Source organism: Anaerospora hongkongensis (assembly GCF_004339805.1).
GTDB classification, from domain to species: Bacteria; Bacillota; Negativicutes; order Sporomusales; family DSM-15969; genus Anaerospora; species Anaerospora hongkongensis.
The window spans coordinates 1-115,343 of the sequence record NZ_SLUI01000012.1; the positions used below are offsets into that span (position 1 = coordinate 1).

General features: G+C 47.0%; 97 protein-coding genes, 1 rRNA gene, 1 riboswitch and 1 other annotated feature. Of the genes, 73 read left to right on the forward strand and 25 right to left on the reverse strand.

Annotated elements, in window-relative coordinates:
• Positions 1-79: ribosomal RNA gene (gene rrf / locus EV210_RS23475) — 5S ribosomal RNA — on the forward strand; the annotation flags it as partial.
• Positions 80-276: 197 nt separating this feature from the next.
• Here the strand turns inward: rrf and EV210_RS16430 are convergent.
• On the reverse strand, positions 277-1,257 hold the full coding sequence (locus EV210_RS16430) for an MBL fold metallo-hydrolase (protein WP_132082450.1): 981 nt from the start codon (positions 1,255-1,257) through the stop codon (positions 277-279).
• Positions 1,258-1,333: 76 nt separating this feature from the next.
• Entirely contained in the window at positions 1,334-2,263 is a 930-nt protein-coding gene (locus tag EV210_RS16435; protein WP_132082451.1) for a Na/Pi cotransporter family protein, read from the reverse strand.
• A 178-nt stretch (positions 2,264-2,441) separates the two neighbouring features.
• On the opposite strand from EV210_RS16435, the gene EV210_RS16440 reads away from it, so the two are divergent.
• The 21 genes from EV210_RS16440 (at position 2,442) to EV210_RS16540 (ending at position 23,861) form a co-directional block, all read left to right on the forward strand.
• A complete protein-coding gene (locus EV210_RS16440) occupies positions 2,442-3,854 on the forward strand; it encodes a sigma-54 interaction domain-containing protein (RefSeq protein ID WP_132082452.1) in 1,413 nt (470 codons plus the stop codon).
• A gap of 340 nt (positions 3,855-4,194) precedes the next feature.
• Complete coding sequence (locus tag EV210_RS16445) at positions 4,195-5,769, forward strand: acyl CoA:acetate/3-ketoacid CoA transferase (RefSeq protein ID WP_132082453.1); 1,575 nt, start codon at positions 4,195-4,197, stop codon at positions 5,767-5,769.
• 7 nt (positions 5,770-5,776) lie between these two features.
• Positions 5,777-6,919: an acyl-CoA dehydrogenase family protein gene (locus EV210_RS16450; RefSeq protein WP_132082454.1), complete on the forward strand. Its 1,143-nt coding sequence runs from the start codon at positions 5,777-5,779 to the stop codon at positions 6,917-6,919.
• Positions 6,920-6,951: 32 nt separating this feature from the next.
• A complete protein-coding gene (locus EV210_RS16455; protein WP_132082455.1) occupies positions 6,952-8,073 on the forward strand; it encodes an acyl-CoA dehydrogenase family protein in 1,122 nt (373 codons plus the stop codon).
• Positions 8,074-8,108: 35 nt separating this feature from the next.
• A complete protein-coding gene (locus EV210_RS16460; protein ID WP_132082456.1) occupies positions 8,109-8,888 on the forward strand; it encodes an electron transfer flavoprotein subunit beta/FixA family protein in 780 nt (259 codons plus the stop codon).
• Between the two features lie 17 nt (positions 8,889-8,905).
• On the forward strand, positions 8,906-9,838 hold the full coding sequence (locus EV210_RS16465) for an electron transfer flavoprotein subunit alpha/FixB family protein (protein ID WP_132082457.1): 933 nt from the start codon (positions 8,906-8,908) through the stop codon (positions 9,836-9,838).
• A 40-nt stretch (positions 9,839-9,878) separates the two neighbouring features.
• Positions 9,879-11,162: an FAD-dependent oxidoreductase gene (locus EV210_RS16470; protein ID WP_132082458.1), complete on the forward strand. Its 1,284-nt coding sequence runs from the start codon at positions 9,879-9,881 to the stop codon at positions 11,160-11,162.
• Positions 11,159-11,449 (forward strand): ferredoxin family protein, encoded by a 291-nt coding sequence (locus tag EV210_RS16475; protein WP_132082459.1) that lies wholly within the window; start codon positions 11,159-11,161, stop codon positions 11,447-11,449. Before EV210_RS16470 ends, EV210_RS16475 begins: the two co-directional genes overlap by 4 nt.
• A 25-nt stretch (positions 11,450-11,474) precedes the next feature.
• Complete coding sequence (locus tag EV210_RS16480; RefSeq protein WP_132082460.1) at positions 11,475-12,752, forward strand: MFS transporter; 1,278 nt, start codon at positions 11,475-11,477, stop codon at positions 12,750-12,752.
• A gap of 27 nt (positions 12,753-12,779) precedes the next feature.
• The gene (locus tag EV210_RS16485) at positions 12,780-14,210 is read left to right on the forward strand and encodes an S-layer homology domain-containing protein (protein WP_132082461.1); all 1,431 of its coding nucleotides are present in this window, start codon (positions 12,780-12,782) and stop codon (positions 14,208-14,210) included.
• Positions 14,211-14,336: 126 nt separating this feature from the next.
• Positions 14,337-15,050, forward strand: coding sequence for an MBL fold metallo-hydrolase (locus tag EV210_RS16490; RefSeq protein ID WP_165898943.1), 714 nt, complete (start codon positions 14,337-14,339; stop codon positions 15,048-15,050).
• A gap of 128 nt (positions 15,051-15,178) precedes the next feature.
• A complete protein-coding gene (locus tag EV210_RS16495; protein ID WP_132082463.1) occupies positions 15,179-15,466 on the forward strand; it encodes a hypothetical protein in 288 nt (95 codons plus the stop codon).
• 119 nt (positions 15,467-15,585) lie between these two features.
• Complete coding sequence (locus EV210_RS16500; RefSeq protein ID WP_132082464.1) at positions 15,586-16,509, forward strand: ABC transporter ATP-binding protein; 924 nt, start codon at positions 15,586-15,588, stop codon at positions 16,507-16,509.
• A 4-nt stretch (positions 16,510-16,513) separates the two neighbouring features.
• Positions 16,514-17,257, forward strand: a complete 744-nt coding sequence (locus tag EV210_RS16505) for an ABC transporter permease (RefSeq protein WP_132082465.1) — start codon at positions 16,514-16,516, stop codon at positions 17,255-17,257.
• Between the two features lie 113 nt (positions 17,258-17,370).
• Positions 17,371-17,688, forward strand: coding sequence for a carboxymuconolactone decarboxylase family protein (locus EV210_RS16510; protein ID WP_132082466.1), 318 nt, complete (start codon positions 17,371-17,373; stop codon positions 17,686-17,688).
• Positions 17,689-17,700: 12 nt separating this feature from the next.
• Positions 17,701-19,095: a dihydrolipoyl dehydrogenase gene (gene lpdA / locus EV210_RS16515; RefSeq protein WP_132082467.1), complete on the forward strand. Its 1,395-nt coding sequence runs from the start codon at positions 17,701-17,703 to the stop codon at positions 19,093-19,095.
• A 181-nt stretch (positions 19,096-19,276) separates the two neighbouring features.
• Positions 19,277-20,527: a DUF445 domain-containing protein gene (locus EV210_RS16520; RefSeq protein WP_132082468.1), complete on the forward strand. Its 1,251-nt coding sequence runs from the start codon at positions 19,277-19,279 to the stop codon at positions 20,525-20,527.
• Positions 20,528-20,539: 12 nt separating this feature from the next.
• A complete protein-coding gene (locus tag EV210_RS16525) occupies positions 20,540-21,847 on the forward strand; it encodes a DUF445 domain-containing protein (RefSeq protein WP_132082469.1) in 1,308 nt (435 codons plus the stop codon).
• A gap of 120 nt (positions 21,848-21,967) precedes the next feature.
• Positions 21,968-22,264, forward strand: coding sequence for a hypothetical protein (locus EV210_RS16530; protein ID WP_132082470.1), 297 nt, complete (start codon positions 21,968-21,970; stop codon positions 22,262-22,264).
• Positions 22,265-22,367: 103 nt separating this feature from the next.
• A complete protein-coding gene (locus EV210_RS16535) occupies positions 22,368-23,135 on the forward strand; it encodes an ABC transporter ATP-binding protein (protein WP_132082471.1) in 768 nt (255 codons plus the stop codon).
• Positions 23,136-23,144: 9 nt separating this feature from the next.
• Entirely contained in the window at positions 23,145-23,861 is a 717-nt protein-coding gene (locus EV210_RS16540) for an NAD(P)-binding domain-containing protein (protein ID WP_243650598.1), read from the forward strand.
• Between the two features lie 35 nt (positions 23,862-23,896).
• On the opposite strand, the gene EV210_RS16545 is transcribed toward EV210_RS16540, so the two are convergent.
• Together EV210_RS16545 and EV210_RS16550 are read right to left on the reverse strand one after the other, a co-directional pair.
• A complete protein-coding gene (locus EV210_RS16545) occupies positions 23,897-25,885 on the reverse strand; it encodes a methyl-accepting chemotaxis protein (protein WP_132082472.1) in 1,989 nt (662 codons plus the stop codon).
• A 343-nt stretch (positions 25,886-26,228) separates the two neighbouring features.
• The gene (locus EV210_RS16550; RefSeq protein ID WP_132082473.1) at positions 26,229-27,596 is read right to left on the reverse strand and encodes an NAD(P)-dependent oxidoreductase; all 1,368 of its coding nucleotides are present in this window, start codon (positions 27,594-27,596) and stop codon (positions 26,229-26,231) included.
• A 200-nt stretch (positions 27,597-27,796) separates the two neighbouring features.
• On the opposite strand from EV210_RS16550, the gene EV210_RS16555 reads away from it, so the two are divergent.
• Positions 27,797-29,764 (forward strand): methyl-accepting chemotaxis protein, encoded by a 1,968-nt coding sequence (locus EV210_RS16555; protein ID WP_132082474.1) that lies wholly within the window; start codon positions 27,797-27,799, stop codon positions 29,762-29,764.
• Positions 29,765-29,838: 74 nt separating this feature from the next.
• Here the strand turns inward: EV210_RS16555 and EV210_RS16560 are convergent, their stop codons facing one another.
• Positions 29,839-30,831, reverse strand: a complete 993-nt coding sequence (locus tag EV210_RS16560) for a 4Fe-4S binding protein (RefSeq protein WP_165898944.1) — start codon at positions 30,829-30,831, stop codon at positions 29,839-29,841.
• A gap of 209 nt (positions 30,832-31,040) precedes the next feature.
• Between EV210_RS16560 and EV210_RS16565 the strand changes: the two genes are divergently transcribed.
• Positions 31,041-31,286, forward strand: a complete 246-nt coding sequence (locus EV210_RS16565; protein WP_132082476.1) for a hypothetical protein — start codon at positions 31,041-31,043, stop codon at positions 31,284-31,286.
• Between the two features lie 130 nt (positions 31,287-31,416).
• Positions 31,417-31,977, forward strand: a complete 561-nt coding sequence (locus EV210_RS16570; RefSeq protein WP_132082477.1) for a 3'-5' exonuclease — start codon at positions 31,417-31,419, stop codon at positions 31,975-31,977.
• On the opposite strand, the gene ftsH is transcribed toward EV210_RS16570, so the two are convergent.
• Positions 31,971-33,797, reverse strand: coding sequence for an ATP-dependent zinc metalloprotease FtsH (gene ftsH, locus EV210_RS16575; protein WP_132082478.1), 1,827 nt, complete (start codon positions 33,795-33,797; stop codon positions 31,971-31,973). The genes EV210_RS16570 and ftsH overlap by 7 nt on opposite strands.
• Positions 33,798-33,970: 173 nt before the next feature.
• On the opposite strand from ftsH, the gene EV210_RS16580 reads away from it, so the two are divergent.
• The 4 genes from EV210_RS16580 to EV210_RS16595 all read left to right on the forward strand — a co-directional run bounded on the left by EV210_RS16580 (position 33,971) and on the right by EV210_RS16595 (position 41,319).
• Positions 33,971-34,564 (forward strand): TetR/AcrR family transcriptional regulator, encoded by a 594-nt coding sequence (locus tag EV210_RS16580; protein ID WP_243650607.1) that lies wholly within the window; start codon positions 33,971-33,973, stop codon positions 34,562-34,564.
• Between the two features lie 85 nt (positions 34,565-34,649).
• Positions 34,650-35,753, forward strand: coding sequence for an efflux RND transporter periplasmic adaptor subunit (locus EV210_RS16585; RefSeq protein WP_132082480.1), 1,104 nt, complete (start codon positions 34,650-34,652; stop codon positions 35,751-35,753).
• A gap of 17 nt (positions 35,754-35,770) precedes the next feature.
• On the forward strand, positions 35,771-38,854 hold the full coding sequence (locus EV210_RS16590; RefSeq protein WP_132082481.1) for an efflux RND transporter permease subunit: 3,084 nt from the start codon (positions 35,771-35,773) through the stop codon (positions 38,852-38,854).
• Between the two features lie 101 nt (positions 38,855-38,955).
• On the forward strand, positions 38,956-41,319 hold the full coding sequence (locus EV210_RS16595; protein WP_132082482.1) for a hypothetical protein: 2,364 nt from the start codon (positions 38,956-38,958) through the stop codon (positions 41,317-41,319).
• A 115-nt stretch (positions 41,320-41,434) separates the two neighbouring features.
• On the opposite strand, the gene EV210_RS16600 is transcribed toward EV210_RS16595, so the two are convergent.
• On the reverse strand, positions 41,435-42,340 hold the full coding sequence (locus EV210_RS16600; protein WP_132082483.1) for a LysR family transcriptional regulator: 906 nt from the start codon (positions 42,338-42,340) through the stop codon (positions 41,435-41,437).
• A gap of 334 nt (positions 42,341-42,674) precedes the next feature.
• Here EV210_RS16600 and nifJ point away from each other — a divergent pair, with 334 nt between their 5' ends.
• Positions 42,675-46,217 (forward strand): pyruvate:ferredoxin (flavodoxin) oxidoreductase, encoded by a 3,543-nt coding sequence (nifJ, locus tag EV210_RS16605; RefSeq protein ID WP_132082484.1) that lies wholly within the window; start codon positions 42,675-42,677, stop codon positions 46,215-46,217.
• 141 nt (positions 46,218-46,358) lie between these two features.
• On the opposite strand, the gene EV210_RS16610 is transcribed toward nifJ, so the two are convergent.
• Entirely contained in the window at positions 46,359-47,666 is a 1,308-nt protein-coding gene (locus EV210_RS16610) for a CitMHS family transporter (RefSeq protein ID WP_132082485.1), read from the reverse strand.
• 455 nt (positions 47,667-48,121) lie between these two features.
• Between EV210_RS16610 and citD the strand changes: the two genes are divergently transcribed.
• From citD to EV210_RS16635, 5 genes are read left to right on the forward strand one after another with little or no spacing between them, the layout of a single operon-like run.
• Positions 48,122-48,406 (forward strand): citrate lyase acyl carrier protein, encoded by a 285-nt coding sequence (gene citD, locus EV210_RS16615; protein ID WP_132082486.1) that lies wholly within the window; start codon positions 48,122-48,124, stop codon positions 48,404-48,406.
• Positions 48,407-49,276: an aldolase/citrate lyase family protein gene (locus tag EV210_RS16620; RefSeq protein ID WP_132082487.1), complete on the forward strand. Its 870-nt coding sequence runs from the start codon at positions 48,407-48,409 to the stop codon at positions 49,274-49,276. It begins immediately after the preceding gene.
• A gap of 18 nt (positions 49,277-49,294) precedes the next feature.
• Positions 49,295-50,833, forward strand: coding sequence for a citrate lyase subunit alpha (gene citF / locus EV210_RS16625; RefSeq protein ID WP_132082488.1), 1,539 nt, complete (start codon positions 49,295-49,297; stop codon positions 50,831-50,833).
• Between the two features lie 15 nt (positions 50,834-50,848).
• Complete coding sequence (locus tag EV210_RS16630; protein WP_243650599.1) at positions 50,849-51,607, forward strand: response regulator; 759 nt, start codon at positions 50,849-50,851, stop codon at positions 51,605-51,607.
• Positions 51,604-52,950, forward strand: a complete 1,347-nt coding sequence (locus EV210_RS16635) for a pyruvate carboxylase subunit B (protein ID WP_132082489.1) — start codon at positions 51,604-51,606, stop codon at positions 52,948-52,950. Before EV210_RS16630 ends, EV210_RS16635 begins: the two co-directional genes overlap by 4 nt.
• Before the next feature lie 89 nt (positions 52,951-53,039).
• Here EV210_RS16635 and EV210_RS16640 read toward each other — a convergent pair whose 3' ends face one another.
• Both EV210_RS16640 and thrC read right to left on the reverse strand, forming a co-directional pair.
• Complete coding sequence (locus EV210_RS16640; RefSeq protein WP_132082490.1) at positions 53,040-54,392, reverse strand: PLP-dependent cysteine synthase family protein; 1,353 nt, start codon at positions 54,390-54,392, stop codon at positions 53,040-53,042.
• A gap of 112 nt (positions 54,393-54,504) precedes the next feature.
• A complete protein-coding gene (gene thrC / locus EV210_RS16645; protein WP_132082491.1) occupies positions 54,505-55,746 on the reverse strand; it encodes a threonine synthase in 1,242 nt (413 codons plus the stop codon).
• Between the two features lie 224 nt (positions 55,747-55,970).
• Here thrC and EV210_RS16650 point away from each other — a divergent pair, with 224 nt between their 5' ends.
• Both EV210_RS16650 and EV210_RS16655 read left to right on the forward strand, forming a co-directional pair.
• The gene (locus EV210_RS16650) at positions 55,971-56,750 is read left to right on the forward strand and encodes a transposase (protein WP_243650600.1); all 780 of its coding nucleotides are present in this window, start codon (positions 55,971-55,973) and stop codon (positions 56,748-56,750) included.
• Between the two features lie 181 nt (positions 56,751-56,931).
• Complete coding sequence (locus EV210_RS16655; protein WP_132082492.1) at positions 56,932-58,323, forward strand: S-layer homology domain-containing protein; 1,392 nt, start codon at positions 56,932-56,934, stop codon at positions 58,321-58,323.
• Positions 58,324-58,371: 48 nt separating this feature from the next.
• Here the strand turns inward: EV210_RS16655 and EV210_RS16660 are convergent, their stop codons facing one another.
• A complete protein-coding gene (locus EV210_RS16660) occupies positions 58,372-58,572 on the reverse strand; it encodes a hypothetical protein (RefSeq protein ID WP_132082493.1) in 201 nt (66 codons plus the stop codon).
• Positions 58,573-58,706: 134 nt separating this feature from the next.
• On the opposite strand from EV210_RS16660, the gene kapD reads away from it, so the two are divergent.
• The 6 genes from kapD (at position 58,707) to polX (ending at position 65,323) form a co-directional block, all read left to right on the forward strand.
• Entirely contained in the window at positions 58,707-59,282 is a 576-nt protein-coding gene (gene kapD / locus EV210_RS16665) for a 3'-5' exonuclease KapD (RefSeq protein WP_132082494.1), read from the forward strand.
• A 109-nt stretch (positions 59,283-59,391) separates the two neighbouring features.
• Positions 59,392-59,850, forward strand: a complete 459-nt coding sequence (locus EV210_RS16670; protein WP_132082495.1) for a glycoside hydrolase family 73 protein — start codon at positions 59,392-59,394, stop codon at positions 59,848-59,850.
• A gap of 316 nt (positions 59,851-60,166) precedes the next feature.
• Positions 60,167-60,865 carry a TerC family protein gene (locus EV210_RS16675; protein WP_132082496.1) on the forward strand — a complete coding sequence of 233 codons (699 nt, stop codon included), beginning with the start codon at positions 60,167-60,169 and terminating at the stop codon, positions 60,863-60,865.
• A gap of 112 nt (positions 60,866-60,977) precedes the next feature.
• Positions 60,978-61,487: a DcrB/PsbP domain-containing protein gene (locus EV210_RS16680; protein ID WP_132082497.1), complete on the forward strand. Its 510-nt coding sequence runs from the start codon at positions 60,978-60,980 to the stop codon at positions 61,485-61,487.
• A gap of 110 nt (positions 61,488-61,597) precedes the next feature.
• The gene (locus tag EV210_RS16685) at positions 61,598-63,565 is read left to right on the forward strand and encodes a penicillin-binding protein (protein WP_132082498.1); all 1,968 of its coding nucleotides are present in this window, start codon (positions 61,598-61,600) and stop codon (positions 63,563-63,565) included.
• 42 nt (positions 63,566-63,607) lie between these two features.
• Complete coding sequence (gene polX, locus EV210_RS16690; protein WP_132082499.1) at positions 63,608-65,323, forward strand: DNA polymerase/3'-5' exonuclease PolX; 1,716 nt, start codon at positions 63,608-63,610, stop codon at positions 65,321-65,323.
• Between the two features lie 64 nt (positions 65,324-65,387).
• On the opposite strand, the gene EV210_RS16695 is transcribed toward polX, so the two are convergent.
• Entirely contained in the window at positions 65,388-65,588 is a 201-nt protein-coding gene (locus tag EV210_RS16695) for an alpha/beta-type small acid-soluble spore protein (RefSeq protein ID WP_132082500.1), read from the reverse strand.
• 194 nt (positions 65,589-65,782) lie between these two features.
• Between EV210_RS16695 and EV210_RS16700 the strand changes: the two genes are divergently transcribed.
• The 7 genes from EV210_RS16700 to EV210_RS16730 all read left to right on the forward strand — a co-directional run bounded on the left by EV210_RS16700 (position 65,783) and on the right by EV210_RS16730 (position 73,704).
• The gene (locus EV210_RS16700; RefSeq protein WP_132082501.1) at positions 65,783-67,453 is read left to right on the forward strand and encodes a formate--tetrahydrofolate ligase; all 1,671 of its coding nucleotides are present in this window, start codon (positions 65,783-65,785) and stop codon (positions 67,451-67,453) included.
• Between the two features lie 10 nt (positions 67,454-67,463).
• Complete coding sequence (locus tag EV210_RS16705) at positions 67,464-68,297, forward strand: bifunctional 5,10-methylenetetrahydrofolate dehydrogenase/5,10-methenyltetrahydrofolate cyclohydrolase (RefSeq protein WP_132082502.1); 834 nt, start codon at positions 67,464-67,466, stop codon at positions 68,295-68,297.
• 136 nt (positions 68,298-68,433) lie between these two features.
• Positions 68,434-68,610, forward strand: a complete 177-nt coding sequence (locus EV210_RS16710; RefSeq protein ID WP_132082503.1) for an aspartyl-phosphate phosphatase Spo0E family protein — start codon at positions 68,434-68,436, stop codon at positions 68,608-68,610.
• Between the two features lie 178 nt (positions 68,611-68,788).
• Positions 68,789-69,904, forward strand: coding sequence for an alanine dehydrogenase (gene ald, locus EV210_RS16715; protein WP_132082504.1), 1,116 nt, complete (start codon positions 68,789-68,791; stop codon positions 69,902-69,904).
• 152 nt (positions 69,905-70,056) lie between these two features.
• Positions 70,057-71,640 carry an ATP-binding protein gene (locus tag EV210_RS16720; RefSeq protein WP_132082505.1) on the forward strand — a complete coding sequence of 528 codons (1,584 nt, stop codon included), beginning with the start codon at positions 70,057-70,059 and terminating at the stop codon, positions 71,638-71,640.
• A gap of 149 nt (positions 71,641-71,789) precedes the next feature.
• Entirely contained in the window at positions 71,790-72,803 is a 1,014-nt protein-coding gene (locus EV210_RS16725; protein WP_132082506.1) for an ABC transporter substrate-binding protein, read from the forward strand.
• Between the two features lie 121 nt (positions 72,804-72,924).
• Positions 72,925-73,704 carry a CheR family methyltransferase gene (locus tag EV210_RS16730; protein WP_132082507.1) on the forward strand — a complete coding sequence of 260 codons (780 nt, stop codon included), beginning with the start codon at positions 72,925-72,927 and terminating at the stop codon, positions 73,702-73,704.
• Positions 73,705-73,714: 10 nt separating this feature from the next.
• Here the strand turns inward: EV210_RS16730 and EV210_RS16735 are convergent, their stop codons facing one another.
• The gene (locus tag EV210_RS16735) at positions 73,715-74,881 is read right to left on the reverse strand and encodes a D-alanyl-D-alanine carboxypeptidase family protein (protein ID WP_132082508.1); all 1,167 of its coding nucleotides are present in this window, start codon (positions 74,879-74,881) and stop codon (positions 73,715-73,717) included.
• A gap of 129 nt (positions 74,882-75,010) precedes the next feature.
• Between EV210_RS16735 and EV210_RS16740 the strand changes: the two genes are divergently transcribed.
• Both EV210_RS16740 and EV210_RS16745 read left to right on the forward strand, forming a co-directional pair.
• Positions 75,011-75,712, forward strand: coding sequence for a polysaccharide deacetylase family protein (locus EV210_RS16740; RefSeq protein WP_132082509.1), 702 nt, complete (start codon positions 75,011-75,013; stop codon positions 75,710-75,712).
• A gap of 83 nt (positions 75,713-75,795) precedes the next feature.
• Positions 75,796-76,941, forward strand: coding sequence for a pyridoxal-phosphate-dependent aminotransferase family protein (locus EV210_RS16745; protein WP_165898945.1), 1,146 nt, complete (start codon positions 75,796-75,798; stop codon positions 76,939-76,941).
• On the opposite strand, the gene EV210_RS16750 is transcribed toward EV210_RS16745, so the two are convergent.
• Positions 76,935-77,321: an RING finger protein gene (locus EV210_RS16750; protein WP_132082511.1), complete on the reverse strand. Its 387-nt coding sequence runs from the start codon at positions 77,319-77,321 to the stop codon at positions 76,935-76,937. The genes EV210_RS16745 and EV210_RS16750 overlap by 7 nt on opposite strands.
• 116 nt (positions 77,322-77,437) lie before the next feature.
• Positions 77,438-77,708, forward strand: a binding site (T-box leader).
• Positions 77,709-77,779: 71 nt separating this feature from the next.
• Between EV210_RS16750 and EV210_RS16755 the strand changes: the two genes are divergently transcribed.
• The 7 genes from EV210_RS16755 to EV210_RS16785 all read left to right on the forward strand — a co-directional run bounded on the left by EV210_RS16755 (position 77,780) and on the right by EV210_RS16785 (position 89,015).
• Positions 77,780-78,349 (forward strand): tryptophan transporter, encoded by a 570-nt coding sequence (locus EV210_RS16755; RefSeq protein WP_132082512.1) that lies wholly within the window; start codon positions 77,780-77,782, stop codon positions 78,347-78,349.
• Positions 78,346-79,227: an energy-coupling factor ABC transporter ATP-binding protein gene (locus EV210_RS16760; RefSeq protein WP_132082513.1), complete on the forward strand. Its 882-nt coding sequence runs from the start codon at positions 78,346-78,348 to the stop codon at positions 79,225-79,227. The genes EV210_RS16755 and EV210_RS16760 overlap by 4 nt, the downstream gene beginning before the upstream one ends.
• The gene (locus EV210_RS16765; RefSeq protein WP_132082514.1) at positions 79,211-80,029 is read left to right on the forward strand and encodes an energy-coupling factor ABC transporter ATP-binding protein; all 819 of its coding nucleotides are present in this window, start codon (positions 79,211-79,213) and stop codon (positions 80,027-80,029) included. The genes EV210_RS16760 and EV210_RS16765 overlap by 17 nt, the downstream gene beginning before the upstream one ends.
• Positions 80,026-80,694: an energy-coupling factor transporter transmembrane component T family protein gene (locus EV210_RS16770; protein ID WP_132082515.1), complete on the forward strand. Its 669-nt coding sequence runs from the start codon at positions 80,026-80,028 to the stop codon at positions 80,692-80,694. The genes EV210_RS16765 and EV210_RS16770 overlap by 4 nt, the downstream gene beginning before the upstream one ends.
• A gap of 172 nt (positions 80,695-80,866) precedes the next feature.
• Entirely contained in the window at positions 80,867-84,331 is a 3,465-nt protein-coding gene (gene addB, locus EV210_RS16775; protein WP_132082516.1) for a helicase-exonuclease AddAB subunit AddB, read from the forward strand.
• Entirely contained in the window at positions 84,328-88,077 is a 3,750-nt protein-coding gene (gene addA, locus EV210_RS16780) for a helicase-exonuclease AddAB subunit AddA (protein ID WP_132082517.1), read from the forward strand. The genes addB and addA overlap by 4 nt, the downstream gene beginning before the upstream one ends.
• An 11-nt stretch (positions 88,078-88,088) precedes the next feature.
• Positions 88,089-89,015 carry a cation diffusion facilitator family transporter gene (locus tag EV210_RS16785; RefSeq protein ID WP_132082518.1) on the forward strand — a complete coding sequence of 309 codons (927 nt, stop codon included), beginning with the start codon at positions 88,089-88,091 and terminating at the stop codon, positions 89,013-89,015.
• A 69-nt stretch (positions 89,016-89,084) separates the two neighbouring features.
• On the opposite strand, the gene EV210_RS16790 is transcribed toward EV210_RS16785, so the two are convergent.
• The 6 genes from EV210_RS16790 to EV210_RS16815 form a co-directional block, all read right to left on the reverse strand.
• The gene (locus tag EV210_RS16790; protein ID WP_132082519.1) at positions 89,085-90,110 is read right to left on the reverse strand and encodes an adenosylcobinamide amidohydrolase; all 1,026 of its coding nucleotides are present in this window, start codon (positions 90,108-90,110) and stop codon (positions 89,085-89,087) included.
• Positions 90,111-90,136: 26 nt separating this feature from the next.
• Entirely contained in the window at positions 90,137-90,910 is a 774-nt protein-coding gene (locus EV210_RS16795) for an ABC transporter ATP-binding protein (RefSeq protein ID WP_132082520.1), read from the reverse strand.
• Positions 90,907-91,926 (reverse strand): FecCD family ABC transporter permease, encoded by a 1,020-nt coding sequence (locus EV210_RS16800; protein ID WP_132082521.1) that lies wholly within the window; start codon positions 91,924-91,926, stop codon positions 90,907-90,909. The genes EV210_RS16795 and EV210_RS16800 overlap by 4 nt, the downstream gene beginning before the upstream one ends.
• A complete protein-coding gene (locus EV210_RS16805; protein WP_132082522.1) occupies positions 91,923-92,819 on the reverse strand; it encodes an ABC transporter substrate-binding protein in 897 nt (298 codons plus the stop codon). The genes EV210_RS16800 and EV210_RS16805 overlap by 4 nt, the downstream gene beginning before the upstream one ends.
• A gap of 184 nt (positions 92,820-93,003) precedes the next feature.
• Positions 93,004-93,204, reverse strand: coding sequence for a hypothetical protein (locus tag EV210_RS16810; RefSeq protein ID WP_132082523.1), 201 nt, complete (start codon positions 93,202-93,204; stop codon positions 93,004-93,006).
• A gap of 121 nt (positions 93,205-93,325) precedes the next feature.
• A complete protein-coding gene (locus EV210_RS16815; protein WP_132082524.1) occupies positions 93,326-95,017 on the reverse strand; it encodes a HAMP domain-containing methyl-accepting chemotaxis protein in 1,692 nt (563 codons plus the stop codon).
• Between the two features lie 248 nt (positions 95,018-95,265).
• On the opposite strand from EV210_RS16815, the gene EV210_RS16820 reads away from it, so the two are divergent.
• The 6 genes from EV210_RS16820 (at position 95,266) to EV210_RS16845 (ending at position 101,659) form a co-directional block, all read left to right on the forward strand.
• Positions 95,266-95,814, forward strand: coding sequence for a site-specific integrase (locus EV210_RS16820; RefSeq protein WP_132082525.1), 549 nt, complete (start codon positions 95,266-95,268; stop codon positions 95,812-95,814).
• 331 nt (positions 95,815-96,145) lie between these two features.
• On the forward strand, positions 96,146-97,639 hold the full coding sequence (locus tag EV210_RS16825) for a two-component system sensor histidine kinase NtrB (protein ID WP_132082526.1): 1,494 nt from the start codon (positions 96,146-96,148) through the stop codon (positions 97,637-97,639).
• On the forward strand, positions 97,596-98,015 hold the full coding sequence (locus tag EV210_RS16830; RefSeq protein ID WP_132082527.1) for a tripartite tricarboxylate transporter TctB family protein: 420 nt from the start codon (positions 97,596-97,598) through the stop codon (positions 98,013-98,015). The genes EV210_RS16825 and EV210_RS16830 overlap by 44 nt, the downstream gene beginning before the upstream one ends.
• 15 nt (positions 98,016-98,030) lie before the next feature.
• Complete coding sequence (locus EV210_RS16835) at positions 98,031-99,539, forward strand: tripartite tricarboxylate transporter permease (protein WP_132082528.1); 1,509 nt, start codon at positions 98,031-98,033, stop codon at positions 99,537-99,539.
• 102 nt (positions 99,540-99,641) lie between these two features.
• The gene (locus EV210_RS16840; RefSeq protein ID WP_132082574.1) at positions 99,642-100,586 is read left to right on the forward strand and encodes a tripartite tricarboxylate transporter substrate binding protein; all 945 of its coding nucleotides are present in this window, start codon (positions 99,642-99,644) and stop codon (positions 100,584-100,586) included.
• Between the two features lie 128 nt (positions 100,587-100,714).
• Complete coding sequence (locus tag EV210_RS16845; protein WP_132082529.1) at positions 100,715-101,659, forward strand: Bug family tripartite tricarboxylate transporter substrate binding protein; 945 nt, start codon at positions 100,715-100,717, stop codon at positions 101,657-101,659.
• Between the two features lie 52 nt (positions 101,660-101,711).
• Here the strand turns inward: EV210_RS16845 and EV210_RS16850 are convergent, their stop codons facing one another.
• Positions 101,712-101,999 (reverse strand): hypothetical protein, encoded by a 288-nt coding sequence (locus tag EV210_RS16850; RefSeq protein WP_132082530.1) that lies wholly within the window; start codon positions 101,997-101,999, stop codon positions 101,712-101,714.
• A 25-nt stretch (positions 102,000-102,024) separates the two neighbouring features.
• On the reverse strand, positions 102,025-102,759 hold the full coding sequence (locus EV210_RS16855; RefSeq protein WP_243650601.1) for a SagB/ThcOx family dehydrogenase: 735 nt from the start codon (positions 102,757-102,759) through the stop codon (positions 102,025-102,027).
• A gap of 129 nt (positions 102,760-102,888) precedes the next feature.
• Between EV210_RS16855 and EV210_RS16860 the strand changes: the two genes are divergently transcribed.
• A complete protein-coding gene (locus EV210_RS16860) occupies positions 102,889-103,470 on the forward strand; it encodes a superoxide dismutase (RefSeq protein ID WP_132082531.1) in 582 nt (193 codons plus the stop codon).
• Positions 103,471-103,530: 60 nt separating this feature from the next.
• On the opposite strand, the gene EV210_RS16865 is transcribed toward EV210_RS16860, so the two are convergent.
• On the reverse strand, positions 103,531-105,258 hold the full coding sequence (locus EV210_RS16865; protein ID WP_132082532.1) for a methyl-accepting chemotaxis protein: 1,728 nt from the start codon (positions 105,256-105,258) through the stop codon (positions 103,531-103,533).
• Positions 105,259-105,463: 205 nt separating this feature from the next.
• Here EV210_RS16865 and EV210_RS16870 point away from each other — a divergent pair, with 205 nt between their 5' ends.
• The 3 genes from EV210_RS16870 to EV210_RS16880 all read left to right on the forward strand — a co-directional run bounded on the left by EV210_RS16870 (position 105,464) and on the right by EV210_RS16880 (position 108,843).
• On the forward strand, positions 105,464-106,750 hold the full coding sequence (locus EV210_RS16870) for a nickel pincer cofactor-dependent isomerase, group 22 (RefSeq protein WP_132082533.1): 1,287 nt from the start codon (positions 105,464-105,466) through the stop codon (positions 106,748-106,750).
• A gap of 43 nt (positions 106,751-106,793) precedes the next feature.
• Positions 106,794-108,197 carry an FAD-binding oxidoreductase gene (locus EV210_RS16875; protein ID WP_132082534.1) on the forward strand — a complete coding sequence of 468 codons (1,404 nt, stop codon included), beginning with the start codon at positions 106,794-106,796 and terminating at the stop codon, positions 108,195-108,197.
• Between the two features lie 130 nt (positions 108,198-108,327).
• Entirely contained in the window at positions 108,328-108,843 is a 516-nt protein-coding gene (locus tag EV210_RS16880) for a hypothetical protein (RefSeq protein WP_243650602.1), read from the forward strand.
• A 40-nt stretch (positions 108,844-108,883) separates the two neighbouring features.
• On the opposite strand, the gene EV210_RS16885 is transcribed toward EV210_RS16880, so the two are convergent.
• Entirely contained in the window at positions 108,884-110,287 is a 1,404-nt protein-coding gene (locus EV210_RS16885; RefSeq protein WP_132082535.1) for an FAD-binding oxidoreductase, read from the reverse strand.
• 204 nt (positions 110,288-110,491) lie between these two features.
• Between EV210_RS16885 and EV210_RS16890 the strand changes: the two genes are divergently transcribed.
• The 3 genes from EV210_RS16890 to EV210_RS16900 all read left to right on the forward strand — a co-directional run bounded on the left by EV210_RS16890 (position 110,492) and on the right by EV210_RS16900 (position 112,548).
• A complete protein-coding gene (locus EV210_RS16890; RefSeq protein WP_132082536.1) occupies positions 110,492-111,535 on the forward strand; it encodes a type III polyketide synthase in 1,044 nt (347 codons plus the stop codon).
• Complete coding sequence (locus EV210_RS16895; RefSeq protein ID WP_132082537.1) at positions 111,529-112,044, forward strand: isoprenylcysteine carboxyl methyltransferase family protein; 516 nt, start codon at positions 111,529-111,531, stop codon at positions 112,042-112,044. Before EV210_RS16890 ends, EV210_RS16895 begins: the two co-directional genes overlap by 7 nt.
• Before the next feature lie 243 nt (positions 112,045-112,287).
• The gene (locus EV210_RS16900) at positions 112,288-112,548 is read left to right on the forward strand and encodes a hypothetical protein (RefSeq protein ID WP_132082538.1); all 261 of its coding nucleotides are present in this window, start codon (positions 112,288-112,290) and stop codon (positions 112,546-112,548) included.
• A 63-nt stretch (positions 112,549-112,611) separates the two neighbouring features.
• Here the strand turns inward: EV210_RS16900 and EV210_RS16905 are convergent, their stop codons facing one another.
• Positions 112,612-112,797 (reverse strand): hypothetical protein, encoded by a 186-nt coding sequence (locus EV210_RS16905; RefSeq protein WP_132082539.1) that lies wholly within the window; start codon positions 112,795-112,797, stop codon positions 112,612-112,614.
• A gap of 325 nt (positions 112,798-113,122) precedes the next feature.
• Positions 113,123-113,299, forward strand: a riboswitch (cobalamin riboswitch).
• Positions 113,300-113,414: 115 nt separating this feature from the next.
• Between EV210_RS16905 and EV210_RS16910 the strand changes: the two genes are divergently transcribed.
• On the forward strand, positions 113,415-115,295 hold the full coding sequence (locus EV210_RS16910) for a TonB-dependent receptor plug domain-containing protein (RefSeq protein WP_132082540.1): 1,881 nt from the start codon (positions 113,415-113,417) through the stop codon (positions 115,293-115,295).
• Positions 115,296-115,343 lie beyond the last annotated feature (48 nt).

Consider the following 115,343-nt stretch of genomic DNA (forward strand, 5'->3'; position numbering starts at 1 on the left):
CCCGAACACGGTAGTTAAGCCCATATACGCCGAAAGTACTTGGCTGGAAACGGCCTGGGAGGATAGGGAGTCGCTGATTAGCAAAAAGCACTTACGAATGTGAGTGCTTTTTTGTTTTGTGTAAAATGGCGAGTCAGAATGATGCGTAAAGGCCCGGCAGAGGGAGTGCCATTGCAACGCTCAGACGCTGTCGCTTAACCTACGCTTATGGCAACGGCGCTCTCCTGACTAATATGCACAAGAGAGGCCCTGATGGAATCCATCAGGGCCTCTATGTTAGCAGCGCTTATAGTAATTAACGCCTTCAATGAATTCCTGGCAAATAAGTCCTTGAACCTCAAGATGCCGCAGGTGGGCGCGAGCTTCACCGGTGGCGAAGAATTTTTGTGGTGGAGGAAACTGATCCCAGGAGCGGTAGCTCATATCCCAGGTCATCTGTCCGGCTACCTGATAAGCTGTCAGGGGGCCGTCTGATAAAATTGAGAAGGCCTCGTCAAGGCGATGCTGGTGATGTTGTTTCAGCTCAGCAATTCTTCCCTGGCAGTCGGTAAAGATGCGACGGTGTCCTGGCAGTACCAGTTTAACGGGAAGCGGTTCGATTTTGCTTAATGAGTCGAGAAAACTTCCCAGCGGATTACCTGTATCCCACCAATGCGTAATGTTGGGGCTAATATCACCCAGGAGATGGTCGCCTGAGAAAAGAAGCTTTTGATCAGGCTCATAAAGGCAGACTTGTCCGGGAGAATGACCTGGAGTTTCGATACATGTTAGATGAAAATCATCAATGGTAATCACATCGCCATCTTTCACAATCGTGAAGTCAATTGTTTTTGCCAGCGAGCCTTTATAGCCGGGATGACGCTCGATAGCTTGCTGCGCCTCTTCGGCGGAAAATCCATTGCACCGGGCTGCTTCGAGCAAATTATGCCAGCCCGAGCGGACCGTGGCAAATTGATTAATAATAGCGGCATCCGCAGCACTGGCATAGACCGCTGACATGGGAGATTGAATATCGGGAATGAGGCCGGAATGATCGGAATGCATATGGGTAACAAAAATGTCTGTCTGATTAAGATTAACACTCAGCTCATCCAAACCGGCAAGTAATGCCTGCTGAGCTTCGGGGATTCTTAGGCCGGTGTCGATTATGAGGCTGCGTTCACGCCCCTTTATGATATAGCAATTGGTAGCCTTTAGTGGATTCTTCGGAATCGGGATTTCCAGGCGGTATAAAGCAGGTAAAATTAGTTCAGCCAATAGGTCCACTCCTTGCAGCAAAAATTAAATTAGATAATAGTGTTTTCGTTCCCGGAAAAAAAGATTCCTGCGTATGCTACCGATACTTTTTCTCTGGTATCAGCAATTCGATTAGGCGGGAAAATTGCCGCAGGAAGGGAAGCACCAGTAAGGAAGATAGGACGTTGAACAAGGTATGGTACAGAGCGATTTGGCCGGGAAAGTCGGACGTAAATGCTGCAGTAAGCTGTGTCAGTGTACCTGTTACAGGTAAGAATAAAAGTACACCTAACAGATTTAATAAGACATGCGATAACGCAACCCGTTTGGCTGCAGCAGGTGCTACTGTACTGACGATAACAGAGGAGAGACAGGAGCCAATATTGTTCCCATACACGATGTAAGCGGCTGTTGTTAAGTTAATTAGATCTTCGTCCGCTAGTGCCATTAAAATTGCGGTAGCTGCACTGCTGGACTGACAGAGAAATGTGGCCAAAATACCGGCGGCAATTCCCTGGAAAGCATTCGTTTCTGCCAAAGAAATCACATAGAGTAAGGTGTTCATATCCGGCAGACTGCCAAGCCCTGCTGTCAGAAAAGATAAGCCGCTGAACATGCCAAGCAGGCCTGATAATGTTAAGCCTATATACCGAAACCGTCTAAAAGTGATCAGGAGCAGGCAGACGATAAGCAACGGAATGAGCGCTTCCGCTGGCACTGAGACTGTTAGTAATTGTACGGTTGAACAGGTGCCAATATTTGCTCCCAGAATAATGCCGAGACCATTGTGAAAGGATAAATATTCAGCACTGACCAAGCTGATCGTAATTAAGGAAACGGCCGTGCTGCTTTGAAAGAGAGCGGCAGCAACTGTGCCGACTAAAATGCCGCGTAAGGGAGTACTAGTTGCTGTGCGCAGCAACAGCTGCAGCTTTTTCCATAATAGCAGCTTTAAGCCGTAGCGAACGGTAAATATTCCGCTGAGCAGCATTGTTACGCCTGCCGCAATTGATAGTATGCCAGTCATATATGCACCTCCTGAGTTGCCGCTATAGCAGCATAGCCTTAGAGTATATGTTAGAGGCAGGCCTTACTTGTATGGATAAAAAAGGAACTTTATTGCTCATGAGATATAAAAACTGCAGGATGCACCATCTGTAACGCGAATTAGTACCTAGACAGTTTAGATGGGGGGAGTTGTCCGTATGCCGCGGCCCAAACGGTCAAGCAGCCATGTATCCTATGTAAAACATAATCTGGAGCAAATATTTGACAATTTTCCTGATACTATATTTGTTACAGATGCAAGAGGAAATGTATTATTGTCTAATTCAACAACAGCGGTAACATTGGGAATTACATTAGACCAGCTGCTGCGTTCTAATATTGGCGACTTGGTTAAGCAGGGGTATTATAACAAATCGTATGCGCTCGAAGCAGCCGAAAAAAAATGCCCTGTTGGTGGACTTATTCATACAATGCTTAATTTTACGATGGAGTCGAAAAGTGTTCCCGTATTGGATGATGAAGGCAATGTAATAGTAGTAATTACCACCAGTAATCCGAAGGGTTCCAATCAGGCTTTTATTAGTGCTGAAGAAAGAGACAGCATGAATCAGCGCAGGCGTGAGATTGAATATCTGCGCAGCTGTGTTTTTTCTACTGATGAAGTGATTGCCGAAAGTATGGCTATGCAAAAGGCTTTGCTGCACGCTCACGCCGTGGCCCAGACGGATAGTACAACCGTGCTGTACGGAGAATCCGGTACCGGAAAGGAAGTGCTGGCTAAGTACATACATAAACATAGTAAACGGGCCCAGGAGGCTTTTATTGCTGTAAACTGCGCTGCATTTCCAGAACATTTAGTAGAGTCTGAACTATTTGGATATGAAAAAGGGGCATTTACCGGGGCAAACGCAGAAGGCAAGGTAGGACTGTTTGAGGCTGCGCATAATGGTACGTTATTTCTGGATGAAATTGTAGAACTGCCGCTTCCTTTGCAGTCTAAGCTGCTGCGCGTGTTAGAAACAGGCGAAGTTCGCCGTTTAGGCAGTCATAAAAACCGGAAAATAGATTTTCGGCTGCTCGCGGCAACGCATAAAGATTTACGAAAAATGACCGAAGAAAACACCTTCCGTATGGACTTATATTATCGGCTGAATGTAATTCCAATCCATATACCTCCTCTTCGGGAGCGACCGGAGGATATTATTGCATTATCACTAACGTTTCTAGAACGATTTAATAAAAAATATAATTGTAGCGCTCAATTGGACTCGGAGACACTGGAAGCTTTTCAAAAATATAATTGGCCCGGAAATGTGCGGGAGTTAAGAAATGTAGTTGAGCGCAGGGTTATCGGCAGTTTGCATAAATACGATGCCGACGACCTGACCGTAATGAAAGCGATGCCGGGGGCCGCATCAAGTCGTCTGGGTCTGGAGTTTGTTGATTTCAGCGGTACGTTAAAAGAGGTTATGAAAAATGTCGAGAAACGGTATATTCAGCACGTTCTCGAAGCTTGTAACGGACGAATCGGCGAAGCAGCCAACCGTTTAGGGATCTATCGCACCGTGCTTTATCGAAAGTTAAAAGGATATGAAGAAAATAAAGGATAGGGTACAGAATAATAATAATGTACCATTCTTGCTACATTGCTCTTGGAACACAAGAAGTAGCACCGCTTTTATTTCAGCGCAAAGCAGCGAATTGATAAGAGGAAAAGATTTTGACAAACCTATCTGCATTTGGAAGGATGTACCTAAACTGGTACATCCTTTTTTATTCGATCAATAAATGTTGCAAAACAGGTTCTGTTTCAGGAATATTGCAAAGATAGTAAGTACCGCTTTTGGCTTGGAATTGCTGGACATATTGTTAAAAATTTCACATTGGCACAGCTTTTGCAATAACAGATAGTGGAGGTTGAAAAATAAAATTTGAAAGGAAGTGAATCGCTTGTCAAAGATCATTACGGCAGATCAGGCAGCTGCACTGATCGAGGACAATGTTACGCTGGGGGCTACCGGATTTGGTTTAGCCGGGTGGGCGGAAGAAGTGGCTCAGGCAATTGAAAAGCGCTTTACCGCAACAGGCAGTCCCCGGAATATTACGCTTTTACATGCTTCGGCAATCGGCGACTGGAAAGAGCGAGGAACAACCCGGCTGGGGAAGGAAGGGCTGATTAAGAAGTGGATCGGCGCTCATATTGGATCATCGGCAGGGATGTCCAAACTGGTTATTGATAATAAAATAGAGGCTTATAACTTGCCACAGGGCTCGATTATCCAACTGCTTCGGGAAATTGCTGGCAGACGGGTGGGGTTGTTTACCAAGGTGGGACTCGGTACCTTTGTAGATCCCCGCATAGAAGGCGGAAGAATGAATGCCAAAACGACAGTTCCAATTAACAGGGTCGTCGAAGCAGAAGGCGAAGAGTGGCTGTTTTATAAGACCTTTCCTATTCACGTTGCCCTTCTTCGCGGGACTACCGTTGATGAGCATGGAAACCTGACGATGGAGAAAGAGGGACCCATTACGGAAGCTTTATCAATGGCGCAAGCGGTCAAAGCATCAGGGGGGATTGTTATTGTCCAGGCTGAGTATCTGGCCAAGGCAGGGTCACTGCATCCTAAGCAGGTGAAAGTCCCTGGAATACTTGTTGACTATATCGTCATTGCAACAAATCAAGAAGCCTGCTGGCAAACGGAAGGATTATATTTTAACCCTGCTTTTGCCGGAGATATTAAGGTTCCACTTAACAGTATTCCGGTTCTGCCGATGGATGAACGGAAAATCATTGCCCGCCGTGCGGCTGCGGAATTGCTTCCCAATGCTATTACCAATCTGGGGGTCGGCATACCTAGTGACGTAGCCGCTATTGCCGCTGAAGAGGGCGTTATTAACATGATGACCATGACTACGGAGATCGGGGGAGTAGGCGGTATACCTGCCAGCCTGCCTCATTTTGGTCACTCTTATAACGGAGAGGCTGTGGTTGATCATACATCGCAGTTTGACTTCTATGACGGTGGCGGTATTGATGTAGCCTTTTTGGGTTTGGCTCAAACCGATAAGCAGGGCAATGTAAATGTAAGTAAGTTCAAAGGACGGGCGATGGGCTGTGGAGGCTTCATTAACATTTCCCAAAATTCTAAGAAAGTAGTATACTGCGGTTCCTTTACGGCTGGTGGTCTTTCGGTAACGGCTCAGGACGGAAAACTGGTTATCCTCCAGGAAGGAAAAGGTAAGAAATTTATTGAGCACGTTGAGCAGGTAACCTATAGCGGTCAATATGCAGCCAAGGTAAATCAGCCGGTACTATATATCACTGAGCGGGCTGTTTTCACACTGGAGGATGGCGAAATGACCTTAATTGAAATCGCTCCCGGAATCGATCTCGAGAAAGACGTGTTAGCACTTATGGATTTCAAACCGCAGATTTCCAGAAATGTGAAGGTCATGAATCCTGCAATTTTTCAACCAGTCTGGGGAGGGCTTAAAGAGGTTATAGAAGCAAAAACGAAAGGTTGATGAGACGATGATTGATATCTCACTAACTCCCGAGCAGCAGAAAATTCAAAAGCTCGCCTGGGACTTTACGAAGGAACATATTATTCCGGTGGCGGCCGAATATGACCGGACAGGTCAATTCCCTGAATTCATTTTAGAAGAAGCAAAAAAGGCCGGATTAAATTGTATGGCTGCACCAAAAGAGTACGGGGGACCAGAGTTTACGTCAGTAACGCAATCCCTGGTCGTAGAAGCCTGGGCTTACGGCTGTGCAGGCTTTGCCACCATTCTTGGTGGTAACGGACTTAGTTCGTATCCACTGCTCATTGCCGGCACGCAGGAGCAAAAGAAATTATATTATGGCCGTCTGGTAGCAGGCGGCATGGGAGCCTTTGCCCTCACCGAGCCGGCAGCTGGTTCGGATGCCGGCGGCTGCACTACGGTTGCTAGGAGAGAAGGCGATGAATATGTGCTAAACGGTACAAAATGCTTTTGTACTACCGGCGGTTATGCTTCTATTATGGTGGTTTTTGCTTCCACTGATCTCAGCAAAGGCGTTAAGGGTCTGAGTGCATTTATTGTTGAGTCTGAGCGTCCAGGGGTTGTTGCCGGAGCTGCAGAGCACAAAATGGGGATACGAAGTTCCAATACGATTGAACTTCTCTTAAAAAATGTACGTATTCCGGCAGGAAACCTGCTTGGCAAGGAAGGCGAGGGTATGAAAATCGCCATGAAGACGTTGGACATGGCTCGCCCCATCGTAGGTGCTATTGGGGTTGGGGTGGCTCAGCGAGCTCTGGATGAAGCTGTAAAATATGCAAAAGAACAGCTTGATGGCAGCGGTAAACCATTAGCTGCTCATCAAAGTGTCCAATTTAAGCTGGCTGACATGCAAATCAGAGTTGAAGCAGCACGGCAAGTGGTACGACGTGCTTTAAGCCTCAAAGACGCTGGACTTCCCTATTCCAAGGAATCAGCGATAGCCAAAACACTCGCTTCCGATTCGGCGATGGTTGTAGCTGCAGAGGCCGTTGAGCTTATGGGTTCCTATGGCTACTCCAAAGATTCGATAGTGGAAAAGCTCATGCGGGATGCCAAAGTCATTCAGATTTACGAGGGCACCAACCAAGTACAGCGTATCGTTATTGCCGGGCAGCTGCTGCATTCGTAGACGCTGGGCGATGAAGAACAGGAGGGGATTAGATGAGTTATCAATTGACTGAAGAACAACAACTGATTCAGCAAAGTGCCCGGGACTTTTCCCTGGAGTTTGTATGTCCCTTGGCCCGGCAAATTGATAAGAGCGGAGAACATCCGGCGGAGATTATTCAAAAGCTGGCAGAGTCTGACTATTTAGGACTTTATCTTCCCGGTGACTATAGTGGAGCAGAAGCCGGATTCTTAAGTTTTGCACTTATTGTTGAAGAGATTTCCCGAGCTAGCGGAGCCGTAGCAGCTATCTTAGTGAATCATTCGGCTAAGTCTGCTTACGCTATTAATCGCTGGGGAAGTAGAACGCAAAAGCAAGCTTATTTGCATCTTCTGTGCAAAGGTGAAAAATTAGGGGCCTTTGCAGCAGCGGCTGTAGGCGCTGATCAAGTAACGGCAGTCAAGCAAGCTGGGGGTTATGTATTAAACGGGAAAAAAGCTTATGTTGCTAACGGTGGAGCGGCCGATACTTATGTTGTTGTTGCCGTTACCAACCCGGAAGCAGGAAACAAAGGTCTGAGTGCCTTTATTGTCGATGCCAGCACCACTGGCCTTACCGTAGGACGCCTTTCAGAAAAGATGGGACTGCGGGGTTGTCAGTCAGCAGAGCTTAGGTTTGATCATGTTTTTGTCCCAGCGGAGAATTTGCTCGGCCCGGAAAATGGAGCGCAAGGACTGTTGGAGGAAGTTCAGGCAGTCGCCAGCGTAGCAGAAGGCGCTCAAGTTGTAGGCATTGCGCAGGCCGCCATGGAGGATGCTGTCAGCTATGCCAAGCAAAGAGTCCAATTTGGCCGCCCAATTGCCAGTTTCCCGGCAATTCAAAACATGTTGGCGGAAATGGCAGCTAATATTTATATGCTGCGGCTAGCCGTATATGATGCTGCGGCACTGATTGAAAAAGGGGAAGCCTTTGCCAGTGCAGCGGCTATGATCAGATTAAACGCTTATCGTATCGGTCAAGGTGCCCTGATTGATGTCATCCAAGTAGAGGGTGGCTACGGCTATAGCGAAGAGATGGCAGCATCCCGCTATTACAGAGATGTAAAAGGGGTTATTGTAAAAGACAGCTCAGCTGATTTTCCTGAGAGAATGATTGCCGCAGAGCTGCTGCGATAGCGTACAGGGGCTTAAAAAGGAAAGGAGCATGCGCAATGCCAAAAATACTGGTTTGCTATAAATGGGTTTTAGATGAACAAGATATCAGAATTAATGCCGCTGATTTGAGCCTGGATATCAGCCGCGCCAAATATAAGCTCAGCGATTACGATAAGAATGCTGTTGAAGAAGCCTCACTCCTGGTAGAAAAGTTAGGCGGTACGGTGGAAGCTCTCACGTTTGGTACCGGAACCATTAAAAATTCATTGAAGGATCTGCTGTCGCGCGGCCCCGATAAGGCTTTTTATATCTGTGATCCCCTTGCAGAAAAGGCAGATGCTTTTGTGACCGCTAACGTATTGGCAGCAGCTGTAAAAAAGATTGGTGAATATGACCTTATTATTTGCGGTGAAGGCAGTACCGATGCCTACAATCAGCAGGCTGCGCCGCGCCTGGCAGCTCTCTTGCATATTCCAGCTGTTACTTATGTCCAGCAGGTAGCCGTTGAAGGCACAAAAATTATTGCTACCCGTAAATTAGGCAGCTGTACTGAAGTTGTAACCGTGGATGGGCCGGCTGTTATCAGCGTATTGCCGGAAATCAACAAACCTCGAATCCCCAGCCTAAAGCAAGTAATCGGCGCAAGTAAAAAGCCTTCGGCTGAAATCATGCTGACCGAGCTGGAGCTTGAACAGAAAGATTTGATGCCCAAAGTGACAGTCTCATCAGTCAAGGGCTTTGTCATGAACCGGAAAAACATCATATATAAAGAACCCAATCAAGCCGACAATATTGCCAAACTGGTTACAAGCCTTACGAAAGAAGGCTTGTGCTAGAGAAAGGAGCGAAAAAAATGCCGGGAATATGGATTTTTTCAGAAGAAAATGACACTGCCAGACAACTCATTACTGCCGGATCACAATTAAAAGCAGCCATGTGCCAATCCCTAGGGGTAGTTACACTGGAGGCTGCAGAAGCAGAAGGGTTTATCGCGGCCGGTGCCGATAAGGTTGTTGTGGTCAATGGAGACTCGCGCTGGCCGGAAAGCTACGCCGGAGCCATTAGCAATATTGTTGGGCAGGAAGCTGCCAGTGTGTTGCTGGTAGGCGCTACTGCACGGGGAAAAAACATTGCAGCAACAATTGCTGCACTATGGCAGGCCGGTCTGGTATCAGAAGCACAAAGCTTCCAATATGCCGGGGGCTGCCTTGAGACCACACGTTTACTATATGGCGGTTTGGCTGTCAGTACCGAGTCAGTTACGTTGCCGGTCCTGGTAACCGTGGCGCCCCGGATGTTTGAAGAACCTGCTCAGACCGCCAGTACCAGCGGTGACATTAGTATTCAGCAAGCTGTTGTTGCTGATGCCAGAGTCTTTGTCAGTGATGTCTGTCCGATTGTAAGAGAAGGTGCTGACATTTTGGCTGCCTCCCGTCTGGTGTGTGTAGGCCGTGGCCTGGCACAACGGGAAGATCTGGCACTGGCGGAATCACTTGCTAGTGCCATTGGCGGCGAAGTTGCCTGTACCCGTGGTGTTGCAGAGGACTATCACTGGCTGCCGGTGGAGCGGTATATCGGCATCTCCGGTCAAAAGGTAAAACCTGACTTATATTTATCCCTAGGCGTATCGGGGCAAGTGCAGCATGTAGCCGGAATTCGTGACTCAAAGGTTATTGTGGCAATTGATGCCAATGAGAAGGCTCCCATTTTTGAAGCTGCTGATTACGGCATTGTCGGTGATCTTTATGAAGTGGCTCCATTGCTGGTAAAGGCACTTAGTAAATAGAACCGTCCGACCGGATCTGAAGGGATAGGAGTGGAAGCAAATGTCTAGCGATGAAAAATTTGATGCAATCGTTATCGGTGCAGGACCGGCCGGTTCAGCCTGCGCCTATGTTCTGGCCAGAGAAGGTAGAAGTGTGCTTGTTGTTGAGCGGGGGGGAAGCGTTGGCAGCAAGAACGTAACCGGAGGCCGGCTATATACGTATGCTCTGGAGATGGTAGAGCCGGATTTGTACAAACGGGCTCCCCTGCAGCGAAAAGTAGTGCGTGAGCAGATTATGATGCTTGGCAGCACTAACGCAATGACGGTTGACTATGTAGATTACGATTATGGCGGCGAGGTGCCACAATCATACTCTGTGCTGCGTGCTGCCTTTGATGAGTGGTTTGCCGGAGAAGCAGAATTGCAGGGAGCAATGATGGCAACAGGGATATTGGTTGATGAACTGATTGAGGAAAACGGTAAAATTGTGGGTATCAAAGCCGGGGAAGATGAAATGTATGCCGAAGTGGTCATTGCAGCTGACGGCGTTAATTCCTTTATTGCTCAAAAAGCGGGGCTTCGGCCTGATATTACGGCAAACCTGGTGGGAGTAGGCGTCAAAGAGATCATTGAGCTGCCGGATAATCTGATTGAAGCCAGATTTAATCTTAACCATGATGAAGGTGCGGCCCGGGTGGCCATTGGCTGTACGGAAGGGATTTCGGGCGGTGCATTCCTGTATACCAACAGGGGCAGCCTTTCTCTGGGCATTGTATTTAATCCTGAGCAAGCTGCACAAAACGGGAAACGGATACAGGAAATTATGCAGGATTTTAAAATGCATCCTGCGATTGCTCCTTTAATCTCAGGAGGCACCACCGTGGAATATGCGGCCCACCTGGTACCTGAGCTGGGGCTTAGTGGAATGCCAAAGGTGTTATACCGGGACGGGCTGGTGATTATTGGGGATGCAGCCGGTTTTGGCATTAATACAGGCCTCATTATTCGCGGGATGGATCTGGCAATCGTCAGCGGTGTGGCAGCAGCCAGGGCAGTAATTAAAGCAACTGAAGCATCGGCTGTCGGACCACTTTACATGCAGGAACTGGAGAACTTAATGGTAATGCCCAGTCAGCGTTTCTTTGCGGGGTGGCATCATATTTTTGAAATTAATCGCTTATTTGCAGCCTATCCCCAAATGGTTAATGAAATGATGAATTTTATGTTTACCGTTAATGGCAGTGTACCGGAGAAAATACCGAGGGCCCTTTACAGTATTATGAAAAAGTATGTTTCAATGGGCCAACTAGCAGCTGATGGCTGGAAGGGGTTTAAATCAATATGACAATAAAAAAACAAAGTCCCGAGGAACTGCTGGGATTGAATAAATTTACTGTCGATGAAGGCGAGCCCCACATTATCCTGGATAAAGCCATATGTGCTCACTGTAAGGAGAAACCCTGCCTGATTGTCTGCCCGGCAGTGCTGTATACCCTCAAAAATGGTGAAATTAATTTTGAATATGCCGGATGCCTGGAATGTGGCACCTGCCGGATAGTGTGTAAGAAAAAAGGGATTAAACAGTGGAAACATCCACGAGGCACTTTTGGAGTGGCATTCCGATACGGATGAATACGTTAGCGAGGAGGTAAAAGAAATGAACGAGCAGCAAAGCTTTTATGGCTGGAAATTGGTAGGGGCGCTTTGGTTTATTTATTTACTGAACATGGGCTTTCCACTCTATGGCGGGGCAGTTATTAACACGTACATGATAAAAGAAATTACGATGGATCGGGGAACGTTTGGACTCGGCTTTACTTTGCTAAATTTATTCATCGGTATTTCAGCAATCGTGATTGCAGCAATTATCCAGAAGCGGGGAATAAAGGCTGCGTTTTTATTCGGCTCAGCGCTAATTGTTGCCGGTACACTATGGATGGCATTCCTTGCCTCAGCACCCTGGCATTATCTAATTGGTTTTGGTGTAATTATCGGGTTAGGAATAGGCTGCAGTACCATTGTTCCCTTATCGACAGCTGTTACCCGCTGGTTCATCAGCTCCCGGGGAAAGGCGATGGCAGCCGCCATGACGGCATCTGGCTTTGCCGGATTTATTGGTGCACCAGCCATGAATGGCATTATGGCATCAAATGGAGGCAATTGGCGCCAGGCTTGGCTCATTGTGGCCGCCATTGCTATACTGGCGGCAATTATTGCTTATTTTTTTATCAAAGAACGTCCCGAGGATCTTGGCCAGATTCCCGATGGCAAAAAGCCTGATTCATCCTCTGCCGGGGTAATGAACGCTTTAGCAACAAAGGAGGAGTGGACACCGGCTGAAGCCTATAAAACGAAATCCTATTGGATGATTTGGATCGGGTCGCTGGCCTGCCAATTTCCGTTCTTTTTCTTTACTGCTCATTGGATTCTTCATTTAAAGGGGGCTGGAGTATCACCTGCCGATGCCGCATTTGCCATGGGATTATTTACGATGGGCGGTATTGCCGGACGCTTAATGGGTGGGTGGCTAATGGACAAAATGGCAGCACGTTTTGCCTTCATGCTGGGCATATGCTGTTATTTCTTAGGCTCTTTGCTGGCAATTAATATTGATGCCCAGAACTTACTGTTGGCTTATGGAGCCGCTATGTTATACGGGGCAGGTTTTGGCTGGTCCTTCGTATGTCTTAATACCGTTACCGGAAATTTTTATGGTCCCAAAGCTTTTCCTAAATTGAATGGTACCATGATGCTGCTGTCCGGAATTTTTTGTTCACCGGCAGCACTGGTGGGCGGAACGTTATTTGATATGTTTAAAAGCTATACACCTGCTTTCCAGCTCAATGTGGTGATCTGTGCGATCGGTATTATTGCGCTCGTCTTTGCCACGATGCCTCAGAAATCCTATAGAAAAGGAAGCTCTGTTCAGGCTTAATCTTTATCACAAGGGGGAAAGGTGGATATGAAAAAAGGAATTGCAAGGGGGCTGCTTGCCGTTGCCTTCACGGTTGTAGCAGGTGCATCTTATGCAGCAAACGGTTCATTTACAGACGTTCCGTCTACGCATTGGGCCTATGATGCCGTAGCCAGGCTGGCTCAAGCGGGACTGATTGATGGCTACAGTGACCGTACCTTTCGGGGCGATAAAAGTCTTAACCGCTATGAATTTGCTGTTGTAGTGGAAAGGGCCATTTCTAAATATGAGCGCGCAACGGAGGCTAACAAGGAACTGATTGATAAGCTGTCAGTCGAGTTTGTTAGTGAGTTAAACCGGATGGGAGCCAGAGTTGACAGGCTGGAGGCTAAAACCAGTGTGATGGAGTCAAAACTGAATATCACAGTCGGCGGCGATACGCGAATGCGATTTATTGCTGATAATCCTGCCGCCGGTTCAGGCATCCGGAAGCTGCATGGCGGAGAAGCTTTCGATTTTCGTCAGCGCATTAAATTCTCCGGGACGATTAATGAAGATGTATCCTGGCTGACTCGCGTTTCTACCTCTTATGGCAACAAGTGGGGATCGACCGATAATGCGGCCGGATCGTCGGTGTATGTTGATGTAATGACCGTTTCAGCAAAAAATATAATTGGCATAGATAGCATCCGTGCGGGCCGTTCAGCGCTCGATTTCTTCGGCAATGGCTTAATGGGAAAGCCGATGGCGGTTGACGGTATTTTATTAAATAAGAAGATAGGGACGGTAGGCTTTAGAGGGTGGACGGGTGAGATTAAACCGTACACCGGCAATGGTGATGCAAACCAACTGACTACCGGGGAACTCAGTTATAACGTATCCAATAATCTTACTATGAAGGCGGGGTATTATTGGGCGGACATTCCAGGCAGTATTGCAACGATGAATGTCAGCAGCGGCAGTTTTTCCGGTTCGAAGGGCTGGTCCACTGCAGCAGTGTACAAGTTCAGCAACTATACGTTTCTGGCGGATTATGTAAGTACCACTTTAGATAATACGACCGGCAAATTGTCATCTAACCCTAAAGGGTGGTCTGTGCAGGTAAGTAATGGCAAAGGCCCTGGCGCCAAGGCTGCTTACTACTCGGCGGCTCCTCTCGTTATTCCTGCCAAAGTCGGCTCTGATGCCTGGTCAGTGTCTTACCGCAGCGTGGATGCAGGGGCTTTGCCCAGCGGTGCCGGTGGGTTTGATACAACTGCTGTAGCTAATTACGACGTACCGCCAACTAGTATTAACGTATTTACCAAGGCAACAGATAATGTAGATGTACTGTTTTTGGCATACCAGAAGGTAGTAGCGAAAAATGTAGTTGCCTCACTTGAGTATCAGGACTTTAAGCTGAAAAATAAGGGACTAACAAACTTGTCTTCTGATGCACTTGATAAAACCTATATGGCTAAGTTTGAATTTTTCTACTAGGAGCAGGGGGCGCAAATGCGGCCCCTTTCTCTATATGTCTGGAGAACAAGAACTGAGCAGAAGGAGTTTCGGTATTTTTTTCGAACCATTACAGTAAAAGTCAATGCAAAGCGAAGGAGGATTGTCATGCCATCTGAATTGCAGCTTACCTACCTGGATCATAGTGGATTTATTGTGGAAACAGAACAGCAGGTACTGGTTTTTGATTATTATCGTGATAGTGCTAAAATTACACCGGACCGCTTAAAACAGGGGAAACCGGTGTGGGTATTTTCCTCTCATGCTCATGCCGATCATTTTAATCCGCACATTGCTGCCTGGCAGGAAAAAGTAACGAAATATATATTGAGCAGTGACATACGCCAGGCAGGGGGCTTAGCTAATGTCAAAGCGGATAAGCTTATTTATATGAATCAGGATGAACAAATTGAGCAAGGGGGCTTGCAGATTACGACCTTTGGTTCTACTGATGAGGGAATATCCTTTTTAGTTGAAGTAGACGGATGGCGGATATTTCATGCCGGCGACTTAAACTGGTGGCACTGGAAAGGCGATACGGAGGAGAACCTAGCGCTAGCCAAAGATGGTTTTTTCAGGGAGATGGATAAACTTGCCGGACAATCGCTCGATGTCGCTTTTTTCCCGGTTGACGGCCGACTGGAAGAGTACCGCGAGCTTGGTGTCCGCGAATTCTGCAAAAGAACAACTGTCAGGCAGTTGGCAGCTATGCACTTATGCGGAAAGGTGTGGGCACCTGATGAAGATTTTGCTAACGCTCATCCGGCTACAGCTGTCTGGTGTCCCCACATTCCAGGCGCTAAACTTAGCGTACACAAATAGCTGCAAAGCACTCACCACTGGGTGAGTGCTTTGCTTTTTTAGGTAGAATTCAGCCGTTCTAGCAGGGATGACAAGCCTGATGAACGAATAAGATAATAAGTAAATCACAATCCGAAAGGAGCGAATGTATGAATCGAACGTGGTTTTATATTTTGGCTGTTATGATTGGCGGCAGCATGGTGAAATATCTTTTGCCTAATCCCTTGTTTTGGGTAATTATAGACCTGGCTGTTCTTGGTGTTGCCTACCTGATTTTACGGCGCCATCCGTATATTGATATGAGGCACTCGATGATTTTTCTAGGAGGTCTCACCGCAATTAATGTGCTGGTCGACCTCGGAATAATGAATGGGATGATGGGGAATATTGCATTACTTGCTTTATTAGGGTGGATGCTGTTTGGCGGGGGACGATAAAGCTCCGTAAATGTTAGTTTAGAAGAACCTCTGCAGGATAAGCGGAGGTTTTTCTAATTTGCAGAAAATGAGTAGATTTGGACATAATGAAAAAAGTACTGGGTTAAAGGAGCGCAATCATGAGCATCGTGGTACAAGCCCGGAATTTAATGAAGTATTATGGTGATTTTCAGGCGGTAAAGGGAATTTCTTTTGAGATTAATAAAGGGGAGTGCTTTGGCTTCCTTGGGCATAATGGAGCAGGCAAGTCGACGACAATGAGAATGATTTATGGTTTATCGACCGTGCAGCAAGGCAGTTTGACTGTTTTGGGCGAGCAAATTACGCTGACACCGCCCCGGATTAAGGCGCGCATGGGTGTTGTACCGCAGGAGGATAGTTTGGATCCTGATTTAACAGTGCTGGAAAACCTGGAGGTTTATGGCGGCTTCTTCGGCTTGTCGTCCAGGGAATCACGGCAGCGCGGGCAAGAGTGGCTGAACTTTATGGGACTGGAAGATAGAGGCGGCGTCCGGGTAGATTCGCTGTCAGGAGGAAATCAGCGGCGTGTGGTTATTGCGCGGGCGCTGATTAATCATCCCGAGATTGTTGTGCTTGATGAACCTACTACCGGGTTGGACCCGCAAGGCCGCCGTCTTGTGTGGCAAAAACTGCGTCAGTTAAAAGAGCAAGGCGTGACGCTGATTTTAACAACGCACTATATGGAAGAGGCGGCGCAACTGTGTGACCGGCTGGTAGTGATGAATGATGGTATGATTCTAGCCCAGGGTCATCCTGAAGAACTGGTACAACAGCATGTTTTGCCATATTGTATCGAAGTACGCCTGCCGCTGGATTTAATTCCAGCAGACTTGGCAGAGAAAGTTGAGGCTTCAGGCGGAGTTGTGGAACGCATGGCTGACGGATTATTTATTTATACCGAAGAGGGGCAAACAGTCTGGCAGAAGCTGCCTGAGTGGGGGTTGACCCAGCGTGCCTGCTATTTGCGTACTTCTCACCTGGAAGATGTCTTTTTAAAACTGACGGGCCGAAGGGAGGAGTAACTGCATGTTTCGAGTGTTAAGACGTCATATGAAGGTATTTAGACGTATTTGGTGGACAAATACGATGTTTAACTTTCTGGAGCCAATTTTATATATGACCGCCATGGGATTTGGGTTAGGTGCTTACGTACAGAACATTGACGGAATCAGCTATGCTCAGTTTATTGCTCCCGGCTTTATTGCATCATCAGGCATGTGGGCTTCGACCTTTGAGTGTACTTATGGCAGTTTTGTCCGGCTTCAGTTTGAAAAAACACTTCATTCTATGCTGGCAGCTCCTTTGACGGTCGCCGATGTAGTCTGGGGAGAAATCTTATACGCTACGGTAAAAAGTTTTGTCTATGGTACAGTGATTTTAGCTGCGATTGCTTTGCTAGGGCTTGTACAGTCCTGGTGGTCGATACTAATCCTGCCTTTTCTGGCATTGCCGGGAATGGTATTTGCTTTGCTGGCCCTTTCTTTTACAGGCTTTATTAAAAATATTGATCACATTAATTATTATATTACGATCTTTTCCACTCCCGTATATTTGTTCTCGGGGATCTTTTTTCCGCTGGACTCACTGCCCTTGCTCGGTCAGGCGGCTGTCTGGATCAATCCGCTTTATCACAGTGTGGAGGTTTGCCGGGCTTTAGTTCTCGGGCATGTTTCCCCGGCATTGCTTTCGCATGTGGCAGTCTTGATTTCATGGGTAATTGTGCTTGGCTGGCTGCCGGTAAAGCTGATGCGAAATCGTTTGCTTAGTTAACGATTCTTGCGGCTGTTTAAAAGTACCGTGCAGGGATAATCGGTCCACCTGGCAGGGAATTTCTAGAATTTATGGAATAAATGTGTAGATAGACAGGCAAGGAGGAGAGAAAATTGCAAAATCAGGTAAGCAATGCTTTTCAACTTTTTCTTAGTGAGGCTCCCGAACATGCCAAAGGCTGGCTGGAAGCGGTTAAGAACGTTGACAAGGCCAGTGCCCTGGATAGTAAAACAGGAGAACTAGCTTATATTGCCGTATTAGCAGCTGCTAAACTGGTGAGCGGTATTCCGTTTCATGTACGCAGTGCCAAGCAGCTGGGGGCTACACGGGAGGAAATTATTAGTGCCGTTTTGCTAGGGTTACCTGCGGTAGGGAATGGTGTTATTCAATCGCTGCCTGCTGCTATTGAGGCTTATGACAGCGTAGAATAGGGAGGGACAGATATGCAGAAACAGGTAGTTGTTATTGGCGGCGGACCGGGTGGCTATGTGGCCGCGATACGGGCTGCCCAGCTGGGAGCCAGGGTAACTGTAATTGAGCAGGAAAGACTGGGCGGCACCTGTCTGAATATCGGCTGTATCCCGACCAAGGCTTTGCTGCATACAGCAGAATTGTACCGGACAATGCAAAAAAGCAAAGCATTAGGCCTCCAGATGGATAACCTCCGGATTGATTGGCCGGCACTGCAAAACCGTAAAAACAATTTAGTTAACCGTCTTGTAAAAGGTGTAGATTCGCTCTTAAAAGCCAACGGAATAGTAGTGATGACAGCAAAAGCAGCTTTATCGCCGGAACGGACGCTAGTTGCAGACGGCCAGGCGGTGCCTGCCGACATTATTATCCTGGCAACTGGATCGGAGCCTGTGAAACTTGCTTTTCCCGGTGCTGACCTGCCAGGTGTTATTGACAGTACAGAGGCTCTAAATCTGCCGGCGGTACCCAAATCGCTGATCATTATCGGCGGGGGCGTTATCGGTGTTGAATTTGCCGCCTTATTCTCTTCGCTTGGGGCACAAGTTACTGTGGTTGAGGCGCAGAGCCAGATTCTTCCCGGAACAGACAGTGAGCTTGCCGGCAGACTGCGTCAGGAACTTACCCGCCAAGGCGTAAAATTCTACACTGAGACGAGACTGGAAGCGGCTGAAGCAGGTGAGCAAGGATACCGTGCTAAAGTTGTAACAGGTGATAAGGTCGAAACTATTGACGGAGAATATCTATTAGTCGCCGTTGGCAGAAAGCCGCGTACAGAGGGAATTGGCCTTAAAGAAGCCGGTATTAATCTTGAATGCGGCCGGATTATGGTGGATCGGCATTTTGCAACTAATTTGCCTGCGGTTTATGCCGTAGGAGATTGTAACGGACAATTAATGCTGGCACACGCCGCGTCTGCTCAAGGGATTGCCGCAGTAGAGCATGCATTAGGTGAACAGGCAGAATACTGTGGCGCAAGCATTCCCTCTTGTATCTATACTACTCCTGAAGCAGCTTCTGTCGGGTATACGGAAGAAGCGCTGCAAAAACAGGGTGTTGCGTATATTGCAGGCAGGTTTGCATTAATTGCGAATGGCAAAGCATTAATCGAAGACGGACAATCAGGTTTTGTAAAGATCCTGGCTCAAGAAAGCTCCGGTAAAGTGGTTGGCGTTCATATGCTGGGGCCAGGGGCAACGGAGATGATTGCCGAAGGCGCTTTAGCTATTCGCATGGGGGCGGCAATTAACGATTTGATTACGACGATCCACGCTCATCCTACGATTAGCGAGGCTGTCGGCGAAGCTGCTTTGGCAGCGAAACATTTGGCCATTCATTTGCCGCCACAGCAAAAAGCTTCAGACTAATTTGGCGTAATATGGTTATCAGGCAGCCTGTGAAGGCTGCTTTTTTGTTAGGAAGCAAAAATTAGCGGATGAACACCTCTCATTATGAATACATAAGATATACTGATTAACGAGTTTACAAGGGTTTAGCGGAGCGGGCAACGAATATTACAGCTAATACGCTGGGAGAAGGTGAACAACCATGGCTAATCGTCATAAGGCTAACTGGGCATTAGCTGCCGTAACGGCGGGCTATTTTGCAAGCTATCCTTTTAGCGGTACGTTTGCCGGCGGCCTGATATCCAGTGCCTGCGGCGCTGCGATGGTTGGCGGACTGGCGGACTGGTTTGCGGTAACTGCCCTTTTCCGTAAGCCGCTGGGCTTTTCTTATCGTACGGCACTTATCCCGCGGAACCGGGAAAAGATATTTCGTATTATGGCGGATATGGTAGAAAAAGAGCTGTTAACCACTGCCAATATTAAAGAGACATTGAAGCGGTATTCTCTAGCCGAGCTTTTGCTGCATTATTTGCAAGACCAGGGCGGCAAACAAGAGGTTAAGTCTATTTTAGCTGCGGCTGGGACACAGTTTATTCAATCGGTCGATGCCGATGAGCTGGGGCGCACGCTGGAATTGCTGCTGCATAAGGAAGGGGCGGCAATTAAGTTGTCTCCCCTGCTGGCTTCTGGCATCGAGTGGTCGCTCCACTGGGGCTATGGAGATAAGCTGATCACGTTTATATTAGATGAAGCGATTCGCTTGGCCAATAACGAACAAACGCCGCGGCTGCTTGGTGATTTGGTTGTTGAGGCGCAAGCTACTTATGAACGGGGGATGGCAAGGCGAAAAATTTTCAATAAGCTGGTTGAGCAGCTTATGCACATTACCCCGCTTCGTTTTGGTGTGATTATTCAGCGCCGTTTGGTGGAGCTGCTTGAAAAACTCAAAGAACCGGAGCACCCGTTGAGAAAGAAATTGCAAAGCTGGCTGCTCAGTTTGGTAGAGAGTTTGAAGACGGACGAACAATTGCAGCTAAAGGTGGAAATGTGGAAAAAACAACAGCTGGCTGTTCATTGGAAGCTGCGTGATCAGTGCGTTGCTTTAATTAATCAGTTTTATCATATTGATGGGGATGCGCCAATTGAATCACGGTTAGAACGTCTGATTAATAAGCGAATTGATCAATGGGTAGAAGAACTTGATAAAAATGATCAATTGCAGCAACAGGTGGATGTTCAGATTAAACACCAAATGACTATGTGGCTGGATAACCGGCATAATCAGCTTGGTTCGCTGGTTATGGAACGTTTGCAGCAATTCACAAATGATGAGCTGGTCACCTTCATTGAGGCAAGAGCAGGCGATGATTTGCAGATGATCCGTATAAACGGATCGGTAGTGGGAGGCTTGCTGGGAATACTCATATATGTTGCAACTTACTGGTTATGGTGAGGTGGTGAAAACATGCGCTACCGCATAATTGCGAACCGTGTATTGCTAGTCGTATTATGCAGTTTTGGCACTGCTGCCGGTTTAAAATATTACTATGGTGATATATTTTGGATCAATTTGCTTTTTCATGTAACGGAAGCGTCACTGGTGGGCGGGCTGGCCGATTGGTTTGCCGTAACTGCATTATTTGAAAAACCGTTAGGTATTCCCTGGCATACCGCCCTGATACCGCGCAACAGGGAAAAGACAATTACTGCAATTGTCAACACGATAGAACAGGAGTTAGTAAGTGCTGAACTGGTCAGAAGTAAGATAGAAAAAGTTCGCATGACAAAATATTTGATTGAATGGGTTGACAGTGACCGCGGTAAACAAGCGTTTGCCTCTCTGGTAGTCAATTATATTGAGCATGTTCTTGATCACCTGGATAAGCAGCAATTGGCTTCTCATCTTACAACTCTTTGCAAAGACTACATTAATCGTACCTCTTTCAACAGGCAGATAAAAAATTTCGGACGATGGGCATTGGCTGAAGGTAAAGATGAACAACTGCTGGATGTCCTGATTGCAGAACTAATCGAACTTGTTAACAAGGATAAGGGCAGCGAGACCATACTGAATTATCTCAAGAGTTATCAGCGACAGGTTACGAAGAATCCGGCCGGTAAAATTGCAGTCTGGTTTGGCGAGCGGACGGACAGTTTGAATCTGGAGGAATTGGCGGAGGCGTTGCAGCAGGACGTAACGGCAACGTTATTGCGGCTGCAGTCACCTCGTCATCCTATCCGGCGCTGGGCACGAAAAAGGATGTTTGATTTCCTGGGAAGGCTTGAGCAGGATCAGCAAATGGCCCGCTCGCTGGAAGAATGGAAGCAGCAGGTAGTACTTCGCCTGCCACTGGATCAGTTTATCGGCCCATTAGTTGACGCAATACTGAGTTCTGATCAATTATCGGGGAAAAAGGGGTTATACCATTCGCCGCTGCTTGTATGGGGTCTCAGCCAAGCCAAGACGTACTGGGATATATTTAAAAGCGACCAGGAGATGCAGGACTGGCTTGACAAGCGATTACAGCAGGCGCTGGTGAACATCATCGAAGGAGAACATTCTTTTTTCGGCGTCGTTGCCCGCGATGCCTTGTCAACGTATTCAGAGCAGGATATTAGCCGCTTTATTGAAGAAAAAGTGGGTGATGACTTAGCCTGGATAAGGATTAACGGGTCAGTTGTAGGAGCTGTAGTCGGGCTGGTACTCTTTTTGTTTTTGCATTTTATCTACGATCCGTATGTTGTTCCGGTTATACGGGGATGGATACAATAGGAGGGATTTTCCATGCTTGAGCGGGTAGTAGTGGCAATAATGATGGGAGTTGTTGTTATCTGCGAGGTGCTGGATATGTCCATCTTTTTTTGGCACAAATGGGTAGGGAGGTAATAACAGATGACTTGGGAAACCTGTGAAATTATTTATGTCATTGTTGAAGAAAAGTGGGGAATTTTTCCTAAGGAAACAGCGCAATATCAGACGATAGCGCAAGGGAACGATCCGGAATTTGCGGTGATGAAGTCAGGAAAGTTTGATTTGGAGAAACTAAATACGGCTGGTCCGAACCGGAAAAACAAAAAGCACAAGGCTGCTTTTGATGCCTTTACAGCCAAACTGGCTGAGCAGGGTTGGCAGCAGTGCGGTCAGGGAGAGCTTTGGTTTAACTGGAAATTGCAGCGTCAGGTCTTGTAAAATAGCCCTGCCTTTTATGGCAGGGCCTTTTTCTTTGCATAAGCTTCCGGTCTGATACATACAGTGTAAGACAGTCACAATGGCAAGCGATGGGGAGGATAGTATGCTGCTGGTAGCGGAAAAACTGTGCAAAGATTTTGAAGGCTTACGGGCCGTCCACAATATTGACTTACAGGTAGAAGCTGGTGAAACTGTTGCCATTGTTGGGCCCAATGGCTCAGGTAAGACAACCTTTTTTGACCTGATTTCAGGCTGTAAGCCGGTTACGTCAGGAAGGATTTTTTTAAACAATCACGAGATAACGAACCTAAAGGCTTATGACAGGTCAGTCCGCGGTATTGCGCGGATATCACAGAATATCCGGTTGAGTGCCGATCTGACTGCTGAGGATAATATTATTATTGGGCGAGCCTGCCGGATTTCGTCCAATATGCCGGACGGTCTGCTTTACCGGCAGCGGCTTTATCAGGAACAACGGCTCAATGCAAGCAAAGTGCGTGAGCTCCTGGCAGTAGTCGGTTTGTCAGCCTGCCGGGATCGAACGGTAAAGAGCCTGGCTTATGGAGCTCAGCGCCGCTTGGAAATTGCCCGGGCTTTGGCCTGTGATCCGCAAATGCTGCTGCTGGATGAACCGGCAGCAGGCATGAATCTCCAGGAATTAGATGAGCTGATGAGAGTTCTTGATGAAATAAAAAAATGGGGATTGACGGTTCTGCTGATTGCCCAGCAGATGAGACTGGTGATGGGGATCGCCAGTCGGATAGTTGTTTTTCAGCAGGGAGAAAAAATAGCGGATATCCTGCCGCAGGAAATGTACTTCAGTAAAATAACAAAAAATTCGTTAGAAAAGCAAGCAGAGTTTAACAAGTGAAGGAAGTTTATGCAGAAAGGAATGAACAAGATGTACGATAATGGCTTAATTGGAGTGGTTGGTCTTGGCCGTCTGGGCAGAATCGTAACCGCCCGCCTTGCCGGACAGCATCGTCTGGTGGTCTATGACCGCAATGCAGAATTGGTGAAAGCGATAGCTGAGCTGCACGGTGCTGCGGCAGCTGGCCGCTTAACAGAGCTGGCTTGCTGCAATATCGTCTTACTGGCGCTGCCGGATAAAGAGATTGTTACCTGCATCCGGGAATTAAATGCCCTGAAGAAAGAGATGCTTGTCATTAACATGGCGACCAATGCGCCGCAGAAGGTTGTAGAGGAAGCTGCCGAACAACCATTACGATGCACGAGTGTCAAGTTTGTTGGCCATGCCGGGGAAATGGCACTGGGATTTAATCCAGTGATTATTGTTAATGAGGAGCCTGCCGATCAGGTTCAGGCGGTCAGCAAGTTATTCCAGTCAATTGGCCGGGTGGTTACGGGGCAAGCTGATATTGTTACTGAAATTAATACTATTGCTGCGCAGAAGGCTTTGGAGGCCGGTGTACGCATCGAACAAACGCTGCAGGCGAAAGGTTATAATCATCCAGCTATTATTGAAAGTGCTATTGCGCAGGTAGGAGCAGGTATTTTAAAATCATACGCCACCAAGGATCTTGGACCATTTGCGCAGGATATTATCAAAGAGCTAAAGATGAAAGAAGAGGTCTAGGCTGCAGCCTAGACCTCTTTGCATATAAATGACAATTACACGTGAAAGATGGCAACGGTATTTTGCAATTGATTAGCCATAGCGCTGGTTTCTTCTGCCGATGCGGCAACAGATTCCATTGCTGCCGTCTGTTGCTCAGAAGCAGAGGCTATTTCCTCCGTGCTGGCAGCGACGTTTTCAATAACGGTTGACAGCTGATCAATTAATTTTACGATCTGATCGGAGCTAGCTACTTCTTCAGCCGTAATTTCGCTAATGGCATCAATATCTGTTACTGTTCGTGATACTGCTTCCAATATACGGTCAAGTGTTGCACCGGCGGCATTGACAGTGGTTACGCCGCTTTCTACCTGAATAACATTTTTCTCCATGGCCTGAACTGCTTGTTCGGTTTTTTCCGTGACCTTATGGACTAACGTAGTAATTTCCTGAGCACCATGATGAGACTGTTCCGCCAGTTTGCGTACTTCTTCTGCGACGACGGCAAAGCCCCGGCCGTGCTCACCTGCCCGGGCTGCTTCAATTGCGGCATTCAGTGCCAGCAGATCGGTTTGCGCGGCAATAGCAGTAATTGTATCAATAATTTGACCAATTTGCTGGGAATATTGATTCAGTTCGCTTACCGCATAACTGGTAGTCTGCGTTTGCTCCTTAATGGAGCTCATTTTTGTAATGGTTTCCTGCACTTTGCGCAGGCCTTCTTCAGCAGCATTGACAGTTTCTTTTGAGATATCCGTAGCACCGGTTGCTTTGCTGCGGGCTATCTGAATCAGGGAGGATAATTGCACAAGGGCCTGAGAAGCTTCAATCATAGCAGTATTGCCACGTTCGGCATCCGTGGTTACGCTCTGCATATTACGGGAGATTTCCGTGCTGCTGGAAGTAACTTGCTCAGAAGCGGCAGCCATTTCCTCCGAGGCGGCAGACAATTGCTCGCAAGCAGTCCGGACCTCCCGGACAATATGATTTTGATGATTAATCATCGTATTAAATGATGTAGATAAGTCGCCGATTTCATCTTTCATGGTAATTTGACTGCGCACGGTTAGATCACCATCGCCAGCTTTGGACATCATGCTGCGCAGCTCATTTACTGGTTTGACAATTGACTGGGCTAGAAAGAAGGCGAGAAGCAGCGCAATGATAATGGCAACAAGCATAATAATCATCGTATTCCGCAGAATCGCTTTGGCAGGAGCCATGTATTCTGCCACAGGAACGGTCATTGCCACGGAGAACTGGCCAGCAGGAGCATAGGCCAGCAGTTTGTCGGTATTCTGGAATGAATAAAATGATTTGCCCTTATTACCGGCTACCATTGACTGGGTAATCTTACGTAAATCTTCATTGCTGTTTTGCAGCAAATTATCCCGTAAGATCATTTCCGAATTAGGATGATAGACAACTAAACCGCTTTTATCGATCATATAGCCATAGCCGGTTTCACCGACCTTAATATCAGCTACTTTTTGTGAGACAGCAGCAAAATCAATGGGGATGGCAAGTACGCCGATAACCTGGCCTCCGTAAAGAACAGGCTGGGCGACAACGACGGAAGCCCGGCCGCTGGCCCGGGAAATAACGACATCACTGATTACCGCTTTGCCGGATATTGCCGTAGTAAAGTAGGCCCGGTCCTTAATCGTAATATTAGCAGCGACACCTTGCTTGGCAGAGGCCAATATTTGACCATTTTTATCAGCTAGCAATGCATCTTCCATAAGTGCAGGATTTTTTTGCTGAAGCGACTGGAGGGCACCCAGGGCTGCGGTACCATTATTCGAATTAATTGCTGTGAGCAGACTGGCATCATTTGCTGCTACTTCAACAAGTTTTTGCGTTGACTCGGTAGATACCACGGCAAGTTGTGCAGCGCTTGCCACCATACTTTCCAGCTGATCTTCAATCGTATTTTGCAGAGCAGTGGCCGCCTGCTGATAAGATAATAGGCCAAGTACAGCACAAGGTATGGCAATTAGCAAGAAAAAACCGGTAAGTAATTTGACTCGTAATGAAATTCGCATAAGCTCCCGTTCAATCTCCTTTGATTTTTTTGTGAATCACACGCTGGTTATCCTATAAATTTATCTAATTCGACAGTATCTGATAGCATCCTTTTTTATATAGGGTTTTTCTGGTACTAATTAATACAATTGACACTTCTCTTTTTGCTAAGTTCTATTAAATTATTGTCAGTCTTTTGATTCAATGGAGTAATCTCAATCTTTACCTATTGGAAACATGATTCTGTATATTTTAAGAGGACCATTGTGGTTTTATAATACAGCTACAATTGTTACTTGGAGAAGAATTGTAGCTGGAAAAATAGAGAACCCCCGCCTGCGTTGAACAGGACGGGGTTCTCTGTTAACATTCTTCGATTAGTTTCTTGGCCTCCACATATTGGGCAATACCTGCCGCTACTTTTTTCGCTTCTTTCATTGCCAAGACAACGGTTGCAGGCTCATGAACCACATCACCGCCAGCAAAGACTCCTTTTCGGGTTGTCATACCGTAGGGCCGTTCTTTCGTAATGACATATCCGGAAGCGCTCACTTCTATGCCCGTAGTGGACGAAACAATGCGGGCGGCGGGACGCTGGCCGATTGCTAAAATAACCTTATCTGCTTGCAGTACGGCTGTTTGGCCTGTGCCAAGCAATTGATTATTGTCCGTGAGCTGTTGTATTTCGTATGCTAAGCCGGTGACTTTTTTGTTCCCGACAAATGCGGTAGGACTGGCCAGCCACTGAAAGTTAACGCCTTCCTGTTTGGCTTCATCGTATTCCGAGCGGAGTGCCGTGATGTCTGCTTCTGTACGTCTGTAGACAACTGTAACGTTCGAGGCACCGACTCTAAGGGCTGTGCGTGCAGCATCCATTGCGACATTCCCGGCGCCAATAACTACTACTTTGTCACCAGGATGGACAGGGATTTCCTTCTGATTCAGACCGCCATTATTGGCCAGTTGAACCATGCCTAAAAAGTAGGTTGCCTGAATAACTCCCGGTAAAGTATTGCCGGGCAGGTCAAGTGTTCGGGGCAGGGCGGTGCCTGTCCCGATAAATATGGCATCAAAGCCATCGGCAAAAAGCTGGTCAACCGTAATATCGGGCCCGATTACTACTCCCGTTTGAAAAACGACGCCATATTGTTCGATTCTGCGAATTTCACGGCGAACAACATCCTTGTTCAAGCGGAATTCAGGAATTCCATACATCAGGACACCACCAGGCTCCGCCTGGCCTTCAAAAACGGTAACTGCAAAGCCGGATTTGGCCAGATCACCGGCAACCGTGAGGCCTGCCGGCCCGGAACCAATAACCGCTACTTTACCAATGGCATTTTGGGGTTTGGCAACAGTACTAATAGCCATTTCAGCATCAAAATCAGCAATGAAACGCTCTAGTTTACCAATTTTGATACCACAGCCTTTTTTGTTGAGAATACAGGCAGCTTCGCATTGCTTTTCATGGGGACACACTCGTCCGCAGACGGCTGGCAGATTGCTGCGACGGGAAATAATAGCGCTTGCCTCCCCTACATTGCCTTTAGCCAAAGACTGAATAAAACCAGGGATTTCGTTTTCTATCGGACAGCCTGTACGGCATAATGGTTTGGGGCAGTTTAGACATCTTTTGGCCTCAGAAATAGCTTCGCGTGTGGAAAATCCTTCGTCCAGCTCGTCAAAGGTCAGATCCTGTTTATCAAAATTGCTTTTTTTATCAATCAGCATGTAACAATGCCTCCCTCTTTGCCGTAGATCATGGTTTATCATACCGCAATCAATAAAATTACGTCAACAAAGTGAAAAATTTCTCAGCTTATGTCAAAAAGTATACACAGAATACCGGCCCGAACAGCATTGCCTGGTCTTCGCTGGCATGATAGAATGTTAAGCGGTAAAAAAGAATTTTGTCGAAAGTAGGCGGAAAAATGAAATTACGCACCAAGCTGCTCAGTGCATTCGCTTTGCTTGTTGGGTTAGCGTTGCTTGCGGTATCCATCACAGGCTATAACTATTCCAAAAAGCTGATGGAAGAAAATATTAACCGCGAAATGCAAACCGAAGTAAATGCTCATACGTATAAACTCGAAGGCTGGCTTGCAGCGAAAACAGAGATGCTGGTAACCAGTCGCAACATTGCAGCCCGGCATGTAGCGGGCTCAACCTTACCGGCGAGTTATTTGAAGGCCTTTGAGGAAGATAAAACAGTCTCCGATATTTACATAGGCTTTGCCGACGGACGTTTTTTGGATGGCACCGGTTTTATCCCGCCGGCAGATTTCGATCCGCGCAAACGCAGTTGGTATACTGGTGCGATGGCAAAAGGAAATTTGATTTACACGGAGCCTTACATAGATGTATCTACTAAGCAATATGTGGTATCGGCTGCTCTTCCGCTGAAGGATCAGTCAGGAGCAATCATAGGAGTTATGGGTGAGGACATTCTCCTGACACAGCTTGTCGAGGCAGTTAAAAGCGTTAACTTGAATGGTCAGGGATATGGCTTTTTGATAGATAGAAATGGTATCGTATTAGCCCATCCTGATGAAAATAACATCGCGAAGAAGCTTGCCGATATACAGGGCTTTAAAGATGTCTTGAATGACATGCTCACCAAGGAAGGCGGTTCGGCGAGATATCAGAGCGACGGTAAAGAATCGCTGCTTATCTACCGCAAGCTGCCGGCTACTGGCTGGGTATTAGCGATTACTGTGCCGGAAATGGTGGTCTACCAGCCGCTGCAATCGCTGCGCCTTACTTTTGTCATTTTGGATCTGATTGCAATGGCGGCAGTTGCTTTAGCGGCAGTGATTTTTGCCCGCCGTCTTGTCAAGCCGCTGACGGAGCTTGCCGTCAAGGCGAATCAGATTGCTGCTGGCGATTTAACGGTTAAGGCAACGATTACAGGACAGGACGAAGTCAGTGAACTGGCACGGTCATTTAACCAAATGGGAGAGAATCTACACAATTTAATTAGGCAGATCAAAGATTCTGCTCAGTCTGTAGGTTCAGCTGCTGCAGAATTGGGAACGTCATCGCGCGAGGCTGGCCAGGTATCCGAACAGGTGGCGGTAACCGTAAGTGATTTAGCCAGGGGAGCAGCTGATCAATCCTACTCTATCCAAAAGGGCTCCACCATGGTGCAGGGAACCAGTGCGGCGGCAATGACAATTGCCAGCACGGTAGACAGTGCTGCGAGCCGCTTGGCAGTGGTTCAGCAGGCGCTGGGACAGGGGGTTGATGCCGTAATCCGCCAGCTTGAGCTTATGCAGCAAAATAAAACGGCTTCAGGAAATGTAGGCCAGGCGATTCAACTCCTGGCCGAGAAATCACAAGTTATTGGTCAAATATCGGAGGCAATCGGCTCCATAGCACGGCAAACAAACTTATTGGCGTTAAATGCTGCAATTGAAGCGGCAAGAGCCGGTGAACAGGGCAGAGGATTTGCCGTAGTGGCGGACGAAGTGCGGAAGCTTGCTGAACAGGCTGCCACGTCCAGCCAAGAAATTGCCGAATTGATTGCCGAGGTGCAGTCTGGTACCAGCCAAGCGGTACGTGAGATGGAGCAGGCAAGTACGCTGGTGCTTCAGCAGGAAACAGCCGTGGGCGATACAAAAGAGTATTTTGATAATATTGAGCAGGCTGTAACTTCAATAGTAGAGGCTTTCTCGCTAATGACAGGACAATGCCATCAAGTAAAGGTCCAGGCGGGTGAGGTAAGTACCGTTATTGCCGATATTGCCGCTGTTGCCGAAGCCAGTGCAGCTGCAACGCAGCAGGTTGCAGCCGCTACCGAGGAGCAGAGTGCTTCAGTGGAGATGATTGCAGCAACAGCAGACCGTCTGTTGACCGAGGCCGACCGATTGAAAGAAGAAGTGCGTCACTTTAATATCTGATATATAACAAAGGCCCGGATACTTCTGGGCCTTTGTTGCCTGTTGTAGATTAACTTGGATTTGGACCGTTTGGGCTATGGGTGTTCCAGCGAGTGGAGCGTAGGTACAAACTTGATCCAGAACTGAGCTAACAAGGGCGATTCCCAGTAGCCGGCCAGCTTAGCCAGGCTAATACCGATAATGAAAAAGCAAATTACCAAAGCCGAATAGTGAATGGGGTTTAACCTAACTCCGCCTACCCGGAAGTGAATCGATAGCGTACGGGCTTCAGGACAAACGGCGAGGCATTTTTGACATAATGTACATTCGGGAGAGGTAACGGTATGGGCGTTTGAGATGAGGATGCCGTTTGGGCAGGCGCTGTCGCATTGTCGGCAGAAACAGCAAGTGACGCAATCGCGCCGAATGGTAAGCGGTGAAAAAACAGCAAAAAGATTGAGCAAGGCACCATAAGGACAAAGATAACGGCACCAGAAATTCTGAACTATCACCGAGAGCAGCACCAGCACGGTGATAACCTGAAGCGTTAGGGCAGACGGCTCTAGAAAAAAGTGCAGCATTTTGACATCCGATACGGTATTGTAAGGAGAATGTAGAAATGATACAACCGCTTCAATAGACATGCCGAAAAGAATTACGTATAGAAAAAAACCTAGGATAAAATACTTGGGTAAAAGCAGCAAATAGTGTAATTCCCGGTTGATTGGAGAAATTTGCAAGGGAATTTTCCGCCTTATTTGACCGACAAGCTCAGAAGCTGTTCCCACAGGGCAGAGATGACTGCAGAATCCCCGCTTTAATAATAATGAAGAACAAATTGTCAGCAGTAAAATTGCCAAGCCCGCAGGATGAATACGGTCCCAAACACCAAGAATCACCCACTGTTTAAGGGCAAGCAAGGCCGATATGGGTAAAAAGGCTTCAACTGCCGGTGAGCGGTATTCCAGAGCAGCCACGCCAAGAGTAGGCAGCAAATGTACCGCCTTATAGAAAAGAAATCCTGTAATTAAGTAAAAAACACTAAAATAAGTTTGACTGGCCTGCCGCAGATTCATTTTGAGTTTCATAGAAGCCCCCCTGCTTACGCAATTCTTTCCCATATATTATAGGGTAAGCAATCGGAAAAGCCTGTGATCTAAAACACAAAAACTGAAAATTTAAAATAAAAACTAATTAGTACGGCGGTAAGTTGGCATTAACCTTTCCTGTGGCAGGTACCATGACAAAAGTTTATTCATATTATGTAATATGAATAAACCGCCTTTGGAGTGATGATATGTGGGAGCTATTTGATGGTGACGGTTTTGAAGAGGTTTATCTTACATCCGGCGAGTGGGATGTGAGTACCGGCAAGCACCGTTTGAAAATACGGATTGTCGCCGATCGCAACAACAAGCACTATTACAGCATTAGCGCTAATCATAATGAAAGAGCTCCTATGCAAGTATCCCGGAGAGGCTATCAGAGCGCAGAGCAGGCATTGGAGCAAGCCGTCAGGGAGATTAAGCTGCAGTATAAGTAGTACAGGCAAAAAGAGGCTATAAAAACCTTCTATGATAGATGCCCGGTTATCATAGAAGGTCTTGCCATGCCCGGAAGCGAATATTGGGTTTATACAATTGAAGCTACGCCTATGAGAGGGGCTGATGAATATGAAAGAAACTTTTACGGCTCTAGACTTTGAGACCGCTAACTATCAGAGTAACAGTGCCTGTCAGCTGGGGATTGCCGTTGTTAACAACGGTCAGATTGTTTTGCAAAAATCGTGGCTGATCAAGCCGCCGACTCCAATATTTACGTTTTCCTATCTGCATGGTATTACATATGGTATGGTAAAAGAGCAGCCGACTTTTGGGGATATTTGGCCTGAGATCAAGCCTTACGTGACAGATGAAATCATTGCCGCCCATAATGCTGATTTTGATATGGGAGTCTTAACTGCGACTCTGGCACATTATCAGCTGTATGTTCCGGAATTCTATGTTATTGATTCATTAGCAGCGGCGAGAAAGGCGTGGCCCGGGTTAAAAAATCATAAGCTATCAACGGTTGCCGCTCATTTGAATATTGAGCTGAATCACCATGAAGCCGAAAGTGATGCCAAGGCGTGTGCCGAGATTATCCTGCGCGCCGGTCAGGACAACGTTGAAATTAACCGCGTAGTCAATAGAAGCCTGCCGGAAAGCATAGATCTTTTTGGCGGCAATTATTGATCGTTTGGCTGCTCCATTGTTTGGGCAATCCGGGTGATCCGGTCGCCGGAAATTACTTCTTCAGTTTGCAGCACGGCTGCAATTTCGTGCAATACGGCCAGATGGGTAGTCAAGAGGGTATGTGCTTTGTTTTGAGCATCGTTTAAAAGGAGCCGGATTTCCTCGTCAATATCGGAAATTGTAGTGGGACTTAGATCATTCCGGCTGGTTACACTGCTTTGCAGATAGGTTGCAGCTGAAGCGGCATAGCGGACGGGTCCTAATTTGGCCGACATGCCAAATTCCGTTACCATGCGGCGGGCCATCTCGGTTGCTCTTTCCAGGTCATTAGAGGCACCGGTGGAAGCCTCTTTAAATATAATTAGTTCAGCAGCACGCCCGCCTAGCATAACGGCCAGGCGGGATTTTAATTCATTTTCGCCGATGAGATACCGGTCTTCCTCGGGCATTTGCAGTGTATAGCCCAAAGCTCCTTTGGCGGTGGGAATAATACTGACCTTATGCACCGGATCAGTACCTGTGAGATAATAGGCAGTTAAGGCATGCCCGACTTCGTGATAAGCAACTTTTTTCCGAATCTCACCTGCCAGCGGAGTTTTTCGCTGCAGCCCGGCGATAACCCGTTCAATTGCCAAATCAAAATCATCCATGGTTATTGTGGCCGCATTGCGCCTGACGGCAAGCAGGGATGCCTCATTGGCAATATTGGCCAGTTCAGCTCCGGAGAAGCCGGACGTAACTTTGGCAATCCGGCTGAGATCAACATCAGCATGCAGCGGCATGGTTTTGGTGTGGATGGTGAGAATTTCCAACCGGCCGGACTCAGCGGGAAGCGTGACTTGAATCTGACGATCAAAGCGTCCTGGCCGGATTAAGGCCTGATCAAGAATTTCCGGGCGATTGGTGGCAGCCATGATAACTACCCCGGAATTTGCTTTGAAGCCGTCCATTTCAGCCAGCAGCTGATTGAGGGTATTTTCCTGCTCGCTGTTTGCCCCGATATGCCCAATACCGGAACGGGCTTGTCCGATGGCATCAATTTCATCGATAAAAATAATGCAGGGAGCTTTTTTCTGGGCCTGCTGAAACAGATCACGAACTCTGGCGGCACCAACACCGACAAACATTTCGACAAAACTGGAGCCCGTAAGGAAGAAAAAGGGTACTCCCGCCTCACCGGCAGTCGCTTTGGCCAGCAAAGTTTTGCCTGTGCCGGGAGGACCTGCCAATAGAACGCCTTTAGGCAGTTTTGCACCGATATGGAGAAATTTCTGCGGTGCGGTAAGATATTCAATGATTTCCCTGAGTTCTACTTCTGCTTCGCCCACTCCGCCGACATCCTTGAACTTGACACCAATCATTTCTCCTTCAATTTCCCGGGCCTTGCTCTGCCCTAATGACATGGCCGTATTGCCTGCCCCGCCCATTCGTTTGAAAAGAAAATACCAAATCAGCAGCAGCGGCAGCAGCGGTAAAAGCCAGCCTAATAAAGAGGCGGCCAGGCCTTTGGTCTGGGCCTGTGCGGAAAACGTTACGCCTGAGGCGATGAGCCGGTCAATTAAGGCGGGATCATTGACTAGAACGGTATTAGCAGCCGATTCCGGCTGATTTTCAGCAGCTTTCAGCGAGAAGATGATGCGATCACCGGACAGGACGACGGTATCCACCTTTCCTTCCTGCAAGTCTTTAAGAAATACGTTGTAACTTACTTCCGTTTCCCGGATAATAAACGGCTTATATATCATGTCGTTAAAAAGCCAGGCCAGCAGTAATGCACCGAGCAGATACCAGGTAGAAAAATTGCGCTGCTTTTTATCCATCGCTAAACCTCCTCGAATCCGTACTTACAATAGCGTTACTATTATGCTACACACCTGCCGATATTAACCTGCAGGAGCCGCCCTGCAACAATAATATAACTTGACATTCCCACCTGTATCGGTGATAATTAAACATACCGACCGGTAGGTATCCGGGCGGCAGTTTGTGGAAAGTGGATGATACCATGACCAAGGAAAATATTATCATTGCCTCCTTGCGGTTGTTTTTAATGAAGGGTTATGCCGCGGTTTCCCTGATGGATGTTGCTAAAGAAGTCGGGATTACCAAAGGCGGAATCTATCATTATTTCTCCAGTAAAGAGGAACTGCTTAATGTTGCGATTTACTTCTTCCTGGATCGCTTTGAAGAAAAGTATATGAGTCTGTTAACCAAAAATGAAAGTATCCAGGCTATTTTGGAATGCCTGCTGGTAAAGCAGGAGCAGGAAACTTACGTAGCAGCACTGCTTGGAACAGAAGAAAAATTCAATATTGATTATGCACATTCGGGTATTGAAATAGTAAGAAAAATTCCCGGTGTTCTGGCAAGAATGGAGCAGATCAATGCTGCCGTTTGCGAGCTGTTTACAAAAAAGATTGAACAGGCAATACAAGCAGGGCAGGTGAAGGACTGCGGCGACAGTTATGCTTCAGCGGCCAGTATTTTATCGATGATTCAGGGGTATAAGTCCTTAGGTGAGCAATTCCAGACGGAAGCAATGCGTAAACGTCTGGCAGATACCATTTGGCAGTCGATAAAAAAATAGGCTGCCTAAAACAAATTTTTTTGAATTGAACATACCGACTGGTAGGTATGGAAAAAAGTAGTAAAGTACATGGAGGTTGGCTTGCATGAAAAAGCTTAAATCAAAGTATGGGATACTGCTGGCGGTACTGCTGATTGGCAGTATTGCAGTAGTTCATAGCGGCGTTTTCGCCGGCAACAAGGAGCAGGCCAAAAGCGGCAGCAATGTAACCAGCCTGAGTGTAAAGATAGCGGAGGCACAATATGCTGACAGCGTGCCTGGCATTGCACTGAATGGTTCTCTGGAAGGCCGGATATCAGCGACAATTAGCGCTAAGCTTGCCGGACGAATTGAACAGATTATGGTTGAAGAAGGTCAGCGGGTCAAAGCCGGTGATGAACTGGTTCGGCTGGAATCGGTAGAATTGGCTAATTCGGCGCGGCAGGCGCAGGACGGAGTAAGAAAAGCCCAAGCCAATTATGAGCTTGCGCTGAATGACTTCAACCGCTATCAGACTTTGTTTGACAAAGGTGCTGTCTCGGAGCAGCAGTTGGATAATGCCAAGGCCAAGTTGAAAACCGCTGAGGCTGATTTATCCAGTGCCCAGTCCAGCCAGAGCAGTGCTAATGAGCAATACGGCTATGGGGTAATTACTGCACCTGTTGATGGTGTCATTGCCAATAAAACAGCAACAGTAGGACAGGTAGTCTCACCGGGAGCAGCGCTGATGGCCGTACAGGATATCGATCAGGTATATGCGGTCATTAATGTGGAACAAAAGGATTTGGGACGTGTGAAAACCGGTCAGAAGGCCAATGTTACTGTAGATGCCTATCCGGGGAAAGTTTTTGCTGGAACGGTAGAGGTTATGAATCCGGAAGCAGGCTCTGCAAGCCGGACCTTTAGAACAAAGATTAAGCTGGATAATAGCGGCGGTGAGCTGAAAGCGGGCATGTTTGCGAAAGTTCAGCTGGAAACCGGGGAAACGGTAAAAGTATTGACTGTTCCGCAGTCCGCTGTTGTTCAAAAGCAAGGTCTATACTATGTATTTACAGTCGATAACGGTGTGGCGGTACGCCGTCAAATTGAAATCGGTGAAGTGAATGGCAGCACCATAACTGTTATGGCTGGAGTGCAGCCTGGAGAACAGGTGATTGTAAGCAGTGTCAATAGAATTAATGACGGCGATACTGTGAGAGTAGCGCAATAGAATAGGGGATAAAAGCCATGAAACTTACTGAGATCAGCATTAAGCGGCCGGTATTTGCCACAATGCTTATAATGGCGCTGGTAGTTTTGGGCTTGTTCAGCTACATGACGTTAAATGTGGATGAATATCCCAATGTTGAAATGCCAGTCGTTGCCGTAACTGTTCTCTATCCCGGTGCTTCCCCGGAACAGGTAGAGTCAAAGGTAACACAAGAGGTCGAGGAAGCGGTAAATACGGTGGCCGGTGTTGAGCATATCACTTCAACAATTAGCGAGGGCTCTTCAACAACGGTAATTCAGTTTACGATGGAGACAAATTCGGATACGGCGGCACAAAGTGTGCGCGATAAAGTCAGTGCGATACAGGCGTCTTTGCCGCAAGATGTAAAAGCGCCAATTATTTCCCGGTTTGATCCTTCGGATACACCAATTATGTCGCTGGCACTTACCGGCAACGTCAGCCAGCGTGAATTAACCGTTATTGCCGAAGATATTGTAACGAAACGCATAAAGACGGCCAATGGCGTGGCATCTGCTGAGGTAAAAGGCGGTGTGGACAGAGAAATCCGCATTCTGCTGGATAGTGATAAAATGTCATCCTACCAGCTTACCGTGCCGGAAGTACTAAACAGCCTGCGCAATGAGAATGTGGACGCTCCCGGCGGTAAAGTAACTGACGGCAGACGGGAAACAAGCCTTAGGGCAGTAGGAAATATGACGTCAGCAGAGCAGTTCCTTAACGTTCCTGTGGGACAGCGTAACGGTGTCCAGCTTTATGTGAAAAATATAGCGACTGTAGAAGATACCACAGAAGATGTTACCGCAATTACCAAACTCAATAACAAACCTGCGCTTGGTATCGACATCATGAAACAGTCAGGCAGTAACACGGTGCAAGTTGTGGATAATGTTAAGGCCCACTTAGACTCCATTAAAAAGGAACTTCCTGCCGGTATTGAATTGGCAATTGTCCGCGATAACTCAAAAACAATTCATGAATCACTGGAAGATGTACAATTTAACCTGATTGTCGGTGCAGTACTGGCGGTTGCCATCGTATTCCTGTTTTTGGGCAATTGGCGCAGTACCATTATTAGCGGGATTGCGATCCCGGTTTCCGTAATTGCCTCTTTCCTGGCGATGAAGATATTAGGCTTTACGCTCAATACAATGTCTCTTTTGGCGTTATCGCTGGCAGTCGGATTGCTGATTGACGATGCGATCGTTGTAATCGAGAACATTGTGCGTCACTTGGAAATGGGGAAAAATAAATTTGATGCTGCTCTTGAGGGAACAAATGAAATCGGCCTGGCCGTTATGGCAACGACGCTTACGCTGGTTGCCGTGTTCCTGCCGGTGGGTATGATGAACGGCATCATTGGCCAGTTCTTCAAAGAGTTCGGTATTACCGTTGCGGTCAGTGTCTTAGTATCATTATTTGTTGCCTTTACCTTAACGCCCATGCTGTCAGCCTACTATTTGGATCATTCCGAAATAAAAGGTACAAGCAAACTGGGACGTTTGTGGATAAAGTGGAACAATAAATTTGATACTTGGACAGCGAAATACGGTAAATTTCTAACAAAGGTCTTAGGTCACCGCCGTACAGTAATGCTTGTTGCTGTGGCTATGTTTGTCGGCAGTCTGGCGCTGGTGCCTTTCCTCGGCTCGACATTTATCCCTGATGCCGACACCGGCGAGATTACCGTTGCGGCAACGGTGGATCCCGGTATGAGCGTGCAAACAGTAAGTGAGATTGCCGATGAAATGTCGGCTATCATTCACAACAATCCTGAGGTCAAAATGACCTATAGCATAACGAATGCGACGAGTATTGATATATTGACGGAAATAACTCCAAAAAGTGAGCGCAAGATCAGTGATGTGCAAATTATTGAAGATCTTCGTGAGCAATTGAGTGATATTCCGGGAGTGGACATCAGTGTATCCAAGAAATCAGGTATGTCCAGCGGTAAACCTGTATCGCTTATTATTCAGGGACCAGAGATGGAAACACTGGCTGATGTAGCAGATCAGGTTAAGCTGATCGTTAAGGCTATACCAGGTGTAGTAGATGTGTCTTCCAGTTACGAAGCGGGCAATCCCGACGTGCAGGTGGTTGTAAAACGGGATCAGGCCTCAGATCTGGGCATTTCAGCTGCATCCGTTGCCGATACACTGCAGACGATGTTCAATGGTAAAGTGGTGTCTTCCTATAAAGAAGGCGATGATGCGTATGATGTGAAAGTATTGCTTGATCCGGCAACCCGCAGCAGCTTATCCAGTATTAACAACATTTACCTGTCCAGCAGCAATCGCGGTCAAGGCGGGCAAGCAGCTATGGTTGGGCTGTCGCAGGTAACGGATACGGTATACGCGACAAGCCCCGCTCAGATCAAGCGCTATGACAATCAGCCGCAAATTACCATCTCGGCAAATTTAAATGGTATAACACTTGGTGATTTTAACAAAGAATATGACAAAAAGATGAAAGGCTTTACCATGCCGGAAGGTTATAGCTTTGTGGCTGCCGGTCAGTCCAAGTCTATGAATGAGGCTGTAACCAGCATGATGATGGCATTGGCGTTAGCTGTATTGTTTATCTTCTTTGTTTTAGCTTCTCAGTTTGAAAGTTATCTTGATCCGTTTGCCATTATGCTGGCATTGCCAATGGCAATTATCGGAGCTATTATCGGTCTCTTGGTCATGCATAGTACACTTAGCATCATATCCTTGATTGGGATCATTATGTTAATGGGCTTGGTAACCAAGAATGCTATATTGCTGATTGACTTTGCCAAACAGCGGCGGGCAGACGGTGTAGAGCGCAACCAGGCCTTAGTGGAAGCGGCTGTAACCCGTATGCGGCCAATCATCATGACTACGCTGGCCATGATAGCCGGAATGATGCCTTTGGCACTTGGTATTGGACCGGGAGCTGAAGCCCGCGCCCCGATGGCTCACGCGATTATCGGCGGCTTGATTACATCGACGGTTCTGACATTAATTGTCGTTCCGGTAGTGTATACGCTGCTTGATGATGTGAAGAACGGCAAATTCAGCTTGCGGAAGAAAAAGGGGCCGGCGGTACAAGAGGATTAGGTAAAGAAGCAAGTGTGAAACGAAGAGGAACCGTCCTGGCTTTTGTATATTGCCTGGGCGGTTCCCTTGCGTCTGCTAAGCTCTGGAAAAGAGGTGAATAAATGGGTAAATCATTTTCTGCAGTCAAGAGAGTAGTGAGTCGTACTTTCTGGCGCAATACATTTAATCGCGATATTGTTTTGCAGCTGATCGTCAGTATATTGATGGCCTCTTTGGTGGCCGGTCTAATTTCAGTAGCTGCAGATTCTTTCTTTGGTAAGACGTTAACTACCATCGTAGGTGAATATGGTGAATTTGATGTCATTGTTAATGTACGCGAAGAAAAAAGGGAAGAAGGCAGTGCGGAAATAGAAAAAATTATTCAGCAAGCTTTTCCGGGTGCGAAACTGCAGACCGGGCCTACAATAACCGGGCTGACAAGCTTTTTCGTAGGGCTGCCTGGTGAATATAAAACAAAGGAGACTTATGAGCAGCTGGATAATACATTCAGCAGTGTTCCAGGCAAGTCAGGCATCAGTATCATGACCGAGCCCCGTGTGACGATCAAGGGCGTTCCGGATGGTGCCAAAAGTATGCTGGTAGACCGCATTATGCAAATCGACGGTGTTTTATTTGCCTTTCGTGATGGCGGCTCGGTAACCGTTATCCTGTCGGCAATTGATAAATCGGCTTTTGTTAATCAAGAGATTCAAAAGCTGATTAATGAGCGGCAAATTATTGAAATTACATTCCCTGTGGGCAGTGAACCGGAAAACGTCATCCGATTAGGGGACCGGATTGCCGCAGCCATCCGTGAGGAGAAGGCTGTTACGGTGGCAGAAAATGTTTCTGTTGACTCCAAGAATAATGAAATGGTCTATATCGTCAGCACGATGATCGAGTTAAAGCGTTTTCTGACTTCTTACGCCACGCAGATTACTCTTACACCGCAAAGTACTGATCAGCCTGCTCCCGGTGACATCATTGCCTTTCAGGGGACGGCTGCAGTGCCGCTCATTACCGGCGCAGTGACGGATGCAGGCAATATATTGGTGCAGGTAAAAAGCGTCGGGATCAATGGCAGTGCTGAGGGAACGATTACACAGGGAACAGCTGCTCAATTAAGCAACACTGCAGGACGTAAGCTTAAGGATAATCGCATTGGAGAGGAGGCGTTTACTGCAACCTACCGGAATCCGCGGCAGCAATTGGCAAATGCGCTGACCGAGACGTCGAAGCTGGTAGGGCAAATTCCCGGCCTGGCTGTGGATACGCAGAATATGGCTGGAATCGGCATCAACACACTGAATAATTACAATAATGGTGTTGGGGCAATTGAACAAACCTTGACAAGCCTCCAGGCTGCAGGCAGCACGATTCAGGCCGCTACCGGTGCCATGGCCGGCTTGAGTACAGAAGGACTGCAGACGCAATTAGGGAATTCATCTCGTGCGCTCAGCGCTTTGGCTTCAACGCTGCAAGTCCTGCAATTGGTTAATCCGCAGGTAGCCGGATCAATTGCGGAATTAAATACAACCGGCCAGACCTTGGACAGCCTGCAGTCGGCACTTGTCTCGCTTGACAGGGTTGCGGCCAACGCTCGCAATGCGCAGACGGCGATTGGCACAATTGTAACGGAAGGAAATAGTACGTTAGCTAAAGTACGGGCTTTTGATGTAACGGGTGCTCGCCAGAATTTAACGACGTTAAGCGGACGTCTTACTGAGGTGCAGCAGTTTAATACTCCGCTGGTGGCCGCACAATTGCAATACCTGGCGGCAGCTGTGCCCAATATGCGGGATGACGAAATCAGCCGCTCCGAGCAGTTATTTGATCAAATTATCGGCGGACAGGTAATTCCCAGTCAACGGATTCAGATTATGACAAGCAGCAATATCACTGTCGATTTTATAGCACCTGTTATTTATCGTGAGGCGGGACATGAGAATCTGTCAATCTATACTGCACAGCTGGGAACTATTCAGCAAGATCCGCGTGCGCAGGTGATGATAATCCTAATGCAGGTAAAAGCTATTTTAGCGGCAATGGTTGCCTTAATTGCTACAGTGTTATTTTTAGTGCTTGATCATACGGCGGTGATGACGATGCTTCGCCGCCAAGGCCGCAGCACGGGTAAGCCGGAGAAGGGCTGGCGGCGAAGAGTACAAGAGTTCCGGGCTGTATTTGCCGCGCCGGAGTGCCTTTATGGCATGGCAATTGGTGCGGTGCTGCTGACTGCTATCTTTATCATTGCCGGTGGCGGCATACCCTATTTACCTTGGATTGGCGTACCGTTTTTAGGAGCGCTGCTCGGGTTAGCGGTAGCTAATAATGCTGAAAAAATCAGTCCTTTAGCACTGGACGAAGTAACGGCAGGGGAGGCATTAGGACTTTCGTATGATGAGATTATGCGGGAAATTGTTGTTCCTAATGGCAGGCCGGGACTACTGCAGAAAATGAATGCTTACAAAGTGAAGTTTAAATAGCAAAAGTGCCGGATGAGTTCCGGCACTTTTGCTATTTAAATCGAAAATATTTCATTATCTATACAGGAAGTAATGGGGTGCTTGGTGAACATTTCTATAACCGCAGGAAAAGGAGCTACTTATCAATAACTGACTCTCCCTGCAAAAGTGCTTTCTTAGCAAAGCTAAGCCATAATTGTGCTGCATGAGACAAATAGCGTCCCTTCTTCCAAATCACGGACATTTGATGCCAAATTTGTGGACTTGCCAGGGGTATGGAGGTTACTGATTTTGAACTAAGCTCGGCACAGAGCTTACTTGGTAAAAACGCTATCCCCAGATTGGCTGCCACGGTTTGAACCATTAGTTCCCGTTGCGAGGTTTCGAAAATAATTCTGGGTTGAAAACCAACCATTTTACAGTGATCAATAATTTCATCATGAAGACTGAAATCATCCCGATAAATTACAAAGGACTCATTGGCCAGATCCTTCAGATCTATCTCCGAAAGACGGCTTAAGGGATTGTCCAAATGAATAATGACTCTAAGCGGATCATTCGTCAGCGAGAATGATTCGTATACTGCGTCATCCGGAATATTGCAGACGACGCCAATGTCCAGCGTGCCTTCCTGTACCCGAAGCTCAACATTTTTTGAGCCATGCTCGTACAATTCAATATCAATTTGCGGATACTTCTTCCGGAACTCGCCCAGCAGCTGGGCAAATACAGTAGCTTCGGTAACCGGTGGAAGTCCGATTAAAATTCTGCCTTTCTCCAGCTTGAATTCATTCTCAAACTCTGTCGTTAAATTGTTAAACATAGATACTACTTGCTGAGCCTGACCAAGAAAGATGACTCCTGCATCTGTGAGCTGAACAGATTTAGAGTTGCGATTGAACAAGGTGACGCCTAGATCGGTTTCCAGATCTTTAATCATTTTGCTTATGGCTGACTGTGATACATGAGCAGCAACGGCAGCTTTACTAAAGCTTTTCTGGCGAGCAACTTCAATAAAATATTTTAAATGATGGATATCCATAGGCCACCCCCTGCCTCTATTTTACTATCTATAAAAGTCATAGTAAATATCATTATTATATATTTTACTTGTGGTTTAGGCATGTGTAATATAAGATTTAGCGGGATTATCCTGAAACAGGAAATGAATGAATTTTTGACACGAGAGAAATTGTTGGAATATTTTTTCATTTCGGGATTACTGAAGCTTTTAATCTTCTTTAGTAACAAAACCAGGAGAATTGATGCTGACGGGTGAACAACTTTTTAACTGCATTTTTTGTGGTAACTGTTTTGCGGTTACTGCTTGAAGTGTTTAAGCAACTAAATTGAAGTAAAAAAGGAAGGTGTACCTGATGAGAAAAATGAAGACAATGGATGGAAACACTGCAGCAGCTCATATTTCTTATGCATTTACCGAAGTTGCAGCAATTTACCCCATTACTCCTTCGTCTCCCATGGCAGAACACGTTGACGAGTGGGTTGCGCAGGGCCGGAAGAATATTTTCGGTCAACCGGTAAAAGTCGTTGAAATGCAGTCCGAGGCCGGTGCCGCAGGCGCTTTACATGGCTCGCTGCAGGCTGGTGCATTAACAACTACCTATACTGCATCACAAGGTCTTTTGCTCATGATTCCTAACATGTACAAAGTTGCCGGTGAACTGCTGCCGGGCGTGTTCCACGTAAGTGCCCGGGCATTAGCTGCTAATTCACTGAATATTTTTGGCGATCATCAGGACGTCATGGCTGCACGGCAAACCGGCTTTGCGCTGCTGGCTGAAAGCAGCGTGCAGCAGGTTATGGACCTCAGCGCTGTTGCCCATTTGGCCGCTATTAAAAGCCGAGTCCCTTTCCTGAGCTTCTTTGATGGTTTTAGAACGTCACATGAAGTACAAAAGATCGAAGTGCTCGAATATGATGAGCTGGGTAAATTAGTTGACCAGGATGCACTGAATGCTTTCAGACGGAGAGCTTTAAATCCTGATCATCCGGTTGTACGCGGCACTGCCCAGAATCCGGACATTTACTTCCAGGAAAGAGAAATTTCCAACAGCTATTATGAAGCAATTCCTGAAATTGTAGAAGGATATATGGCTGAAATCAGCAAAATGACCGGACGGGAATACCATTTGTTTAACTATTATGGAGCTGAAGATGCCGACCGCATTATCGTTGCTATGGGCTCTGTATGCGAAGCTATTGAGGAAACGGTTGATTATCTGAACAGCAAAGGCGAAAAGGTCGGCCTGTTAACTGTTCATCTGTATCGTCCCTTCTCGCTGGAACATTTCTTTAAGTACATTCCAAAAACAGTGAAAAAGATTGCTGTTCTTGACCGTACGAAAGAGCCGGGTTCTATTGGCGAACCATTGTATCTCGATGTACAAAGCGCTTTTTATGGCAAGGAATGGCAGCCTGTAATCGTTGGCGGCCGTTATGGTCTGGGCTCGAAAGACGTAATTCCGTCGCACATTGTACCTGTTTTCGACAACCTTAAGCTGGACAAACCGAAAAATCGCTTCACAATCAGCATTGTTGACGATGTGACCTTCACTTCGCTGCCTGCTGGTCAGGATATTGATACCTCCACACCGGGAACAACTGCCTGTAAGTTCTGGGGCTTGGGTTCGGACGGTACTGTCGGTGCGAACAAAAGTGCCATTAAAATTATCGGTGACTATACCGATATGTATGCGCAGGCCTATTTTGCCTACGACTCGAAGAAATCGGGCGGTATTACCGTATCCCACCTTCGCTTTGGCAAACAGCCCATCCGCTCGCCGTATCTCATTAACAAGGCCGATTTCGTAGCCTGTCACAACCAGTCGTACGTCAACAAATATGACGTGCTGCAAGGTTTGAAGCGAGGCGGTATATTCCTGCTGAACTGTATTTGGAATGAGCAGGAACTGGAAGATAAGCTGCCTGCTCAAATGAAACGGTATATTGCCGACAACAACATTCAATTTTATACGGTTGATGCCGTTAAAATTGCTCAGGAACTTGGCTTGGGCGGACGTATCAATATGATTATGCAGGCCGCTTTCTTCAAGCTGGCTAACATTATTCCTGTTGAAACCGCTGTGAAATATCTAAAACAAGCTGTTGAACAGTCTTATGGCAATAAAGGTCAAAAAATTGTTGATATGAATAATGCTGCGATCGATCAAGGGATCAGCGCCATTGTGAAAGTGAATGTTCCTGCTGCCTGGAGCAGTGTACAGGATGAAGCGGCCGCAGCTGCTGACGTTCCTGCCTTCATCAAAAACATTCTCATTCCGATGAACCGTCAAGAAGGAGACAGTTTGCCGGTCAGCGCTTTTGTTGGTATGGAAGACGGCACTTTCCCTGCAGGTACCGCTGCTTACGAAAAACGCGGTATTGCAATCGATGTTCCGGAATGGCAGATCGACAAGTGTATTCAGTGTAATCAATGCTCCTATGTCTGCCCGCATGCTACTATCAGACCGATACTGGTGAATGGGGAAGAAGCGCAGGCAGCTCCTGCCGGCTTCACGGTGAAACCAGCGATTGGTGCTAAAGATCTCAGCTTCCGTCTTGCTATTTCCCCGCTGGACTGCGCCGGCTGCGGAAACTGCGCTCAGGTTTGCCCTGCTAAGGAAAAAGCGTTGGTTATGAAACCACTGGAAAGCCAGCTTGAACAAGCTCCACTTTGGGACTATGCAATGCAGGTATCGCCAAAAGCTAACCCCGCTAATCCTTTAACCGTTAAAGGCAGCCAATTCGAACAGCCTCTGCTCGAGTTCTCCGGTGCCTGTGCCGGCTGCGGCGAAACTCCGTATGCCAAGCTGATTACGCAATTATTTGGTGACCGGATGATGATTGCCAATGCTACCGGCTGCTCTTCCATTTGGGGAGCCAGTGCTCCGGCAACTCCATATACAACCAATCATCGCGGACATGGACCATCGTGGGCAAATTCCCTGTTTGAAGATAATGCCGAATACGGATTGGGCATGTACCTTGGTGTTAAACAAGTGAGAACCCGGCTTGCTGCCGATATCGAAGCCGCTTTGCAGCTTCCTGTCAATGCCGATTTAAAAGCAGCGCTGCAAGCTTGGCTGGATAATAAGGACAATGGCAACAACACACGGGCAATCGCCGACAACATAATTGGGTTGCTTGAAGCGGAAGCCGCTGGCCATGCTTTGCTGCAATCAATCTATGAGAATAAAGACTTCCTCGTTAAACGTTCCCACTGGATCTTTGGTGGTGACGGCTGGGCTTATGATATTGGCTTCGGCGGTCTTGATCATGTACTTGCTTCAGGCGAAGATGTGAATGTATTCGTCTTTGATACGGAAGTATATTCCAACACAGGCGGACAGTCCTCCAAAGCTACTCCTGCAGCGGCTATTGCTAAGTTTGCCGCCAGCGGCAAGAGCACGAAGAAAAAAGATCTCGGCATGATGGCGATGAGCTATGGCTATGTATATGTAGCACAAATCTCTATGGGCGCCGACAAAAACCAAACGCTGAAAGCGATTGCTGAAGCAGAAGCATATCCAGGGCCTTCCCTCATTATTGCTTATGCACCTTGCATCAACCACGGCTTAAAAGTAGGTATGGGCAACAGCCAATTGGAAGCTAAAAAAGCTGTAGATTCCGGCTACTGGTCCATGTACCGCTTCAATCCTACGTTGAAAGAGGCTGGCAAGAATCCGTTTACACTGGATTCCAAAGAGCCTACTGCTGACTTCCGGGAATTCCTGATGGGCGAAGTTCGCTACTCCTCCCTGAAGAAACAGTTCCCTGAGCAGGCAGAGCAGCTTTTTGCCAAGACCGAAAAAGATGCTGCTGAAAGACGCGAATCTTATAAACGGCTGGCAAAGCAGTTTGATGAAGCTGCCGCACAAGTAAGCGCCACGAAAAACTAGATTGCAACAAAGAAGCAGCCGGCATATTGCCGGCTGCTTTTCTCTGAATAGAAGGTCTGGAATCGGGTAATAAAAAAGCCTGCAAAGCACTGTGATCAGTACTTTGCAGGCTCCTTGCTTAATTTTATAAGCACTATCGGCTTAGATGTGGATATAACCCAAGACAACAGCAGTGATTAACCAGAGAACGGAAATGCCGATAGCTGGAAGCAGGGCAAATTTCTGGAGATCACCGAATTCGACTTTGTTCAGACCTACCAGGAGATAGGTGGAAGGAACTAGCGGGCTCAGGAGATGTGCACCCTGGCCAATCAATGCGGCACGGCCCATTTCAGCGGCACTGACGCCATACGTGGCACCAGCTTTAGCCAGCACGGGCAGAACTCCGAAATAATAAGCATCATTTGTTAAGAAGAAAGTACCTGGCAAGCTGAGCAGGGCGGAAATAAAGGCCATATGAGGTCCCAGCTCAGGCGGAATGGCAGCAATCAGTGCTTTGGCCATTGCATCAACCATTTTACTGCCGGACATAACTCCCATGAAAATACCGGCAGCGAAAACCATGGCAACTACGGGCATTGCATTTGCGCCGTTGGCCACAATGCGCTCCTGCTGTTCTTTTAAGCTGCGATAGTTTATTAACAGGGCCAGACCAGTACCGATCATGAACAGGATTGCGAGTGGTAGAGCGCCGTACATTAGTGCCACCATCAATATGGTAGTTAACGCAAGATTTGCCCAGAACATTTGAGGGCGTTTCAGTTTTTCTACTTCCGGATCCTCAGCCATAGCGGCTTGTTCGGCATGGGCAGTATTATCCAGGTGGATGATTCCCAGTCGTTCTCTTTCTTTCAGACCCCAGCGGTAAGCGATGAAGCAAACCCAGAGAGTACCAACGACCATACCGGGAATAAGAGGAACGAAGACATCGCCGGCTTCAAGTCCTAGTGATGCCAGAACGCGACCGGTAGGGCCGCCCCAGGGGATAATATTCATCACACTATTTTGCATAACAGCAAGGGAGGGAAGGATCAACGGGTTGAGTCCGATACGCCTGTGAACGGCCAGCATAGCTGAACAGGTTACCATATAAGTGGTAGAGCCGTCACCGTCAAGGGAGATAATGGCGGCGAGAACAGCAGTGCCAACGGCAACTTTCACCGGGTCGCCGTGAACCATTTGCAAAATCTTTTTAATTAGTGGATCAAAAAGACCAGCGTCAATCATTACACCGAAAAATAAGATGGCAAAACAAATCATAATACCGGTAGGTGCCACTTGTTTAACACCGTCAAAGGCCCATTTGCCAAGCTGAGGCGCAAAGCCCAGGCTAAGCATGAATACAACAGGAACTAGCATTAGCGCGACCATAGCGGACATGCGCTTAGACATAATTAAATACATAAAGACAATGACCATCAAGAAACCCATTGAAGCCATTAAAGACATAAGTTTGTTACCTCCTGTTTAATTATCGGAATATTATGCTACTTCAAGCCAGTAGCCGGCCGATGCTTCCCTCCTTATCACCGTTTCTTTTTGGAAAGACACAAGATTGTAATAAAATCGGAAAATTACCGCTTGTGTAAAGAGTAGCACATCTAGATGAAAAAGCCGTTATTTTGATCATTTTGTTTATAAAATATTGTTGGTAAAAAGTGCTGCGGATAAGAATAGACTGCAGAAAATGCTGGTTCTAAAAGGGTTAAGGCCGGTTTTGCACGGTGAGGTTATGGTCATTATGAACAAATGCCGGCCTGAGAGTGGAGGCATGAATTTCAGGGTAAAATGAACGAAATGACCAAATAGTTTTCAATATGGCTGTACAATGGTACTCTCTAATTAACTGATTTTTTTGATTCGATAATGGCAAGGCCATTGTCTATTTGTATGGAGGTGTAATTATGGGGAATTTACTTCAACCGGGTCAGGCGGGAACAATCGAGTCTAATGACATTATTGTCACCGTAGCCCCGGCAGCAGCCGAAGACGGTATTGTCATTGAGCTTACCAGCCCTGTTATGAAACAGTATGGGAAACGGATACGGGAAGTGATAACAGAAACACTGCTGGAGGCAGGAGTGAAACATGCTTTCGTTCAGGCCAATGATAAAGGAGCGCTTGACTGTACGATTAGAGCCAGAGTGCAGACTGCTGTTGCCAGAGCGCTGCAAGAGGGAGGGAATTAAATGGAAAAACTGCGGAGAAGTATGATGTTTGTACCGGGGAATAATCCGGGCAAATTACAAAATGCAGGTGTTTATGGTGCCGATTCGGTGATTTTCTGTCTGGAAGACGCTGTTGCGATAACGGAAAAAGATGCGGCCCGCCACTTGGTATACAATGCGGTTAAATCGATCAAATACCCTTGTGAAGTTGCTATCCGGATTAATCACATTCAAACTCCCTTCGGTAAGGACGATCTCAAGGTAGTGCTGCCGGCCAAACCGGATTTGATTCGCCTTCCGAAAGCCGAATCGGCAGACGAAATAAAAATGGTTGATGAAATTATCAGCCAGGCTGAAGTCGACAATGGTTTTGAACCAGGGACAATTAAAATAGGTGCAGCTATTGAAACGGCCATCGGACTTCGCCGGGCCTATGAAATTGCTACTGCCAGCAACCGGATGACTTTTCTGGCTATTGGCGGCGAAGATTTTATTGCTGATTTAAAGACTACCCGCAGCAAGCACGGCAGAGAGTTATTTGTTCCCCGTTCGGAGCTCTTGCTGGCAGCACGTGCCGCCGGCATTCAGGCAATTGACAGCGTTTTTTCTGATGTGAATGACGAGGAAGGCTTTGTGGAAGAGGCCATGATGATTAAAGGGCTGGGTTTTGATGGAAAATCTGTTATCAATCCCCGTCAGGTTGGCCTTGTTCATCAAGTATTTGCGCCGACAGAAAAGGAAATAATCCAGGCCAAACGGATTCTGGCTGCCTATCAAGAGGCTCTAGAGAAAAAATCCGGCGTCATTGCACTGGACGGCAAAATGATTGACGGGCCGATTGTTACCAGAGCTGAGAGAGTGCTGGCTTATGCCGCCGCTCTGAAACGATAGAATGGAGGAGGTCACTTTATGATAAACAAAGCTGGGCGAGTGATTCCAGATACAATAACAGGCATAACTAAGGTGAAGCCTTATGCCGGTCCTTTTGCTTACGTGCCGGAAGGCCGTCTCGTAGGCCCCAAAATCCGGGCAAGCCGGCCGAGAACGGAAAAATTGCTGAAATCGATTGATCAGGCAATCGATGCAACAGGCTTGAAAGACGGCATGACAATATCATTTCATCATCACTTCCGCAATGGTGACTATGTGCTGAATCTGGTAGTTGAGGCAATTGCCCGTAAAGGCATTCGTGGCCTGACGCTGGCTCCCAGTTCGCTTAATGATGTAAATGATCAAATTATTCCGTTTATTGAGCAGGGCGTAATCCGGGCGATCGAAACCAGCGGCGGCCGGGGCAAGCTGGGGAAACTGATGACATCAGGAAAACTGGACAAGCCGGTTATTATCCGTTCTCATGGTGGCCGGGCCAGAGCGATAGAGTGCGGCGATCTGCATATTGATGTGGCCTTTTTGGGGGCGCCTTGTTGTGACACCCATGGGAATATAAACGGTATTGAAGGCAAATCGGCCTGCGGCTCCATGGGATATGCCATGGTAGATGCCGCTTATGCCGATAAGGTTGTGGCCCTGACGGACAACCTTGTTGCACAGCCGCTTCACAGAATTAGTATACCGCAAACCCATGTAGACTTTATTGTTGAGCTGGAAAGTATCGGCGACCCTAAAGGTATTGCATCGGGAGCGCTGCGGATCAGCCGTGATCCGAGAGAACTGTTGATTGCCGAATATGCTACAGGCGTTATTGAATACTCAGGCTATTTTAAAGATGGCTATTCCCTGCAGCTGGGCAGCGGCGGAGCTTCCCTGGCAGCTGCTAAATTTATTAAAGAAAAAATGCTTGCCCATAAAATTACGGCAAGTTTTGGGGTAGGCGGTGTGACAGCGCCTTTTATTGATATGCTGGATCAGGGATTAATCCAAACAATTTTTGACACGCAGGACTTTGATATTCCCTCTATTGAGTCTATCAAAAACAATCCCCGCCACCAGGAGATGTCCGCCTCTTTTTATGCGAATCCCCACAATGGCGGAGCGATTGTAAATAATCTGGATGTAGTTATTCTAAGTGCAACTGAAGTAGACGTCGATTTTAACGTTAATGTTATCACCGACTCAAACGGTACGATCATGGGAGCTTCCGGCGGTCACTGCGATACCGCTGCCGGAGCAAATCTGGCTATTGTCGTAGCACCACTGATGAGAGGCCGTCTGCCGATGGTACTTGACCGGGTAAATACGATAGTTACTCCAGGCGAAACGGTTGATGTCATTGTAACAGAGCGTGGTGTTGCGGTTAATCCGCTGCGTAAGGACTTGATTGCCAATCTTCAGCAATCTGGTCTGCCGCTCATGTCGATACAGGACTTGAAAAAAATTGCTTACGATTTGGCAGGTACACCCGAGCCAATTGAGCTTAGTGATGAAGTCGTCGGCGTAGTTGAGTACCGTGACGGGACAATTATTGACGTCATCCGCAGACCGCTGTAACGGCGGAAGATAAAGATGACAGGCATGGATGATATTCGCGTATTAATCGTAGAAGATGATCCCATGGTTGCCGAAATTAATCGGAGGTATACGGAGGCAGTAAAAGGATTTGCCGTTGTAAAAATAGTGCGCAGAGGCGATGAGGCGCTGGAACAGTTAGCCAGAATTCGGCCTGACCTGATTATTTTAGATAATTATCTGCCGGAGAAAAGCGGAATTGAAATATTAACGGCACTTCGCCGTGAAGAATGGCCGATTGATGTTATTATGATTACTGCGGCTGACGATGCTCAAACTGTGACGAAAGCTTTCCGGCAGGGGATTATTGCCTACATTACCAAGCCATTTACCTTTGAGCGATATCGGTCTGTACTGGAGGCGTACCGGGATTTCCGCTTACAAACAGGCAAGAAAAAACGGCTCGGCCAAATGGAGATCGATTCGCTGGCAGCCAGAGGGAGCGGCAGAATGCATGTAGGACTCAGCAAGATGCCTAAGAACTATAACTGCCAGACAAGGGATCTGATTATTAATTTCTTAGTAGGTCAGCAAGCGGCGCAATCGGCCGAGGAAATTGCCATAAAAGCGGGCCTGTCCAGAGTTACGGCCCGCCGTTATCTGGAGTACCTGGTTGAACAGGGACAAGTACGGCGCACACTTGATTATTTGGCAGTGGGGCGGCCCGTACACCGCTTCCATATGCAAAAATCGTATACGGGAGCAGTCAAATCCCGGTTAATGGCAATAGCGGAAAGAGGAGAGGAAAGCCTATGAATAATAAGCCGGTCAAAATTGTAGAAACTGTATTGCGCGATGGTCATCAGTCACTCGCGGCAACGCGGATGAGAATAACCGATATGATTCCCGTTCTGGAACAATTGGATGAGGCAGGTTATCATGCTCTTGAGGCATGGGGCGGAGCTACCTTTGACAGCTGTCTCCGGTTTATCAATGAAGATCCCTGGGAAAGGCTGAGGACTTTAAAAAAGCACCTCAAAAAAACACCGATTCAGATGCTGCTCCGGGGCCAGAATGTACTTGGCTATAATCATTATGCCGATGATGTAGTAACAGAGTTTGTGAACCGCTCTGTTGATAATGGCGTCGGTGTAATCCGCATCTTTGATGCCTTAAATGACGTCCGCAACTTGGAAGTGGCTATGAAAGCAGCTAAAGCCGCCGGTGCCCATGTACAGGGAGCTTTTGTATACACGATAAGCCCCTATCATCAGCAGGAAAACTTTCTGCAAGTTGCAAAAGAACTTGTTCAGCTTGGCGCGGATTCAATCTGCATTAAGGATATGTCAGGCCTATTAGCCCCCTATACGGCTTATGATCTGGTAAAGGCACTAAAAGCAGATATTCAGGTACCCATTGAGCTGCATACTCACTACACCAGCGGTATGGCCTCCATGACATACCTGAAGGCCATTGAAGCCGGGGTTGATATTGTCGATTGCGCGTTATCTCCTTTTGCGATGGGAACGGCCCAGCCGGCAACAGAAGCAATTGTTGCCGCATTGGAAGGAACGGAATGGGAAACGGGAATTAAGAAAGAACAGCTGTATCCCATTGCCGATCATTTCCGGAGCGTTAAGAAAGAACTGGCCGAAACCTTTAAGTTAAATACGGCAATTGACATTGATACAAAAGTTCTTACTTTCCAGATTCCGGGTGGAATGCTCTCTAACCTGCTCAATCAAATGAAGGAGCAGGGAATGGCTGACCGTTATCCTGAATTGCTGGAAGAAATGCCGCGAGTACGGGCTGATCTGGGATATCCGCCCTTGGTTACTCCTACCAGTCAGATTACCGGCTCAATGGCAGCATTTAATGTCATGCTGGGACGCTATAAAGTAGTGCCCCGTGAGATTAAAGATATTGTCCGCGGCAAATATGGCCGTACACCGGCGCCGATTGATCCTGAGTTCCGCCAATTAATCGTCGGTGATGAGCCAATTATTACGCACCGTCCTGCTGACGACATTGCTCCTCAGCTCGTTAACCTGCGCAAGGAGCTCGCAGAACAAGGCTATCCAAATGCTTCTATGGAAGATGTGTTGTCCTACGCGCTTTTCCCGGAGGTAGCCCTGCAGTTCTTTAAAAACAACAGATAACCCATCCTGAGGACCGCATTTTTCCAGAAGGGCCGAAAGGAAATGAAGAGCCTAAAAAGGCCGCCACTATTAAGTGGCGGCCTTTTTCATTAGCGGAGGGCGGCAATTTTTTCGTTATAGCCTTTAATTTTTGCGTATTCGTTATCCCAGAACGATTGCTCGCGCATACTGTCCAGGTACTCTTTGGAATAACCGAATTTAAGCCAATCCTGCTCTTTCTGTTGGAAGAGCTGTTCTTTTTTATCGCTGCGGCGGAAGTCAAAAACCTGATCGTCCTGGGCACCGATAAAAATATCTTTGGCCCAGCGGTCCAGAACAAACGGCGCCATTTCCAAGTAACGGTGTTCCATTTCGGCTAAGACGGAGTTATAACGATCAAAGCCGTCGGTAGCAACCGTTACGACATTATCGCCAGGTCCAAGTTTGAGGTATTTGGCCATTTTAATCGCGCCGATTACGTTGCACAGGCCGGAAGGGCCAAAGGAGGTTTGCAGCGTTTGGGCTAATTCACGGTCGACGCCCATGCCGACAAGGGTTTCCAGGCCGTCATGAAATATCTTCAGGCCTTGAATCGTTTCTTCATCTTTGATTAAGATAACAAAATCGGTAGTTAGGAGATTATGAATCAGCGTACACATTTTGTCGCCAATGCCTTCGATGCGATGCTGACCGCGGCCGCCATTCGCAAGCGTTGAGCATTCGTATGGCTCCAGGGCGGCAATCTTGGCTTCCGGGAATGCGTATTTAATCTGATCGGCAGCAGCAATAGTGCCGGCTGAGCCCGGTGCCGAAACAAAGCCTGCAATGCGTCCGTTGCCTACCCCCTCTACAGCGGCAATCGCACTTCCTCCGGTAACATGCCGGTGAAAACGATAATTGGATAGCAGTTCAAATTGAGCCAGTGCCTTATTCTGGGGATTCTTCATTAAGCTATGGGTACGTTCCAGCGTGAGTATAACATCCGATTCCGAGCCCGGCGTTAAATCAAGCTCACCGCCATATTTTTTGATGCGTTCATAACGCTCCTTGCTCATGTTGTCAGGCATGATAATAACAGCTTTTAGGCCTAGCAGTTTTGAAATATAGGCAGTACCAATGCCGAAATTGCCTGTCGATGGACCAAGAATAGTATGATCGGGTGTTATTTCGCCATCTACGATCCCTTCGATCAGCGTTGCATAAGCGGGGCCAACCTTATGGGAACCGGAAGGGAATCCAGTGCCCAGCATTACGACAACATTGGCGTCTATGCCGGTAAGGGCAGGCGGAAGGACGACTTTGCGTACGTTATTTGTACGGTCTTTCCACGTAATATTAAAAAGGTTAATGGGGTCTAGTTCATTATCCTGCAGTGCTGTAACTGCCTTGGAACGCACTTCGGGAGCAATTAATTCGGGTGACAGCATTTCATCATAGGTTGGCCCAAACGGAATTTTCGGCATTTGTTCTCCCCCTAATGTCTTGCTTGAAGCAAGCTGTTTTTTTCTATAATTAGCGAGTCGGAAATGGTTATCCTGCCGGTGGCAGTTCGGCAAGAAAAGTTTTCCGCAAAGATTATTGGACTATCGCTTTTACCGCGTTGAGGGACGGCGGGATTACAACCGGAGCGCCTGCTGCTTTTACGGCGCTCTTAATGTCTTTAAGGCCATTGCCTGTTACCAAGATTGCAACCGATTCCTGTTTATCGATGATTCCGCTGTGTACGGCACGCTGGACTCCGGCAGCAGCAGCCACTCCTGCCGGCTCACCGAAGACCGCTGCCTTGCGGGCCAGCAGCTTCATAGCAGCCAGTATTTCTTCATCCGTTACCGCTATGTATGCTCCTGCTGATTGTGTGATGGCTTGCAGGCCTTTAGTGAAGTTGCGGGGGTGGCCGACGGCAATAGAATCGGCCAGCGTCCGTGCCTCACAAGGCGTGAGCGGGGCATTGTTTTTCCAGGCGGTCACAAATGGCTGACAGCCCTCAGCCTGGACACCTAATATTTTAGGTACTTTAGTGATAAAGCCCAAATGGACCATTTCCCACAAGCCTTTATAGACACCACCCACAGTGCAGCCATCACCTACCGAGACGGCAATCCAGTCAGGCATGTCTTTGCCTAAGGCCAGAATTTGCTCTACCAGCTCGAGAGATACCGTTTTCTTACCTTCAATCAGATTAGGATTGACAGCACAGTTGCGATTGTACCAGCCGAATTCTGCACTGGCTTCCATGCATAGTTCCCAGGCCTGGTCATAGGTGCCGTCAACGGCGAATACCTGGGCGCCGTAAATTAAAAGCTGAGCAATTTTTGCCTCTGGCGCCGTTTTCGGGACAAAAATTGTTGCAGGCAGTTGGGCGGCAGCAGCAAAGCCAGCTAGCGAGGAAGCCGCATTACCAGTAGAGGCGCAGGTAATGCGTGCCGCTTTTTTCTCCAGCGCTTTAATGACACCAAGGGAGCTGGCGCGGTCTTTGAAGGAGGCGGTAGGGTTCCGGCCCTCATCCTTCACGTAACAGGTTTTAACCCCTAGCTCGGCAGCCAGCAACGGAGCCTGATATAACGGAGTCCAGCCAACTTGTAAATGAGGAATAGTGGCAGCATCCTGAACTGGCAGCAGCGGCAGGTAACGCCACATGGAATATACACGGCACTCCTTCTGCGATACCGGGTTAAATAGCTTACTAATACGATCATAATCATAAACGACATTGAGGATTCCATCGTTATAACCACAGGAAGGGCAATATAGCGCATCGACAGAGGGGTCATACTCTTTTCCGCAGTGAACACATTGGAGGCTTTTGACTAAATCCATCTGGTCACCCTCGCTTTATTGATTAATCATTATAGCTAAAGCATATCAAAACATGTACGTATCGACAAGGTTTTTGTTTGCTGTCAAAAAACGCAGTTGTTAAGCTTAAATGATTTAAATTGTTTTTTTAGATTGTAAAATTTCGGGCAAAAATAAAGATAAGAAAGTTTTTTCGGAAAAAGTATGATTCACTTTGTTTTAATAACAATGCTTAGAAAGAAGTGATGACGGTGCCGAGATGTCCCAGAGAAAAAGCCAGGAGTGGAATTTATCATGTCCTAACGGGAGGAATCAACCGGCAGGATATCTTTCACTGCGAACAAGACTACGGGAGATTTCTGGATATTATCAAAAGGGTGCAGGCGCAGCAGCCTTTTCGGCTATATGCATACTGCCTGATGCGAAACCATGTCCACTTATTGCTGCAGGAGCAGGATGAGAGTATTGCTGCAACAATGAAACGGATTGGAGTCAGTTATGCAGGCTGGTATAATGCACAGTATGACAGAACAGGGCCGGTTTTTCAGGACCGGTTTAAAAGCGAGGCAGTTGAAGACAATGCCTATTTGTTGACTGTCCTGTGTTATATCCATAATCACCCGGTTGAGGCACAGCTTGTTATAAAGCCTCAAGAATATAGCTGGAGCAGTTGTAAGGAGTACTATAGGAAACGTTCAGCTATTGACGTCCTAACCGATACGGCATATATTTTGAATATGTTTTCCCAAGAGCAAGAAATTGCTCAAACTATGCTGCGGGAATTTACGTGCCGTCAGGGATTTCAACGGGTGCTGGATATTGACAGGCAGGAACGAAAAAGCGATGATGAGCTGAGGGCTTATCTGGAGCACCTGCTGGCAGGTCAGAGCATTTTGTGCCTGAGTACGATGAAGCGAGGAGAGCGCAATAGTTTCCTCCAGCAGGTGAAAAAAGTGCAAGGCGTAACTCAGCGGCAGATTGCCCGGGTTACGGGATTAAACGCTAATATAATCTTTAAGGCGTAACACTAGAGGCAGTAAGGGAAATTCCCTTACTGCCTCTCTGCGATTTCAGGAACCAAAATGAACAGAAAGATCGCAATGACCAAAATATATATTTTCGCAATATTGCCATTGTAGAATGAATTGAGAAAAATTTATTATTATTCATTTTTTTATTTATATTTTTAGGGAGGAATTATATATTATGAAAAGATCCTTATCTCTGGCACTTGCGGCTGCTTTTGTAGTTAGCGTCGGCAGTACATCTTTTGCCGCACCGGCAGCAAATTTTACGGATGTACCGGCAAAGCACTGGTCATATGATGCGGTTTCTTACCTGACTCAGGCAGGCATTATCGATGGTTATGGCGATAACACTTTCCAGGGTGATAAAACACTAACCCGCTATGAAATGGCCGAAATTGTCTATAAGGCGATGCAAAACCAGTCAAAAGCAAATATTGCTCAAAAGGCCTTGATTGATAAGCTCGGGGCCGAATATGCCCTGGAAATGAATAAAATTGATAAGATTGATACCCGGCTAACCAAGGTTGAGCAAAACCAGTCCAACATTAAATTCTCCGGTTCGCTGCTGGTGCAGCAGAAGTGGAAGTCCATGGATAATGTTGCTACTAAAAAGGGTTCCAATACGGAACAATCCTGGTTTCGCATGAACGGTACCGCCAAAATCGATGAAAATACTACGATCGGCATGCGGCTTGTCAATATTGCTCCGACTAAGGATAATTTTAGAGCAGCCAATGCTATTGCCGCCGGCACGTATGGAAGTTCCAGCTCCAATACCTATGGTGCTGAAGTAGACCGTTTCTTTGCTACTACTAAACTTGGTGCGGTAAAGGCTACGCTTGGCCGCCAGGCCTTAGATCTAGATAAAGAAGATATCCTGGTAGACAGTGCTTTCTTTAGTTATGATGGAGCTAAGCTGGCCTGGAACTGGAACGGCTTGAATTTTGATGTTAAGCATGGCCGCTTTACCCGTGATGTACGGGGCTATGCTTTCGATGGACTGAGTGGTGATACTGCGTTAAAATATAACGATGATGGAACGGTAGACACATATGCAACTTATTCCTCGGCATTCTCCAATATCGATATTGAATCAATCAATATTTCCTCCAAAACCGGCAAGCTTAACTGGAATGTGGGAGCGGCCACTTTTAGAAACTGGAAACAAAATCAAAATCTGACGAAATACTATTACACTTATGCAGGCTGGCAGTTCACCAATAAATTCTCCATGGCTGCCGAATATGGCAAAAATCAGGAGGCAACTACAGGCGGTGCTTTCGGCACCGTGAAGGCGGTGTATGGTGCGCAGGCACTGCGTAAGAAAGGCGACCAGAACGTTACTGTCCAATACTGGGAGAACCAGAAAAATGCATTCTATACCGCCTACACTGCGATTGATACCGTAGATGAAGGAAATTCTAATGCTGCTAAAACACTGGACTTCAGTTACCGGTATGCTTTAAGCAAAAATATGACCGCTAAAATTCAGCATGCCACGATTACGGATAGAACAGATGACAAAAACAGCTACTCGTTCTGGAAGACACAGTTTATCTACAAGTTCTAGTATTTAATAAAGGGAAGCCGCGCAGGCTTCCCTTTATGGTTGCGGGTATTATTCTGTTTCTTCATAGTCGGCAGCTTCTGATCCCAGCGTTGCCAGCATCAGCTCCGCGTCGGAGATGCTTGAGAATGTGCCGCCAATCAGGCGTTTTGCTGGGGGGGAACCTGTTTGCTCGTGAGCTTCGGCAGGCTGCTCAAAACCGGCATTATGGTCGGACATAGAGGAAAATGAATTTTTGTCTGACTGCTCCATATCTTTCACCTCCTGTGCTTATTCTTTAGTTTTTTCATGATTGGTCCATCTCATCCGCAATTCGTACGGCAGGAAGTTGGAAGTTTACAGCTAATATATTCTAAAAAAGTGGTTAGAAAAGTGGAGGTCTCATAGTGCCGGCAGATTACAAGAATTATCTGGTTTTTGATTTTGAATTTACTACTCATGACAGTATGTGCGGTCGCCCGCGGGGGTTTTTTCAGGAAGTCATTGAGGTCGGTGCGGTCTTGTTGACCTTGCCTGAATACCAAAGCAGTTGGCGGTATCAGACCTTTGTCAGACCATTGTTCTTTCCCCGCTTGTCACCAGCTTGTAAGAATTTGACGATGATTAATCAGGAAGATATCGATGCGGGCATACCGTTCGGTGACATGCTGATAAAATTGGCTGAAGTGTATAAAGCCGGTGAAACCGGCTTAGTAGCCTGGGGAAATTCCGACCGGGAAGTGGTGGAGAACTGCTGTGCGAAATATAAGCTGCCCTGTCCCTTTAACTGGGCTGATTATATTGATCTGGCTGAGGAATATAAAGCGTTTTACCGGCATGAACGCCGGATCTCGTTAAAGCATGCTGTTGAGGAGCGCCAAATTGAACGTAAAGGCTTTTATCACCTTGCGCTGGATGATGCCGAAAATACGGCATTAATTGTGATGCGAATGCTTGAGGAGGGGTGGCTTCCTGGAAAATAGTTTGACCATCTTGCCGGGAGATTCATATTATATAGTAGGTTTAACGGGTTGAAGAAAAGCAACGCGATGAATGTACTGTTATAGAATCGATCAGCAAGGAGGTTAAACGATGGACCCGGATGAGTTTATTGCCTGGCTGGCTCCGGCGGCATGCTCGGTCTGCCCTGCTTACCGGCTGCCGGTAAGTGTATGTGTTGCACAGGCTGCGCTGGAGAGCGGCTGGGGAAAATATCGTATCGGCAACTACAATCTGTTTGGCCGTAAATACAATGGCAGCGGCTCCTATATTGAAGAAGTAACAGAAGAATACATCAATGGCGAATGGCTAACGGTAACAGCAAAATTTCAGGATTATACCAGCCTGGGAGAAGCGGTAGAGGACTGGTGTATTCTCATTACGCAAGAACCGGCTTATGCGCTCTGCCTGGATTTTCTCGATAATGTGGAGCAATTTGTTTACACCCTGGCGCCTGTATATGCCACAGATCCCAACTATGCAGATAAAATACTGGCAACTATTAATGCTAATAATCTTACTCAATATGATGGCAGGCAGCCTCCAAACTAAGCCGCTGTTTTACAGGGGGGAGAGGCGGGCCTGCAATACCGCGGTGGAGCAAGGGCGGCCAGCGCGGTATTTTGTTTACCTGGAATAAGACAGCGTAGTGAAAAAATAGTATATTAATGTAAATTGAGGGAATAAGTATACGTTTTGCAAATTGTATACATGAAATGAGGATACAAGAAGTCTTGCATTTTGGTGGTCAGTCTGCTAAACTTATATTTAGTACGTGGTACTAATAACGAGAGGACGGTGCCGTATCGGACGAAGCAAAAGGATCTTTCCTTTATAAATTTGCTAGTAGAAAAGGAAGTGCAGGAAAATGGAGTTCTTAATCGCACTATTTGGTATCATGATGGTGAACATCGTGCTAAGTGGTGATAATGCGGTGGTTATCGCAATGGCTAGCCGCTGTCTTCCGCCAAAGCAACAAAAGATGGCCATTTTGTGGGGTAGTGCCGGAGCGATAGGGCTGCGGGTTTTATTGACACTCGTAGCAGTAATGCTGTTACAGATCCCTTATCTTCAGTTTGCCGGCGGACTGTTGCTGGTCTGGATTGCCGCTAAGCTTTTAGTTGAAGAAAAGCATCAGGAAAGTGTGGAAGCCTCTGCTTCCTATTGGGCCGCAATTAAGACGATTATAATTGCCGACCTGGTTATGAGCCTCGATAATACACTGGCGATTGCCGCTATTGCCGATGGCAATTACTTGCTGCTAAGCGCCGGGTTAGCTCTCAGTATTCCGCTGATTGTTTTCGGCAGTAGTTTACTGATGAAAGTTATGGATAGATTTCCGATTGTCATTTATGCAGGCGCTGGGCTTATTGCCTGGACTGCCGGGGAAATGATGATCAGTGATGCTAAAATAGGGCCTGCTCTGGAGCATGCTTTGCCGGGCTGGCTGATACCTGCTTCTATTACGGTTGCTGTACTGGCGCTTGGCCTGTGGATTACGCATTATCGTGAAGTTAAGCGAGCCGAGAGCCGACAATCAAAAGTGAGCCAGTCCTTTAGCAAATAGGGTTACGAAGACTTGGATTAAAAACCAAGTCTTTTTATTTTTTTCGCAGGAATATGTGTTTATTTTATGTAATATTTACGGAAAGGGTTATCCGGGCTAAGGAGGGTATAGTATGGGCCGAGTTATCATACTGCTGCTGGTCATCCTGTTGGTGACGTCTGAGGATGCAGCGGCAAAAATATATCGCCAATACAGCCATAAGCTTGAATTTACCATACCTGAAAACTGGCAAAGCCTTGACCAGAACAACAGCGAGTTTCTTGTTTTTGTGAATGCCCCTGAACTGCAGAATGAAGTTCATGTGCTGACACTTTTTCATCAACAGCTGCCCCTTAAATTTACGTTGACTGATTATGTGGATAATACGGTGATGAACCAGTCTAAGCTGCTGTGGCAGTATCGCTTACTAGACAGACAGCTGGTGGAGCATGCCTTCGGGCCGTACTACCATTTGACATTTACCTGGAACTTATCCTGGGAGCAGCAATACTTCGTGCAGCAAATGCTGATCTGCCGCTATCCTGACGTATATGTTTTAACTGCTACTGCGCCAATCGGCAGGCGGGCGGAATACGAGCCAGCCTTTCGGCAGGTCTTTGACAGTTTTGCTTTTTTTAATTAGACGAAAAGTGTGCGGTTAGAGGAAAATTCTGGTTACCACCGAATAACTATAACCGGGGATTGACGATAAAATAGATATCTTATCCCCCGCTGTTTGGAGGATATTTCGTTATGACAAAATTGGCAGATTCACCGCAAAAACGGATTGCCTTATTTTTTTTCATTATTCTTATCTGCCTATTGGGAATTGTCGGCCGTATGGGCTATTTACAGCTGGTACAAGGTACTAAGCTGGCAGAGAAGACACGGCTGCAGCTGCAGGAAAGCAGAGCGCTTCAATCACCGCGCGGAACGATTTACGACCGGATGGGCCGGGAACTGGCGATCAGCGGTGTAACAAAATCTTTGTACGTTAATCCCAAGATTCTCAATAAGGATGCCGGTGAGATTGCAGCTATGCTGTCTCCTGTCCTTGATATGAGTGAGACTAATCTCAAAGAACGGCTTACTGTTGACAGCAGCTTTATGTGGCTCAAGCGTACACTGGAGCCTGAGAAGGCCAAGCAGGTTGAAAGCCTGATCAAGCAGCATCAAATCAGAGGACTTGAGTTTGTGGAAGAGAGCAAGCGTTATTATCCTAATGACAGTCTGGCTGCTCATATTTTAGGTTTTGTGGGCACTGACGATATCGGCCTGGATGGGATTGAGTCTGTTTTGGACAAGACGATTAAAGGGGACCGGCAAAAGCAGCAGTTGGAAACAGACGGATATGGCGTTCCCATTTTTAAATCGATTTTAACCTTTTCCCCTAGTATGCAAGGGAAAAGCGTATATCTTACCATTGATAACACCATTCAGTTTATTGTAGAGCAAAGTCTCGATAAGGCAATGGTTAAAACCAAGGCCAAAGCAGCAACGGCAATTATCATGAATCCCCGGACAGGAGAAATTTTGGCAATGGTCAGCCGTCCCGGCTATAATCCTAATTCCTTTAGTCGTTATTCCGAGGCAGAACGCAAGAACCGGGCTGTTTCGATTGTCTATGAGCCGGGCTCTACCTTTAAACCGCTTGTGGCTGCCGCTGCACTCCAAGAGGGTAAAGTCCGGGCAGATGAGCGGTTTATTGATAATGGTTATGTTGAAGTGTCAGGCCGCCGTATCCAAAACTGGAGCGGTGACAGTTATGGCAATATCGGGCTGGTCGATATTATTAAGAATTCGATTAATACCGGGATGGTTCAGCTTGGACTTAGGCTGGGCAGTACCAAAATAATGGAATATGCCCGTAACTTTGGCTTCGGGCATGCAACTGGGATTAATCTTCCCGGTGAGGAAGAGGGCATTTTATTTAAGCCAGGTGATATGCGTGACGTTGATGTGGCGACAATGTCCATCGGCCAAGGGATCGCAGTAACACCGCTGCAGCTGATAACCGCATTGGCGGCTATTGCTAATGACGGCTTGTTGTTGAAACCGCATATTATCAAAGAAATCCATAATGCGGATGATTCGATCGAGAGTGTTAGCGCCACTACCCCGGTCAGGCAGGTCATTGATCCGGAAAAGGCAAAAATAATTACGGAAATGATGGAAAAAGAAGTTTCCGAGGGTGGTGGTGTAAAAGCGGCTGTTAAGGGCTATCGTTTCGCAGGTAAGACCGGGACTGCAGAAAAACTGAAGGAGTCTGGCGGCGGCTATGAAGATAATCATTATATATCTTCTTTTGCCGGGTTTGGGCCTGTTGAAGATCCGCAGGTTGTGGCACTCATTGTTATTGATGATCCTGTTGGTACATACTATGGTGCAGAGATTGTTGCTCCTATCTTCAGTGAAATTATGCTGCAGGTTATGCGCTATCTGAATGTGCATCCTGAACTGGCGGCGCAGGTTGCTCCCCCGCCAGCCAAGAAAAAGGCGGAGCCTGCTGTACCGGTCAGCCCTGTTCGGCAGGATGTGCCACAAGGCAAAGTGGTTGTGCCGAATGTGAAAGGCAAAACCATTCGGGAGGCGGCAGAACTCTTGTCGAAAGCGGGTTTGGCTTTTGTTCCTGTCGGAACAGGCTTGGCTGTCGGCCAGCAATCGGAAGCAAATAGTATCGTTAGCAGCGGATCGGTAATCACTGTAACCTTTGAACAATAGAGAACAGCTGTTTTAAGACTAGTAATAAAGGAGGCTATTGCGATGTCCGACAAACACCAGTTAGCCAGGGTGTTGGAAGAAATCGCCGTTTTTCTCGAACTAAAGGGCGAAAACCCTTTTAAAGTTAAGGCCTATCATACTGCCTCCCGGGCAATCGATAAAGCGGATATGGAAATGGCCGAATTAGCCTTAAAATGGAATACAATTAAAGGTATCGGCAAAACAATTGGCCAGCAAGTTGAAGAATACGCTGCTACCGGCCAATTAAGCTATTATGAGGAATTAAAAGTGGCTGTTCCCGCCGTCCTGTTTGAGTTGGTAAAGGTTCCGGGCCTCGGGCCGAAAAAGGCTTTGATTCTCCATGAGAAACTGGGAATTAACTCAGTAGGTGAACTGGAGTACGCTTGCCGCGAGAATCGCTTAAAGGATTTAGCGGGCTTTGGCGAAAAAACGCAAAGCAAGCTGTTGGAGGGAATTGAATATTTAAAGAAGTTTCAAGGGCGCTTTTTGCTCAGCGATGCCTTACCGGTTGCTGAAAAACTGGCTGAGTTTTTACGGGCTCATTCTTTTATTGAGCAAGCTCAGGTGGCAGGCAGCATCCGCCGTCGTATGGAAACAGTCAAGGACATTGATATTGTTGTTGCCAGTACCCAGCCTGATCAGGTGAGTGAAGCGGCAGCTGTAATGCCGGGAGTGCAGCAGCTGATCAGCAAAGGAACTACGAAAATCACGCTTAAACTCATTACCGGTATGAACCTGGATATTCGCGTCGTACCTCCCGATCAATTCATTGGATGTCTTCATCATTTTACCGGCAGTAAGGAGCATCATGTTCAACTACGCGGCCTGGCAAAAGAACGGGATGTAAAGATCAATGAATATGGTCTAACCGGTTTGGATGGTAAGGTGCTGTCTATATCTTCTGAACAAGAGTTATATCGGCAGTTTGGGCTGCCGTACATTGCACCGGAACTGCGGGAAGGACGTGATGAAATCGAGCTTGCCCGCCAAAACAGCTTGCCTGAGCTTGTTTGCCTGAAGGACATTAAGGGGATGTTTCATGCTCATACTACTTATTCGGACGGTACCGCTGCAGTAGCTGATATGGCCAAGGCATGCAAACAAAGGGGCTGGCATTATCTCGGTATTACCGATCATAGTCAAACGGCTGTATATGCCCGGGGCCTAAGGGTAGAGGATGTGCAGAAACAGCGGCGGGAAATCGCCAGAATTAATGAGGCAAACGAAGCTTTTTATGTTTTTTCCGGTATTGAGAGTGACATTCTCCCCGATGGGTCACTTGATTATCCTGATGAAATTCTTGCTGAGTTTGATTTTGTTATTGCTTCGGTACACTCGGCTTTTCGTCAGAGCGAGGCTGATATGACCAAACGTATTCAACGGGCTATGGAAAACAAGTACGTTACGATGCTGGGGCATCCTACAGGGCGCATTTTATTGGCCCGGCAAGGATATGATGTGGATTTGGCGGCGGTTATCCGCGCTGCAGGTGAAACGGGCACGATAATAGAGATCAATGCTAATCCATATCGTCTTGATCTGGACTGGCGGTTTTATCAGCAAGCGAAAAACCAGGACGTTATGTTTGCTATTAATCCTGATGCTCATGCCATTGATGAGATTGACAATATCCGGTATGGAGTTGCCATGGCCCGTAAAGGCGGTTTGACTGCAGCCGATATCGTCAATACGTATCAAGGAGCAGTACTCAGTAAAATTCTTGCCCGGAAACGATAAAAAACAAAAAGGGCGGCCAAGGCCACCCTTTTTGTGTACCGCCAGTCACTGTGGAGCCGGCAGCTTAGGATAAAGTGGATTCATATTGTTCGATCATTTTGCGGACCATTTGACCACCAACGCGACCGCAGTCGGCTGAAGTCATAGTAGCCCAGCCATTAGAGCGAACATGCTCGGCAATACCCAATTCGGAAGCAACTTCGAATTTCATACGGTCGAGTGCATTTTCAGAAGCGGGATTGACAGGTTTTCTGCTACGTGCCATGAAGAAATCACCTCCTTGATTTTCTGATACTAGTATTGGTGAAACAAATAATCTTTATTCTTGTTATGTTATGTCAAATCGTTCCAATAAGATCCGGAGGGTCAAGAAAAATTTCCTAGAGCGAACCGGCAGGAAAGCTTATTGTCAGCACGAATAAAAAACAGACGCAGAAACCTAGAGCGGGAGGATGTAATATGCTTAGTGATATTGAAATAGCGCAGGCAGCCAAAATGCTGCCAATCGGGCAAGTCGCCGATAAACTGGGGATTGAACCGGAATTTATTGAACAATATGGTAAATATAAGGCCAAAATTAGTCTCGATATCTATGAAAAATTAGCCAAGCGGGAGGAAGGGAAGCTGATTCTGGTAACGGCAATTACTCCGACTCCGGCCGGGGAAGGCAAATCGACCACAACAGTAGGCTTAGCGCAGGGAATTGCAAAGTTAGGCAGAAGAGTGGCAGTTGCTTTGCGGGAACCTTCCCTTGGCCCTTGTATGGGGGTAAAAGGCGGTGCTGCTGGTGGTGGCTATGCTCAGGTAGTGCCGATGGAAGATATCAATTTGCACTTTACCGGCGACATGCATGCCGTATCCAGTGCTCATAACCTGCTGTCCGCTATGCTGGATAATCATATTCAGCAATCCAATGCCCTGCGTATTGATCCGCGCCGTATTGTGTGGCGGAGGGTCGTCGATATGAATGACCGAGCTCTCAGAAATATTATCATTGGATTAGGCGGCAAAGCGCATGGTGTACCGCGCGAAGACGGTTATGATATTACTGTGGCCTCGGAAGTAATGGCTATATTGTGCCTGGCTGCTGATCTGGAGGATTTGAAAGAGCGTCTGGCCCGCATTGTGGTGGCCTATACGTATGATAATGAGCCTGTGACTGTAGGGATGCTGAAGGCACAAGGTGCGATGGCTGCTTTGCTGAAAGAGGCAATAAAGCCGAATCTGGTGCAGACCCTGGAACATGTTCCGGCATTTATCCATGGGGGCCCCTTTGCTAATATTGCTCATGGCTGTAATAGTGTTATGGCAACAAAGCTGGCTCTTAAACTAAGTGATTATGTAGTTACCGAAGCCGGCTTCGGTGCGGATCTGGGAGCAGAAAAGTTCTTTGATATCAAGTGCCGCTATGCGGGTCTCAAACCTCAGGCTGCAGTCATTGTCGCCACGGTTCGGGCTTTAAAGATGCATGGCGGGGTGCCGAAAACCGCGCTTACCATACCTGATGTACAGGCCGTTATTCAAGGCGCGGCCAATCTTGAGAAACATATCGAAAATATTTCGAAATTTGGTGTGCCTGCAGTAGTGGCAGTAAATGTCTTCCCCACCGATACTGACGAAGAATTGGCTGCAGTTAAGACAATCTGCCAGCAAGCCGGTGTACCGGTAGCCATCTCCAATGTCTGGGCAGAAGGCGGCCAAGGGGGACTCGAATTAGCGCAGGCAGTGCTTGAATTAGCCGATAGCGGCAGTGCCCGGTTTGCACCCATTTATTCGCTTGATATCCCGTTAGCAGATAAAGTACGGACTATCGCTGGTGAAGTTTACGGCGCAAAGGGTGTTGTTTTTACAAAAGAAGCGGAAAAGACAATGGCAGAGCTGGAGAGAATGGGCTACGACCATTTGCCGATCTGTATGGCTAAGACCCAGTATTCGTTTTCTGATGATGCGAATCTGCTCGGCAGACCGCAGGATTTCGTTATCACCGTGCGTCAGGCACGGGTTTCTGCCGGAGCCGGATTTATTGTCATGCTGACTGGTGATATTATGACAATGCCGGGCCTGCCAAAGTTCCCTGCTGCTGAAAAAATCGACGTAGACAAAAATGGGCGCATTACCGGCCTTTTTTAGGAGGAGTTATATGGCAGTATTATTAGATGGAAAACGGGTAGCGGCAGAGCGAAAAGCGAATATACAAGCAAGGGTTGCTTCGTTGACTGAGCAAAACAGGATACCAGGACTCGCGATTGTAATAGTTGGCGCAGATGCGGCCTCCAGGATTTATACGGACCGTATGGCTAAATTAGCCGGTGATATGGGTTTTGCTGTCTTTATTAAGGCTCTGCCTGCACAAGTTTCACAAGCTGATTTGCTGCAGGTAATTACTGAGCTCAATGCTGATCCGGCTGTACAAGGGATACTGCCAATGATGCCGTTGCCTGCGCATCTTGATGCAGATCTGCTTGCAGCTCATATCCAGCCAGATAAGGATATTGACGGACTGAATCCGTTAACCATTGGCCTGGTTGCAGCCGGGAAGAGTTTAGCCGCTCCTTGCACACCACGCGCCGTAATGGCTATTTTAGATCATTATCATATCGAGCTTAGCGGCCGGAAGGCAGTTATAATCGGCCGCAGCAATGTTGTCGGCAAACCGCTTATTCAATTATTGTTAGCACGTAATGCTACTGTAATGGTATGTCATTCTAAGACCCAGGATCTGGCTGCAGTCGTTTCACAAGGTGATATTGTCATCGCTGCAGTGGGAAAAGCCAATTTGGTGCAAATGGAAATGATTAAACCCGGGGCAGTGGTCATTGATGTGGGAATTAACGAAGTTGACGGGAAAATGGTTGGTGACGTTGATTTTACAAACGTGGCTCCCATAGCCGGCTTCATTACCCCTGTGCCAGGTGGCGTAGGTTCAGTGACGACAACCATGGTTCTGGAAGCAGTGCTGCAAGGCTTTCAATAATTTTTGATGTTGCCCCCTGTAACAATCCACGCATGACCTTTGTCCAGACATCCTGCCCGACCGTTGCAGGACACATCCTGGTTTAACTGGCGGCGTGAACAAGTGTACAATAAGCAGGCAAGGAGTTTAAGCGTCAATGAGTAATATAACGAAACAAGAGCAGGAAATTGAGTTATTGCGCAATCAGTTAAATGCGTTAGTGATAGAAAAGCAAGGCAATTTGAATCATCCCGCGGTCATGTTTTTGAGTGCCCGCTTAGATAAGCTGATTGTAGAATGCCAGAAAAATAAAGAAAGCTTTAGTTTGAAATAGGTTACTGGAATTAAAAGTTTCCAATTGGAATGAAATAATTCCAGTGTTGGAAATAAAAGTTAACACAGCAGCATTAGCACGAGCTAATGCTGCTGTGTTTTTATTTTGGCATGCTTTTTGCAATAATAGTTAACGGCACCTGGTAAGAAAATATAATGATTGGCAGGAGGGGTTTTATATGATTATTGGAGTTGCAAAGGAAATTAAAAACAATGAAAATCGAGTTGCTCTTACACCGGCTGGAGCTGAAATGCTTCGCCAGGCCGGACATACTGTCTTAGTTGAGCAAAATGCAGGCTTGGGCAGCGGGTTTTCTGACGAGAGCTATCTTAAGGCCGGTGCGCAAATTATCTGTGATAAAAAACAGCTTTTTGATTCGGCTGAAATGATTATGAAGGTAAAGGAGCCGCTTGCTCCGGAATATGAGCTTTTTCATGAAGGGCAAATTCTTTTTACTTATCTTCATTTGGCTCCTGAACCGGAATTAACAAAGGCCTTACTGGAGAAAAAGGTAATTGGCATTGCCTATGAAACAATAGAAGGTCCGCATCATTCTTTACCGCTCCTGACACCGATGAGTGAAGTTGCCGGACGGATGTCTGTGCAGGTGGGTGCCCAATTTTTGGAGAAGCCCTTTGGCGGAAAAGGCGTACTCCTTGGCGGCGTTCCAGGAGTAGAACCGGCGCAGGTAGTAATAGTCGGCGGCGGTATTGTTGGTACGAATGCTGCTAAAATGGCATTAGGCCTGGGGGCCCGAGTCACAATACTCGATTTGTCGGCTGACCGTCTCCGTCAACTGGATGATTTATTCAATGGTCAGGTAACAACTGTAATGTCCAATAGCTACAATATTGCGCAATGGGTTAAAAAGGCAGACTTACTGGTTGGAGCCGTATTACTGCCCGGAGCCCGGGCGCCTAAACTCGTTTCCGATGATATGGTTAAGACGATGGAACCCGGTTCTGTAATCGTTGACGTTGCCATAGATCAAGGCGGGTCGGTGGAAACCATTGACCGTGTAACGACTCATAGCGATCCTACTTATACGAAGTACGGAGTTGTCCATTATGCTGTAGCAAATATGCCCGGTGCAGTTGCCCGTACATCGACCTTTGCCTTGACAAATGCTACTTTGGGGTACGCTTTACAGATCGCCAATAAAGGCTGGAAACAAGCTGTACAGCATGATGCCGGCTTAGCTAAAGGCATCAATGTTCTGGACGGAAAACTTACCTATAAAGCAGTAGCGGATGCTCTTAAGATTGCTTATACACCGCTAGAACAGCTTTTATAGTAGAACGTGTCGAATCTGCTCATAAAATATGGGCAGATTCTTTTTTTTATCTTTAATTTTGTAAAATATTTATAAATATAAAAAATAAACTTGAAATAATAGGAAAATCCTCGTATATTGGAAAATATAGGTAAATCGAGGCGGGTGCAAGTGTGATAGGGAAAAAAATTTATGGAGAAAAGCAATGGGGTTTCGGCAGTATTCTATTGCTTTTTTTGCTGTGTACAGTGGGATTGATATCAATGACACTAGAGGGCGTGCAACAGCAGTGTGTTGATAAGAATGTCTCTATACTGCATCATGGTACTGATCGGGTTAACAGCTATTTTGCCAGAATTCAAGAAGTATTAGTAACTGCCGTTGATCCGGTTACGCCCACTGGAGCCAATCTGGGAACGCTGAATCGGTTGCAAAAAATTGGGATTGATTATCCTGAAATCAGCTCAATCAGTATTATCGATTCTGAGGGACAGACTGTTTATTCGACGCATCAGCAGCAATTGAGTCAGCCCTTAAACAGCCCGGATAAGTATTTTCAAAAAGCCTTAAAAAGTTCAAAACCGGGAATTTCAGAACTTTATACTAAGCTGGGCAGCCGGGCGCTGGCTGTTTACGTTCCCCTCGTGCAGGACGGGGGTGTTGCAGGAATCATTCAGGCAGTGATAGACCCGTATAGACTGAATAATATGCTTTCTGATTTAATTAGTGACCGGGAGCATTCCTTCTTGGGGGTGACGGATACTAATGGGGTCATTATTGCTTTCTCTCATCCGCAGTACATCGGGACAAGTTTGAGCAGGCTGGAGTCGATTCAACTAGCGCTGCAGGGACGCCAGGCAGCACTAGCGGAGACAAGCGTGCTGGAAAAAGACTGGCGGCTGGTAGTAACACGTCCTTTGGCAGATAATCAGGGCGCAGTTGTGCTTTCGCAGCCTACCAGCGCGGTGTATTCCCCGGTGGCGGCTTTACTGACCTATGAAATTCCTGCCGTTCTGCTCTGGATTCTCCTGATCGGCGTGCTTGTTTACCGAAAGGTATTGCAACTTAGTGACCGTGAAGTGGATATAATGGCACTACAGGCGGAGAAGGCGAATGCAGTAGCAGAAATTGCTGCCAGCGTTGCTCATGAAGTGCGTAATCCCCTAACGGGAATTCGCGGCTTTATGCAGCTATTGTCAAGCAGAACCAAGGATCCGAAGGCTCATGAATACGGCAAGCTGATTGTAGAAGAAGTGGACCGTGTGGAAGTAATCATAAGTGAATTCTTAAGCTTAGCGAAACCTCATTCCATGCGAAGGACAAAATGCAGCTTGACGGGCATCTTGCGCAGTGTATATTTACTGGCAAGCGGACGGGGAATTTATAATGGAGTTGACATTGAGTTTATTGAGACAGAAAGTATCGGGATAATGGCGGACGGGGCGCAGCTAAAGCAAGCATTTTTGAATTTATGCACAAATTCTATCCAGGCAATGCCGAAAGGCGGGAAGCTGACTATCTCTGTTAAGCGCGAAGATGGGCAGGCTTTTGTTCTCATTCAGGATACAGGAGAGGGAATCCGGCCGGAACATTTATCTCGTCTTGGCGAGCGGTTTTTCACGACCAAAGAAGATGGTTCCGGGTTGGGACTGGCGGTAGTGTACCGGGTAATTGAAGACAATCATCGCGGCAGGATCGAAGTGCAGAGTGAGTTAAGTAAAGGTACGAGCTTTTCTATCTGGCTGCCGTTAGAATAATGCAATTTAAAAAATAAATCCCGGGATAGGGGTTTATTTTTTAAATTGCATTATTAACACTCTAATATTTTATCTAATTAAAGGAAGGAAATGATAAAGAAGTGGCGAATTCATAGTACCAAGCTAATTCATTTATGGAGGAGATGTCTGTGAGGAAAAAAGTACTGGCATTATTGCTGCTGGCAGCTGCAGCAGTTCTGGCCGTCACCGGGTGTGCTTCCAATCCAGCTGCGCAGCCCAAAACAGAGAAGACTGAGAAAAAAGTAATTATTGGTTATACTCCCTGGACCGGCTATGGGGCCTTATTTATTGCTAAAGAAAAAGGATATTTTAAAAGTAGGGGTCTCGATGTTGAACTGCAGTCAATTGAGGGAGTTGGCGACCGGAAGCAGTCGCTTGTTGCCAATCGTATTCAGGCAATGGCCGCCTCACTGGATGTTTCTGTTTCCGCTGCCGGTGAAGGTGTACCAATGAAATTTGTCTGGGCTTTTGATTCTTCTAACGGTGCCGACGGCCTTATTGTTAAACAGGGCCGCGGTATTGAAAATGTAGCTGACCTTAAAGGCAAGGAAATTGCTTTTCACAGGGGGTCTGCATCGCATTTCTTCCTTTCTACCATACTAGAAAAGGCCGGGCTAACGGATAGTGACATTAAAGCGGTAGATATGAAAGCAAGTGAGGCGGCATCAGCCTTTATGGCTGGTAAAGTTGATGCGGCCGTAACCTGGGAACCGCATTTAAGTAAAGCAGTGGCTGCGGGTGACCGTGTACTTTCTACCACTAAGGATACTCCTGGCCTGATTGCTGATGTTTTGGCTGTCAGGGAGGAGTTAGTGCAGAAAGATCCGCAAGCTGTGCAGGCTCTCGTTGACGCTCTCGCCGAAGCGACTGATTATCTGAACAAGAATCCGGAAGATGCGAATAAGATTTTGGCCGCAGCCTTTAAAATGAAATCCGAAGATGTAGCCGCTGATGTTAAAACCGTTAAATTCTACGACCTTGCAGGTAACCTGGAGTTCTACGGAACTAAGGAAAAGCCGGGAACTATATTTGAAGTAGGCAAACGGGCCGGTGCTTTCTATGTAAATCAAAAGATTTTGAGCCAGGCACCTGATTTGACAAAGTTTATTGACGGTTCATTTATTAACAAAGCAAAAAAATAAAAATGATGAAACCAAAAGACAGGGCGTAGAGCCCTGTCTTTTTGGTAGGAGAATGTCTAGGTTTTGTCGAAGTAGCAGGCTTATATAATACCATACATGCTACAATTCGGAGGGCTTTGACGTGAGTAATGAAAAAGATTGGGAAACATTTAAGCAAAGACTTTTCACCAAATCCAGCATTAATCTGAATGATTATAAACCAACACAAATGCAGCGGCGCATCACGAATCTCATGACCCGTCACGGAGCTACAACATACTTGGGCTTTTTTGATATGATGGAACGAAATTCTCAATTGTATAAAGAATTTATCGATTTTCTCACCATTAATGTGACGGAATTTTTCCGTACTCCCGAAAAATTCGATGAATTGGAGAAAAAGGTCATTCCGGACCTGCTCAATAAAAATAAAAAACTAAGTATCTGGAGTGCCGGCTGCTCAATAGGCGCGGAGCCTTACTCTATTGCAATGATTTTAAATGAACTGACACCGGGAGTCAAACACCGTATTCTGGCAACTGATTTAGATATGGAGATTCTGGGGAAAGCAAAAAAAGGGTATTATACGATGAACGAACTGAAAAATATGCCTACTCCCCGGCTGAGCAAGTATTTTAAACAGGTTGACGGTACGTTTCAGCTTAGCGAAGATATTAAGTCCCGCGTTGAGTTCGGTCGTCATAATTTACTGCTTGATAAATTTGACAGCGGTTTTGACCTCATTCTTTGCCGCAATGTCGTTATCTATTTTACGGAAGAAGCAAAAGATGCGTTGTACCGGCGCTTTTTTGCCTCGCTAAAATCAGGCGGCGTGTTGTTTGTTGGTGGAACAGAAGCAATTCTAAATTTCCGGGATATCGGTTTCCAAAGCTATATGCCCTTTTTCTACCGCAAACCGTAAAACGGTATAATTAAAATACTCCCCAGCCGGACACGATACGGAACAGATACAGCAGATACTCAAAAAAGATTGAGGTGGGAGTTTGTTCTGCAACATCCTTGGTGGAAATAATATCTACGGTCTTTACTGCTTTGTCCCGGACAAAAAAGATAACTTCACCAATTTTCTGCCCCTGGTAAACAGGGGCTTTTATTTTTTCCGGCAAGTCGAGCTCAACGGTAACATGTGGATAGTCTTCTGGCTTGACGATTACGGCAGCAACCTGGTTAATTGTTACGTCCACCGCATCGGCCGTACCACCTTCGACCGTAATAGGACCAACAATATCGCCGGCATCGGCATATTCATATATATCGAAGCTGTCAAAACCGTACTTAAGCAGCTGCATAGAGTCCTGCCAGCGGGAGTGATCGTGCAGGACTACCGCAATCAGCCGCTGATTGCCGCGGGTGGCACTGGACACTAAGCATGGACCGGCCTCGCCGGTAGTGCCTGTTTTTACACCATCGGCATCCTCCAGCATCCACAGTAATTTGTTAGTATTTCGCAAGTTAGCATCTTTTTCTTTGCCGCGCCGGTCGAGCCAGTCAATGGTTGTTTCCCGTGTATTGACAATTTCCGCAAAAATAGGATTGGTAAGTGCATAACGGGATATCCAGGCAAGGTCAAAGGCTGTAGAATAATGGCTAACGGCGGTAAGGCCGTGAGGGTTGCGAAAATTACTGTTGACTGCACCTAAAGACTGGGCTTTGGCATTCATTGCAAGGACAAACTCCTCCACTGATCCGGAAAGGTGCTCGGCAATCGCAACGGCGGCATCATTGCCGGAGCGCAGGAGAAGGCCGGTGACAAGTTCGCGCAGGGATAACTTTTGGCCGGCATAAAGATGCATGGATGATCCGCCTGTTCCTGCGGCACGGAGGCTAATTTCCACTTCTTCCTCCAGACGTCCGCTTTCAATGGCAATAATTGCTGTAAGTACTTTTGTCGTACTGGCGGGAGCGTAACGCTTATGTATGTTTTGGGCAAATAAAACCTCGCCGGTTTTGGCATCCATCAGGATAGCAGCATTTGCGTGTATTGTGGGCGGTTTGGGGGCTGCAGTTACCACTGCCGATGTTGTTAATAAGAAAACCAGCAAATACGAAAAAAAAGATTTTATCCAAGGACCTACCATATGTCATCCCCCTTCTACGGGTACCGCATCAGTTAGCACGGCACTATCACATTATATTGGCGGCTAGGTAGTCATATGCAGTCGAATTTCAGCGTAATAGTAGTTGTAGCCGGTAAAGGGGGAACAATCATGAAATATAAAGGGTTGCGGCTGTGGAGTATGATTACGGTATTGGCAATACTCGCGGCGGGTGGGACTTTGGGAAGCTTGGAAAAACAAAATAAAATTATCCGGCAGGTGCCAACAACTCATAAGGTAGTTGCTTTTACATTTGATGACGGCCCTCATCCCGGCACAACGCCTGAGCTATTAAAGGTATTGCGGGAAAAAGGGGTAAAAGCAACGTTTTTTATATTAGGCCGCAATGCCGAAACTCATGGCGATTTACTAAAGCAAGTTATTGCTGACGGGCATGAAATCGGCAATCATGGCTATAGCCATCAATTTCTGCATCAAATATCATTGGAGCAGTATTTAGCGGAAGTTGAACGTAACGAACTGATTTTGGCACAGGTTGGCGTTAAACCGGTTTTTTTTCGACCTCCCGGTGGTGGTTATAATGACTTATTGGTTAATAAGCTGCAGGAAAAAGGCTATACCACGGTAATGTGGACTGTGGATACCCGTGACTGGAGCCGCCCTTCCGTCAGCCAGGTCGTCAAAACTGCCAGTGAGAATGTTAAGCCAGGCAGTATATTCCTGTTTCATGATGGTCAGGACAAAATGCCGACTCCCCAGGCAGTAGGCCAGCTGATTGACCAGTTCCGGGCACAGGGATATCAATTTGTTACAATGAGTGAACTATTGCAGTATTATGAGGTTCGTCATTGACAGAAAATTATTTTAATTTCCTGAAGGGATTTTCCTGATTACACCGTATTGTTTGATTCATCAAGCTGACAGGAGGTATGAATATGATAAAACAAGCCCCATTAGTAATGATTCCGGGACCGACCCCCGTAGCCGAGTCGATTCGCCAGGCGATGGCGATTCAAACTTACGGACATACGTATAGTGGCTTTGTTGCCATCTACAAGGAGTGCCTAACTGGGCTGAAGCAGATTTTCCAGGCAGATCACATCATTGTAACCGGTGGAGCGGGAACGCTGGCTATGGAAATGGGCTTGCTTAATACGGTTCGTGCCGGTGAAGCGGTGCTGGTAGTTTCGCACGGTGTCTTTGGCGACAGGTTTGGCTTAATTGCCAAAGCCTTGGGGATACATGCTGAAGTATTGACTTGCCCGGCGGGACAGGTAGTACCGCTAACTTTGATAGAGGAAAAATTACAGGCAAAAAATTATAAAGCCATCATCGTGACCCATGTCGACACTTCGACAGGTGCGATGGCCGGAATCCGGGCAATTGGGCAGCTGGCCCATAAATTTAACACGCTGTATATTGTGGACGGAGTTTGTGCCAGTGCTGCCGTGCCTGAACCAATGCGGGACTTTGGCATTGATGTCATTGTTACGACTTGTCAGAAGGCTTTTGGCACTCCGCCTGGTTTGACGATGGTTGCATTCAGTGAGCGGGCCCTGCAGCGCCGGGAGGAGTTGGGCAATGTGCCGGGCTATTATTCTGACTGGAAGAACTGGCTGCCTATTATGGAGAATCCGGGCTTGTATTTCTCCACTCCCCCAGTCAATTTGATTGTTGCGCTGCAGGAAGCCGTTAAAATTGTGCTTGCCGAAGGCTTGGAAGAACGGTATAGCAGGCACAACCGGATTGCAGCCAGCATTCGGGCAGGTTTGGCTGCAATCGGACTCGAGCTGGCTACTGCTCAAGAGGCGCTGGCACCTACCCTCAGTGTAATAAAATACCCGGAAGGTGTAGAGGATACTGCCTTCCGGGCCAATATGGAACAATATGATGTTTTTGTTGCCGGTGGTATAGGGGCATTGAAAGGGAAAGCCTTCCGCATCGGTCATATGGGCAATATCTGCATTAACGAAATTGTGTTAACCTTGTATGCCATAGAACGCTCATTATGTGCCGGCGGTTACCCGGTGATTCCCGGAGCAGCAGTGGGAGAGGCGTGGAAGACCTGGCAGTGCTATTGATAAGTCTCAAGTTTTTTCCAATGAGACTGAATCATAATATCATAGCGGTTAATAGTGGCTGTGCGCTCATTGCGCAGTGCCTGAATGGAGCTTAGCAGATTCTGATCAAAACGATAGACTTTTTGCTTGGATACGGTAACAGGCTTGGCATATTCTTTTAGTTTGGTTGCTACTTTCATATTGGTTTTGCCTTCTTTGACGATAACAGCCGGCTCCAGCATATCTGAACCGTCATAACGGTGAATCAGACAATTGGGTTGAAGATGATCAATAATATTTTTTTGAGCGCCTTCGATGATGACCGGTACTCCGCAGCTGGGACAGTCAGTATGCTGAGGGGCCAGCCAAGTGTAGCAAGATGAACACACAAATCCATCCATAGTAAACACCTCCGTATAATAGTTTGGCCAAAAGAGCATATTCTATCATTTTTATTTTTTTGTTGACAGAGCTTTGTCTTTTCTGCTATAGTCAAAGCAATACATAACTGGATAAGGTAATATCAATGACCAGGAAGAGTACACATAGCAGGAGTGTTACAGCGAGCCAATGGCAGTGGAAGTTTGGCACAGACTCGGCATGTCGAATGGGCCTGGGAGATGCGGTCCGATCCGTTGGTACGGGGTAGGCTCCGCCGGCATTCTTCTGCCGTTATCATCGAAGCGGGTATCGGAATGAACAGTATTCCTGTACTTTGACTGAGCAGGGTTGCTATTTTAGTAGCAGCCAAGCAGGGTGGCACCGCGGGTTAACCCCTCGTCCCTACTACTAGTTTAATTACTAGTGTAGGAACGAGGGGTTTTTTGATTTTAAAAAAACGATGAGGAGGCGTATGATAATGGAAAATAAACAGCAAGAACAAATGGTAACGTATACTCAGGCTCAGGGGGGGAATTACCGCTGGGTAACAGTAACTACCCTGCTGCTGGCTATTGGTGCAATTCTAAAACTGGTGACTCCCAGTGTTGGCGGTATTACACCGAATTGGATGATTGCCATGTATTGCATTGCTATTAATCTCACCAGACCCACACTCGGGCAGGCTGTTGGCATTGGCTTGGTTGCAGGGGCAGTACAAATTCCACTATCAAAATCAGCTTTTCCTTATGGCAATCTGCTGAGCGAGCCAGTGGGGGCTATTATATGCGCGCTAATTACCCATGCGGCCATGAACATGACGCTGGGCGGCTATAACCTGCGGCCGGCAGTAGCTACCTTCATCAGTACGGTAGCCAGCGGCCTTACCTTTATTACCATTATGAAACTGGTCCTGGCTTTGCCTATGTCGGTTTTTCTTTATGCAATGCTGCCGGTAGTATTTGCAGTAGCGGTAGTGAATATGATTCTTACGCAGCTACTTTATTTTCCCGCACAAAAATTATTTAATTCCCGGGGGAAGAGCGAATGACAGCAATAGTATTTGACCATTTCTCCTATGCTTATTCTACGGGCGCGCCTGTCTTGAATGATATTGTCCTCACTATCCCCGCCGGGGCGTTTGCGGTTGTTACCGGTCCGGAAGGAGCCGGCAAAACTACGTTTTGCCTGGCCGTGGCAGGGGCGGTACCCCAATATTTTGGCGGACGTATGGCCGGAAGCGTGAGGGTAGGCGGGATAAAGACGACTGAGATTAGCATGGCCGATTTAGCCGGAACGGTAGGAACGGTTCTGGCCGATTACGAAAGCCAGCTGGTTGCGCTGACAGTAGCGGAAGAAGTTGCTTTCGGGCTGGAAAACCGGGGAGTACCGCGGCAGGAGATCGCCGGGAGAGTGCTCCAGGCTTTGGCAATGGTCGGGTTATCCGGCAAGGAGGAACAAGAAGTTGCCGGGCTGTCCGGCGGACAGCGGCAGCGATTGGCGGTTGCCAGCATTCTGGTAACAGAACCGGAGATTATTGTGCTCGATGAACCGGCATCAGCCCTCGATCCGGAGGGAACGCTGGAGCTATACCGGCTGCTAGGCGACTTGAACAAAAATCATGGCAAAACGATTGTTGTTGTTGAACATCAGTTAACGAATATTTTGCCCTATGCAACGCAGCTTATAGTGATGGAGAATGGCTCAATTGCCTTGAACGGCACGGTTACACAAACCTTGACCGCCATGGTTGACTGTCAGCTCTACGCAGAGGCTGTGCCGACATTATGGAAACTAAAGTTTATGCTGGAAAAAAAGGCGAAAACCCAGTTAGGCGACTGGACCTCACCTGGTGAGGCTGCCGCACAAATTCGGCAATTATTGGCGTTTGAACAGAAGGGAGTGGCCCGAAGTGCTCGAACTGCGTGAAGTCACCTTTGGCTATAACCATAAGCAGCCTGTGCTGAAAAATGTCAGTATGCATGTGGCAGCAGGCGAGTTTCTCGCAATTGCCGGACGCAATGGCAGCGGCAAAACCACCGTTACCCGTTTGCTGACGGCCTTAAAGAAACCAAGCGCAGGCAGTGTGCTGCTTAATGGCGAAAATACGGCTGCCTTTTCACCGGCTGACATGGCCCGGCATATCGGTTATGTTTTTCAAAATCCCGACAGGCAGATTTTTCGCGATACTGTAGCTCATGAAGCTGCTTTTGGGCCTGAGCAATTAGGTTTTTCACCGGAGGAGATAAAGCACTCTGTTGACAGGGCGCTGTCCTTAACCGGTTTGACGGAGCTGGCGGGAGCCTATCCGCCAACCTTATCGAAAGGACAAAAGCAGCGCCTGACGATTGCCTCAGCGCTGGCAATGCAGCCTAAGCTGCTGATCCTGGATGAGCCTACAAGTGGTCAGGACAGCTGTGAGCGGCAAAAGCTTCTGGATTTGCTGCTGCAGCTGAATTCGCAAGGAATGGCGATTATTTTGGTCACACATGATATGGAAGTTATCGCCCGTTATCCGCAGCGGGTCATTGTCATGGCCGAAGGGGAAAAAGTATTTGACAATACCCCCCGGCATTTGTTCAGCGGTAACTATCCGGTTACCGAATGGAGTTTGGATTATCCTCAGGCAGTTGCTATCAGTCTGGAAGTCTTTCCAGGTGAAGAATGTGTTATGTCCATAGATGAGTTATATCAGAAACTTCAAACCAAGCTGGGAGGTGACCGGCAGTGAACAAAGCTGCACCATTAACTAAGCTCATATTGACCCTGGCTGTTTCAATATGGTCTTTGCTGCTTTATACGGTTTCTGGTCTTGTTCTGCTGGTACTCGGTCAACTGGCACTTATTGTTCTGGCCGGAGCTTTGGCGAAAACAGCCAGGGCGCTGCTTGCGTTATCTGTATTCGCTGCAGCCCTGGCAGGCTTACAGTATCTTCTGGGCAGTGGAATTGAATTGTCTTTGGTTACCGGTTTGCGCATGATTTCGATGACAGAAGTTTTTCTGCTGCTGCTGGCGACTACCCGGATGCAGGATTTAACAGCTGCACTTGTCAGCCAATGCCGGGTTCCTTATGAATATGCATTTATGTTTACGGCAGCATTGCGCTTTGTACCTGATTTTATAGCAGAAAGCCGTGCAGTACAGGAAGCACAGGCCTGTAGAGGCTATTCTGCAAAAGGCAGCATCATCCGCCGCCTCACTTCCTACCTGGCTATTGTTGAGCCGTTGGTACTAAGGGCAGTGAGTCGATCAGAAACAATGGCGATGAGTCTTGCCCTCAGAGGCTTTGGTGGTACTGCGCGCAGTTTTACGGCCAATGTGTCACTAGGCAGCCGCGATTACGCTATGCTTGCGGTAATGGTACTGGTGACAGCGGGCCTGGTGATCGTGCGCTAAGGTCGTAAGCTGCGAAAACAAGGACTGCATTAGCAGTTTTTTATCATGGGAACGTTCATGCCGGCATATAGGATGCACGCTGGCAAGAACGTTCCTTTTTCACGCTGGGAGAGGAAAATGTATGTTCGGGGTCAAATATAGCAAATAACGCGTAACTGAGGAGGGTTCCATTTTGGCGCTTAACCTTATACTGGGGAGAGTTGGCTCAGGCAAAACCAGTGTTTGCTTTGAGCAGATCATAGATGAACTTAATACCGCGCCTGAAGGCGCACCGCTCATTTTGCTAGTACCGGAGCAGGCGACTTTTCAAGCGGAGCGGCTGCTGGCCGCCCAGGCGAAAGGTGGCGGCTTTACCCGGGCGCATGTTCTGGGGTTCCGCCGTTTGGCTCATAAAGTATTGTTGGAAAATGGCGGCGGGGCAAGACCAAGAATTACTGATTTAGGTAAGCGGCTAGTTCTCAGGCGGCTGCTCATTAAACATCAGGAAGAACTGAAAATACTGGGCAGGGCGGCACGGCAGCGCACTTTTGCTGAGACACTGGCCAGTGCAATCTGGGAGTTTAAAACTTTCTGTGTTTCACCTGAACGGTTAGTGGAAATGGAAGATTTACTTGGACAAGCTCCGCTGGCAGCCAAGGTTCATGACCTGGGGTTGTTATACCAACGGTTCGAAGAATTTTTGGAGGGGCGGTATACCGATCCGGAAGATACATTGACAATGCTTGCAGACAGGATTCCCAGCGCCGGCCTCATCAGGGGGGCCCGAATTTGGATAGACGGATTTCACTGGTTTACCCCACAGGAGTACCAGGTGTTGTCCGCTCTCATGAGCGCTGCCAGCGACATTACTGTCAGCTTGTGCCTGGAAAATCCCAATTCGGCAGAGCACAAAGAAGAAACTGCGTTGTTTCACCGGCAGCATCACACGTACCGGGAGCTTGTGAAGCTTGGTGCAAGCCACGGTCTGACAAGGACAGAGCAGCAGCTGGTGCCGGGAAAACGGTTTACTGCCGCTCCGGTACTGGGGTTTCTGGAAGAGCAGATTGCTGCACCGCAGCCTTGTGAATGGCCGGGCGAGGCAAGTGCCATAGTCGTAGCGGAAGCGGCTAACCGGCGGATGGAAGCAGAAGGAATTGCCCGGGAAATCATCCGGTTGTGCCGTGACCGGCACTATCGCTGGCGTGATATTGCTGTTTTAGTACGCGATAGTGAAAGCTATAGCGAAATTTTGGAAATGGTGCTGACCGATTACGATATCCCGTATTTTAGTGACCGCCGCCGTCCGGCAGTGCATCATCCCCTTGCGGAACTGATTCGTTCGGCCCTGGAAGTGGTTTGCGAGAATTGGCAGTATGACCCGTTGTTCCGTTGCTTAAAAACCGGGTTATTTCCATTAAAACGGAGTGAAATTGATATTCTGGAAAATTACTGTCTAGAATTCGGACTGAAAGGCAGCCGGTGGACTGATGACAGACCATGGACGTTTGTCCGTCGTTTATCACTGGACGAAGATAGTGATGTCAGTGAAGTACAGCAGCAATATCTGGATGAAGTAAATACCATCCGCGCTGCTGTTACCCAGCCTTTATTGCAATTTCAGGAACAGGTAAAAGCAGCTGTAACCGTAATTGAGTATACTACAGCTGTTTATCAGCTTCTAGTGGAGTTGGGAGTACCGGAAAAGCTGGAAAGATGGGCCGTCCAGGCTGAAGAAAAGAAAGACCTCGATCAAGGGCGCGAACACCGTCAATTATGGGAAAGCGTAATTAATCTGCTGGATCAGCTGGTGGAAGCCTGCGGCGAAGAACCGATGACGCTGCAGGAATATGCGCAAATTGCCGGTGAAGGCTTGGAAGGGCTGGCGCTTAATTTAATCCCGCCAGGCCTTGATTATGTAACGGTATCGACACTGGAACGCAGCCGGACACTGGAAGCTAAGGCTGTTTTTGTGCCGGGTGTCAATGATGGCGTGTTGCCGCAGCGGGGCAGGGAAGAAGGCCTGTTAAGCGATGGTGAACGGGAGCTTCTGGCTAATTGCGGTGTAGAATTGGCACCTGGTTCTATGCCCGATGTTTTTCATGAACAATTTATTGTGTATTGGGCACTTACCAGGGCAAGCCGGTACCTTTGGGTGAGCTATCCGTTAGCAGATGCCGAAGGCAAAGCACTGGAGCCTTCGCCGGTCATTGGCAGGCTGAAGCGGCTGAAGGCCGTGGGAAGCTGGCGCACACTGCCGATAGAGACACCGGAAGGCGCTGAAAGAGAATATATCGTTCACCCCCGCCGCAGTCTGTCAGCGATGGCAGGTGGGTTGAGAGCTGCATTAACCGGCGGGCAGCCAAATCCGGTGTGGTGGCAGGTGTATAATTGGGCGCAGAAAAATCCCGCTATGCAGGACGGGATGCGTCAGGCAATTGCCGGGCTGTTTCATCGAAATCAGGCTGCAGCATTGCCAGAGGGAGTAGCCCGCCGCCTGTACTGCAAACAAGGAAAACTGAGAGGCAGTGTTACCCGTTTTGAAGGATACCGGGCGTGTCCTTTTCAATATTTTTCCCAGTATGGCTTAGCGCTTAAGCCGCGGGCTGTTTTTCGGCTAGAGGCCCCAGATTTTGGACAGTTCCTGCATGCCGTTTTAAAAGCCTTCGGTGACAGTCTGGCAGCTGAAGGGCTGAGGTGGCAAGACTTATCTTCCGTCGAAGCAGCTAAGCGATGCCGGGAGATCACAGAGCAGCTGGCCCCAAAGCTGCAAAACGAAATTTTGCTAAGCTCCCGTCAGTACCAGCATATTAAATCCCGTCTCGACCGGACAGTAGAACGCTCGGTGGGACAATTGATGAACTTTGACGGTGCCAGTGCTTTTAAGCCTGCCGTATTTGAGCAGTCTTTTGGCCGGTCGGGTTCGGACTGGCCGCCACTGACTTTTACACTGGCAGATGGTACGATCGTAGAACTGGCAGGTCAGATTGACAGGCTTGATCAGGCGCAGCATGACGGACAGACCTATATTCTGGTCATTGATTACAAATCCGGCGGTGCCTGGGTAAAGCTAGCGGATGTATATTATGGATTAAAGCTGCAGCTGCTGACGTATCTTCTGGTAGCTTGTCAGGCCGCCGGGCCGCTGCTGGGAGGCGGCGACCTGATTCCGGCAGGAGCCTTATATTACTTTCTGAAAAACCCCAAGGTGTCTGGAAAGCGCCCAATGAGTGAAGCGGAAATTGCGAAGGCAATCAGCAGCCAGCTTAAAATGCCCGGCTGGGTACTTGCAGAGCCGGCAGTGGTAAAACTGCTGGATACCAGCATCGATGGCTGGTCGCAATATATCCGGGTGTGGCTGAAAAATGAAAAGTTCCGCGCTGATAACTGGAGTACCCTAAAAACCGGCGAACAATTCTCTCTGCTTTTAGGGCATGTACACCAGCTGCTGCAAGAAACAGCTGCCAATATTATCAGTGGTCATATTGCTATCGAACCTTACAATTTGAAGGACCGCACACCCTGCAGCTATTGCGAATTTAAACCGGTCTGTCAGTTTGACGCGTTACTGCCGGATAATGTATTCCGTGTACTTACCGATATGGAAGATGAAGAGGCTTTAATGCGTTTGGCTGGAATCGAAGGGGGTGAGACGCTGTGAGCTGGTCAGCGGAACAACATCAGGCTATTTACAGCCGCAACCAAAATTTACTCGTAGCCGCTGCTGCCGGATCAGGAAAAACTTCCGTTCTGGTAGAGCGTATTATCCAGCGTTTATTAGATAAACAAAATCCGGTTGATATTACCCAGTTGCTGGTTGTTACCTTTACGAAGGCGGCAGCCGCTGAAATGAGGACCCGTGTAGGCAATGCGCTAACTGCCGCGCTGGCAGCAGGTGATAACAGACAGCATATTGAGCGGCAATTGCTGCTGCTTAATGCAGCTTCTATATCAACACTTCATTCTTTTTGCCAGTCAATAGTCAGGCAGTACTTTTACCGGCTTGATCTCGATCCGGCATTTCGTCTGGCTGGTGAAGCAGAGATCAAATTATTACAGTTTGACGTAATGGACAAATTGTTCGGTGAGCGCTATGAGACTGGGGATGAAGCATTTTATCGCCTTATTGAGCATTATGGCGGTGAACGCGATGATGTGGCTCTTGCCGGTTTGATACTAAAATTGTACAACTTTGCCCGCAGCCACCCCTGGCCTGAACACTGGCTGCGTCAACTGCCAACGGCTTTTATTGCAGTTGAGCCAGCTTCTATTGATGCAACGGTTTGGTCCCAGCTTATTAGGGAGAAAATCGGTTTTGAACTGGAGCAGGCGCTGGCGCATTACGAAGTAATGCTGTCCGAGTTGGCTAAACCAGGTCAGCCGGAAGCTTATCAGCCTGTTTTGGAAAACGATGTAAGGCAGTTAACGGCAGTGTTAGCGGCTGCCAAGTCCGGCTGGCAGCACCTGGCGGAAGCTCTCAGCCACTGTAAGTTCGAAGAATTGCCGCGTAAGAAACAGCCCGGAGTAAGTGATGAGGCGAAAGAGTTTCAGCAAAATGGCCGAAAACGGGCGAAGGCCCTGATAAAGAAGACGAGTGAGCTGTATTTTTCCGCTACTCAGGCGGAATTACTTGCCGATATGGCAGCAGCCGGTCCGGTTGTTCAAGATTTAATTGATTTAACGCTGGCTTATCAGGAGGCCTTTCAACAGGCAAAAGCCAGTAAAGGCCTGCTTGACTTTCACGATCTGGAGCATTTTTGCCTTAGAGTTCTGCTTGATCCTGCCGCAACACCGGAGCAGGTTCTGCCATCGCCGGTAGCACAGGACATGCAGAGCAAGTATGTTGAGGTTATGGTGGATGAATATCAGGATACCAATGGTGTCCAGGAGACCATTCTCCAGCTGGTAGCGCGCAGTGACAACCGATTTATGGTCGGCGATGTGAAGCAGAGTATTTACCGTTTCAGGCTGGCAGAGCCGGGTCTGTTTATGAATAAATATAATTGTTATCCACTTGAGGACACAGGGCGGCAAAGGCGCATTGATCTTTCCCAGAACTTTCGCAGTCAGGCTGGCGTACTGCATGCGGTTAACTTTCTCTTTAAACAAGTAATGACGAAAAATGCTGCTGAAATGGATTATGGTGAAAAGGAGTACTTAAATGCCGGTTTAGTTTATCCGGCAACAAAGGACAGGGTGCTGTCCGACACGGTTGAGGTTCATCTGATCGACAGGGATGGCGGCGGAGAAACGGCAGAAGAGCAAGGCGAGGAAGCAGAAAGTGCGGCAGAGGCGAAAAGTGATAAGCCTGTGGAGAATAAAAAAGAACTAAGCCGTTTTGAGCAGGAAGCCTGGCTGATTGCCAGGCGTATGCTGGAGTTAAAGCAGCAAGGGTACCTGGTTTATGATAAAGGAGCAGGCTGGCGACCGCTGCTATGGCGGGACATGGTAGTGCTGCTGCGGGCCGTTTCTGGCAAAGCGGCTATCTTGCTGGAGGCACTGCGTTATTTTGGCATTCCTGCCTATGCCGAGCAGGATTCCGGCTATTTTCAGGCAACAGAAGTGCAGATCATGCTTTCGCTGCTTAACGTTATTGATAATCCCCGTCAGGATATCCATTTAGCTGCAGTGCTGCGTTCACCGCTGGTCGGTCTTTCGGCGGCTGCTTTAGCAGAAATCCGGCTGGCCGACGGTGGTGACCTCTGGAATGCAGTTACTAGCTATTGCCAAGCTGAGCAAAGTGATGAGGAGCGTGCGCGGGTAACCGGATTTTTACACCAGCTGCGCCAATGGCGCAGTTTCGCCAGACGGCGTGGTGTAGCGGAATTGATTTGGCGTCTTTACCGCGATACCGGCTTTTATGATTACGCAGGCGGTATGGCGGGAGGGACTATCCGGCAGGCAAATTTACAGGCCCTTTATGACCGGGCCCGCCAGTTTGAGGCGACGAACTTTCGCGGTCTGTTTCGTTTCCTACGCTTCCTTGACCGGCTTTTAGATGATGGTTCAGATATGGCCGTTGCCCGGGCGCTGGGTGAAGGGGAAGATGTCGTACGGATTATGAGTATCCATAAAAGTAAAGGGCTGGAATTTCCGGTAGTGTTTGTGGCTGATCTAGGGAAGGAATTTAACCTACGGGATACGCGGGAAGCGATCTTGCTGCATAAAAGCCTTGGCATCGGGCCTTATCGCTATCATCCTGAGCAGCGATTCCAGCATCCGACGCTGGCTTGGCATGGGATCAGTCACCGTCTGGTTATGGAGACCAAAGCCGAAGAACTGCGAATCCTCTATGTTGCTTTAACGCGGGCGCGGGAGAAACTGATCCTGGTCGGAGCAGCGGCGGAAATGGCCGAGAAATGTGCTCAATGGTGCCGCTACACCGGACGGTTGGCAGCAGCATTACCTGATGCGCAGATCGCTACGGCAAAAACATATCTTGACTGGCTGATGCCCGCTATTGCCCGCCACCCCGATGGTGAGCCTGTGCGCCGGTACGGAGGGCATGAAGGAGAACCGGCAGGGGAGCTGGCTGCCGATTTCAGCCGGTGGGATATCCGTATTTACCGCCCGGCGGATCTTGACGGACTGCAGGGTGAAACAAACGAGCGTCATCCCTGGCTGGACCTAGTGGAGCGACTGGAACCTGTGCCTGCTGACGACAGTTCCGAGTGGGTCTTTCCTGCACTTAACTGGCAGTATGGCCATGAAAATGCACTGGGGATACCGGCTAAGCTGTCGGTAACGGAAATTAAGCGCCGCATTGAAACAACAGGGGAAGATGCAAGCCAAGCCTGGCAGCAGCCTCCGGTCATTGCCCGTCCCCGTTTTATTCAAAATAAAAGTACAAAATTGAACGGCGCGGAAATTGGGACAATTATGCATACCGTCATGCAGCAGGTAGACTGGCAACGCGATATTACGCCGGCTGGTATTGCCAGTCAGGTGCAGGAATTGGTGAACAAAGAGATTTTACTTATTGAAGAGGTTTCCGCAGTAGATACCCAGGCTGTGAGTGCATTTTTCTCCTCCGGGCTGGGACAGCGGCTGATCCGATCGGCCTGGTCCAAACGAGAAATGGCCTTTAGCTTACTGGTGCCGGCTGAGGATTTTTATGGAGAAATGCAGGGCGAAGACGAAAAGATATTTATTCAGGGGATAGTAGACTGTATCTTTGATGATGGTGATGGACTGGTGTTGATTGATTATAAAACTGACCGTGTAAAGGCGGGGCAGGAGCTGGCCGGTAAGTACGCCACACAGCTTCGCTTGTATGCTCAGGCTGTTGCAACGATACTGGAGAGACCAGTAAAAGAAACGTATCTGTATGTTTTCAGCACAAGTGAGGTTATTGCGGTTGATGTTCATGAGCAAACTAGTAACAGAAAACAGTCAGCGGGAATATAAGGAGAATCATCATGCATGATCATTCGCACCACAGCCATAACCATTTGCATAGCCATTCTCATGGAGAAGAGCCGGGCAACAAACGGGCGCTAATCATATCCCTGTTTGTTACGGCAGGCATTATGATCCTGGAGTTTCTGGGCGGATTGTTTACAAACAGTCTTGCTCTTCTGTCCGATGCCGGGCATATGCTAAGTGATACAGGATCGCTTGCGCTTAGCTTAGCTGCCGTCTATCTGGCGGCCAAGCCGCTTTCTTCCCAGAAAACATATGGCTATTATCGTTTTGAAATACTGGCGGCGCTGGCGAACGGCGTGACTTTATTTGCGATTGCCGGAATAATTATCTGGGAGGCGGCAGAGCGTTTTTCGGCTCCTCCGCCGGTCAACAGTACGTATATGATGGGAATTGCGCTGATTGGCTTACTGGCAAACCTTTTAAGTGCCTGGACTTTGCACAGTCACGGTGATGTAGAGGAGAATATCAATCTCAAAAGTGCTTATCTGCATGTTTTAGGAGATGCACTGGGCTCAGTCGGAGCAATAGGTGCCGGACTCCTAATGTATTTCTTCGGCTGGTATACGGCTGACCCGATTATCAGTGTACTGGTAGCGCTGCTAATTTTGCGAGGGGCATGGCGGGTGATTGACGATGCGGTTCACATCCTGCTTGAGGGGACACCGCCAACGCTTGACTGGGAGCAAGTAAAGGCAGCGCTGACAAACTTAGCAGGGGTGAAGGAAGTACATGATCTGCATATCTGGACTATTACTTCCGGCAGGGATTCGCTGACTTGCCATTTGCTGGTTGAGAAAGATGTGGATACTCAAGTACTATTACAGCAAGCCATATGCCTGCTGGAAGAACAATTCCGCATCAAGCATGCCACTATTCAGATTGAGACAGAAGATTTTCATCATCATTCCTGTGAAATATAGCCAGAATAAATAACAAAAAGCTGTTTCCGGCATTAGCTGGAAACAGCTTTTTGTTTAGGACTTTTCTAATTAATATTCGGGGAAATTTTCTCCATTCGTTCCGTCCGACAAGTGAAGCTCCTGCCTGAGGGCACTGATTTTTGTCCGCAGCGCTACTGATAAGGACAAGCCAAGTGGCTGCAAAGACGGTGTTTCCAGATAGGAAAGGAACTGATACAGTTCGGATATCCCCAGCAGGCCCCAGCAATATTCCTGCCAGGCACAGTGGCTCATTGCCAGTAATAGACGGGCCTGGCCGGAGTCGGGTATTGAATCGGCGCGGCTGTCTGCTGCCAGCTCAAGCCGCCTGATGCGTTCTTGTATCGAACCCTGGCGGCGGGGGTCGATCCTGCACTGCAGTGCCAAAGCTTGCTTAATTGCCGATTTTGCTGTTCTGGATAATAGCTCCCCCAGTTTGGACTGAGTGCCTGCGTCAGTGCAAGCCAGTGTGGAAGAGGGATCGGTAGCAAAAATGATGCCATCCGTGCCGGTTCCGGTAGCGCTTCCCTGGGTGCAGCAGCTTTGGACCGCAAGCTCCTGGAGAGTTGCCGTTTTCGCTTCGGTAATGGTTACTAGTGCTTTTGCCATGGTGCCGTGAGCCAGTTTGGCATTGGTAAATGCCAGGATGTTGATGGTGCCGCCCACAGGGTGATAGCGGCCGTTATCTTCATAATAGCAGGCAGGCTCACCTGCACGGGCGGCATTTTGGTCAACTCCGGCAGTAGCCAGGGTTTCTACTGTTAGATTCTGGTAACTCAAGGCTTGATAACCCCGGCAGTGCATTTCGGCACTAGTCAGCAGCCCAGTGGTGCAATCCCGGTTCAGCTTGCGTTCTGCTGCTACTAACGCCAAATAGTTCTCTAAATTGCCACCGGGCAAGTCTGCCTCTGAATTGACGAATAGGCTCAGGCGATGGTTAAAGACCGCTTCAGCCATCAGGTAACCGCCGTTATATAATGACGTGCTTAAAGTCAGTCGGGGAGCAGGAAATCTGCAAATGATGGAATGTTCATCGGCAAACAGTGTCCCGCCGGTTTTTAGCAGTTGGCTGGTCATTCCCCTTCCTCCTTTTTCAGCAATTGTTACTCCGTAATATTAGGCCGGACATAAGTGGCTGCTGCATCGCAATGCAGCGTAAATTCCATATCATACAGACTCCGCAGATTTTCGGCGGTCGCAACACCGGGGCTGCTGCCGTAAGCGAGTATTTGCCCCTTTTTTAATAACAGCAAATCGGTGCTGAATTGCATTGCCAGGTTAATATCATGCATAACAGCGATAACGGCCATGTCTTTCGTTATGGCCAGCTTTTTGATTAAATGGAGAATGCTGAATTGATTAGAAACGTCGAGATGAGAAGTTGGTTCGTCCAGCAATAGCAGCTTGGGCTGCTGAGCCAATGCCCGGGCAATAATAATTTTTTGCCGCTCACCCTGGCTTAATTCACTGCATGAGCGAAAGCGCTTGTCCCATACTCCTGCTTCCTGCATAGCGATTTGGACAATTTCATAGTCTTTCCGGGTAGGACCGGAAAAGCGGGGGATGTGCGGAAAGCGCCCCATTAAGACCATTTGCAGGACCGTGTACTCCTGCATGGCAACTTCTGAGCCGACAACGGCAATTTGTTGTGCCAGCTCGCGTCGGCTATAGTCGGTCAGAGCTTTGTTGTTGAGGCAAATTGTACCTGCAAGCGGTTTTAAGATGCCGGCAATTGCTTTTAATAAAGTGGATTTACCAGTTCCGTTTGGGGCAATAACACTGATAAACTGCCCCTCTTCGACCGTCAAAGTAATGTTATGCAGTATTGTTTTGGAATGATAACCAACATCTAAGGCGTGTATATCCAGAATGCTCATTGCTGTACTCTCCTGCCGGCGGTATATAATACATAGAGGAAAAACGGACTGCCAAACAAAGCCGTTACTACGCCTACAGGGATGCCGGACATGAGGGGGACCAGCCGGGTTAAACCATCGGCGACTAACAGAAAAACGGCACCAAAGACAGCACTAAGCGGTAATAGGACAAAATGCTCGGGACCCACCAATTTGCGGACAAGATGAGGAACAATCAACCCGATAAATCCGATAATGCCGCTCACCGAGACACAGGCTCCGGTCATTAAGGTAGTTGACACAAGCAGAAAAAGTTTTACTTTGTCTACATCTACACCTAAGAAGCGGGCTTCCTCATCACCTAAAGCCAGTATATCCAGATCACGGGCATACAAGAGGGCGGTCGTAAGACCTAACGCTACAATGACAAGAACGGGAAGCAGGCTGTCCATATAATTGGTCAGACTTCCCATCAGCCAGAATAAAATCATTTGCATTTGACCGGAATGCAAGGCCATTAGTGCACTTAATACTGCATTCAGCATGGCGCCGCAGGCAATACCGGCCAACAGCAGCTGTTGATCGGCCCGGATGTGGATGCTGCGCTGTCCGAAGAAATATACAAGAGTCAAGCTCAGAATTGCACCGGCAAAAGCCATGAATATCATGAATTCGGTGTGGCGGGTGACGATTGAGAGGGCTGCCCCAAGAGCTGCTCCGGACGAAACGCCCAATACAAAAGGATCAGCCAGTGGATTCTTAAACATCGTCTGAAAGCAGGCTCCTGAAACCGCTAATCCGCAGCCTACGATCATTGCCAGTGCTACCCGCTGCCAGCGGATATTCCAGATAATAATTTGTTCGGTAGAAGATATATCAGCAGTGCTCAGGCCGAACAGCTTGTGGACGATAACCGAAAACACTGCAGCAGCTGGTACTTCAGCCGTTCCGACTGTGAGCATATAGAGGGCTAGTGCCGCCAGCAGCAGAAGTGCCAGGCTGAGCAGCAGCAGCGGGCGAGTTAGTAATTGTTTCATTTTTTCTCCCGTTCTTTCATTTCCTGCGGATGCAGAATTTCTGCTAATTTAACTAAGCCGGTAAAACTGCGTGGCCCCGGACGCTGTAAAAGGTCGTCGGTAATGGAAAAAACCTGATTTGTTTTTACCGCCTGAATCGCGGCCAGGTTGGGATTGGTTATTACAGAGCGGATGTCTTCGCGGCTGTGGCTAAGCACAACATACACCTCAGGATTGTAAGCATAGAGCTGCTCGATATCGCAGGGCGTATAATCTACGTTTTTATCGGCTGAGACATTGATGCCGCCAGCCTGGGTAATCAGGTCGTGAATAAAAGACTGACGGCCTACAGTCAGGAGGGGAGTATCCCATACCTCTAAGAAAGTGCGCTTAGCCGGTGCTGTACCAACTTGACGCCGGACCTGGTCAAGCTGTCCTGCCAGCTCCTGATGGAGCTGGCGGCCCCGCGCCTCTTCACCAAGAGCTTCGCTGATGATGTCTATCGCGTTTAAAATTTCGGGAAGTGTTTTGGGCTCAACCGCTACAACCCGGATGCCTGCCTGTCGTAGAATTTGTATGTATTTCGCTTGGATATCTGTCATTGCAAATACCACGTCCGGTGCGAGGGACACAATCTTTTCCACGTCCGGTGCGTGGTAGCCACCAATCGTAGGTTTGGTTTTGGCTTCTTCCGGGTAGTCGGAATAGCTGGTTACACCTACAACCCGGTCGCCGGCGCCCAGAGCGAACACAATCTCCGTATTGCCTGGTGACATTGATACGATGCGCTGCGGTTTGCTGGTGAGCGCTGCTTGTTTCATGCGGTCCTGCTGTTTAGGCGCTAAGGCAGGTGCTAAAAACATGGCCGTAACCAGCAAGCCGGAAAGCAAATATAGCCACTTTTGTTTATTCATTACAACACCTCAATACAATACAAAACCCTCCCTGAGCATTCAGGAAGGGCAGAACGACCGGTTTATTGAAAAGCTGCCAATCCTCTTCCGGACTGCAAGTTCGGTGGAGTGGCGGAGCCGCCCAAGGGGCACCTATTCAGGCCTATTCAAATTGTTATAATAGTAGCATTTTTGTAAATCCTTGTCAATGAAGAGGCTTACCCTCTTCCAATTCGGCGATAGTTAGGTCGAGCAATTGATCCTCGGTTATTTCTTCCCCATCGCCGATAATAATTTCATGGTCGTCGTTGGAATCCAGATGCTTCTCGGCAGCTTTTATAACCGCTTCTTCATTAACGCTCTTGGCCAGCAGTTGCTTACACGAATGGCAGACGGCTATCAACATTTTTATCACCTCAGAAATTAGTTTGTCCGAAATGATAAGCTGTTACGCTCTACAAGTAATAAAGAAGAACGCACATCCTTGATAGAGTGCGTCCTTCTTGGTAACCGGTCTGCCAGCTGAATTATAGTGTAAAGCGTTTGATGGCGCCTTGCAAATCCTCGGACATTTTAGCGAGGGCTTCGCTGGAGGCAGCAATTTCCTGCATGGAGGCCGATTGTTCTTCCGTAGCAGCCGAGACACTTTGTGTCTGGCCGGAGGTATCTTTGCTGACGGCGTCAATTTCCCGTACTGCCGTTACTATCTGTTGGCTTCCGCTTGCCATCTGCTGAATGGCTGCGGAAATTTCCCTGACTTCGGCAGACATCTGCTCAATCAGGACAATGATATCCTTAAATGTTTTTCCTGTACTGTTGACAACTTCAGTGCCGACCTTAACCTCTCTTGTACCGGCCTCCATTGCCACAACTGCTTTATCAGTATCTACCTGAATTTCGCTAATAAGCGTAGCAATCTGCTTAGCCGCTTCTTGCGATTGTTCTGCGAGCTTGCGTACTTCTTCGGCTACTACGGCAAAGCCGCGGCCTTGTTCACCTGCCCGGGCCGCCTCGATAGCCGCATTCAGCGCCAGCAGATTGGTTTGGCCGGCAATGCCGGAAATGGTGTTTACAATTTGTCCGATTTCTTTGGAGCGGTCACCAAGCTTGGCAACGACTTGGGCTGAATGGGCTACTGTTGTCTCGATTGCATGCATTTGTGAAATAGCGGAGTTGACCGCTTCGCCGCCGCTGGTAGCTGCTTGCGCAGTCTGATCAGTGTTGGCGGCTACAATGTTTGTGTTTGCAGCAACTTGCTGAATGCTTGCTGATAGTTGCTCTACAACAGCTACGGTTTCATTGACCGCTGTTAATTGTTTCTCAGTACCTTTTGCGACGTTGGTGATAGACTGGGCTACCTGATCGGCGGCCTGAGCGGACTGCTCAGCACTGGCTGTCAGTTCTTCGGACGAAGCTGCTACCTGCTCGGCATTGGCCTGTACATTACGGACAACTTCCCGCAAGTTCGCAATCATTGCTTTGAAGGCTTTTTGTAAATCGCCGATTTCGTCATTGCGTTGTACTTCGACTTGTTGATTGAGATTGCCGGCGGCAATTTGCTGAGCAATTTGTAATAGCCCGTGTACAGGACGGGTAATTGCCCGGGAACTGAAAAAACCAATGGTAATTCCGAGAATAATAGAAAACATACTAATACCATTTGTGAGTGTTCTTGTGAAACTCATACTGTCCATAACATCAGCAAAGGTCTCCTGTATTTGCTTTTCCCGGTAGCTGGAATATTCTTCTGCCTTTTTTATGAGAGCCTGTCCTGCAGGTGTGAGTTCATCAGTAGCTACCTGTAAAGCTTCCTGGTCCTTGCCTGCTCTTTTTAAGGGAACCACTTTTTGTTCCGCAATAATTGTATAATTATCGTCCAGTGCTTTTAATTCGGCGAGGATCTTTTTTCCTTCCTCATTCACAGCCAGAGCGAATAATTCTTTTTCCAGTTTTTCATTATCATTTGATGCTTGCTTATAGCTGTCGAACATTTCCTGTTTGCCATTTAGTAAGAAACCGCGTATGCTGCTTGTTTCAACAACAGCATTAAACGCCACTTGGCTTGTTTTCATTAAGGTAGGAAGACTGCGTGTTTGAATTGCCTGTAAGTCCTCACTCACATGGCTCATTTTATACATCGTAATACCAGACCCTACTGCGCTTACCAGCACCACCAGTAAAAAGAACCCAATCGTTTTCATTCCTAAAGTCAGTTTCATCCTTTTGCCTCCTTGTTTTTTTGCGAATTAGGTACTGTAATTTGAGCAAATTAGTATATCCAAGCCCTGAAGGGCAGGGTATCGTTGGAGGCAAAAATGATTGCGTTTTACAGAAAAAATATAGAGAAAAGCGGCATCAAAACTGCAATGTAACACAATTAATTTATGTTACATTATTTTTGTGATTAAAAGTAACATAATGTATAATGAAATGGTAATAAGAAGCATGTTGAGGATGTGTAGTTTGTATGGAGTATGTAGAGCCTATTCGAAGCAAGCAGCAAATTGATGCGATGAAAGAATACTTAAAAGCGCAGAACTTGCGAAACTGGCTGCTATTTGTGCTGGGGATTAACAGCGGTTTGCGAATCTCCGATTTATTGTTGCTAACGATATTTGATGTAAAGAACAAAAACAGGGTGATTATCAGAGAAAAGAAGACAGGAAAAATTAAAGATTTTCCTCTTTCCGATACATGTAAGGAGGCCATTCATGAATATCTTTCACACGTGAAAGAAGAAAGCGGCTGGCTTTTTAAAAGTAAAAAAGGAGACGGGCCGATTACCAGGATCCAAGCTTACCGCATCATTAATCATGCAGCGCGGTATATCGGTATTCGCGAGGCAATTGGTACCCATACACTACGAAAAACTTTTGGCTATTGGGCACATAAAAGCGGCGTAGATGTAACCAAAATTCAAAAACTGCTCAATCATTCTGCTCCTAGTATTACGTTAACTTATATTGGGATTACCAAAGATGAACTTGATGATATTTATATCAATCTCAATTTGTAAAACAATCGCAAAAAAAAGAAAAATTTGGCGAAATAAAGGATAAAATGTAATAATAGCGTATTTCATATAGTAGTTGGAAAATGGTAACATAAATTAATTATGTTACTACTTATACAAAACACACCTGTCCTAAGATATAGGGCAGGTGTGTTTTGTATATTGACGAACTATTCAATATTTGTCGAATCTTTCGCATTCCTTGGAAGGATTTAACTTTTTATTAGCGAACACTAGCATAAATAAAAAAATTGTATAAAATACAAAAAAAATAGCGAAGGCAAACGAATTTTCTGATAGAGTTGGAATTTAGTCGCTAAGAGGTGCCAAAGCGGTGAAGAAACTTAACCTGGCAACAAAGCTGAATTTCAAGATTGTTTGTATTGTAGTAGTATTAATGATTACTATCACGGCTTACCAGCATTGGTTAGCCCTACAGGAAGAGAATGATAAAAATATCAAATGGCTCATTGCCATTACCGATTTCCTTGTCCAGAAAAGTGCCGGTATTGTAAACTCCGAAAAATTTTCTGATTCTGCTGAGATTGCGCACGGGCAGCTTATGATCGCAAATGAAGAATTGCAGTCTATACTTGGTGACATCGTAGTACCAATCAACATTGTTAAATATGGCTTTTATTCCCGGTCTCAAAATAGTATTATTGCTATCGGCCCTACAGCTGATACGCTTTTGCTTGTCGGCTTGGAGCCGGATCAGTTTGGCACTGTTTATGAGACTGGCCAGCCTGAGTTAATTGAAAAGAAAAGCTCACTCATATGGCATGGCGCAAGTGTAATCACCTACGTTCGACCGATCGAAAATAAAGGTGTTATTGTTGGCCATGCCTTTGCGTCAATCAATCAGGATGCGGTTTACGGGGCAATCTGGAAACGGACACTGAACACCTTTTTAGGTGCATTTATTATGTTATTGGTGTGTGTTGCTGTTTTTAGAGAGCTGTTCATTCAGCTGAAAAATGATTTGCAGTTATTTGCCGAAATGATAGTAGAGGGGCGTACCGTTAGTTTTAACAGTGAGATTACAGAATTTACTCCTATATTAAAATACATCAGTGATCAGACTGAGAAGATGACGCGCTTGGATCGATTGAATATTATTGGTGAAATGGCGGCAAGTATTGCTCACGAAGTGCGCAACCCAATGACCACCGTGCGCGGCCTGCTACAGCTGATGAGTAAAAAAGCCGAATTCAGCAAGCAAAAAGATAATCTGGAACTGATGATTGATGAGATTGATCGTGCCAACAGTATTATAACCGAATTCTTATCCCTGGCAAAAAACAGGGCAATGGAGTTCAGCCAAATCAACCTGAACGATATCATCCGGGATATTTATCCTCTGTTACGGGCGGATGCATTACGGAACAATTGTGAGATTAAAGTTGATTTTAAGGATATTCCTACTGTTGCGGTTGACCAAAACAGTATTCGGCAGCTTATTTTAAATATGGTTAGGAATGGACTGGATGCAATGGCTGGCATTGCGGGCGTGATAGAGATTCGCACGAGAGTACAAGCAGGAATTGTGTATTTATCGATTCGGGATCATGGCAGCGGTATTTCCCCGGAAATTAAAGAAAAATTGGGTACTCCCTTTTTTACCACCAAAGAAAAAGGCACTGGCCTGGGTTTGGCGATTTGCTACAGAATTGTTGAACGCCATGGAGCATCTCTGCATGTAGAGAGCGAACCGGGAAAAGGCACAGTCTTTACAATAGCATTTGCTCCTGGGATAGCAACTTCGGACACAAAGGTGGTTCAAAATGATCGAAAAAATAATAACGCTGTTGTTTTTACTTGGAAGTAGTGCTTATTTGTATGCGGCGCAACAACTCGCCTTTGGGACGCTAAGTTCGCCAAAATCCGGTTTCTTGCCGCATTTGGCTGGAAGTGCTGCTGTGTTGTTATCTTCGCTGCTGCTGGTCAGACAAGCACGGTCGAGCAAGGCAATACCTTGTGAAAAGGCAGATTGGACAAAATTCATTTTTATCATTATAGGTTTTATTTTTTATATTGTGGTGTTAAGCAGTATTGGCTATTTACTGTCTACCTTCATCCTTCTCTTCTATTTACTAAAGGTTACGGATACTTCGGGCTGGATTCAACCTTTGCTGATTGCCGTTATCAGTTCTGCTGCATGCTATTTGGTATTTGGACGATATTTGGCGGTCCCGCTGCCATAAGGGAGGGATGAAAGTTTGGAAGTACTGAGCTTATTGCTGCAGGGGTTTTCTATTAGTATTCTCCCGGCAAATTTATTAGCGTGCGTTATTGGTGTTGTCATCGGAACTCTCGTAGGCGTTTTGCCGGGAATTGATACGATCAGTGCAATCGCGCTTTTATTGCCGTTTAGCTATGGCCTGGAAAGTACGTCAGCCTTGATTATGTTTGCCGGTATTTATTACGGGTCAAAATACGGCGGATCAACTACCTCTATTCTCATGAATGTTCCCGGCGAAGCCGCTTCAGTAGTCACTTGCCTGGACGGATATCCTATGGCGCAGCGCGGGCGGGCGGGTGCTGCTTTGGCGGTATCTGCGATCGGCTCTTTTATCGCGGGGACCATCGGCATCATTGGGTTGACACTGCTTGCACCTCCATTAGCACAGGCGGCGTTGGCTTTCGGACCCCCCGAGTATTTTTCTATCGCGTTAGTTGGCCTGGCGGTTTTATCCAAACTGTCAGGTACATCGCCTTTAAAATCATTGCTCATGGCAGCTACCGGTATTATGCTCGGTACGGTCGGCATGGACAGTTTATCCGGGATTAGCCGCTTTACGTTTGGCATCGACGAGTTAGACCGTGGCTTTGATTTATCTATCCTTGCTATGGGCATTTTCGGTATTGGTGAAATCATTACAGTCATGACGGAACCTCATATTCGACCAGCCGTGCCGACAATTCGCATGCGTGATTTGTATCCAACCAAGGAGGAAATGCGCCGCTCAAGCACACCGATGGTACGCGGAGGAATTATTGGATTCCTGGTAGGGCTACTGCCTGGACCAGCAGCAACGATTGCCAGCTTCGTATCATACGCAGTGGAAAAACGGTTTAGTAAAAACCCGGCTGAATTTGGGCATGGGGCAATTGAAGGTGTCGCAGGACCTGAAGCGGCTAATAATTCTGCCATTTCGGCCACGATGATTCCTTTACTGTCACTGGGGCTGCCTTTTTGCGGGGCGACGGCAATTATTCTCAGCGGCTTTATGCTTCATGGCATTATTCCCGGTCCGGCGCTGATAACGCAGCAGCCTGATTTGTTTTGGGGGCTTATTGCCAGCATGTATATCGGCAATGTCATTTTACTCATCATTAACTTGCCGATGATTGGCGTATTTGTTCAACTGTTAAAAACACCGTTACATATATTAATGCCGCTAGTAGCGGCAATTACACTAACAGGAGCATATTCAATTAACAATAGTATCTTTGATTTGGGCTGGGTTATTATTTTTGGCGTAATTGGTTTTTTGCTGCGCCGGGCAGGCTTTGAACCGGCTCCGCTGGTGATTGGCTTGGTATTAGGGCCTGAGCTGGAACGGGGACTGACGCAGGGTTTAATTATCAGCAATGGGAATGTATGGACATTGGTCAGCCGGCCTATTTCAGCGACCATCTTATCCATTGGTGCCATTATTATGCTCTATAATACGGCCAGGTGGTTTCGTAAAATGCAAGGTGAAAGAAAGGGGGAAAGCTGTTAATCAGAGTTTAGGAATGGAGGCGAGAGTGTGGGAAAAAAGACTTTTGTATGGTTAGTGGCAGCTTTACTGATTGGTATGATAATAATAGGAGGTTGTACAAGCATGCAAACTGCAAAAGTGCCAGATACTCCCAAGTATCCCGACAGGCCAATTACTGTGATTGTTCCGTTTAGTGCCGGCAGTGGGCCGGATCTTATTGCGAGATTACTGGAAAAGGCAGCAATGCAACACTTAGGACAGCCATTGGTTGTTGTTAATAAACCGGGAGGTGCAGGCAGCCTGGGGTTTAATGAATTAGTAGCAGCTGCACCGGATGGCTATACGATTGGAATTTCCAGTGTGGAATTAATACTTAATCCGTTATATGGGTCTTCAAAATATAATTATCTTTCCGCATTGGAGCCGCTCGCCCAAGCTACAAGTTCAATATCAGTTTTAGTCATTCAAGCGAATCAGCCATGGAATAATGTCAAAGACGTAATTGATTATGGTGAAACAAATTCAGGGAAGCTCAAGTTTGGACATCAAGGAATTGGGTCATTTAGTCACATTGTTGGGGAAACATTTTCTTTAGCTGCAGGAAGCCATCTGGAGCAGGTACCTTTTCGCGGAGGTGGAGAAACAATTGCGGCTTTGCTTGGGGGGCATATACAAATTGCATTTGTTTCTCCAGCCATGGCTAAAGAGCATTTAAAAAATGGTACACTGCGTGCTTTGGCTGTTTCTGATAATCAGCGCTTGAATGACCCAGTGTTTGCGCAAGTTCCAACCTTTAAAGAACAGGGTTATGATATTGTGTTTAACAGTTGGTTTGGTATTGCAAGCCCCAAAGAACTTCCTCCCCATATTAAAAATAAATTAGCTGAAGGTTTAAAAAGCATTATTGCTACTCCTGAGTTTCAGAAAAGTGTCGAAGCTATGGGATACCAACTGGATTTTGCAGGACCGAAGGAAGCGACTGCAAAGTGGCAGGATGATAGTAAGAAATTAACTAAAACAGTGCGCGATACCGGTATATTAGAACTGATTAAAACACAAAAACAATAATATTTAAAATCTATTTAAATCCAATCTAATAGCTAACTAAAAAAGGAGGCCAAGGAGTGAAAAAAAGAACTATTTTTTGGGTGCTAGCATGTTTAGTGATATCAGTAGCAATAGGAGGGTGTGCAAGTATGCAAACTGCCAAATTGCCTGCCGCTACCAAATACCCGGACAGGCCCGTAACGATAATTGTTCCTTTTAGTGCCGGGAGCGCTATTGACCTGGTAGCGCGCGGTTTAGAAAAGGTGTCCGCCAAGCATTTAGGACAGCCTTTAGTTGTTGTCAATAAACCTGGCAGCACCGGCAGCCTTGGGTTGAATGAAGTAGCCAGTTCTAATCCGGATGGCTACACCATTGGACTTTCCGGCGTTGAAGTAATCTTAAATCCACTCTTTGGCGCAACAAAGTTTAATTATCCGACGGCATTAGAGCCTTTAGCACAAGTCACCACAACACCATGGTTAATTGTGGTATTGGCGAATCAACCTTGGAATGATATACAGGATCTGGCTGAATATGGTAAGCAGAATCCGGGACAAGTAAAGTTCGGACATCAAGGCATTGGTTCACTAAGCCATATTGCTGGAGAGACATTTGCTAAAGCTACCCAGAGCAGTATGGAGCAAGTCCCTTTCCGCGGCGGCTCAGAAACGGTAGCTGCTTTGTTAGGTGGACATATTCAGATGGCGATTGTATCACCGGCATTAATTAGAGAGTATGTTAAAAATGGAACGGTCAAAGTGCTGGCAATAACAGATGAGAAAAGACTTGCTGATCCATTATTTGCAGATGTGCCGACTTGCAAAGAACAAGGTGTTGATATGATATTTAATATCTGGTTTGCTATCAGTGCACCTAAGGAAATTCCGGCTGATGTAAGAACTAAACTAGCTGATGGTTTGAAAGCAATGATTGCGGATCCAGAGTTTAAGAAAAGTGTAGATAATATGGGATTGCAGTTACAGTATTTAGGCCCGAAAGAAACGGCGGAGCAATGGCAGATAGATGGTCAAAAACTTACTAAGACCGTAAAAGAGACAGGGATTCTGGAGCTAATCAAGGCGCAAAAGCAGTAATAGAAAGAGCAGTGGCATATTTTAGCCACTGCTCTTTTGTTTAAGTAAGCTGCTACTGATTTACAATACGAATAAAGTTTACGGCAAATGCGGATTTAAGTGCCGGCAAAAAGCGGCTGGTGATCACGGAACGGTACATTTCCTTTCTGGTGATGATCAATAACTGATCATCTACTTTGCGCAGGGAAGCCAGTGAATTAATATACTTCTCAAAATCATCTTCACCGATTGCTGTGCGTAAAGCGCAGAGGGACTCTGAAAGATGAGGCATTTCCTGAGAAATACGATCTTCTAGAGGGGTAAAGGGAATTGAGTAGCGGTTGGTTGATTCAGTAGACATGGTTTCTCTCCAATATATTTTAAATTTATTTGCGGCCAACGGTGGCAAGGTAGATGGCAAACGCGTTATCACCATCGAGACCTAGGAAGGTGTTTAATTGATCATCATCATAAGAGGCAATGGCACAAGCACCGGCATTAATATTTTCAGCAGCCAGGTAAAGATTCTGGCAGATGTGTCCGGCATCAAGATGCAGGTAACGATAGGCCCGCTCGCCATAACGCCAGCTCATGCGATAGGGAACAGCTACCCAGATAAAAAGTGCTGCTGCCGACTTAATGAAAGCTTGATTCGAACAGTAGCTGGTTACTTGATCGGCAATATCATTATCAATGGAGTGAGCAACGAGTGACAGTTGATGCTTGCTGGCAATAAAACGGTACAAGCCGGGCTGGACGCCGCTGACGTCATTAATGACCAGCCAAGTCTCAATAGCATGGCGGGCTCCTGCCGAAGGTACAGTGCGAAGGGTGTGAGACGGCAGTGCCTTCTGTACTCCTTGTGTGCACCATAACAGATAAGAAAGTTCGGCAAGAGAGAGATGCTGACCAGCATATTTTCGGACCGACCGGCGCTGCTGAATAGCTGTGCTGACAGCAAGCGGATCGATTTGCAGATCCTGCAGCTGTGGCAGGTCAACAACCTGTGCAGCCGGATCATATTCCAGTTCGAGAGAAGGTTGAGGCTTTCCTAATGACTGATCGGAGTTTTCCAAATGTCGGTGTTTTGTTTTCTCCATAAACTCTTTGCCGATTTTCAAGTTTTCAGCACCTCACTTTATTTGTTGCTATATCTATCATACTGCGGCCTGAATTTTTTTACAATAAAGGGTTCAGCAACTGTTTCAGAACATAAAATAATAGAGTGACAGGGGAAAGGAGGTATGAATATGGTGTATAAAGTAAAGGATTATTCCCATCTGCTGGGGATGGAGGGATTCAGCAACCGGTTGCTGAAAAATCATTTTACATTATATGAAGGATATGTAAAAAATACAAATTTACTCTTATCAACGTTAGAAGATTTGATTGCTGAAGGAAAAGGTTCCACACCGGAATATGCAGAACTGAAACGGCGGCTGGGCTGGGAATACGATGGAATGCGTCTGCACGAATATTATTTTGCTAATCTGGGCGGCAATGGTGAAGTAGATGATGAATGCCATTTAGTGGAGCGTATTGAAGCTAATTTCGGCAGTTTGGCCCTCTGGCAGGCTGATTTTATTGCTACCGGTATGATGCGCGGTGTAGGCTGGGCAGTGTTGTACAGGGACAATGCTACAGGCCGGCTGATCAACTTTTGGATCAATGAGCATGACACCGGCCATCCGAGCGGCGGTTCAGCGCTCTTAGTAATGGACGTATGGGAGCATGCATATATGCTTGATTACGGATTGAATCGCCACGATTATATCGATGCATTTTTCCGCAATCTTGACTGGAATATTGTCGATCAGCGACTGAGGCGCTAAAGAGAGAAAAGCAAGCCTTTCATGAAAGGCTTGCTTTTCTCATTTTTGTTTTAACGTCTTTTACACTTTAAACTTGCGGATATCGCCTTGCAGCTCTTCAGCCATCATTGCCAATGTACGGCTGGTCGCAGCAATCTCCTGCATCGATGCCGTCTGCTCTTCAGTTGCTGCTGATACACTTTGCGTTTCAGCTGAGGTAGCTCTAGTAATCGAATCAATGCTTTGCACAGCAGTGACAATTGCTTGGCTGCCGATAGACAGTTGATTGGTGGATTGCGTAATATCCGTAACTTTTGCGGTAATTGTCGCAATCATTTCCGCTATATCATGGAAAGCTGCCCCGGCTTCAGAAACAACCTGAGCGCCTACTTTTGCTTCTTGCGTGCCGCTGTTCATTGCTGTTACAGCTTGATTCGTTTCAGATTGGATTTCTCTAATTAATTCAGCAATATGCTTTGCCGCTTCGGCAGATTTCTCTGCAAGCTTTCTGACCTCATCGGCAACGACGGCAAAGCCTCGGCCTTGTTCACCGGCACGGGCCGCTTCAATTGCAGCATTCAGTGCTAAGAGGTTAGTCTGTTCGGCGAGTTCGGTAATCGTATCGACGATTTCACTGATTTGCACAGAACGTTCCCCTAGTCTGCCGACGACTTGTGCGGAGGATTGAACCGTCTGATTGATATGAGACATCTGGTTTTGCGCAGAGTCAACAAGTGTGCCGCCTTTATCAGCTGCGGTAGCAGCTGTTTTGCAGAGGTTTGTGGCTTCCTGGGCGTTGGCTGCGGCTGAAATAACGTCGCTGGCAGTTTGGTCAACCTGAACGAGGGTTTGCTCTACTGCCTGAGACTGGGTTTGGGCACCGCCGGCAACCTCAACAATTGAGTTGGCAACCTGTGTGGAAGCTAAGGCAGATTGTTCAGCACTGGCCTGCAACTGTTCTGAAGCCGCAGATAGAAGCTCGGATCTTTCCTGAATCGTCACAAGTAACTGTTTCAGATTTGTTTTCATTTGTGACAGCGATTGAGCAACTTGTCCGAATTCATCACGGCGGGAACTAAGTGCGGTATTGTCTTCTGCGGTGAAGTCACCCAAAGCCATGGTATTAATTTCTGCAGTCACAACCTGAATGGGGGCGGTAATCTGCTTGGTTAGGAAATAGCTCATCGCTAATCCCAGAACCGTAGCGCAAAGCCCGAGAATAACGGAGAATTTCACTCCGCTGGCGACATCGCTGTTTACTCGAGTTACTTCGCTGCTGGCTGCTTTGGAGTTTTCTTCTACACTGTCATGAAGTATTTTTTGAATGGACTGGGCAAAAGGTGTTAATTCCCGGGTTACGGCAGCACTTTGTTGACCGGCTAAAGCTGCTTTTTCCGTATTACCGGCGAGCTTTTGGCTGAATTGCTCACGGAGTAACGGAATCAAGCGGGAAACTACACCATTGCGATATTGTTCGGTGTCGCTAATCAGTTTTTCCACCTGACTGCGTTGACTCGCAGGCGTTAATGTCAGCAGCTGGTTTTCCAGCGCAATTACGGAGTTTAGCTTTTCCTCAAAGTTCTTGCTGTACTTTTCATCGCCGTCTGCTATGTAGCGTCTAATTTCCAATACTGCACCGGTATACTCATTTTCCGCTTTAGCGGCGGTGATTGCCCGGGTATTGGTTGCCTGGATGCTGGTAATACTTGATTCAACTGTAATTGCTGACCAAACGGAATAACAGCCAATCACAAGCAGCAGGCCCAGGATAGTGATAAGTGACAACCAAATTTTTTGTCCAATTTTCAAAATATAGTAGCCCTCCTTACTGATCGTATTTTTGTTAATGTAAATTAACGTAGTTTTTTGTCGATTCTAGAAAAGTTTGAAAAGTCCTGCTTGGGCTTGACCGCATATAGCGTGGTGGCTTACAATTTAGCAGGACTTTGTCTGCTGGCAAAGAAAAATGAATATAGGAAACCTGCAAAAAATGTTACTTTAGGGGGTATCGGGCGTGGATGTTATTAAAGAGTTACTAAAAGATGTGCCCTTGCCTAAAATGGCTACTATTAGCCAGAGTTTTCCGTCAGATCGTTTAACCGATGTTGCCGGAGAGTTGCGCAAGGAATTAAATAAAAGCAATATTATTGAGCGTGTCCGGCCGGGAATGCGCATTGCCGTGGCGGTAGGCAGCCGGGGGCTGGCCGACTTGCCTGTACTCGTACAAGGTATTGTCAGTGAACTAAAGCGTTTGGGAGCAAAGCCTTTTGTAATTCCGGCGATGGGCAGTCATGGCGGCGCTTCTGCCGAAGGCCAGGAGGACGTTTTGGCAAACCTGGGAGTTACACCGCAGAGCGTAGGCTGCCCCATTGTATCTTCCATGGAAGTGGTGGAAATTGGCCGCCTGGCGAACGGGCTGCCCGTTTATATGGACAAGCAGGCCTATGAAGCCGATGGTATTGTGGTACTCAACCGGGTTAAACCGCATACTGCTTTTCGAGGCAATAACGAAAGCGGTATTGTGAAAATGCTTACCATTGGCCTGGGTAAACAAAAAGGGGCTGAAGCCTGCCATGCTTACAGCTTTAAATATATGGCCGAACACATTGTACTTATGGCCGAGCAAATCTTGGCGACTAATAAAATTCTCTTTGGTATTGCAACGGTGGAGAACGCCTATGATCAAATCAGTAAAGTCGCAGCCGCCGCACCGGAAGAGTTTATTGAACTAGATAGACAGCTGCTGGTGGAAGCTAAGGCAAACATGGCCAGCCTGCCTTTTAAGCAAATTGATGTGCTGGTGCTTGACCGGATTGGCAAAGATATTTCCGGCGACGGAATGGATCCGAATATTACCGGCAGATATCCCACACCGTATGCCTCAGGCGGACCGGAAATTGCTAAAATGGTTGTGCTCGACTTGACGGAACGCACGCACGGCAATGCCAATGGTATGGGTACAGCGGACTTTGCCACCAGGCGCTTGGTTAACAAAACTAACTTTTCTATGACTTATGCGAATGGCTTAACGTCAACCGTTGTTGGACCGACTCACATGCCGACCATCTTAGAATGCGATCAGGATGCTTTGCTGGCGGCGATTAAAACCTGCAACGCCAAAGATCAGAAACAGGCGCGCATTGTTCGAATTGCCGATACGCTGCATCTGGGCAAACTACAGATCTCCGAAGCTTTGGTAGAAGAGGCGCTGAAACTGCCTGGCATTACGCTGCTCAGTGAGCCGGCAGAACTTTCTTTTGACGAAGCCGGAAATTTACTCGATTTGGGTTTGCAGGATTAGAAAGAGATTGGAAGACGCGGGGATGGAGAGGAGCAGGACGAGTATGACACAGTATGGACAAGTTACGCCTGCGATTGTGGCAGAGCTAAGCGCAATAGCGGGAGAAAAATATGTGATTATTGATAAGGACAAAATGGAGGATTACTCACATGATGCCGTAACAGGCGAAAAGTATGTGGGTTTTCCAGATGTGCTGGTGCTGCCAGGCAGTGCAGCAGAAATAGCCGCTATTGTAAAATTAGCCAATCGTGAACGGCTGCCTATCATCCCACGGGGAGCGGGTACTGGCTATGCCTGTGCGGCTGTTGCCTTTGGCGGCGGGATTATGGTTTCGACTGAGCGCTTGGACCGGATACTGGAAATAGATGAAGCCAATTTGTTGATGGTGCTGGAACCAGGCGTCAGAACAAGTGAAGTGCAGAAAGCAGCTCATGACAAAGGCTATCTGTATGCGGGGGAACCATCCAGCGGGGACAGCTCTTTTATTGGCGGAAATGTTGCCACGAATGCCGGTGGAATTAAGGCGGTAAAATACGGTACCACCCGTCAGCAGGTTCTGGGCATTGAGCTTGTAACCGCCGAGGGGGATATCGTTACACTCGGTGGCAAAGTAAGAAAAGATGCAACCGGTTACAGCCTGGCGCAGTTGGTGATTGGTTCTGAAGGTACGTTAGGCATTATTACCAAAATATATATTAAAATCATTCCCCGTCCACAAAAAGTAATGGACTTGTTAGCTGTATTCCCCAATGTAGAGGCATCGATTGCGATTGTAGCCAAAATCCTGCAAGCGGGAATTTTACCTGTCAGCGTAGAATTTATGGACAATAAAGGCATCCGGTGCTGCGAAAGTTATTTGAATGAGAAGCTGCCGCATAGTGATACCGGCAACTATATCATTGTCTCCATTGAAGGCGATAGTGAAGAAGCGCTTGAAGATCAATGTGTGGAAATTGATGAATTATGCTCGGCTAATGGAGCCAGCTTTGTGTTAGTGGCTGATCCGGTAAAGATCTGGAAGGCAAGGAAGTCGTTTGGTGAAGCGAACCGGGCGCGGAGCCTGATTTTTTCAGCAGAGGATATTGTAGTGCCTGTGGCTGCAATTGCCGGCATGGTAAAGAAACTTACCGAATTGGGTGAACGCTATCAACTAACCATTCACTGCGTAGCCCATGCGGCTGACGGCAATGTTCATGCCGATATATTAAAAGAGGACGTACCAATGGAAGAGTGGGAGCAGAAGCTGCCCTTGCTGCAGGCAGAAATATACGAGTTTGTCTACTCCATTGGCGGCAAGCTGTCAGGAGAGCATGGCATAGGCTACAAACGGCTGGAATTAATGGAGAAATTCACTAATCCGGTAGAACTCAAAATGATGAGAGCTGTAAAGAAGGCCCTCGACCCGAATAACATTATGAATCCGGGCAAAATCTTCCGAGTCAATTAAATAGTGGATTTCTTAGTATGGAAGTCTTTATGGGGCTTATCTTTTTGAAATTCATTCACACTATAAAAAACGCTATCACCTCAAACCGTAATGGCTTGGGGTGATAGACTGTTTTCCAAGGAGGGACATCGTGCGGAATCATCAACGCCTGACTAGGGCGGCATTGCTGCTGGCAATCATGCTGATCTTTCAGTCTATCAGACTGTTTGTGCCGGTGCCACCGTTTATCTCCATGTTTGTGATTGGCAGTGCTGTCAATGCCTGTCTGCTGCTGGCTGTGGAGCGAGCGAGCTGGCGCCTGGCACTCGTACTGGCGGTGATTGCGCCAGGAATTGCTTATCTGCAGCAAGTCCTGCCTTTGCCAATTTTTATTCTGCCCGTTGCTGCTGCTAATAGTGCCTATGTTCTAGGCTACTATATGGGAAATCGCTTTTTAGGCTATTGGCCTGCCGTGGGAATTGCCGCATTAGCCAAGGCTGCTGCAATGTTTGTTATGGTTGCCTGGGTAGTTCAATGGGTTGATTTACCGGCAAAAGTAACAGCAGCTTTATCTGCAATGTTCGGGTGGCCGCAGCTCATTACCGGGCTAGGCGGTGGAATTATTGGCTATGTCATACTCAAGCGGTTAGCTGGAGGGAAGAAATAAGGAAAAAGGCCTGTTTGGTTTAACCAAACAGGCCTTTTCTTTATTCTACATTAAAAACTTTGCCGGGATTCATGATCAGGTTAGGATCAAGCGCTTTTTTAATAGCACGCATCATCTTGAGCTCAATGGGGCTGGAGAATTGCTCCAATAAATTAACCCGCTTATAGCCTATGCCGTGTTCACCGGAGAGCTTGCCGCCCATTTCATAAACCATGGTATAAAGCTCTTGCTGCAGAGCCGGTAATAATTCATTCCATTTTTCATCACTGAGCTGTTCTTTTAGCAGATTGGCATGGATATTGCCATCGGCAGCATGACCGGCGCAATGAATGGCAACACCGTACTTTTGTCCCAATGCATTTATTCTTTCAATAGCGCTAGGGATTTTGTCCATCGGTACAACCAAGTCTTCCATTGAAAAAATCAAGCTAAGTGCACGGTCTGCTTCGGCAAATACTTTCCTGGCTTTCCATATTTTAGCCGGATCTGCTACCAATACACTTAAGGCGCCGTTTTCGGTACACATTTCATCAATAATGACAGCCTGGTCATCCAGGAGATCTTCATTGTCGCCTTCTACCTGAATAATAATATAAAAGCCGTTGTCGCTGTGCGGCAATTTTTCATTTAAGAATTTTTCACAGGATTTAATAGCTGCATTATCCATGAACTCGACAGAGGTAGGAGTAATGCCGGCAGCCATCAGCTTGGAGACGATGCCAATTGCAGAGGGCAGATCCGGGAAAATGGCCAGTAAATCAATAACGCCTTTTGGCAGTGGGACCAGTTTTAGAATGGCTTTGGTAACAACGCCCAACGTTCCTTCAGAGCCGACGACCAGCTGGGTGAGATTATAGCCGGAGGCGTCTTTTTTTGTTTTACCACCTAATTCTACGATATCTCCTTCGGCAGTAACGAGTTCAACTCCGTTTACCTGCTGACGGGTAGTACCATATTTAATTGCTTTGTTACCGCCCGCATTTGTGGCAACATTGCCGCCAATAAAGGAGCTGTCACCGCTGCATGGATCACCTGCATAGAGGAAGCCCTTTTCCCGAGCAGCCTGCTGAACGTTTTCCGTAGTAGCACCGGGCTCTACGGTCATGAACATGTTTTCTGTGTCGATTTCCAGAATTTTATCCATTCTTTCCAGCGACAGTACAATACCGCCTTTGAAAGGCACAGCGCCGCTTGCGAGGCCCGTACCGGCTCCGCGGGGGACAATAGGAATGTGTTCACGGTTTGCCAGTTTGATAACTTGGGCAATTTCCTGTGCTGAAGAAGGAAGTAACACAACTTCGGGCATTTTTACATACTTAGGATCAGTCACTTCATCGTGAGAATACTTTTCCATCTTGTCAGCATCAGTGAGCACATACTTTTCTCCAATGATGGTCTGCAATTCTTTAATAATCGCGTCTGTTACCGGGTTGTACTTTGCCAAGCTAATACCCTCCCTATGTAAGTGGTATGGTGGTCTTACCAGGTCTGTTCTCCTAAATTATATACCTGCTGGGATTAGTTGTCTATGTAGTTCGATAATTCACGTTCATTTTTTCTTCTTACAGGTAGCAGGCATTATTTTTCCAAAAATTTCATAATGTAAGTTAGATTCATGTAGCAAAATTTAGAGTGGTGGTGACAATTCATGATATTTCCTGCAATTGCTGCTGTTGGTACTGCCCTGCCGGTAAACCGGGTATGCCAAAGTGACATACGCAATTTTGCGGCGGCCTTGTTTCGCGAAGGACTGCCTCACCTGGAAAGACTGATGCCCGTCTTTGAGAATGCTTCAATTGAAGCGAGATATCTTGCTCAGCCGCTGGAATGGTACCGAACGCAGCACAGTTTTGCTGAGGCCAATGCACTATATGAAACTATTGCTTTTGAATTATCCGAAGCTGCTGCTAATGCTGCGCTGGATAGAGCCGGTATTGACCGGGGAAAAATAGGCGCTGTGTTGTTTGTTTCTTCCACAGGGATTGCTACACCAACTATAGATAGCAAGTTAATTCAAAAATTGGGTCTATCAGTCCATGCGAAGCGTCTACCTCTGTGGGGACTGGGGTGCGCAGGCGGTGTAACAGGTCTGGCCCGGGCTGCCGAGCTTGCTGCTGCAACACAGGAGCCTGTGCTGCTTGTTGCTGTTGAGCTTTGCAGTCTTACTTTCCAGCGCAATGACTTTTCAAAATCAAACCTCGTTGGTTCCAGCATCTTTGGTGATGGCGCTGCGGCAGTTGTTTTGGTGCCTGAACAAAAAGGACCGGTGGTATTTGGCAGCTATAGTACTCTTTTTCCGGAAACGGAAGACATTATGGGCTGGGATATGTCGGAGACAGGCTTAAAGGTGCGGTTTTCCCGGGATATTCCGGCAATAGTCCGTGAATATTTACCCGGCCTGCTCAAACAGGCTTGCGCGCAATGGGGCATTGAAACAGGCAGCATACGGCATTTTGTTGCTCATCCGGGGGGAACAAAAGTCTTGGCAGCCTATAGCGACAGCCTGGGACTTAATTCCGAACAATTAGCGGAAGCCTACCAAGTCCTGCGACAATATGGCAATATGTCCAGTGCTTCCGTATTGTTTGTATTGGAAAGATTTCTGGCAAAAAATCCACCGACTGGTGATTATGGCGTAATGCTGGCATTAGGGCCAGGCTTTAGTGCTGAGCAGGTGTTATTCAAATGGTAGAAGGGTTGGTTTATAGTATTGCGCTGTTTCTAATTGTTCAGCGTTTGGCTGAGCTGGCGCTGGCCCGGCGTAACCGGCAATGGGTGGTGGCTTTAGGAGCCAAAGAGTATGGCACCAGGCATTATCCGTTATTTTTTCTGCTTCATGGCACCTGGCTGGCAGGCTGGATGACGGAAGCGCTTGCCGGGATACCCCAGCTTAGCAGCTGGTGGCCTCTCTGGCTATTGGTTTTTGGTGCGGCTCAATTTTTGCGGTATTGGTGCATCTACAGTTTAGGGCACTATTGGAATACACGCATCCTGGTAATACCCGGTGCGACTGCTGTTCGCCGCGGCCCTTACCGGTATCTTCCTCACCCCAATTATTTGGCAGTTGCTTTAGAGCTGGCCGCAGTACCGATGATCTTTGGCTGCTGGGTAACGGCAGCAGCGGCTACTGTTGCTAATGGCATATTGCTGCTAGCCATACGCATCCCGGCGGAAGAAGAGGCTTTAAAACTACTGCGGTGACGCAGTTAACATATGCTTACAAAGCTCCTCGGTGTACGAGGAGCTTTGTATTTATACAGAAAAAGCGGGGAAATACACAAATTACTGCATAAAAATTAAGACCTATGACCTAGAATAACCGGACTTTTGTCAAAATGAAATTTGGCAGGTATTGTCGAATAATATCTTATAGTAAGAGTTCGCAAGCAATTATATTTTTTTTCTTATGAACCGGACACGATGAGTAAATCAAGGAGGGAGCATATGGGTATCCGTTTAGCATGTGCAACAAGCGCCCGCTCAATACCAAAAGTGGAGGCGCTACCGATGCAGGAACCAAGTGCTTGTGTTGTTCGCAAGGCAACACCGGTCGAGTGCGTTCAATATGGAATTGATGTTGATAAGGCCCGTTTTATGAGTCCTAATGAATTAACAAATGGTGATTTAGTCTATCTGCTGGATAACGGTATTCCGAGTGAAACAATTTTTAAGGTTTATGGAATTTCGATCAAAAGCTGTAGCTGAACAGGAATAAAAACGGCAAGGTCCAAATGGAATTGGACCTTGCCGTTTTTTACAACGAGGGAACTATTTAACACCAATGATCTTGTCAGCAAAAATGAGGATAAGGCTGGATAAGGGATAGAACGCAATTAATGAGAGCGGATAAGGATCGAAGGACTGCAGCGCAGTTAAAGCAAAGGCAATGGAGCCTAGCGCTAAAAGTCCATAAGGAAACAAAATGTTGCCAAAGTAACCAACTACTCGATTCATAGCAGTCCCTCCTAAAAATTATTATGAAGCAATTTTACCATTTTAATCCAACAATGTCTAGAGTGATTTGTTAAATTTACGTTAAAACAACATTAATTTTTAAGAAAAAGTATAAAAAGTTACATATTAAATGCCTTAAAAACAATACAAATGTACTTAAAAATAAATACAATAAGGTAAGAGGGTGAAAGTGAAATGCTATTATAAAGTCTTTAAGCAACAGTATGCTTTAAAATGACATATTGGAAAAACGAAGTGGTGGGGACAAATATTATTACCGTAATATTGACAAATACTTAAGTACAATACATAATTTACATATAATTGAAAAAGTTGGTATAGGTGCCGTAGGGCTTAATAGGGAAGTCCGGTGTAAAACCGGCGCGGTCCCGCCACTGTAATGGGGAGTAGACCCAATTGATGCCACTGAGAGTTTATCTTGGGAAGGCTTGGGCGAATGATGATCCGGAGCCAGGAGAACTGCCTATATGTCAATCACCGTTTGACCCGCGAGCGATGGGGAGGGGATTACATGATAGGCGCTGTTTTATGCCTATCTTACTCTTCTGGAATGCGTTCAGAAGAGTTTTTTATTTTTGAAAGGCAGGTAGAGGTAAGTGAAACAAAAAGACAGAGGAATAAACCGGAAAGCATGGCTGTGTGCTATGGTCGTAACAAGTGCGGTATTGTTACAGGCTCCGGGAGCCGCTTTCGCTGAAGAGCAGCAAGAGTTTGCACTGGATCAGGTGGTGGTAACGGCGACGAAAATACCTGTAAAACAATTTGAGGCAAATGCTAACATTTCAGTAATTAATAAGGAGAAAATTGAGCAACAGCATTATGCTAATTTAGAACAGGCATTGCGTGATGTTCCAGGGATTACTTTGACTAACTATGGTAGAGCTGGCTTTGATAGTAGTAATGGATTAAAAATTAATGGATCACCCAATATAGTGGTATTAGTAGACGGCGTCAGGGCTAATCATGCTGGTCTAAGTTTTCCTGCAACTACTTATATGGATATGGAAAATATTGAGCGCATTGAGATATTAAAAGGATCTGCCTCTGCAATTTATGGCTCAGATGCAAAAGGTGGGGTCATTAATATCATTACTCGTAATCCACAAGAAGATAAAAGTGTTTTAAAGATAAGCGGAGGGAACTTTAGTGGAGAATCGTACTCGTTTTTAAATGAAGGTGTTAAGAATGATTGGACTTATCGTGTGGTAGCGAAGAAGAGTCTATTGGGAGATGCAGAGGATGGAAGAGGCATTACCATTCCTCAGTCGCTGAATTCAGATACATTAGGATTTAAAGTCAGCAAAAAAATTAACAATGAATCGGATATCAAATTATCCTATAATTCTTACAAGTCTAAGTGGATGTATTTTGATGGGGCCTCTGGCGGTGGAAATACTAGAGGAACAGCGGACGATTATGATTGGAATGTAGTTTATAATTATCAGATTAATGATAGAACTACTAATGTTTTTTCTTTTAAAAATAGTCATTATAAATTCTTGAGTGATGGGGGTTCAGGACAGTATGCTTCCCCATGGGAGAACATAGTCAATACTTTGAACTTTTCAGATCAAATTACAAGGAAAGTTGATACAAGACATACCATGGTTGCGGGTGTTGACTATACGAGGGACAACGTGGTTTCTACAAATGGCCTAACACTAAACAATAAAGCGCTATATGTGCAAGATGAATGGAATTTCGATCAACAGTGGAAATTAACAACTGGCTTGCGTTACGATGAACATTCTTTGGCAGGTAATAACACTACACCACGGCTTAATTTAGGGTATAAGATAAGTGACCGAACTAATTATTATTTATCTTATAGTGAGTTTTTTGTTGCGCCTACTCCATATCAATTATTTAATGCAAACCATGGAAACGTTAACTTAAAAGCTGAAGATGGTAGCACAAAAGAGTTTGGTATCAATCATCGCTTTAATGATACGTTAGTAATGTCTGCGAACATCTTTCAAAGGAAAGCGGATAATGTTATTCAATACAACTACAATTCAAATCAGTTCAATAATACGGATGAAGATGCAAAAGGATGGGACATTCAGTTAAATAAAAAAATTAGCGACTCAATTAGTGCCTTCATGGGCTATACTTATACAAATATGAAAGAATCGCGTGGATCTAAAATCAACGCAGGTGGCTATATTCCAAAGCATGCAATTAATATAGGTGTAGATTATGTTGAGGGGAAATTTGATGTTGGAATTCAGGGTAGAGCAGCAATTGATCGTAAAGGTAAGGAAACTGTTGAATCCTTCTTTCCCTGTGACTCTTATTGGATCTGGGATATTGGTGTAAATTATAAAGTTAATAGCGAAGCAAAAGCGTTTATTAAAGTAAATAATATTTTTGATAAATTTTATGCAGAACACTCTGCAGCAAGTTCGTATACCCCAGGGAATTGGTATACAATGCCTGGCCGTAATGTTATTGTGGGGATGTCATACACATTCTAAGCACCTGCATAGAGCTGCGAAGCACACGCTTTGCAGCTTCTTTTTTGT

Excerpts from the sequence above, each read along its gene's own strand:
- EV210_RS16620 (WP_132082487.1), top strand. The coding sequence starts at position 48,407 with ATGGAAAAACTGCGGAGAAGTATGATGTTTGTACCGGGGAATAATCCG.
- EV210_RS16485 (WP_132082461.1), top strand. The coding sequence starts at position 12,780 with ATGAAAAAAGGAATTGCAAGGGGGCTGCTTGCCGTTGCCTTCACGGTT.
- EV210_RS16860 (WP_132082531.1), top strand. The coding sequence starts at position 102,889 with ATGGTGTATAAAGTAAAGGATTATTCCCATCTGCTGGGGATGGAGGGA.
- thrC (WP_132082491.1), bottom strand. The coding sequence starts at position 55,746 with ATGGATTTAGTCAAAAGCCTCCAATGTGTTCACTGCGGAAAAGAGTAT.
- EV210_RS16820 (WP_132082525.1), top strand. The coding sequence starts at position 95,266 with ATGGAGTATGTAGAGCCTATTCGAAGCAAGCAGCAAATTGATGCGATG.
- EV210_RS16475 (WP_132082459.1), top strand. The coding sequence starts at position 11,159 with ATGACAATAAAAAAACAAAGTCCCGAGGAACTGCTGGGATTGAATAAA.
- EV210_RS16560 (WP_165898944.1), bottom strand. The coding sequence starts at position 30,831 with ATGAAACTCAAAATGAATCTGCGGCAGGCCAGTCAAACTTATTTTAGT.
- EV210_RS16570 (WP_132082477.1), top strand. The coding sequence starts at position 31,417 with ATGAAAGAAACTTTTACGGCTCTAGACTTTGAGACCGCTAACTATCAG.
- EV210_RS16905 (WP_132082539.1), bottom strand. The coding sequence starts at position 112,797 with ATGAATCGAGTAGTTGGTTACTTTGGCAACATTTTGTTTCCTTATGGA.
- EV210_RS16590 (WP_132082481.1), top strand. The coding sequence starts at position 35,771 with ATGAAACTTACTGAGATCAGCATTAAGCGGCCGGTATTTGCCACAATG.
- EV210_RS16505 (WP_132082465.1), top strand. The coding sequence starts at position 16,514 with ATGTTTCGAGTGTTAAGACGTCATATGAAGGTATTTAGACGTATTTGG.
- EV210_RS16670 (WP_132082495.1), top strand. The coding sequence starts at position 59,392 with ATGGACCCGGATGAGTTTATTGCCTGGCTGGCTCCGGCGGCATGCTCG.
- EV210_RS16530 (WP_132082470.1), top strand. The coding sequence starts at position 21,968 with ATGACTTGGGAAACCTGTGAAATTATTTATGTCATTGTTGAAGAAAAG.
- nifJ (WP_132082484.1), top strand. The coding sequence starts at position 42,675 with ATGAGAAAAATGAAGACAATGGATGGAAACACTGCAGCAGCTCATATT.
- EV210_RS16450 (WP_132082454.1), top strand. The coding sequence starts at position 5,777 with ATGATTGATATCTCACTAACTCCCGAGCAGCAGAAAATTCAAAAGCTC.
- EV210_RS16630 (WP_243650599.1), top strand. The coding sequence starts at position 50,849 with ATGACAGGCATGGATGATATTCGCGTATTAATCGTAGAAGATGATCCC.
- EV210_RS16550 (WP_132082473.1), bottom strand. The coding sequence starts at position 27,596 with ATGCTGATTGATAAAAAAAGCAATTTTGATAAACAGGATCTGACCTTT.
- EV210_RS16705 (WP_132082502.1), top strand. The coding sequence starts at position 67,464 with ATGGCAGTATTATTAGATGGAAAACGGGTAGCGGCAGAGCGAAAAGCG.
- EV210_RS16700 (WP_132082501.1), top strand. The coding sequence starts at position 65,783 with ATGCTTAGTGATATTGAAATAGCGCAGGCAGCCAAAATGCTGCCAATC.
- EV210_RS16540 (WP_243650598.1), top strand. The coding sequence starts at position 23,145 with ATGCAGAAAGGAATGAACAAGATGTACGATAATGGCTTAATTGGAGTG.
- ftsH (WP_132082478.1), bottom strand. The coding sequence starts at position 33,797 with ATGGATAAAAAGCAGCGCAATTTTTCTACCTGGTATCTGCTCGGTGCA.
- EV210_RS16785 (WP_132082518.1), top strand. The coding sequence starts at position 88,089 with ATGCATGATCATTCGCACCACAGCCATAACCATTTGCATAGCCATTCT.
- EV210_RS16740 (WP_132082509.1), top strand. The coding sequence starts at position 75,011 with ATGAAATATAAAGGGTTGCGGCTGTGGAGTATGATTACGGTATTGGCA.
- EV210_RS16640 (WP_132082490.1), bottom strand. The coding sequence starts at position 54,392 with ATGCCGAAAATTCCGTTTGGGCCAACCTATGATGAAATGCTGTCACCC.
- EV210_RS16595 (WP_132082482.1), top strand. The coding sequence starts at position 38,956 with ATGGGTAAATCATTTTCTGCAGTCAAGAGAGTAGTGAGTCGTACTTTC.
- EV210_RS16735 (WP_132082508.1), bottom strand. The coding sequence starts at position 74,881 with ATGGTAGGTCCTTGGATAAAATCTTTTTTTTCGTATTTGCTGGTTTTC.
- EV210_RS16850 (WP_132082530.1), bottom strand. The coding sequence starts at position 101,999 with ATGTCTACTGAATCAACCAACCGCTACTCAATTCCCTTTACCCCTCTA.
- EV210_RS16655 (WP_132082492.1), top strand. The coding sequence starts at position 56,932 with ATGAAAAGATCCTTATCTCTGGCACTTGCGGCTGCTTTTGTAGTTAGC.
- EV210_RS16525 (WP_132082469.1), top strand. The coding sequence starts at position 20,540 with ATGCGCTACCGCATAATTGCGAACCGTGTATTGCTAGTCGTATTATGC.
- EV210_RS16500 (WP_132082464.1), top strand. The coding sequence starts at position 15,586 with ATGAGCATCGTGGTACAAGCCCGGAATTTAATGAAGTATTATGGTGAT.
- EV210_RS16710 (WP_132082503.1), top strand. The coding sequence starts at position 68,434 with ATGAGTAATATAACGAAACAAGAGCAGGAAATTGAGTTATTGCGCAAT.
- EV210_RS16845 (WP_132082529.1), top strand. The coding sequence starts at position 100,715 with ATGCAAACTGCCAAATTGCCTGCCGCTACCAAATACCCGGACAGGCCC.
- EV210_RS16635 (WP_132082489.1), top strand. The coding sequence starts at position 51,604 with ATGAATAATAAGCCGGTCAAAATTGTAGAAACTGTATTGCGCGATGGT.
- EV210_RS16435 (WP_132082451.1), bottom strand. The coding sequence starts at position 2,263 with ATGACTGGCATACTATCAATTGCGGCAGGCGTAACAATGCTGCTCAGC.
- EV210_RS16470 (WP_132082458.1), top strand. The coding sequence starts at position 9,879 with ATGTCTAGCGATGAAAAATTTGATGCAATCGTTATCGGTGCAGGACCG.
- EV210_RS16895 (WP_132082537.1), top strand. The coding sequence starts at position 111,529 with ATGGTAGAAGGGTTGGTTTATAGTATTGCGCTGTTTCTAATTGTTCAG.
- EV210_RS16695 (WP_132082500.1), bottom strand. The coding sequence starts at position 65,588 with ATGGCACGTAGCAGAAAACCTGTCAATCCCGCTTCTGAAAATGCACTC.
- EV210_RS16585 (WP_132082480.1), top strand. The coding sequence starts at position 34,650 with ATGAAAAAGCTTAAATCAAAGTATGGGATACTGCTGGCGGTACTGCTG.
- EV210_RS16745 (WP_165898945.1), top strand. The coding sequence starts at position 75,796 with ATGATAAAACAAGCCCCATTAGTAATGATTCCGGGACCGACCCCCGTA.
- ald (WP_132082504.1), top strand. The coding sequence starts at position 68,789 with ATGATTATTGGAGTTGCAAAGGAAATTAAAAACAATGAAAATCGAGTT.
- EV210_RS16810 (WP_132082523.1), bottom strand. The coding sequence starts at position 93,204 with ATGTTGATAGCCGTCTGCCATTCGTGTAAGCAACTGCTGGCCAAGAGC.
- EV210_RS16460 (WP_132082456.1), top strand. The coding sequence starts at position 8,109 with ATGCCAAAAATACTGGTTTGCTATAAATGGGTTTTAGATGAACAAGAT.
- EV210_RS16650 (WP_243650600.1), top strand. The coding sequence starts at position 55,971 with ATGACGGTGCCGAGATGTCCCAGAGAAAAAGCCAGGAGTGGAATTTAT.
- EV210_RS16760 (WP_132082513.1), top strand. The coding sequence starts at position 78,346 with ATGACAGCAATAGTATTTGACCATTTCTCCTATGCTTATTCTACGGGC.
- EV210_RS16750 (WP_132082511.1), bottom strand. The coding sequence starts at position 77,321 with ATGGATGGATTTGTGTGTTCATCTTGCTACACTTGGCTGGCCCCTCAG.
- EV210_RS16875 (WP_132082534.1), top strand. The coding sequence starts at position 106,794 with ATGACACAGTATGGACAAGTTACGCCTGCGATTGTGGCAGAGCTAAGC.
- EV210_RS16440 (WP_132082452.1), top strand. The coding sequence starts at position 2,442 with ATGCCGCGGCCCAAACGGTCAAGCAGCCATGTATCCTATGTAAAACAT.
- EV210_RS16805 (WP_132082522.1), bottom strand. The coding sequence starts at position 92,819 with ATGAATAAACAAAAGTGGCTATATTTGCTTTCCGGCTTGCTGGTTACG.
- EV210_RS16565 (WP_132082476.1), top strand. The coding sequence starts at position 31,041 with ATGTGGGAGCTATTTGATGGTGACGGTTTTGAAGAGGTTTATCTTACA.
- EV210_RS16465 (WP_132082457.1), top strand. The coding sequence starts at position 8,906 with ATGCCGGGAATATGGATTTTTTCAGAAGAAAATGACACTGCCAGACAA.
- citF (WP_132082488.1), top strand. The coding sequence starts at position 49,295 with ATGATAAACAAAGCTGGGCGAGTGATTCCAGATACAATAACAGGCATA.
- EV210_RS16900 (WP_132082538.1), top strand. The coding sequence starts at position 112,288 with ATGGGTATCCGTTTAGCATGTGCAACAAGCGCCCGCTCAATACCAAAA.
- EV210_RS16830 (WP_132082527.1), top strand. The coding sequence starts at position 97,596 with ATGATCGAAAAAATAATAACGCTGTTGTTTTTACTTGGAAGTAGTGCT.
- EV210_RS16490 (WP_165898943.1), top strand. The coding sequence starts at position 14,337 with ATGCCATCTGAATTGCAGCTTACCTACCTGGATCATAGTGGATTTATT.
- EV210_RS16480 (WP_132082460.1), top strand. The coding sequence starts at position 11,475 with ATGAACGAGCAGCAAAGCTTTTATGGCTGGAAATTGGTAGGGGCGCTT.
- EV210_RS16555 (WP_132082474.1), top strand. The coding sequence starts at position 27,797 with ATGAAATTACGCACCAAGCTGCTCAGTGCATTCGCTTTGCTTGTTGGG.
- EV210_RS16545 (WP_132082472.1), bottom strand. The coding sequence starts at position 25,885 with ATGCGAATTTCATTACGAGTCAAATTACTTACCGGTTTTTTCTTGCTA.
- EV210_RS16790 (WP_132082519.1), bottom strand. The coding sequence starts at position 90,110 with ATGACCAGCCAACTGCTAAAAACCGGCGGGACACTGTTTGCCGATGAA.
- EV210_RS16890 (WP_132082536.1), top strand. The coding sequence starts at position 110,492 with ATGATATTTCCTGCAATTGCTGCTGTTGGTACTGCCCTGCCGGTAAAC.
- EV210_RS16535 (WP_132082471.1), top strand. The coding sequence starts at position 22,368 with ATGCTGCTGGTAGCGGAAAAACTGTGCAAAGATTTTGAAGGCTTACGG.
- EV210_RS16455 (WP_132082455.1), top strand. The coding sequence starts at position 6,952 with ATGAGTTATCAATTGACTGAAGAACAACAACTGATTCAGCAAAGTGCC.
- EV210_RS16660 (WP_132082493.1), bottom strand. The coding sequence starts at position 58,572 with ATGGAGCAGTCAGACAAAAATTCATTTTCCTCTATGTCCGACCATAAT.
- EV210_RS16495 (WP_132082463.1), top strand. The coding sequence starts at position 15,179 with ATGAATCGAACGTGGTTTTATATTTTGGCTGTTATGATTGGCGGCAGC.
- EV210_RS16610 (WP_132082485.1), bottom strand. The coding sequence starts at position 47,666 with ATGTCTTTAATGGCTTCAATGGGTTTCTTGATGGTCATTGTCTTTATG.
- EV210_RS16600 (WP_132082483.1), bottom strand. The coding sequence starts at position 42,340 with ATGGATATCCATCATTTAAAATATTTTATTGAAGTTGCTCGCCAGAAA.
- EV210_RS16675 (WP_132082496.1), top strand. The coding sequence starts at position 60,167 with ATGGAGTTCTTAATCGCACTATTTGGTATCATGATGGTGAACATCGTG.
- polX (WP_132082499.1), top strand. The coding sequence starts at position 63,608 with ATGTCCGACAAACACCAGTTAGCCAGGGTGTTGGAAGAAATCGCCGTT.
- EV210_RS16755 (WP_132082512.1), top strand. The coding sequence starts at position 77,780 with ATGGAAAATAAACAGCAAGAACAAATGGTAACGTATACTCAGGCTCAG.
- EV210_RS16685 (WP_132082498.1), top strand. The coding sequence starts at position 61,598 with ATGACAAAATTGGCAGATTCACCGCAAAAACGGATTGCCTTATTTTTT.
- EV210_RS16840 (WP_132082574.1), top strand. The coding sequence starts at position 99,642 with ATGCAAACTGCAAAAGTGCCAGATACTCCCAAGTATCCCGACAGGCCA.
- EV210_RS16520 (WP_132082468.1), top strand. The coding sequence starts at position 19,277 with ATGGCTAATCGTCATAAGGCTAACTGGGCATTAGCTGCCGTAACGGCG.
- EV210_RS16800 (WP_132082521.1), bottom strand. The coding sequence starts at position 91,926 with ATGAAACAATTACTAACTCGCCCGCTGCTGCTGCTCAGCCTGGCACTT.
- lpdA (WP_132082467.1), top strand. The coding sequence starts at position 17,701 with ATGCAGAAACAGGTAGTTGTTATTGGCGGCGGACCGGGTGGCTATGTG.
- EV210_RS16680 (WP_132082497.1), top strand. The coding sequence starts at position 60,978 with ATGGGCCGAGTTATCATACTGCTGCTGGTCATCCTGTTGGTGACGTCT.
- EV210_RS16795 (WP_132082520.1), bottom strand. The coding sequence starts at position 90,910 with ATGAGCATTCTGGATATACACGCCTTAGATGTTGGTTATCATTCCAAA.
- citD (WP_132082486.1), top strand. The coding sequence starts at position 48,122 with ATGGGGAATTTACTTCAACCGGGTCAGGCGGGAACAATCGAGTCTAAT.
- EV210_RS16815 (WP_132082524.1), bottom strand. The coding sequence starts at position 95,017 with ATGAAACTGACTTTAGGAATGAAAACGATTGGGTTCTTTTTACTGGTG.